Raw genomic sequence first — 110,556 nt, 5'->3', positions numbered from 1 at the left:
GCCGCCGGGTCGACGTGCGGCCGACGGGCTGGCTCACGGCCCTTCGGGACCGCCTCGCGGACCCCGAGGGCATGACGCCGGTCGGCCAACCGGCAGCGCTCGACGCCGAATTGCGCGACTACCAGCTGCGCGGGCTCAACTGGCTCGCCCACATGACCTCGCTGGGCCTCGGCGCCTGCCTCGCCGACGACATGGGCCTCGGCAAGACGATCACGCTGATCGCGCTGCACCTGCACCGCCAGAGCTCCCCCGAGAGCGCGGGTCCGACGCTCGTGGTCTGCCCGACGTCCCTGATGGGCAACTGGCAGCGCGAGATCGAGAAGTTCGCGCCCGGCACCCCCGTACGCCGCTTCCACGGCGGGCGCCGCTCCCTGGAGGACCTCGCCGACGGCGAGTTCGTGCTCACCACCTACGGCACGATGCGCCTCGACGCCGCCCAACTCGGCGCCGCGCCCTGGGGGATGCTCGTCGCCGACGAGGCGCAGCACGTGAAGAACCCCTACTCGGCGACGGCCAAGGAGCTGCGCACCATCGGCGCACGCGCGCGCGTGGCGCTCACCGGCACCCCGGTCGAGAACAACCTCTCCGAGCTGTGGGCGCTGCTCGACTGGACGACGCCCGGCCTGCTGGGCCGCCTCGGCACCTTCCGTACGCGCTACGCCCAGGCGATCGAGGGCGGCAAGGACCCGGCGGCCGCGGAGCGTCTGGCCAAGCTCGTGGGGCCCTTCCTGTTGCGCCGGCGCAAGTCGGATCCCGGCATCGCCCCGGAACTGCCGCCCAAGACCGAGACGGATCGCGCGGTGTCCCTCACCGCCGAACAGGCGGGCCTGTACGAGGCCGTGGTGCGGGAGACGCTCGCGGAGATCTCCGGGGCGGCGGGATTCGAGCGGCGCGGTCTGATCGTCAAGCTCCTCACCGGCCTCAAGCAGATCTGCAACCACCCGGCGCAGTACCTCAAGGAGGACAAGCCGCGCATCACCGGCCGCTCCGGGAAGCTGGAGCTCCTCGACGAGCTCCTGGACACGATCCTGGCCGAGGACGCCGGCGTGCTGGTCTTCACGCAGTACGTGCAGATGGCCCGCCTCGTGGAGCGACATCTGGCGGCCCGCGGCGTGCCGGTGATGTTCCTCCACGGAGGCACCCCGGTCGCGGAGCGCGAGGCCATGGTGCGGCGCTTCCAGGAGGGCGAAGTACCCGTGTTCCTGCTCTCGTTGAAGGCCGCGGGCACGGGCCTCAACCTCACGCGCGCGGAGCACGTCGTGCACTACGACCGCTGGTGGAACCCGGCCGTGGAGGCGCAGGCCACCGACCGCGCGTACCGCATCGGACAGACCAGGCCGGTGCAGGTGCACCGGTTGATCGCCGAGGGCACGATCGAGGACCGGATCGCGGAAATGCTGCTCCGTAAGCAGGAGTTGGCGGACGCGGTGCTCGGTTCCGGTGAGGCGGCGCTGACCGAACTCACCGACGCGGAACTGGCGGACCTGGTCGAGCTGCGAGGGGGCACCCGATGAGCCACATGGAAGGCGACATGCGCACGTTCGCGGCGCTGCCGCCCGCGCGCGGGCGGGCCTTCGCCCAGACCTGGTGGGGGCAGGCCTGGTTGAAGGCCCTGGAGGACACCGCGCTGGACACCGCGCAACTGAAGGCGGGGCGTCGGCTCGCGCGCGCGGGAGCGGTGGGCGCGGTGTCGGTCCGGCCGGGGCGCATCACCGCGGTGGTGGAGGACCGCGGCGGCGCCACGCACCGCTCGGACGTGCTGCTGCAGTGCCTTGACGAGGACGAGTGGGACGGCTTCCTGACGATGGCGGCCGAGCGGGCCGGGCACATCGCGGCGCTCCTGGACCGCGACATGCCGCCGCACCTCGTGGAGGACGCCTCGGCCTCGGGTGTGGAACTCCTGCCGGGGATCGGCGACTTGGAGCCGCGCTGCGACTGCGACGCCTGGGACCACTGCGCGCACACGGCGGCGCTGAGCTATCAGCTCGCCCGTCTGCTGGATCAGGATCCGTTCGTGCTGCTCCTGCTGCGTGGGCGCAGCGAGCGCGCGCTGCTGGACGAGCTTCAGGTGCGCAGCACCGTACGCACCGAGTCGGAAGCGCCGCACGAGGAGCAGGAGGCCGAGGGCGTGGACGCGGCCGAGGCGTACGCGTCGGCGATCGTGCTGCCGCCGCTGCCGGGTCCGCCGCCGCTGCCCGACGAGCCCGGCCTGCCGCCGTCGCTCGACACGGAGACGGCGCCGCCCGCGGGCACGGACGTCGACGCGCTCGGCTTCCTCGGCGCGCAGGCGGCGACCGAGGCGCACCGGCTGCTCGCGGAGGCGCTGTCCCCCGGGCACGAACAGCGCCCTGTCCCACCGGAATTGACCGTGCCGCAGGATGCCGTACGCCTGGCCTCCGCGTCCCCCGTGCCGCACATCCGGGCACGGCTCGCCGAGGTCGGTGGCCGCGGCCGGGAGGGCCTGACGCTCGCCGTGCACGCCTGGGGGTACGGAGGCGCCGCCGCGCTCGACGTACTGGACGAGGACCGGTCCCCGGACGCGGAGGGCCTGGTACGCGCGCGTGCCGCGCTCGACGGGGCCTGGGACGACGACGAGCGCCCCGTCCTCAAGGCCGCCCGCGGCCGCTGGAGCACCGCCGACGGGCAGGCCCAACTGCGGCTCGGCCGGGACGGTCGCTGGTGGCCGTACCGCAAGCAGCGCGGCCGCTGGGCGCCTGCCGGGCCCTCGGCGTCCGACCCCGCCTCCGCGCTGGCCGGAGCGCTCGGCTCCGCCGACGAGGACGGGTAGGCGGGGTCCCGCCGGGCCGGGTCAGGGGACCCGCTAGCGGATCGGCATGCCCGAGAGGGTGCGGGCGATGACCAGGCGCTGGATCTCGCTCGTACCCTCGAAGATCGTGTAGATCGCGGCGTCGCGGTGCATGCGCTCCACGGGGTACTCGCGGGTGAAGCCGTTGCCGCCGAGGATCTGCACCGCCTGGGCGCTGACCTTCTTGGCGGTCTCGCTCGCGAACAGCTTGGACATGGAGCCCTCGGCGTTCTCGAACTTCTTGCCCGTGGACGCCATCCAGGAGGCACGCCACACCAGGAGGCGCGCGGCGTCGATCTGGGTGCGCATGTCGGCGAGTTGGAAGGCAACGCCCTGGTTGTCGATGATCGGGCGGCCGAACTGCTCGCGCGTCTTCGCGTACTCCAGCGCCTCCTCGTAGGCGGCGCGGGCCGTGCCGACCGCCATGGCGCCCACGGCGGGACGCGAGGCCTCGAAGGTGGCCATCGCGGCGTTCTTCACGCGCTCGCCGCCCTTCTTGGCCTTCTCCCGCGAGCGGGCGAGGCGCTCGTCGAGCTTGTCCTTGCCGCCGAGCAGGCAGGAGCCGGGCACCCGGACGTTCTCCAGGACGACCTCGGCGGTGTGCGAGGCGCGGATGCCGTGCTTCTTGAACTTCTGCCCCTGGGACAGGCCGGGGGTGTTCGGCGGCACGATGAAGGAGGCGTGCCCCTTGGAGCCGAGCTCCGCGTCCACGGAGGCGACGACCACGTGGACATTGGCGATGCCGCCGTTCGTCGCCCACGTCTTGGTGCCGTTCAGGACCCACTCGTCCTTGGCCTCGTCGTAGACGGCACGCGTGCGCATGGCGGCGACATCGGAGCCGGCGTCCGGCTCGGAGGAGCAGAAGGCGGCCACCTTCACGTCGTTCGCGTCGCCGTACATCTGCGGGATCCAGGTGCCGATCTGCTCCTCGGTGCCGTTGGCGAGGACGCCGACCGCGGCGAGGCCCGTGCCGACGATGGACAGGCCGATGCCCGCGTCGCCCCAGAACAGCTCCTCCATGGCCATCGGGATGCCGAGGCCCGAGGGGTCGAAGAACTGCTGCGCGTAGAAGTCCAGGGAGTAGATTCCGAGCTTGGCCGCTTCCTGGATGACCGGCCAGGGGGTCTCCTCGCGCTCGTCCCACTCGGCGGCCGCGGGGCGGATCACATCGGCGGCGAAGCCGTGCAACCAGTCACGGACTTCCTTCTGCTCGTCGCTGAGATCCATGGTGAACTCGGCCATAACCCCTCCAGGGCGCACGCAATACTGTGTTACTTAAGGTAACCCGAGTCTGTTACTGGCGAGTAGCCCCTGTCAACCTCCGAGTGCGCGTTCGATACCGGATGGCCGCCGGGTGTTACCTTTCGGCGTGCGTCAGGCAATCGCACGGGGGTGGGGAGAGTTCATGGAGACCACACAGCGGAACGATCAGCGCGCGGACCAACAGTCCGCCGCCGAGCGTCGGCGGCGCGAGCTGCTGGAGGCCGCGGACCGGGTGGTGCTCCGGGACGGCCCCGGCGCCTCGATGAACGCCATCGCGGCCGAGGCCGGGATCACCAAGCCGATCCTGTACCGGCACTTCGGCGACAAGGGCGGCCTCTACGCCGCGCTCGCCATGCGCCACACGGACGCGCTGCTCGCTTCGCTGCGGGCCGCCCTGGACGCGCCCGCGGAGCGGCGCGAGCGCGTGGAGGCGACGCTCGACACCTACTTGGCGGCGATCGAGGCCCGTCCCCAGGTCTACCGCTTCCTGATGCATCCGTCGGAGGGCGCCTCCGCAGAATCCGGGTTCGACATCGGACGGCACTCTGCGCCGCTGCTGCGCCGGATGGGCGAGGAGCTGGCCGAGGTCATCGAGGAGCGCGTGGACCTCGGCCCCGGCAGCCAGCAACTCGCGCGCGTGTGGGGCCACGGGATCGTCGGCATGATGCACGCCGCCGGCGACTGGTGGCTCGGTGACCGCCCGTGCGAGCGCGCCGAGTTGGTGCGGGGACTCGCCGACCTGCTGTGGGGGCGGCTCGCCGCGGCGGGCGACAAGGTAGGCGGCCCCGGCTTCTGACCGGGCCTCAGGAAGGCACGGAACCCGACGCCCACGACGCCTTCGCCGCCTGACGCAGCACCTTCCTGCGCCGCCACCCGGTGACCCGCTCCGTGTACGTACGCCCCTCCAAGTGGTCGCACTCGTGCTGGAGGCAGCGGGCGAACCAGCCCGTGCCGTGGATCACCACGGGTTCGCCGCCGAGGTCGTACCCCTCCACGCGCGCGTGGTCGAAGCGGGGCGTGCCCGCCTCGAGGCCGGGGAGCGACAGGCAGCCCTCGGGGCCGCGGATCACGTCGCCGTCGGCCTCGACCAGGCGCGGGTTCACGACGTGGCCGACATGGCGCACATCGTCGTCATCCTCACAGTCGAAGACGAAGACCCGAAGACCCTCGCCGACCTGGTTCGCGGCGAGGCCCACGCCCTGCGCCGCGTACATCGTGGCGAACATGTCCTCGACCAGGCGCGCGAGGGCCGGGCCGAAGTCCGTTACCTGCGCGCAGGGTTGGTGCAGCACGGTTTCACCGAGCAGGGTCAGGGGTCGTACGCGCCCTGAGGCGCCCGGGATCGAGCCGTGTCGCATGCCGGTAAGGGTACGGTCCTGTGCGCACCACGAAGTGCTGGTGGTGCCACTGTTCGGGCTTGTCAGAGGATCTCGATAGGCTGAGCCCATAAACGATGCCGGGGGCAGGCGCGGCGCCGTACGCAAGGAGGACCCAGGAAGATGGCAGGCAACTCGGAGCCGATGACTCCGCGCGCCAAGCTGGCCGTGACGGCCGGCCGGGCCGCGGCCGCGGTGTCGCGGGCGGCGGGCCGCGGCAGCGGATCAGTGATCGGCGGCAAGGTCGCGCTGCGGCTCGACCCCGAGCTGCTCGCGCGGGTCGCCCAGCACCTGGACGTGGTGCTCGTCTCGGCCACGAACGGCAAGACGACGACCACGCGACTGCTCGCGGAGGCCCTGCGCGCCAGCGGCCCCGTCGTGTCGAACGCGCTGGGGGCGAACATGCCCGCGGGCATCACGTCCGCCCTGGCCGGCGGCGGCGAGGCCAAGTACGGCGTGATCGAGGTCGACGAGAAGTACCTGGCCGGCGTCGCCCGCGACACCGACCCGAAGGCGATCGCGCTGCTCAACCTCTCGCGCGACCAGCTGGACCGCGCCGGTGAGACCCGCATGCTCGCCGAGAAGTGGCGCGAGGGCCTGTCCGGTTCGAAGGCCATCGTGATCGCGAACGCGGACGACCCGCTGATCGTCTGGGCCGCCTCCTCCTCGCCGAACGTGGTGTGGGTCGCCGCGGGCCAGGAGTGGAAGGACGACGCCTGGTCCTGCCCGGCGTGCGGCGGCGTGATGCAGCGCCCCGGCGACGACTGGTTCTGCGGCGAGTGCGGCTTCCGCCGCCCGCTCGCGAGCTGGGCGCTCCAGGGCGACCACGTCATCGACCCGCACGGCTCCGCGTGGCCGATCAACCTCCAGCTGCCGGGCCGCGCCAACAAGGCGAACGCGGCGACGTCCGCGGCCGTGGCCGCCTGCTTCGGGGTGCCCCCGCAGGTCGCCCTGGAGCGCATGTACCAGGTGCAGGCCGTGGCGGGCCGCTACGACGTCGTGCAGTTCCAGGAGCGCGACCTGCGGCTGCTGCTCGCCAAGAACCCGGCGGGCTGGCTCGAAACGTTCACTCTGATCGACCCGCCGCCGACCCCGGTGATCCTCTCGGTGAACGCGCGGGGCGCCGACGGCACCGACACCTCCTGGCTGTGGGACGTCGACTACACGCGCCTGGCCGGGCACCCGATCTGCGTGATCGGCGACCGCCGGCTCGACCTCGCGGTCCGGCTCGAGGTCGCGGGCCTGGACTTCCGGGTCTGCGAAACGCTCGACGAGGCGGTGCAGATGTCGCCCCCGGGACGGATCGAACTGATCGCCAACTACACCGCGTTCCAGGACGTCCGCCGCCGCGTGGGCAACTGACGAGCCCCACACAGAGCGCGAACAGCGAAGGATCATGAGCATGAGTGACAACAGCCTGCGTCTCGTGTGGGTCTACCCCGACCTCCTGAGCACCTACGGCGACCAGGGCAACGCTCTGGTGGTCGAGCGCCGCGCCCAGCAGCGCCGCCTCCAGGTCGAGCGCTACGACGTGCGCAGCGACCAGGCGGTGCCGACCTCCGGCGACATCTACCTCATCGGTGGCGGCGAGGACCGTCCGCAGCGCCTCGCCGCGGAGCGGCTGCGCCGCGACGGCGGCCTGCAGCGCGCGGTGGCCAACGGCGCGATCGTCTTCTCCGTGTGCGCCGGGTACCAGATCCTCGGCCACGAGTTCGTGAACGACCTCGGTGAGCGCGAGCCCGGTCTCGGCCTGCTCGACGTCGTCTCGACGCGCGGCGAGGGCGAGCGCTGCGTCGGTGACGTACTGGGCGACATCGACCCGTCGTTGGGCCTGCCGGAGCTGACCGGCTTCGAGAACCACCAGGGCGTCACGCACCTCGGCCCCACGGCGCGGGCCTTCGCCCGGACCCGGATGGGCAAGGGCAACGGCACGGGGGACGGCACCGAAGGCGCCTTCAACGACACCGTTTTCGGCACGTACATGCACGGGCCCGTGCTCGCGCGCAATCCGCAGATCGCCGACCTGCTGATCAAGCTGGCGCTCGATGTGAACGCGCTGCCGCCGGTGAACGACCACTGGTACGAGGAGCTTCGCAACGAGCGGATCACGGCGGCCACGACGCAGCCCGCCTGACCCTCTCGGGGCCCTCCGCCAGGGCCCTTTAGGGCACCCTCGCGCCCATGTGAGCAGGCCAGTCCACCAGTCGGACGCCACGTGCGGACGGGCCCCCGGCCGCCGATAAGGTACGGGGGTCAAGGCGGACGACGCAGTCCGGCCATCGGCCCACGTTTGCAAAGGTAATCCGGGCTTATGCGTATTGGTGTCCTCACCTCAGGCGGCGACTGCCCCGGTCTGAACGCCGTGATCCGTTCGGTCGTGCACCGTGCCGTCGTCGACCACGGCGACGAGGTCATCGGCTTCCACGACGGGTGGAAGGGCCTGCTCGAGTGCGACTACCGCAAGCTGGACCTCGACGCGGTGGGCGGCATCCTCGCCCGCGGCGGCACCATCCTCGGCTCCTCCCGCGTACAGCCCGCGCATCTGCGCGACGGCATCGAGCGGGCCAAGGAGCACGTCGCCGACCTCGGTCTCGACGCGATCATCCCGATCGGCGGCGAGGGCACCCTGAAGGCGGCCCGCCTCCTCTCGGACAACGGCCTCCCGATCGTCGGCGTACCGAAGACGATCGACAACGACATCGCCGTCACCGACGTGACGTTCGGCTTCGACACGGCCGTCGGTGTCGCCACCGAGGCGCTCGACCGCCTCAAGACCACCGCCGAGTCGCACCAGCGCGTGCTGATCGTCGAGGTCATGGGCCGGCACACCGGCTGGATCGCGCTGCACTCCGGCATGGCCGCGGGCGCGCACGCCGTCGTCGTGCCGGAGCGCCCCTTCGACATCGACGAGCTGACCAAGAAGGTCGGCGAGCGGTTCGAGGCCGGCAAGAAGTTCGCCATCGTGGTCGTCGCCGAGGGTGCCAAGCCCCGGGCCGGTTCGATGGAGTACGACGAGGGCGGCAAGGACGTCTACGGCCACGAGCGCTTCGCGGGCATCGCCCGCCAGCTCTCCATCGAGCTGGAGCAGCGCCTCGGCAAGGAGGCGCGCCCCGTGATCCTCGGCCATGTGCAGCGCGGCGGCACCCCCACCGCGTACGACCGCGTGCTCGCGACGCGGTTCGGCTGGCACGCCGTGGAGGCCGTGCACCGCGGCGAGTTCGGCAAGATGACCGCGCTGCGTGGCACCGACATCCTGATGGTGCCGCTGGCCGAGGCCGTGGAGACGCTGAAGACGGTGCCGGACGAGCGGTACGCCGAAGCCGAGTGCGTGCTCTGATCCACACCCGCTGATCGGCACCCACTGATCCACACCCGCTCCAGGACACACGGAACTGCCCCCGGCCGAAACACCGGCCGGGGGCAGTTCTACTCTGGGTGCGCACAATCCGTACGAAACGAGCAACAGGAGCCGGCGGATGGATCACAGCGGGCACGGCATGAACATGGATCTGCCGCCGTTCACGCTGGGGCGTGGCCTTGAATGGTCGGCCGACCCCTTCTTCCTCGTCGGGTGCCTGCTGGCGCTCGCCCTCTACGGATGGGGCGTGGTGCGCCTGGCGCGGCGCGGTGACGCGTGGCCGGTGTCCCGGTCGATCGCGTTCGTCGTGGGCGTGCTCACCATCGGTCTGGTGATGTGCACGAAGCTCAACGACTACGGCATGGTCATGTTCAGCGTGCACATGGTGCAGCACATGGTCATCAGCATGCTGTCGCCGATCCTGCTGCTGATGGGCGCCCCGATCACGCTCGCGCTGCGGGCGCTGCCGGTGTCCGCGAAGCGCGGCAGCAAGGGGCCGCGCGAGCTGCTCCTCGCGCTGCTGCACAGCCGCTACATGCGGATCATCACGCACGCGGCCTTCACGATCCCGCTGTTCATCGCGAGCCTGTACGCGCTCTACTTCACGCCGCTCTTCGACTTCCTCATGGGGTCCAAGGTCGGCCACCTCGCGATGATGGTGCACTTCCTCGCCGTCGGCCTGGTGTTCTTCTGGCCGATCATGGGCGTGGACCCTGGACCGCACCGGCCCGGCTATGTGATGCGGATGCTGGAGCTGTTCGCGGGCATGCCGTTCCACGCCTTCTTCGGGATCGCGCTGATGATGGCGTCGACGACGATGGTCGGCACGTTCGAGAACCCGCCGGCCTCGCTGGGCATCGATCCGCTCGCCGACCAGACGGCGGCGGGCGGCATCGCCTGGGCGTTCAGTGAGGTGCCTTCGGTGCTGGTGCTGCTGGCCCTGCTCTTCCAGTGGAAGAAGTCGGAGGACCGGCAGGCGCGCCGCAAGGACCGGGCCGCGGACCGGGACGGCGACAAGGAGCTGGCGGCGTACAACGCCTACCTGGCCTCCCTCAACGCGCGCGGCCAGTAAGGGCCAGTAAGCGCCACCCCGCGCGCGGCAGTAGCGCCACTACCCCGTTACAGGTGAATATGGCCTCCTGGTCGCGGCTCGGACTTTTGTCCGGGCTGCTGGGAGGAGGGTGTGATGCCCGGTTCCACGAAGACGATGGGTGCGTTCACCGTGGGCGGCCTGGTGGCCGTGACCGCCTACACGGTGGCGCTCGGCAGCAACGGGTGGCTGTGGTTCGGCTGGGTGGTGCTCGGCCTGCTCACGGTGGCGATGGTGGCCTCACGCAGCAACTGACGGCCGGCACCTTGGGGGGTCAGAAGCGGAAGACGTGGCCCGTCGACGCGTTCATCTCGCAGGCGTTGCCGAAGGTCTTGTGCCAGGTGATCGCCTTGCCGCGGTACGTGCCGGTGGCCGCGACCGTGACCGGGTCGTACTGCTTGGTGCAGATCTGCTGTTCGACCGGCAGCGCGTCCAGGTCGCCGCCCACCGCGTCGAGGGCGGCACAGGCCTCGGCGGCGTACGGGTGGTGGCCCGAGGGCTTGGGAGCGCAGTTCAGGAGGACACCCCGGACCCAGGTGTTCTCGGCGCCGGAGACCGTCAGGAACAGGCCCCGCGGCTGCTCGGATCCGGCGGGTCCGGTGGGCCCACCGGTCGCGGCGTGGGCGGCCGGGGCGGCCGCGGCCAGGGACAGGAACGCGGCCGCGGCTACGTAGAGGGAACGCATACGGAAGACCTCCGGTGCTGGGACGTCGGACTGCGACGTCAGGGGGACGTCGGCGTGGTGGGACGTCAGGGTGGGAACAGAGCACCCGCCGGGGCCGCCACCGCCAAGCGGACGCGCCGTGCGGGTCCCGGACAGGGCCCGATCGGGCTCTCGCGCCGACGCTGCCGATTGGTTACTGTGCGCAAGCACGCGGCGGTACAAGCGGCAGTACAAGCGGTCCAAGTGGTTCGTGGGGGAAGGCGATCGGGATGTTCTACCGGCTGCTCAAGTACGTGATCCTCGGGCCGCTGCTGCGGCTGCTCTTCCGGCCCCGGATCGAGGGCCTCGAGCACATACCGGAGTCCGGCGCCGCGATCGTCGCGGGCAATCATCTGTCGTTCTCCGACCACTTCCTGATGCCCGCGATCATCAAGCGGCGGATCACGTTCCTGGCGAAGGCCGAGTACTTCACGGGCCCCGGCATCAGGGGCCGGCTCACCGCCGCGTTCTTCCGCAGCGCGGGCCAGATCCCGGTCGACCGCTCGGGCAAGGAGGCCGGGCAGGCGGCGATCCGCGAGGGGCTCGGGGTGCTGCGCCGCGGGGAGCTGCTCGGCATCTACCCGGAGGGCACGCGCTCGCACGACGGGCGCCTGTACAAGGGCAAGGTCGGCGTCGCCGCGATGGCGCTCAAGGCGGGGGCGCCGGTGGTCCCGTGCGCGATGATCGGCACGTTCGAGGCGCAGCCGCCGGGCCAGAAGATCCCGAAGATGCACCGGGTGACGATCCGGTTCGGCGAGCCGCTCGACTTCTCGCGCTACGACGGAATGGACGGCGAGAAGGCCATCCTGCGTGCGGTCACCGACGAGATCATGTACGCGATCCTGGAGCTGTCCGGGCAGGAGTACGTCGACAAGTACGCGGCCCTGGTGAAGGCGGAGGCCGAGGAGGAGAAGGCCCGGAAGTTCCCGCGGCTGCCGCTGAGTTGAGCTCCCCCGGCCCCCGTGGTGCCGCTGAGTTGAGCTCCCCGGGCCCCCGCGGTGCCGCTGGAGTTGGTCTCCCTCCAGGTTCCGCGCTCTGCGCTGAGCAGATTCCGGGGTCCGGGTGGACCCCACCGACGTACGGTCCGGTCATGAAGAAGGCATTGGTGATCGGTGCGGCAGGGCAGATCGGGCGGCCCACGGTGCGGGCGCTCGCGGCCGACGGCTGGGAGGTGACGGCGGCCTCGCGCGGTGGCGGGCGGGACGCGGGCTGGCCGGGGGACGTGCGGGCGGTGCCGCTCGACCGGGAGGACGGGGACGCCGTCGCGGCGCTCGTCGGGGACGGGGTCGACCTCGTCGTGGACCTCATCGCCTTCACGCCGGCCCACGCACAGCAGCTCGCGGGGCTCGCCGACCGGATCGGCTCGGCGGTCGTGGCCTCCAGCGCGGCGGTGTACGAGGACGAGCAGGGGCGCGGCTTCCACACACAGGGCGAGCCGGACGGCTGGCCGCACTACCCGGTGCCGATCCCGGAGACGCTGCGGACGGCGTCACCCGGCGAGGGATCCAGGGCGCGCAAGGTGCGGATCGAGCAGGACCTGCTGGCTCTCGGCGACCGGCTGCCGACGACCGTGCTGCGGCCGTCCGCCGTGCACGGCCCGTACTGCCGCACGCCGCGGGAGCTGTACTTCGTCAAGCGGAACCTCGACGGCCGACGTACGCGCGTGCTCGCGTACAACGGCGGGAGCCGCTTCCATCCGGCGAGCGTCCGGAACCTGGCGGAGCTGGTGCGGCTCGCGGCGGCGCGGCCGGGGTCCCGGGTGCTGAACGCGGCGGACCCCGACCGTCCCTCGGTCGCCGAGATCGGCGCGATGATCGACGAGGTGATGGGCGTGGAGACCGAGACGGTGTTCGTCGACGGCCCTCCCCCGGCGCCGAACGTCGGGGACAGCCCGTGGTCGGTGCCGTTCCCGCTGATCCTCGACATGTCGGCCGCCGAGCGGGAGCTCGGGTACAAGCCGGTGACGACGTACGCCGACGCGCTCCCGGAGACGGTCGAGTGGCTGGCCGCGCGGCTGCGGGAGCGGGACTGGGAGACCGGTTTCCCGAAGATGGTGGCGTCGTACACGACCGGCATCTTCGACTACGCGGCCGAGGACGCCTGGCTGGCGTCCTCGACCGCGTAGACCTACTGAGGCCGCGTAGACCTACTGAACGGCTACGACTACGGCTTGGGCGTGGCGTGCGGCGCGCACGTCACGTCCTTCTTGTCGGTCTTGCCGGTGAGCAGGTAGCTGTCGACCCGGTCGTTGACGCAGGGGTTGGGCAGACCGGTGACGCCATGCGAACCGGCTTCCTTCTCGGTGATCAGGCGGGAGCCCTTGAAGCGCTTGTGCAGCACGACGGCGCCCTCGTACGGGGTGGCGGCGTCGCGCTCGGACTGCACGATCAGGACCGACGGCAGACCCTTGCCGGTCTTCACGTCGAGCGGGGTCTGCTGCTTGGTCTTCCAGGTGGCGCAGGGCAGGTTCATCCACGCGTTGGACCACGTCATGAACGGGTACTTCTTGTGGAGCTCGGTGTTGTCCTTGTCCCACTTGGACCAGCTGGTGGGCCACTTGGCGTCGGCGCACTCGACGGCGGTGTAGACCGCGTTGCTGTTCTCGGACGCGGCGTTGCCCGCGGTGTCCGACATGTCGGGGGCGATGGCGTCGACCAGTGCCTGGGTGTCACCGGCGACGTACTTGCTCCAGGTCTGGGCGACCGGCACCCACGAGGAGTCGTAGTACGGGGCGCTCTGGAAGAAGCCGATCAGCTCGGCCGGGCCGACGACCCCGCCGATGGGGCTCTTCTTCGCGGCGGCGCGCAGGGTCTCCCACTGCTTCTGCACCGCGGCGCGCGTGGTGCCGAGGTGGAAGGTCGCGTCGTTCTTGGCGACCCAGTCCTGCCAGTCCTTCCAGCGGCCCTCGAAGGCGATGTCCTGGTTCAGGTTCGCCTCGTACCAGATGTTGCTCTTCGCCGGGTTGACGACGCTGTCGACGATCATGCGGCGGACGTGGCCCGGGAAGAGCGTGCCGTAGACGGCGCCCAGGTAGGTGCCGTAGGAGACGCCGAGGTAGTTGAGCTTCTTGTCGCCGAGGGCGGCACGGATGACGTCGAGGTCGCGCGCGGTGTTCGGCGTCGTCATCTGCGGCAGCATCTCGCCGCTCTTCTCGTAACAGCCGTCCGCGTACTCCTTGGCGAGCTTGCGCTGGCCGAGCTTGTCCGCCTCGCTGTCGGGGACCGGGTCGGCCTTGGGCGCCTTGACGAACTCCTGCGGGTCGATGCAGGAGATCGGCGCGGAGTGGCCGACGCCGCGCGGGTCGAAGCCGACGAAGTCGTAGGCCTTCGCCATCTTGGCGTAGATCGGGTTCTTGGTGGTCACCCGCGTCGGGAAGCGCATGCCGGAGCCGCCGGGGCCGCCCGGGTTGTAGACGAGGGAGCCCTGGCGCTCGCCCTTGGTGCCGGTGTTGCCGATGCGGTCGACGGCGAGCTTGATCTGCTTGCCGTTCGGCTTCGCGTAGTCGAGCGGCACGGTGACCCAGCCGCACTGGATGGGCTTGGCGATGCCCCAGTCCGCGGGGCAGTCCTTCCAGTCGACGCCGGCCTTCGCGGCCTTGGCGGCGGCGAGGGCCGCGCCGCGCGCCTGGAGGCCGGCGGTGCTGCTGCCGGACCTGGGTGCGTCGGCCTGCGCGGCGGGGGCGGAGACCGCGCCCGCTATCAGCGCCGCGGCGGCGAACGCGCCCGCGGAGCCGATCACCGCCTTCCGGCTGCCGCGCGCTGTCTGTCTGGTCCGTCTCAAGTGAGGCCTCCCGCACATCGATTCGATCCGTACGTCGATCGTGTTGCTGATCGGTACGCGGATCCTGACGCGTGCGGGGTCTCCGGCAACAGGGACAGCGGGCGTTCTTTACCAATCCGATAAACGGTATAACCCGCCCGATGAGCGGATCAGCCCAGTCGGCCCAGCACTTCGTCGAGCGTGCGGCGCAGCCGCAGGGCGTCCGGCGCGACCGCCGTGACCAGCACGGCGGGGCCCGCGAGCGGCGTGAGGGCGGCCGTTCCGGCCTCGTCGAGAAGGGCGGCGGACGGCTTCTCCGTCTCGAACTCCGGGCGTACGACGACCAGTTGACCGAGGGCCCGATGACCGGCGAGGACGGCGGGACCGTCCCAGCCGCCGGGCGCGCCCGGGCCGCAGGCCAGCTCCTGGTCGAGCAGCGGACGCCCGGCCCGGTACACGGTCAGCCGGCTCGTGAGCCGACCCGGCTCCTCCGCCACGCGCCCGAGCACCTGCTCCTCGCGCAGCACGAGCCGCGCACCGGGCGCGAGATCGGCGCGCGTGTTCACCCGCAGATCGCTCCCACCCGCCGAGATCAACTGCTCCGGGAGCCAGTCGAGACGGGCCCCGTCGGCGACGTCGAGCCGTACGTCGTAACGGGCCTCGCCCTTGTTCTGCCCCGGCAGGGCGATGGTCGCGGCGATGGAGCCCACGTACAGGTGCGCCCCCTCCTCGGCGCGCGCCTCCACGGTGAGGTGGTCGCCGCCGAGCGGGCCGCTCATGGCGCCGACGAGCATCACCCGGGACTCCGCGGGGGTCGCGCCGCGCGTGCGGCGCAGCGCGAACGAGCCCTCGCCCTCCATGACGGGCAGCGCGGTCGCGCCCCGCCCGTCGCCGCGCGCGACGATCCGGGCGGTGGACCGGACTCCGGCGCTCACGCGGTCCACGCGGCGAGCTGCGCCCGCACCCAGGCCGCGACGTCACCGACGCCGACCTCGGAGCGCAGGGACTGCAGCACGACGGGAAGTTCGGCCCGCGCCTCCTTGGCGTCGGCCTCCATCCGGGCGAGGTCGGAGCCGACGTGCGGGGCGAGGTCGGTCTTGTTGATGACGAGCAGGTCGGCGGTGGTGACGCCGGGGCCGCCCTTGCGCGGGATGTCGTCGCCGCCCGCGACGTCGATCACGAAGATCTGCGCGTCGATGAGCCCCTTCGAGAAGGTGGCGGTGAGGTTGTCGCCGCCGGACTCGATGAGGATCAGGTCGAGCGGGCCGACCTCGTCCTCCAGGTCCTCGACGGCCTCCAGGTTCGCGGAGATGTCGTCACGGATCGCGGTGTGCGGGCAGGCGCCGGTCTCCACGGCGGTGATCCGCTCGGGCGGCAGCACGGCCTCGCGCAGCAGGAAGGCGGCGTCCTCGCGGGTGTAGATGTCGTTCGTGACGACGGCGAGGGAGAGCTCCTCGCGCAGCGCGCGGCACAGCGCGGCGACGGTGGCGGTCTTGCCCGACCCGACGGGCCCACCGAGCCCGATCCGCAGCGCACGCCGCGTACCGTCGGGCCGCTGGGCGTCGGCGGAAACGGCGGAGGCTTCGTCGTGGGTGTGTCCGAGGTGCATAAGAATCACGACTCCAAAGTTGAGGTTTCGCCCTCCCGACCGGCGTCACCACCGGCCGGTTCGGCGATTGAGGACGACTGGCGTCACCACCAGCCCGTCCGGCGATTGAGGACAAGGGGGCCGGGGGCGAAGCCCCCGGGGGTCGGGAACGGGAAGGGGCGGCGGGGGCGACTTCCGCTAGGACGCGAACAGCCTGACGGGCCAGGCCGCATGCGCCTCGGCCCCGATCTCCAAGAGCGGCGCCGACCCGGCGGGCAACGCGCCGACACCCAGGTCGACCGCCCGCCGCGCCGCCTCCACGGCATCCGCGACCACCCGGTCCACCTCGGGCGCGAGCCGCGCCAGAACCCCGGTCGCATCGAACGGGTCGAGGCTCAACAACCGCACCACGGCGGTCGCCGCCCCACTCACCCCTTCGTACGCGGAGCAGTACGCGGCATCCTCCGCACCGAGCCCGGCGGCCCGCGCGGCGAGCCCGAGCACGACCGGCTGATGCGCCCCCTTGGGGAACCGCCGCGCCAGGGCGTCGAGTTCGGGATGCGGCCAGGTGGCACGCGCGGCCCGCATCATCTGCCGCCCGAGCTTGCGGGCGGCGACCCGCAGCGCGGCGGACGGCGTACGCGCGTCGGCGGCCTCGTCGAGCGCGCCGGGGTCGATGCCGAGCGCGGCCGCCGCGGCGAGGGCGGCGGTCACGGCGCCGCTGGTGTACAGGCGGCCCCGGCAGAAGTCCTCCAGGCTCGCCGCCCCGGTGATGCGGCCCGCCTTGACCGCGGCCTCCGCCCCGCCGGAGTGGGCATGCCCTCCGGCGGGGAAGCGGCCGTCGGCCAGGACGAGCAGTGCGGCGCGCGTCATGACGTACGCACCCGGCTCGTAGGCACCCGCATCAGAACAGGAAGTACCGCTGCGCGAGCGGCAGTTCGGCGGCCGGGGCGGGCTCGACGAGCTCACCGTCGATGGTCACGGCGAACGAGTCGGCGGCGACCTCGACGCGCGGCAGGGCGTCGTTGTTGACCATGTCGGACTTGCCGCGCCCGCGCGTGGAGTGGATCGGCACGAACTGCCGCCCGAGCCCGAGCCGCTCCGGCAGCCCGTCCTCGATCGCCCACTCGCTGGTGAAGTTGACCGAGTTGGCCTGCGGCGCCTTGCCGTACGCGCCGTACATCGGGCGCGGCAGGATCGGCTGCGGCGTGGGGATGGACGCGTTGGCGTCGCCCATCTGCGCGTACGCGATCTGTCCGCCCTTGACGACGAGCTGCGGCTTCACGCCGAAGAACTTCGGGTCCCAGAGCACCAGGTCGGCGAGCTTGCCGGACTCCACGGAGCCGACCTCGTGGTCGATGCCCTGGGAAACGGCGGCGTTGATCGTGTACTTGGCGACGTAGCGGCGGGCGCGCGCGTTGTCGGCGCGGGTGTCGCCGGGCAGGAAGCCGCGGCGGCGCTTCATCACGTGCGCGGTCTGCCAGGTCCGCATGATGACCTCGCCCACGCGGCCCATGGCCTGCGAGTCCGAGGACATGATCGAGATGGCGCCGAGGTCGTGCAGGATGTCCTCGGCCGCGATGGTGGTGGGCCGGATGCGGGACTCGGCGAAGGCCAGGTCCTCGGGCACCGCCGGGTTGAGGTGGTGGCAGACCATCAGCATGTCGAGGTGTTCCTCGACGGTGTTGACGGTGTGCGGCCGCGTCGGGTTGGTGGACGACGGCAGCATGTTGGGCAGCGACACCGCGGTGATCATGTCGGGCGCGTGCCCGCCGCCCGCGCCCTCGACGTGGAAGGCGTGCAGCGTGCGCCCGGCGACCGCGTCGAAGGTGTCCTGGACGAAGCCGGCCTCGTTCAACGTGTCGGAGTGGACGGCGAGTTGGACGCCGGACTCCTCGCAGATGTCGAGACAGGCGTCGATCACGGCCGGGGTCGCGCCCCAGTCCTCGTGGATCTTGAAGCCGATGGCGCCGCCGCGCAGCTGGGCGCGCATGGACTCCTTCGACATGGTGTTGCCCTTGCCGAGGAAGCCGATGTTGACGGGGCTGTTCTCCATCGCCGCGAACATCCGGGCGAGGTGCCAGGAGCCGGGCGTGATGGTGGTCGCCTTGGAGCCCTCCGCGGGGCCCGTGCCGCCGCCGACCAGCGTGGTCACACCCGAGGCGAGGGCCTCGTCGAACTGGGTCGGCGAGATGAAGTGGATGTGGGTGTCGATGCCGCCGGCGGTGACGATCTTGCCGTTGCCCGCGATGACTTCGGTGTCAGGGCCGAGGACGAGGTCGGGGTGGACGCCGGACATCGTGTCCGGGTTGCCGGACTTGCCGATCGCCGTGATGCGACCGTCGCGGATGCCGATGTCGGCCTTGACGATGCCCCAGTGGTCGATGATCACGGCGCCGGTGATGACGGTGTCCGGGGTGCCGTCGGCGCGGGTGGCGCGCGACTGGCCCATGGACTCACGGATGACCTTGCCGCCACCGAAGACGGACTCGTCGCCGGAGAGGCCGGGCCCGCCGGAGCGGTCCTCCTCGATCTCGACGAGCAGGTCGGTGTCGGCGAGCCGGATCCGGTCGCCGGTGGTGGGGCCGAACAGATCCGCATAGGCGGCACGGGACAGCTCAGGCATCGAGGGCACCTCCGGTCTCGCCGCGCAGGCCGGTGACGATGCGATTGCCTGCGAGGGCTACGAGTTCGACGTCTACGGGGATGCCGGGCTCGAAGCGAACGGCGGTGCCCGCGGCGATGTTCAGCCGCTTGCCGCGGGCGGCGGCGCGGTCGAAGTCGAGGCCGGGATTGGCCTCGAAGAAGTGGTAGTGGGAACCCACCTGGACGGGGCGGTCGGCGGCATTGAGCACCGTCATACGTATGACGTCGCGGCCCTCGTTGTATGCGACCGGCTCGTCGGCGAAGAGTATTTCTCCGGGAATCATGGCTGCTGCTCCCTCGTCAGACGATCGGCTCGTGAACGGTCACGAGCTTGGTGCCGTCAGGGAACGTCGCCTCGACCTGCACGTCGTGGATCATCTCCGGGATTCCGTCCATGACGTCGTCGCGGGTGAGCAACTTGCGGCCGGACGCCATGAGTTCGGCGACGGTGCGCCCGTCCCGGGCGCCTTCGAGAATGTGCGAGGTGATCAGCGCGACCGCCTCGGGATGATTGAGCTTGAGACCCCGGGCCCGACGCTTCTCGGCGACATCGGAAGCCACATGGATGAGCAGTCTCTCCTGCTCGTGCGGGGTCAGTTGCACGAATCCACCTCACAGTCCTTCATGCCGGACCGTGCGGGCCCGGCTGCCGCGGCCACCGCGACGGGTCTAGATGTAACACACAACAAAGATGCACATCCGTGCGGACCCTGCCCTGAAAAGCGGCCGATGACCTGGGACTGGAGGGTAATTCAGCGAAGTTTCAACGGCGTTAACCGACGCTTGACCGTCTTATTGCTGAACGCCGGGCGCACTACCTCATCTCGGGGCCGCGATGTTCCGCGGCAATACCAAACCTTTGCTGTTCGCCGGGAGCGGACGTCAGGGTGCCAATTCGTGACACGGACGTGATCACCGGTTCATCCGCGACATCCCCGGCGGACTCGCTCATCGCCTCGAGTCGCTCCAGGTCGGCGGCCGAGACCAGGGCGACGAGCGGCTTGCCGTGCCGGGTGACGACCACGCGCTCGCTGCCGTACACGACGCGGTTGATCAGGTCGGCGAGCTCTGCCCTGGCTTGCGTCACCGGAATCTCGTAGGCCATACCCTCATCGTACGTCATGTACGTCCTGTACATTTTTGGAGAAGCAGGCTCTGAAGCAGCGTCTTGAGGAGGCACGCACCATGACCCGTCCGTCCGGCCGCTATGTCCTGCCCGAGTTCACCGAGCGCACCAGTTCGGGGAGCCGCACCCTCGACCCGTACTCGAAGCTCCTGGAGGAGCGCATCGTCTTCCTCGGGACGCCGATCGACGACATCTCGGCGAACGATGTGATGGCGCAGTTCATGCACCTCGAGTACCAGGCGCCCGACCAGGACATCTCCCTGTACATCAACTCTCCGGGCGGCTCGTTCAGCGCGATGACCGCGCTCTACGACACGATGCGATACGTCGACTGCGACGTGGCGACGACCTGTCTGGGGCAGTGCTCGTCGGTGGCCGCGGTGCTGCTCGCGGCGGGGACGCCGGGGAAGCGGATGACGCTGCCCGGCGCGCGCGTGGTGATCGACCAGCCCTCGCTGCCCGAGCCGGCCCAGGGACAGCCGAGCGACCTGGAGATCTACGCGAGCGAACTGGTGCGCATGCGCGACCAGTTGGAGGACATGCTTGCCCTGCACAGCGGCCGCTCCAAGGAACAGGTCGGCGCCGACATCGAGCGGGACACCGTGCTGACCGCGCAACAGGCCCTCGAATACGGCCTGGTGGACCACGTCGTGGAGAACCGGACCGCCACACTGCGCTCCCCCGGCGCGAGGTGATCGGCCGATGTACCCACCCGAACTTCCGCCGCTGCCCGCGATGACCCGCGCCGAGTGCGAGCTCGTGGACCGCTATCTGGAGGTGGTCGACCTCGTCGCGCGGATCAACCCGGCCCGGGGCGACGACACCTACAGCGGGCTGCGCGCGGCGCAGGCGCTGGTCAGCCGGGCGGCGGAGCTGCGGGACGCGCTGAACCTGATGCACCAGCGGGGCGAGAGCCGGGTGCACGCGAGCACCCTGGCGCGGGCGCTGCGCGTCCTGGACGGTGAGCGGCGCACCAAGCGGGTCACCCTGCCGTCGGAACCGATCAGTTGAAGTCGGGGACCGGTCGGTAGCAGTCGAGGGCCGGTCAGTAGAAGTCGAGGACCACTCACGAGGAATCCCGAACCGCTACGGCGCGATCCAAACGACCCGAACGAGGTACCCCGTACGGCCTAGCCTCCGCTCCGTCGATGAGCCCGGCAAAGTTGCGTACGAGCCGTAGGCGGCTGCCGGAATTCGGCGTTCCGCCGCTGGTGCGGGGCTCGTCGGGGTCCGTCGGGCCGGGGCGAATGCCGCAGCGTCCACCTGAATGGGTCAAGGGTGACGAGACTCACTTACCGCCGGTTCACCTCGGTTTTCGCCCGTGTCGTGCGTGAAGATCCGTTGCGACGACAAGCCCCCGCCACCGCGGCGGGGCGGTCCGCACGGACGCCGAGTCCTGCCGCCGTGCGGATGCCAGGTCGACAGGAGTGCATCGGCAGGAGTGGAGGACCCGAGCACGACGGGCCCCCGCCGCGCCTCGTCAGAGGCCGCCGGACGGTCCTTGGGGTGAAGCCGCAGCTTGCGGCCGGGCAACTTCGCCGGCCCGAACCCGACAGGTCATCCTTCACAGGCGGCTGACGAAGGGTTGCGCATGACTGCGCTGAATCGTGTTCCGTCGCTGCTGACCCGGGCGGGTACCGCTTCCGCCCTCTCCATCGCCGTCGCCGGCGCGGGGCTCATGGTCCCCGGCGCCGCTTCCGAGGCATCAGCGGCCACGGCATCCGTCAAGGCACTGCACATCGCCGCGTCCAAGAAGGGTGCACCGTACAAGTGGGGCGCCGCCGGGCCGCACCGGTTCGACTGCTCGGGCCTCACGCTCTACTCGTTCAAGCGGGCGGGCAAGAAGCTGCCACGCACCGCGGCCCAGCAGTACAACAGGACCAAGCACATCTCGAGGTCTCACCGTACCCGCGGTGACCTGGTGTTCTTCCGCTCCGGTCGGAGCATCTACCACGTGGGCATCTACGCCGGTAAGGGGCGCATCTGGCACTCCCCGAAGACCGGCGCCGTGGTGCGTCTCGAGCGGATCTGGACGAACAGCGTGTCGTACGGCCGGGTGCGGTGAGCCGCCGCGCTCGCGCTTGAGCACCTCGCGAGCGGATACTCGTAGGGGATGAACGACCGCAACGAGACGCCGTTGGAACGCGCCGATCGGAACTTCGGAGAACTCCTTCAGGAGCTCCGGGTCATCCAGACCGGCGTGCAGTTCCTGTTCGCGTTCTTGTTGACCCTGGCGTTCACGTCGCGCTTCCCCTCGCTCGACACGGTCCAACGGGCCACGTACGTCACGACGTTGCTCCTCACGGTCATCGCGGCCGCGCTGTTCACGGCGCCGGCCGCGGTGCACCGGATGCTGTTCAGCCTGGGCGCGAAACCGCAGATCGTGCGGGTGTCCTCGCGGCTCGCGGCGTACGGGATGGTGGCGCTCGTGCTCGCGCTGAGCGGGTCCGTGCTGCTCGTGGTCGATGTGACGGTCGGCAGGGGCGGCGGGATCGCGGCGGGCGTCGGGACGTTCTTCGTCTGTACGGGCCTGTGGGGACTGCTGCCCTGGCTGTTGCGGCGGGCGGTCCTCAGGCGGGACGGGTGACCGGGGCCACCCAGGGCAGCGTGATCAGCACCGTCTTGCCGCCCTCGGGGGTCGGTCGCACCGTCAGTGTGCCGCCGCACTCCGCGGTGAGGCAGCGGATGATGACCATGCCCCGGCCGTTGTCCTGCTGGACCGCGGCCGGCAGCCGCTTGGGGTAGCGGGGGTGACTGTCGGTGACGCCGATGCGCAGCTGCTCGTCGCGCTCCAGCTCCATGTCGACGGTGAACGTGGGTGACTGGCCCAGGGTGTGCTGCACCGCGTTCGTCGCGAGTTCGGACACGATCAGGCGGACGGTGTCCGCCTCGTCGGTCCCCGGCGCCATGCCCCACTCCCCGAGGACGGTGGCGACATACCTGCGGGCGGCCGAGACCGAGGCGGGATCGCTCGGCAGCGTGACGGATGCTTCCTGGTGGTCTGCCATGGCGACGTGTCCCTTTCCCGCCGAGGTGGCTCGTCCGGCCTCGCGGATCGCTCGCGCGCGGCCCCCGGCAACTGCTTCGCGCCAGATTGCCACTTGGACGTACCCCTGTGGTGCCGATCCCCCAAGATATGCATATATCTGTCGCTCGATGCGGTGAACTCTGCGACGGTGGACCGTATTTGGGCCGAGGTACGCTCCGTCCTCTACCGTCGGCTCAGACACGCGCCCCGTGCGGGCCGGGAGGGAGTCCGGCCGGGTGGCGCGAGGAGCCCGAGGAGTCCTCCATGAAATACGGTCCCGCGGTACGCCGCCGCAAACTCGGTGCCGAATTGCGGACGCTGCGCGTCCAGGCCGGCCTCACGAGCGGGGAGGCGGCCCGGCTCGTCGGCTGGCACCAGTCGAAGGTGAGCAGGATCGAAACCGGACGCAGCGGCGTGAAGCCTTCGGATGTGCTGCGGTTGCTCGACGCCTTCGAGGCCCGCGATCCCCGATTGCGCGAACTGGTGGTCGCGCTGGCCGGCGGGGACGAGGCGGGCGGGCACCACTGGTGGCACGCGTACCGGGGTCTGCTGCCGCCCGCGTACCGCGATTTCATCAGCCTGGAGTCCCAGGCGTGCCGCATCAGGACCCTGGAGACGAGCGTCGTACCGGGGCTTCTGCAGACACCCGAGTACGCGCACGCGGTGACACGTTCGGTATTGAACGGGGCGCCGGACCAGCACATCGACGCGCTGGTGGAGGTGCGGCTCGCGCGCCAGGACGTGCTGCGCGCGGACCCGCCGCTGCGGCTCACCGCCGTGCTCGACGAGGCGGTGCTGCGCAGGGAGGTGGGCGGGAACGGAGTGCTGCGGCGGCAGTTGGCACATCTGGCCGAGGCGGCATCAATGCCGCATGTCCGGATCCATGTGCTTCCGTTCTCGTCGGGTGGCCATATCGGCTTGACGGGACCTTTCGTTGTGTTCTCTTTTCCGAACACATCTGATCTGGATGTGGTTGTTCTCGACCATTTGACGAGTAGCCTCTACCTCGAACGGAAAGAAGACCTCAAGGCGTACACCGACGCCTTCGACGCTCTTCTGCTCCATGCCAGGTCACCCGAGGATTCACTGGAATTCATCGCGGAGCTCGCCGGGTAAGCGAGGACGCCGACACCTCGTCGTGCGCCGGCACCGCGTGAGGAGGCATCATGGCCATTGCCCGCAGTACGTCGCTGAGCGGTGTCCGATGGCGGCGCAGCAGCCGCAGCACGGGCGCCAACAACTGTGTGGAGACAGCCTCGTTGAGGTCGGGAGCGCCGGCCGGTCTGCTGGCCGTCCGCGACTCCAAGCGCACGACGGGGCCCGCGCTCCTGTTCACGTCCGCGAGCTGGCGGGCATTCGTCAACTCCCTGCGGTAGCCGCCCCGTCGGGAGCGGTGCGGCTGATCACCCGGACGGCCTCGGCGACCTCGGTCTCCGTGAGGTCGGCGCGGGCGGTCAGCCGCAGCCGCGCGATGCCGTCGGGCACGGAAGGCGGCCTGAAGCACCCCACCGAGAGTCCCGCGTCCCGGCAGTCCGCCGCCCAGCGGACCGCCGCTTCGGGCGAGGGGGCGCGCACGGAGACGACCGCGGCATCGGGACGGACGGCCAACAGGCCTTCCCTCTGCAGTAGTTGATGCAAGGACGTCGCCACGTCCCGTGCGCGTGCGGCACGTTCCGGCTCGCGGCGCAACAGACGCAGAGCCGCGAGGGCCGCGCCGCAGGCGGCCGGGGCGAGGCCCGTGTCGAAGATGAACGTGCGGGCCGCGTTGACGAGATGGTCGATGACATGGGCGGGGCCGAGCACCGCACCGCCCTGACTGCCGAGGGACTTGGAGAGGGTCACGCTGACGACGGTGTCGGCCGCGCCCGCGAGTCCCGCCGCGTACGGAACACCGCGCCCGCCGGTGCCCACGACGCCGAGCCCGTGCGCGTCGTCGATGATCAGACCCGCCCCGAACTCCCTCGCCACCTGCGCGAGTTCGCCGATCGGCGCCCTGTCGCCGTCCACCGAGAAGACCGAGTCGGTGACGACGACGGCCGGCCCTTCGTGCGTACCGAGTGCCTTGCGGACGGCTTCCGGATCCGCGTGCGGAGCCACCTGGGTGGTGCCGCGGGCGAGCCGGCATCCGTCGATCAGCGAGGCGTGGTTGCCCGCGTCGGACACGATCAGTGAACCGTGCGGGGCGAGCGCGGTGACGGCTGCGAGGTTCGCCGCGTACCCGGAGGAGAACACGAGGGCCGCCTCGAAACCGCAGAACTCCGCCAGTTCCCGCTCCAGTTGGGCGTGCAACTCGGTGCTGCCCGTCACCAGCCGGGAACCCGTGGCCCCGCCGCCCCATCTGCGCGCGGCCCCGGCGGCGCCCTCGACGACCTCGGGGTGCCTGGCGAGGCCCAGATAGTCATTGCTCGCGAGGTCGAGCATCGGGCTGTCCGCGGGGCGCGGGCGCAGGGTGCGGACGAGCCCGGCAGCCTCGCGGGCGCGCCGCTGCGTGCCGATCCAGCCGAACGCGGGTGTGTGGGGCGTGGTCATGAGTCCCTCTGCGAGTCCGGCAATGGGTCAGCGGTGCTTTGTAGGTAATGCACAGACACTAGCGCCCGCGCCACTCGGGCAGGATGTGGCAATACCCACACGCCGTACGCCGTCCTTTGTAGAGAGTCTCCTTTCCTCGAGAGCACGGGATAGGTAAGGATCAGGGCCCATGGACCTGCTGAACACGCTGGTGGACAAGGGGCTTCGGCGCGAACTGCCGAGCCGTGAAGAGGCGCTCGCGGTACTCGCGACGTCGGACGACGAACTGCTCGATGTGGTGGCCGCGGCCGGCAAGGTGCGCCGTCAATGGTTCGGGCGGCGGGTGAAACTCAACTATCTGGTGAACCTCAAATCGGGCCTGTGCCCGGAGGACTGCTCGTACTGCTCGCAGCGTCTGGGTTCGAAGGCGGAGATCCTCAAGTACACGTGGCTGAAGCCCGACGAGGCCTCGAAGGCGGCGGCCGCCGGGGTCGCGGGCGGCGCGAAGCGGGTGTGTCTGGTGGCGAGCGGGCGCGGCCCGACGGACAAGGACGTGGACCGGGTCGCGAAGACCATCGACGCGATCAAGTCCGAGAACGAGGACGTCGAGGTGTGTGCCTGCCTCGGTCTGCTCGACGAGGGTCAGGCGGAACGCCTGCGGGGCGCGGGGGCGGACGCGTACAACCACAACCTCAACACCTCCGAGGCGACGTACGGCGACATCACCACGACGCACACGTACGCGGACCGCGTCGACACCGTGAAGAAGGCGCACGCGGCGGGCCTTTCCGCGTGTTCCGGCCTGATCGCTGGCATGGGCGAGAGCGACGGGGATCTGGTAGATGTCGTCTACGGGCTGCGGGAGTTGGACCCCGACTCGGTGCCGGTGAACTTCCTGATCCCATTCGAGGGGACACCGCTGGCCAAGGAGTGGAACCTGACCCCGCAGCGGTGTCTGCGGATCCTGGCCATGGTGCGGTTCGTGTGCCCGGACGTGGAGGTGCGGATCGCGGGTGGCCGCGAGGTGCACCTGCGGTCGATGCAGCCGCTCGCGCTGCACATCGCCAACTCCATTTTCCTGGGTGACTACTTGACGAGCGAGGGCCAGGCCGGGAAGGCCGACCTCGACATGATCGCGGACGCGGGTTTCGAGGTGGAGGGCGCCGAGCAGGTGACACTGCCGGAGCACCGGGCCGGGGGTGGCTGCGGGTCGACCTGTGCGCCTTCGTCGGAGGCCGGGGGCGAGCCCGCCACCGAGGCCGCTGAGACGCGGACCGATGAGGCGCGGACCGATCTCGTCGCCGTACGTCGCCGGGGCGCGGGGACGGATCTGGCGCCCAATGCCTGAGCTGAACGTGGACGAACTGCTCGACCTGGACCGCCGCCACGTCTGGCACCCGTACGGTCCGATGCCCGGCACGCAAGCGCCCCTGGTCGTCGAGTCGGCGGCCGGGGTGCGGCTGCGGGTCGCGGGGCACGGCGAGCTGGTGGACGGGATGTCGTCGTGGTGGTCGGCGATCCACGGCTACGGCCACCCGGTGCTCGACGAGGCGGCGCGCGACCAGTTGGGGCGGATGAGCCATGTGATGTTCGGCGGCCTGACGCACGAGCCGGCGGTACGGCTCGTGGAACGCCTTGTCGACATGTCTCCGGAGGGCCTGGAGCACGTCTTCCTCGCCGATTCGGGGTCCGTGTCGGTCGAGGTCGCCCTGAAGATGTGTCTGCAGTACTGGCGCTCGCTCGGTCGGCCCGAGAAGCGGCGGATGCTGACGTGGCGCGGTGGTTACCACGGTGACACCTGGCAGCCGATGTCCGTGTGCGACCCCGAGGGCGGGATGCACGGGCTGTGGGCGGGTGTGCTCCAGGAGCAGATCTTCGTGCCCGAGCCGCCGAGCGGCTTCGACGCGTACGAGGAGTCGTACGCGGAGCAGCTGCGGGAGGCGGTCGCGCGGCATGCGCACGAGGTGGCGGCCGTGATCGTGGAGCCGGTGGTGCAGGGCGCGGGCGGGATGCGGTTCCACTCCCCCGCGTATCTGCGGGTGCTGCGGGAGGCGTGCGACGCGCACGATGTGCTGCTGGTGTTCGACGAGATCGCCACGGGGTTCGGGCGGACCGGTGAGCTGTTCGCGGCCGGGCACGCGGGGGTGTCGCCCGATGTGATGTGCATCGGGAAGGCGTTGACCGGCGGCTATCTGACGATGGCGGCGACGTTGTGCACGGCGCGGGTCGCCGAGGGGATCTCGCGGGGCGAGGTGCCGGTGCTCGCGCACGGGCCGACGTTCATGGGGAACCCACTGGCGTCGGCGATCGCGTGCGCGTCGATCGATCTGCTGCTGGAGCAGGACTGGCGCAGCGAGGTGAAGCGGATCGAGGCCGGGCTGAGCGAGGGGCTCGCGGGGGCCGGTGAGCTGGCCGGGGTGCGGGATGTGCGTGTCCTCGGCGCCATCGGCGTCGTCCAGCTCGACCGGGAGGTCGACATGGCGGCGGCGACGCGGGCGGCGGTCGCGGAGGGTGTGTGGCTGCGGCCGTTCCGGGACCTCGTCTACACGATGCCGCCGTACGTCACGAGTGACGAGGACGTGGCACGGATCGGGCGTGCGGTGTGCGCGGTCGCTGCCGCTTCGTCGGGGGAAAGGTGAGTGCCGAGGTGGGTGTGCTGGTGGTGACCGGGACCGGGACCGAGGTCGGCAAGACCGTGACGACGGCGGCGCTTGCGGCCGTCGCGGCGCGGGCCGGGCGTTCGGTGGCCGTGCTCAAACCGGCGCAGACGGGCGTCGCGCCCGGGGAGCCGGGAGACGTGGACGAGGTGGTGCGGCTCGCGGGGGACGCGGTGACGGGGGTCGAGCTGGCGCGGTACCCGGAGCCGCTCGCGCCCGGGACGGCGGCGGCGCGGGCCGGGCTTGCGCCGGTGCGGCCGGGGCACGTGGCCGAAGCCGCCGAGAAGTTGGCGGCTTCGCACGACCTCGTGCTGGTGGAGGGGGCGGGTGGGCTGCTCGTGCGCTTCGACGAGGAGGGCGCGACGTTGGCGGATGTGGCGGGCATGCTGGGGGCGCCGGTGCTGGTGGTCGCGGCGGCGGGGCTCGGGACGTTGAACTCCGTGCAGTTGACGGGTGAGGCGCTGCGGTCGCGTGGCCTTCGCCAGGCGGGTGTCGTCATCGGCAGCTGGCCCCGGGAGCCGGGGCTCGCGGAACGCTGCAATGTGGCGGATCTGCCGGTGGTGGCGGGGGCGGGGTTGCTGGGCGCGGTGCCGGCGGGGGCCGGGGCGCTGGCACCGGGGGCGTTCCGGGCCGGGGCCGAGGGGTGGCTGGGGCCGGAGTTGGGCGGGAGGTGGGACGGGGGGTCGTTCGCGGGGCGCGAGTCCCCCGAGGCCTTCCCGGAGCCGACGCCTTCGTAAGGGGTACGCGGCACCGGGCGCCGCCTTGCCCACCCTGCCGCCCAAGGCGGCAGATTGCCCAAGTCGGTGGCGGTCGACCGCAACGGGGGACCGGGGGTGACGGAGGTTGCCCGAGGCGGGGTGGCCCGTGCCGTCTCGGGTGGGGAACCGTGCTTACGACAGATTGCCCAAGGCGGTGGGCGTCGACCACGGCGGGTGGGGAGCCGGGGCGGTCGGCGGGTCACCCAAGTCGAATGCGGTACCCCGTCGGGCCGACGCCCCCGGAGGGGGCGGGTGGGTGGGAGATCGGCGGGAGCCGGGCGATCGCCTACGTCTGGGCGGGGCAATCCAAGCCCCTGCGGCGGGTGGGTATCTTCAGCCCCTCCGGCGATTGAGGCGCGGGGTCCGGGGCGGAGCCCCGAGGCCGTAACGCCGGTTCCGCACAATCAGCCCCGCCGGCCATTGAGGAGCGGGGTCCGGGGCGGGGCCCCGAGGCGTAGGGTCCGGGGCTCCGTGGCGGGGAAGACTGGGGGTGGGGGCGTGCCCAGTGAAGGAGGCCCCGTCGTGGACAAGGCATCGTTGGTCGGCAAGGTGGCGCGGCGCGGTGAGCGGGGCGCCGTGCACCACCCCGTGTTCGCCCGGTACTACGCTCGGGTTGTCGAGCGGGTCGAGCCCGTCATGGCACCCGTACGGAGCGAGCTCGTCGCCGGGCTCTCCGGGCGCGTACTGGAGATCGGCGCCGGGACCGGCATCGGCTTCGGGCACTATCCGTCCACCGTCGCCGAGGTCGTCGCCATCGAACCGGAGCGCTCCCTGCGCCGGATCGCCGTCGACGCGGCGCAGCGCGTGGACGTGCCGGTCGACGTGGTGCCGGGCGCCGCTGAGGCGCTGCCCGTGAAGAGCGAGGCGTACGACGCCGTGGTGCTCTGCGCCGTGCTGTGCAGCGTACGGAACGTGGAACGCGCCCTGGGCGAGGTGCGGCGCGTGCTGCGGCCCGGCGGCGAGGTGCGGTTCTTCGAACACGTGCGGGCTCCGGGGCGCGGCATGCGCCTCGTCCAGGGCGCCCTCGACCGGACCGTGTGGCCGCTCTGCGTCGGCGGCTGCCATCTGCGGCGGGACGTACTCGGCTCGCTGCGCGCGGCCGGCTTCGAGCTGGGCGCCCACCGGGCGCTGACCATGCCGGGACACGGGCCCCGGCAGCCGATGTCGTACTGCGTGCTGGGCACGGCCGGGCGGCCCGCACACGACAGGCCCTAGCCTTACAGGCTCCAGGTGCGGAGTTCCTTCTCGATGTCGTGGACCGTCGCCGTGCCCGTCTTCACCAGGCGCGCCAGATCGCGGATCTGCTCGGGCGACGTGACGATCTTCAGCCCGCTGGCGACGAGGTACGCGTAGGCGACAGCCGTCGCGTACATCGCGTTCGAGCGCTCCAACGCCGGTACGTGGATGAGGAGTTGGAGAAGCGACGCGGCGCGCGCGTGCGGCGAGTCGTAGACCGGCACGTCGAAGATCGCGGCGCGGTGGCGGGCGACGGCACTCACCAGGGCGCCCCAGTCGGTGACCTGCGGATCGCCGGGCGTCTTCTGCTCCGCGACCATGAGCAGCCAGGCGAGGTCGATGGTGAGATGCGGCGGCTCGTTCAGCGGTTCGTTCGACGAATCACTCAACGGGGCGGCGCCGACCTTCGGTGTCCGAGCCGAACTCCTCGGCGAACACCGACTCGTACTGCTTCATGAAGTCGGCGGCCGCGTCGACGAACGTCCGCCCCTGCTCGCCGGCGTCGCGCCGCACCAGCTCCTCGATGTACCGGTTCACGCTCACCCCTTGGGCGAGCGCGCGCTCGCGGGCGGCGCGGGCGGTGCCCTCTTCCACCCTGACGTTCAGCTGCGTCTTGGCCATACCTCCAAGCTAGCGCCGATGTGCTAGCACCGGCAAGGCGCGGACGATCGATCGTCCGCGCCTCTCCACACCTTTGATCTCCGGCTGTACTCTCGCGGGCCGGACGGGACAGGACATACGGATGAGCGCGAAGGGGCCCTCATGCCGATGGACATGCCGGACACACCGAATGTCACCGCGGCCGCGGGCCGTGGCACGTACCCCGAGCGCTGGCTGCGCGTGTGGAGCCACCGGGAGGACCTGCTCAGGGTCGCCCGGCGCAGATCCCTCACCCCGGAGGACGCCGAGGACGCGGTGCACGAGGCGATGCTGCGCGCGGCGGAGCGGCCCGGCCTGGACGACGAGCGGCTCGGCGGCTGGCTCACGACGGTGACGATGCGGCTGTGCGTCGACCGGCACCGGCAGGTCACGCGGGAGGCCGAGGTGCACCGCAGCCCGACGCTGACGGTCCCGGGCCCCGTGCCCGTCGAGGAGGCCGTGTGCGACCGGGACGAGGCGCGCTGGCTGGCGGCCCGCAGCGCGCAGCTGCCCGAGCGCCAGGCGGAGGCGTTGCGGCTGAAGGCCGAGGGCCTCGACGTGGGAGAGGTCGCCCTGCGGATGCGGCTCGGCTATCGGACCGTCGAGTCGCTGCTGGCGCGGGCCCGGCGCACCTTGCGCAGCACGTTGGCGGGGACGCTGGGGCTCGCCGTGTTCCTGTGGGGCCGCGGAAAGCTCGTCGCGAGCGGTCCCGCGCAGGCCGTCGCGGTGTCGTCCGCGACGGCGGGGCTCGTGGTGGCGGGGTTCGTGGTGCCGGAGGCCAACGGGCACGGGGCCGCTGAGCCGCGGGTGACCCGGGCGGACACGGGGTATGTGCGGCCCCTGCGCGATGTCGGTTCCGCCTCCGCGATTCCCCGGGCGCGGGAGACGCGGGGCGCACAGCACCGGGCCGCTGCGTCACCCACGCGCACGGAGCCGAGTCCGCAGCGTTCGCGTTCCACCGACGAGGGCCTTACACGTACGCGGTGGTCGCCGACGGTGGCACTGCCGCCGATGGCGCTGCCGTCCGTTTCGGTGCTGGGAGTGACGGTGTCGCTGCCTGCGCTTTCACTCACGCCACGGGGCTCTGCCCCATCTGCCCCGGACCCCGCCGGCTCTCGTCCCGAGGCGGGGCTCGACATTGCTCACCCGGCACCCCGGCCCGATGAGGGCAACCCACCGCAGTCACCCGCACCTGCCCGAAAAAAGTTCACCCCGCCGCGACGGATCGCCCGTCCCTCCCCGTAGAGCACATGTCAGAAGTGCGTCAGCACGGCCGGAGGGGGACCGGATGGGTGCCGAGATCCGTGTGGAAGGACTTGCCAAGTCCTTCGGTACGCAAGTGGTCTGGCGAGATGTCTCGCTGACGCTGCCCGCCGGTGAGATCTCGGTGCTGCTCGGCCCTTCGGGCACCGGGAAGTCGGTGTTCCTGAAGACGCTCGTCGGGCTGTTGAAGCCGGATCGAGGGTCAGTGACCGTCGCGGGGCGGGACATCACGCGGCTGCGCGAGCACGAACTGTACGACGTGCGGCGGTTGTTCGGCGTGATGTTCCAGGACGGCGCGCTGTTCGGTTCGATGAGCTTGTTCGACAACATCGCGTTCCCGCTGCGCGAGCACACGCACAGATCCGAGGCCGAGATCCGGCGCATGGTCATGGAGAAGGTCGACATGGTCGGGCTCCTCGGCGCCGAGGAGAAGCTGCCCGGTGAGATCTCCGGCGGGATGCGCAAGCGGGCGGGGCTCGCGCGGGCGCTGATGCTGGACCCGCAGATCGTGCTGTGCGACGAGCCGGACTCCGGCCTCGACCCGGTACGGGTCGCCTACATCAGCCAGTTGATCGTCGACCTGAACGCGCGGACCGGCGCGACCTTCCTGATCGTCACGCACGACATCGCGTCGGCCCGCACCGTCCCCGACAACATCGGCCTGCTGTTCCGCCGCGAACTCGTCCTGTTCGGGCCCCGCGAGCAGTTGCTGACCAGCGACGAGGCCGTGATCCGGCAGTTCCTCGACGGCCGTACCGAGGGACCGATCGGGATGGCCGAGGAGAAGGACGCCGCGCTCGTCGAGGAGGAGCTGGCCCGGCTCGCCGACGCCACCCGGCACACCGCCCCCGGCAGCCGCACCCCTCCCCCGCGCCTGCTTCCGGGACCGGGCATCGCCAGACCGCCCCGCTGGGAGGAGATCGCACGCCGCGAGGGCGCGGCGCGGCAACCGCGGCAGGAGGCCGACGCATGAGCCTCTCGCCGACCGCCGGTCTTCGGCACGCGGGCAGCCTCTTCGCGCTCGCCCTCGACGTCCTTCGGATGCTGCCCAAACGGCCCTTTCAGGCAAGGGAGTTCATCCAGCAGGCCTGGTTCGTCGCGAGTGTCACGATCGTGCCGACGGCGCTCGTGTCCATCCCGTTCGGCGCGGTCATCGCCCTGCAGATCGGGAGTCTGACCCGGCAGCTCGGCGCGCAGTCCTTCGCGGGCGCCGCCTCCGTCCTCGCGGTGCTGCGGGAGGCGTCGCCGATCGTGACGGCGCTGCTGATCGCGGGCGCGGGCGGGACGGCGATCTGCGCGGACCTCGGGGCGCGGAAGATCCGTGAGGAGATCGACGCGATGCGGGTGCTCGGCATCGACCCCGTGCACCGCCTGGTCGTGCCGCGCGTGCTCGCGTCGATGGTCGTCGCCGTGCTGCTCAACGGACTGGTGTCGGTGGTCGGCATCGTCGGCGGCTACGCGTTCAACGTCCTTCTGCAGAACGGTACTCCGGGCGCCTACCTCGCCTCGTTCACCACGCTCGCGCAGATCTCCGATCTGTGGGCGGCCGAGGTCAAGGCGCTGGTGTTCGGCGCGATCGCCGCGATCGTCGCCTCGTACAAGGGGCTCACCGCCAGAGGCGGCCCGAAGGGGGTGGGTGACGCGGTGAACCAGTCCGTGGTCATCACGTTCATGCTGCTGTTCGTCACGAACTTCGTGATGACGGCGGTGTACTTCCAGGCCGTCCCGCAGCGGGGGTAGCCGATGCGCCCGCCGCTCGCCAGAGCACTCGCCGCCCGCCCGCTCCGCGCACTGGAGGAGCTCGGGACCCAACTGGCCTTCTACGGCAAGTCGTTGGCGTGGACGCCGCGCACCCTGCGCCGCTACAAGCAGGAGGTCCTGCGACTGCTCGCCGAGGTGAGCTTCGGGCGTGGCGCGCTGGCCGTGATCGGCGGCACCGTCGGGGTGATCGCGTTCCTGTCGTTCTTCACCGGCACGGAGGTGGGCCTTCAGGGCTACGCGGCACTGCAGCAGTTGGGCACCTCGAACTTCGTGGCGTTCCTGTCCGCGTACTTCAACACCCGTGAGATCGCCCCGCTGGTGGCGGGGCTCGCCCTGTCCGCGACCGTGGGCGCCGGGTTCACCGCGCAGCTCGGCGCGATGCGGATCAACGAGGAGACGGACGCCCTCGAAGTGATGGGCATCCCCTCGCTGCCGTATCTGGTGACGACGCGGATGATCGCCGGGTTCGTCGCGGTGATCCCGCTGTACGTGATCGGGCTGCTCTCCTCGTACCTCGCCGCCCGCACCATCACCACCTTCTACTACGGGCAGTCGGCGGGCACGTACGACCAGTACTTCCACCAGTACCTGCCACCCGTGGACGTGTTGTGGTCGTTCGGGAAGGTCCTTGTCTTCGCCGTCGTGATCATCCTGGTGCACTGCTTCTACGGCTATTACGCGCGCGGCGGCCCGGCGGGCGTCGGGGTCGCGGTGGGGCGGGCGGTGCGCACCTCGATCGTGGCGATCAACGTCGTCGACTTCTTCCTGTCGCTCGCGATCTGGGGTGCCACGACGACCGTACGGATCGCGGGGTGAGCGGCGTGGCAGGCGCGCGGAGCGTCCAACTGCGGCTCTACGGGCTTGTGTTCATCGTCGTGCTCGGCCTGCTGGTCGCCCTGTCCGTCGCCGTCTACGAGCAGAAGTTCACCCCTGTCGTACGGATCACCCTCGAAGCCGACTCCACCGGCAACCAGCTCGACGAGCGCGCCGACGTCAAGCTGCGCGGTGTGCTCGTCGGTGAGGTGCGGTCGGTGCGCGCGGACGGGGCGAAGGCGACGCTGGACCTCGCGCTGAAGCCGCAGCACGTCGCGTCGATCCCCGCGGATGTGCATGCGCGGCTGCTGCCCAAGACGCTCTTCGGCGAGAAGTTCGTCGACCTGATCGCACCCGAGCACACCGCGGGCCGACCGATCCGCGCCGGCGATGTCATCACCCAGGACCGCACCCGCGTCGGCACCGAGGTCCAGCAACTCCTGGACGATCTCCTGCCGTTGCTGCGAGCCGTGCGGCCCGGGAAGCTCAACGCCACGCTCAGCGCGTTCGCCGGCGCGCTCGAAGGGCGCGGCGACAGGATCGGCGACAACCTCACGCGGGTCGCCGACTATCTGGGCGAGCTCAATCCTCATCTGCCGGCCCTCGCCGAGGACATCGCACGGCTCGCGGAGGTCGCCGATGTGTACGGGGACGCGGCGCCCGACCTCCTCGACACCCTGCGCAACACCGTCACCACCAGCCGGACGCTCGTCGAGAAGCGGGACCGGCTCGCGTCCGCTCTCGCCGCGACGACCGGCGTCGCCGGCACGGCAGACGATGTCCTGCGCAGGAACGGTGAGCGACTCATCACCGTGAACCGTGTCGCCCGCCCCACCCTCGCCCTGCTCGCCCGCTACGCACCCGAGTACCCGTGCCTCTTCGAAGGCCTGGTGCACCAGGACAAGCTCTCCCAGAAGGTGTTCGAGGGCGGCCGGATGCACATCACGCTGGAGGTCGCGCTCCCCCAACAGGCGTACCGGCCGGGCGAGGAGCCCCGCTACGGCGCCCGCACCGGCCCCGACTGCCACGGCCTTCCGCACCCCGAGGTGCCCTCGCCCGCCGTCCGCCACGAGGACGGCTCCAAGCACCGCGAACCCGGCCTGCCACTCGGCCTCGGCGCCCCGGGCGGCCTGTCCGACGTCGCGGCGACGCGGGCCGAGCAGCACACCGTCGGCGCGCTCGTGGCGCCCGTACTCGATGTGTCGGCCGATGACGTGCCGCCGGTCGCGACGCTGCTGTTCGGGCCGCTCGCGCGGGGGACGGGGGTGAGCGTCGCATGAGCCCCCTGCGCCGCACCGGACCTCTGCGGGCCTCCCCCGCCCGCCGGGCCACCGGGCCGCTCGTCAAGTTCGGCCTCTTCGCGCTGGTGACCGTTCTGGCGACGGCCCTGCTCGCCGCCACCATCGTCAACATCTCCGGCACGGACAAGGACACGTACCACGCGGTGTTCAGCGATGTGACGGGCCTGGAGGACGGGGACGACGTGCGGGTCGCCGGGGTGCGCGTCGGTCAGGTGGAGGACATCCGCATCAAGGACAGGACCCTCGCGGAGGTCACCTTCACCGTCACCGAGGAGCGTCCGCTGCTGCGGAGCACGGGCGCGGTCATCCACTACCGGAACCTGGTCGGGCAGCGGTACGTCGCGCTGACCGAGGGAGCCGGAGACCGCACGCGCCTTCCGTCGCAGGGGACGATCCCGCTGTCCCGCACGCAGCCCGCCCTCGACCTGAACACCCTGCTCAACGGGTTCAAGCCGCTGTTCGCCGCGCTCAGCCCGAAGGACGTCAACCAGCTCGCCACGGAGATCGTCAAGACGCTCCAGGGCGAGGGCGGCACCGTCGACAGCCTGCTCGTGCACACCGCCTCGCTCACCACGACCCTCGCGGGCCGCGACAAGCTGATCGGCTCGGTGATCGACAACCTGAACACCGTCCTGGAGACGCTCGACAAGCGCGGCGCCCGCTTCGCAGAACTGCTCAAGCAGCTACGACGGGTCGTGTCGGGGCTGGCCGCCGACCGGGGGCCCATCGGGGAGTCGCTCGTGAGCGTCGGCGATCTGACCGGGGCCACCTCGGGGCTCCTGAAGGACGCGCGGCCACCCCTCAAGGACGACATCGCGGGCCTCGGCAGGCTCGCAGGGACGCTCGACGACAACGAGAAGACCGTGGAGGGCGTGCTGCGGAGGCTGCCGAACAAGCTCAACAAGCTGACGGGGACGGCGAGTTACGGCTCGTGGTTCAACTTCTACCTCTGCGACTTCGACGGCCGCGTCGTGCTGCCGAGGACGAAGCAGATCCTGACGCCGAAGGCGCACATCACGCGGGCGAGGTGCGGCCGATGAAGCGACCGAAGCTGCCGGGTGGGCCGCGTACCCCGTTCCGTGAGCGGAACCCCGTGGTGATCGGGGCCGTCGGCGTCACCGTTCTCGGGCTGCTCACCGTGGCCGCCTTCAACGTGGAGAGCCTGCCGCTGATCGGCGACGGCGACACGTACAGCGCGGCCGTCTCCGAGGCGGGCGGCCTGAAGTCGGGCGACGAGGTGCGGATCGCCGGCGTGAAGGTCGGCAAGGTCAAGGACGTCGACCTGGACGGCTCGCACGTCAAGGTCACCTTCGCGGTCAAGGGCGATCCGGGCTTCGGGACCCGGACGGGCGCGTCGATCAGGGTCAGGACGATCCTCGGCGCCAAGTACCTCGCCCTGTACCCCAAGGGGCCGGGCCAGTTGAAGCCGGGCAGCGAGATCCCGCTGGCGCGGACCACATCGGCGTACGACGTCGTGGAGGCGTTCAGCGATCTGACCCGCACGACGGAACGCGTCGACACCGCCCACCTGGCGAAGGCCCTGAACACCCTGTCCAGCACCTTCGAGGACTCGCCGGACGAGGTGCGCGCCTCGCTCAAGGGCCTGTCGAAGATCTCCCGGACGGTCTCCTCGCGCGACAAGGAGCTGCGCACACTCCTGCGCCACGCGAACGGGGTCAGCGGCGTACTCGCCGAACACAGCGACGACTTCACCACCCTGATCAAGGACGGTGACAAGCTGTTCAAGGAGATCACCGCGCGACGCGAGGCGATCCACACACTCCTGGAGACGTCCGCGGCGCTCGGCCTGGAGCTGTCGGGGCTCGTCAAGGACAACGAGAAGGAACTCGGGCCCACCCTCGCGAACCTCAACGGCGTGGTGCGGATGCTCGAACGCAATCAGTCGAGCCTCGACCGGGGCATCAAGGCGCTCGCCCCGTTCCTGAGGGTCTTCACCAACGCCGTGGGCAACGGCCGTTGGTTCGACGGCTACGTGCAGAACCTGGTGTCCGTTCCGGTGTCGGTACGCAAGGGGGACTCGCCGTGAACGTCATGAACGCCGTGCACCTCGACCACCGGTACGCGCGTCCCGCCGTGCTCGGCGTCGCGCTCGCGCTGGTCGTCGCGCTCACCTACGTACTGTGGCCGCGCCCCGAGCCCGTCCGCGTCACCGTGTACTTCCCGCGCACGGTCGGCATCCACGAGGGCTCGGACGTGCGCGTACTCGGCGTCCGGTTCGGGAAGGTCGACTCGATCACTCCGCAGGGCGACCGGGTGCGCGTCGACCTCAGCTATGACGCGGACCGCAAGGTACCCGCCGGGGCGAGGGCCGCCATCATCAACTCCTCGCTGGTGAGCGACCGTTACGTCCAACTGCTGCCCGTCTACCGGGGCGGCCCCGAGCTGCGCAGCGGTGATGTCATCCCCGAGCGGCGCACGGCCGTGCCCGTCGAGCTCGACCGGGTCTTCGACAGTCTGCACACGACCGCAGAGGCCCTCGGCCCCGAAGGCGCCAACAAGGACGGCGCCCTCTCGCGGCTGCTCGGCGTGAGCGCCGACAACCTCGACGGGCAGGGCAGGAACCTCCGTCGCACGGTCGAGGACCTGTCGAAGGCGGTCACGACGCTCTCCGACGGGCGCACGGACCTGTTCGGCACCGTGCGCAAGCTCCAGGTGTTCACGGCGGCCCTGGCCGCCGACGACAAGAGCGTACGGGCGTTCAACTCCAGCCTCACCGAGGTCGCGGGGCAGCTCGCGGGCGAGCGGGAGGATCTCGCGGCGACGCTCAAGAACCTGGGCACGGCGCTCGCCGACGTCTCCGCCTTCGTGAAGGCCAACAAGAAGTCGCTGGCCTCCAACGTGGCGGGCCTCAGCAAGGTGACCAAGGTACTCGTCTCCCAACGGGCCGCCCTGGAGGAGCTGTTGGACGTCGCACCCGCCGGCCTGTCGAACCTCAACAACACCTACAACCCGAGCTCAGGCACCCTCGACACCCGTATCAACGTCGAGCAGTCGCGGGACCCGGCCTCACTCCTGTGCTCGCTCCTGTCGACGACCGGCGAACTCGGCGTAGGCAAGAACCCCGACTGCGGAAAGCTGCGCAAGCTCTTCGACCGGCTGCCGAAGGTGCCGGAGCTGCCCGAGCTTCCGCTCGGGTCCACGGGCACGGGCACCGTGGACCGGTCGCTCGGCGGGATCCTGGGGGCGGACGGATGAGCGGCGGACGCGGCCGATCCGTGGCGTGGGCGGCCGCCGGGGCGCTGCTGCTCTCCGGCTGCGAGTTCCACGGCTGGTACGACGTGCCGCTGCCCGGCGGCGCCGCCGACGACGATCACGCGTACCGCGTCACGGTCGACTTCCGCGACGTCCTCGACCTGGTGCCGCAGTCGGCGGTCAAGGCCAACAACGTCACGGTGGGCGCCGTGGAGAAGGTGGAGCTGAACGGCTGGCACGCGCGCGTGCGCCTGCGGGTGGCCGACCACGTGAAGCTGCCCGCCAACGCGGTCGCCGAACTGCGTCAGACCAGCCTGCTCGGCGAGAAGTACGTCGCCCTGTCGGCGCCCGACGACCTCCCGTCCGTCGGCCGGCTCCGCGACGGCGACCGCGTCCCGCTGTCCCGCAGCGGCCGCAACCCGGAGGTCGAGGAGGTGCTGTCCGCCCTGTCCGCGCTGCTCAGCGGGGGCGGCGTGGCGCAGCTCAAGACGATCACGGTGGAGCTGAACCGGGCCCTGGACGGCCGGGAGAACCGCGTCAGATCACTCCTGGAGGAGCTGAACACGTTCATCGGCACGCTGGACGACCAGCGCGGCGACATCGTGCGCGCGCTGCGGGCCGTCGACCGGCTCGCGGGACGCCTGGGCAAGGAGAGGCGGACCATCGCACGCGCCGTCGACGCACTGCCGCCCGCCCTCGACGTCCTGGCCGACCAGCGCAAGGACCTCACGAAGATGCTCACCGCACTGTCGAAGCTCGGCAGGACCGGCACGAGGGTCATCAACGCCTCGCACGACGACACGGTCGCGAACCTCGAGCAGTTGCGCCCGATCCTGCGACGGCTGAACGAGGCGGGCGACGACGTCCCCAACTCCCTTGAGGTGCTCACCACTTACCCCTTCCCGAGGAACGTGACGGACGCCATCAAGGGCGACTTCGTGAACCTCCACCTCACGGCGGACCTCGACCTGGAGAGCGTGTACGGGAACCTGACCGGGGATGCCGGGAAGGGCGGCGAATCCGGGGAATCCGGCGGCTCCGACGGCGGCGGCGGCAAGGGCGGCTCCTCGAAGCCGGCCCCGGATCCGAAGCCGCAGCCGCCCCGCCTCCCGGACCTCTCCGACCTGCTGCTCCAGGGGGTCCAGCCATGATCACTCGTACGGTCAAGGCGCAGCTGATCGCCTTCGCCACGGTCACCGCGGTCGGCGTCTCGTACGTCGGCGCCGAGTACACGGCTCTTGTGGACGCGGTGCTCGGCCGTGGGTACACCGCGCGCGCCGAGTTCGCCGACTCCGGGGGCGTCTTCCCCGGCGCCCAAGTCACGTATCGCGGGGTGCCGGTGGGCAAGGTGGGCGCGCTGCGGCTCACCGGCAGGGACGGCGTCTCGGTGTCGCTCGACATCGAGGACGGCGCGCCGCGCATCCCGCAGGACACGCTCGCCGTCGTCGCGAACCGTTCGGCGGTCGGCGAGCAGTACGTCGACCTTCAGCCGCGCACGTCCCACGGCCCGTATCTCCTCGACGGCAGCACCATTCCACGCGCGCGTACGCGCGTGCCGCTGCCCGCCACGGATCTCGTGCTCAGTCTGGACCGGTTGGTGAACTCGGTCGGCAAGGGCGATCTGCGGGTCACCGTCGACGAGTTGGGCAAGGCGTTCGCCGGCACGGGGCCGCGCCTCGGCCGGCTCGTGGACTCGGGCGACACGCTGGTCGACGCGGCGTCCGACGCGCTGCCCCAGACCGTCTCGCTCATCGAGGACGCGCGGACGGCGCTCCGGACCCAGGCCGAACAGGGCTCGTCCATCAGGTCGTTCGCACGGGACCTTTCGAGCCTGACCGCGCAGTTGAAGTCGAGCGACGGCGATCTGCGCAAGCTGATCGGCAACACGCCTCCGGCCGCACAGCAGGTCAACTCCCTTCTGAGGTCCGTCGATCCGCAGCTCTCGGTGCTGCTCGCCAATCTGATCAGCGGCGGCCAGGTCGTCCGGGCCCGGCTGCCCGGTGTGGAGCAGGCCCTGGTCACCTTCCCCGGCCTGACGGCGGGCGGCCGGACCATCGCGCCCGACGACGGCACCACACACTTCGGCCTCGCCCTGAACGTCGCCGACCCGCCCGCGTGCACCAAGGGGTACGAGGGGACGAAGTGGCGCGACCCCGCCGACACCAGCACCCGGGAGGCGAACACGGACGCCCGCTGCGCCCTCCCGCGCGGCAGCGCGTCATCGGTGCGCGGCGCGCAGAACGCGCCGCGCGCGACCACGCAGGACACCCCGACGCCGTACGACCCGGATTCCGGGGCGGCGACGGGGCCTGACGGAAAGCCCGTCGAGATCGGCTCGGCGGGCGGCCAACAGGCCATGTTCGGAAAGGAGTCGTGGCAGTGGCTGCTCGTCGGACCCCTCGCATGAGGCCTCGGATGATGAGGCCCCGGATGAGGCCCTGGATGACGGGCCGGGCGGCGAGGACCGTGGTCGTCGTGGCGACGGTGCTCGCCGCCGCGCTCACGACCTCGTTCGCCGTCGGCCTGCGCCATCAGCACGACACGGAGCAGCGGCGCCAGGACGTCCTGGCCGCGGCCCGCCAGTCCGCGCTGAACTTCACCACGCTCGACTACCGGCACTACGCGCGCGACAGCGGGCACGTCCTCGACGGCGCCACCGGCGATTTCAAGCAGCAATTCGCCGCGCAGACGGCGCAGTTGACCAAGCTTGTCGCCGAGAACAAGTCGGTCTCGAAGGGGCAGATCCTCGACGCGGGGCTCGTCAGGTCCACCGCCGAATCCGCCCGCGTTCTGGTCGTCGCCGACAGCAAGGTGGCCAACAAGTCCGTACCCAAGGGCGAGGCCCGCACCTATCGGCTCCAGCTCGACCTGGTGCGCAAGGACGGGCAGTGGCTGACCTCCGACGTCGAGTTCGTCGGCTGATCGACCGAGAGGAGTCGGACCGTGACGAGGACGAAGACGTCGATGAGCGCGGCGGCGCGCGCGGCGGCCAAGCGGGCGGAACGGGTGCGCCGGGCGCCCACACCCACGCCGACGCCGACGCCGTCGGCACCAGAACCCGTAGAGCCGGAGCCCGTAGAGCCGGAAGCCGTAGAGCCGGAAGCCGTCCGCCCCTCCCCCACCCGCAGCCGCCCACCCCTGCGCACTCTCGCCTGGTTCACCCTCCCCCTCGTGCTCGTCGCGGCCCTCGTCGCCACGGGCGTCCTCGGCCTGCGCTACCGGGACGGCGTACGCGCCGAGCAGGCGCGGACCGAGGCTCTCGTGGCCGCACGCAAGGCCGCGCCCGTGGTCCTGTCCTACGACTACCGCCACCTGGACCGCGACTTCGCCGCCGCCCGCGACCGCCTGACCGGCGACTTCCGCGACGAGTACCGCAGGACGACGTCGAAGGCGGTCGGGCCGACGGCGAAGAAGTACCACGGGATCGTCAGGGCGACCGTGGCGCAGGTCTCCGGTGCCGCGCCCGCGGCGTCCGTGAAGTCGACGTCCGCGGAACGCGCCGTGGTGATCCTCTTCGTGAACCAGATGACCCGCAGCACCCGGATCTCAGGGCCCCGCGTGGACCTCAACCGGGTCCGGATGACCATGACCCGCACCGCCGACGGCTGGAAGGTGAGCGGCGTCGACGCGCTCTGAGGCCCGATGTCACAGCGAGCGGCTATCCTCGGACCCTGACACAGAACCCGAAGAACAACTGGCTTACAGGGTAAGGGAGTTGGGGTGGGGGATCCGGGTGTGGTCAAGGAGGCTGTCGCCGCGCGGGCCAAGGGCCTGACGAAGGCGTACGGGTCCGGCGAGACGCAGGTGCTGGCCCTCGATTCGGTGGACGTGGACATCGCGCGCGGCCGGTTCACGGCCGTGATGGGCCCCTCGGGCTCGGGCAAGTCCACGCTGATGCACTGCCTGGCGGGGCTCGACACGGTCTCGGCGGGACAGGTGTGGCTGGGGGACACGGAGATCACGGGTCTGAAGGAGCGCGAGCTGACGCGGCTGCGGCGCGACCGCATCGGTTTCATGTTCCAGTCCTTCAACCTGATCCCGACCCTGAACGCCGCGGAGAACATCACGCTGCCGATGGACATCGCGGGCAAGGCTCCCGACGAGAAGTGGCTGGCGCAGGTCATCGACACGCTGGGGCTGCGGGACCGGCTGAAGCACCGGCCCGCCCAGCTGTCCGGCGGGCAGCAGCAGCGCGTCGCGTGTGCGCGGGCGCTCGCCGCCCGCCCCGAGCTGATCTTCGCGGACGAGCCGACGGGGAACCTGGACTCGCGGGCCGGGCTCGAAGTCCTCGGGTTCCTGCGCCAGTCCGTCGACGACCTCGACCAGACCGTCGTCATGGTGACCCACGACCCGGGCGCCGCCGCCCACGCCGACCTGGTCCTCTTCCTCGGCGACGGCCGCCTGGTGGACGAGGTGCGGGAGCCGACCGCCGAAGGGGTCCTGGAGCGCATGAAGCAGTTCGACAGCGTGCGCGGAGCCGTCATCGACAAGCCGAGCCCCCGGACGCAGCCGTCCTGAAAGCGACGTAGCCATCATGCTGAAAGCGACCTTACGGAGCTTCCTCGCGCACAAGGGGCGGCTCGTCCTGTCCGCGCTGGCCGTCGTCCTGTCGGTGGCGTTCGTCGCGGGCAGCCTGATCTTCTCCGACACCGTGTCGCGCACCTTCGACCGGCTCTTCGCCTCGACGTCGGCCGATGTGCGGGTGGGGCCCGCGGACGACGACCTGGAGGAGTCCGTGCCGTCGGGCACGGTACGTACGGTGCCCGCCTCGCTGACGGAGCGGATCGACCGGGTCGACGGGGTGGCCGCCACGCACATCGACGCCGGGGTCGAGAACGTCACGGTCGTCGACCGGAAGAACAAGTCGGTCGGCCCGACCACCGGCGCTCCCACCATCGCCACCAACTGGGAGCCCACGGACCGCAGTCCGGTGCGCCTCACGTCCGGGCACGCGCCGCGCGGCCCCCGCCAGGCGCTGCTCGACGCGGACACCGCCGACAAGAAGCACGTGGGCATCGGCGATCCGCTGACCATTCTGGCCAAGCCCGGCTCGTTCAAGGTCGAGATCGTCGGCATCGCCACGTTCCGTACGACGAATCCGGGCGCGGCCCTCGTCTTCCTGGACACCGGCACCGCGCAGCGCAAGCTGCTCGGCGGCACCGGCCGCGCGACGAGCATCGCGGTGGACGCGGCACCAGGCGTCGCCGACGCGACCCTCAAGAAACGGATCGGCCAAGAGCTGGGCGGCGCCTACGACTTGAAGACCGCCGACGAGGACGCGAAGTCGGCCACGGAGGACCTGGGCGGATTCCTCGACGTCATCAAGTACGTGATGCTGGGCTTCGCCGGGATCGCCGTCCTGGTCGGCGTGTTCCTCATCGTCAACACGTTCTCGATGCTGATCGCCCAGCGGACCCGGGAGTTGGGGCTGCTGCGGGCGCTCGGCGCGGACCGCCGGCAGGTGCGGCGGTCCGTCCTGACGGAGGCGGTACTGCTCGGGCTCGTCGGCTCGGCGATCGGGTTCGCCCTCGGGGTGGGGCTCGCGATCGGCCTGATCAAGGTGATGAGCGCCTTCGGGATGAACCTCAAGTCCACGGAGATCGCGGTGGGTTGGGCCACCCCGGTGATCTCGTTCGCAGTCGGCGTCGGGGTCACGTTCGTGGCCGCCTATCTGCCGTCGCGGCGCGCCGCCGGCGTCTCCCCGATGGCGGCGCTCGCCGACGCCGAAATCGCCGGTGTGGGGCGGCCGTTGAGGATTCGGGCGCTGGTGGGGTCGGTGATCGGTGCGGTCGGCGCCGCCGCGCTCGCCGGGTGCTGGGTGGCGGACGAGACGGGGACGGCGTCCTCGCTGCTCGGGCTCGGGATCGCCCTCACGCTGATCGCGACGGTCGTCGCGGGGCCCCTTCTCGTACGGCCCGTGATCCGGATACTCGGCGGCGCCTTCCCGGCAGTGTTCGGTTCGATCGGCCGGATGAGCCAGCGCAACGCGCTGCGCAACCCACGCCGCACCGGGGCCACCGCCGCCGCCCTGATGGTGGGCCTCGCCCTGGTGGCGGGGATGTCCGTGGCCAGCGCGTCCATGAGCAAGTCGTTCGACGAGCAGATCGACAAGACGCTCGGCGCCGACTTCACCGTGCAGAACGCCAACTTCATGCCGTTCCCGCGGGAGGTCACCCAGAGGATCCGGGCGACGGACGGCGTCGGCCTCGTCGTGCGCCAGCGCTTCACCGCGCTCGCGGTGCGCATGCCGGACGGGAAGCGGGTGAAGACGACGGCCGCCGGGTGGGACCGGCGCGTCGACGACGTCGCGCACGTCACGTACGCGGGAGGCGGCAGCGCCGAGGGCTTGGCGTCTCGACACCTGCTGTTGCAGAAGGAGTTCGCGGACGAGCACGGGGCGCGGATCGGCAGCGTACTGCCGGTGGAGTTCCCCGGGAAGAAGCGCGCCGAGCTGACCGTGGGCGCCCTGACCGACCAGGAGGCCAACGACTTCGGCATGACCGGCGGCTTCGCGATGGGCATGTCCACGCTGGTGCGGTACGCGCCGGGCGGCCAGGACTCGGCGGTGTACGTGAACGCCGCGCCGGGCACGTCGCCCGACGCGCTGCGCGAGCGCCTGGAGAAGACGCTCGACGCGTATCCGCAGGTGCAGGTGCGCGACCTCGCGGACTACAAGGAGCTGATCCACGGCCAGATCGCGGTGCTGCTGTACCTGGTGTACGCGCTGCTCGGCCTGGCGATCGTCATCGCGGTGCTCGGCGTCGTCAACACGCTCGCCCTGTCCGTCGTGGAGCGCACGCGGGAGATCGGGCTGCTGCGGGCGATCGGGCTCGCGCGGCGCCAGTTGCGGCTCATGATCCGCCTGGAGTCGGTGGTGATCGCCGTGTTCGGGGCGGTGCTCGGGCTCGCGCTCGGGCTCGTATGGGGCGTGGTCGCGCAGCGGGTGCTGGCCCTGGAGGGCATGGAGGCGCTGGCGATCCCGTGGCCGACGATCGCCACGGTGGTGGTCGGCTCGGTGGTCGTGGGGCTCGCGGCGGCGCTGTTGCCCGCGCTGCGGGCGTCACGCCTTAACGTGCTGGCGGCGATCGCGCACGAGTAGCGGATACGTTGGCGGGGACAACTGTCCGCGGTTCAAGGAGAGTTCATGGGATCGGTAGCGACGCGCCCGTTCCGCTTCGGCGTCAACCTGGTCACCCCCGCCCCCGACGACGCGTGGCGCGCCAAGTGCCGCAGGGCCGAGGAGCTCGGCTACGACGTGATCCTCGTGCCCGACCATCTGGGCGCCCCGTCGCCGTTCCCCTCGCTCGTGGCGGCGGCCGACGCGACGAGCCGGCCGCGGGTCGGCACGTTCGTCCTCAACTGCGCGTTCTGGAACCCGGTGCTGCTCGCCCGCGAGATCACCACCACCGTCGCCCTCACCGGCGGCCGTCTCGAACTGGGCCTCGGCACCGGATACGTACGCGAGGAGTTCGAGCAGGCCGGTCTGGAGTGGGGCACGCCCGGCAGCCGCGTCGACCACCTGCTGCGCACCGTCACGGAGCTCGACCGGTTGCTCTCCGCCCCCGACCAGGGACCCAAGCCCCCGCTTCTGATCGGCGGCAACGGCGACCGGATGCTGCGGATCACCGCCGAGCACGCCGATATCGCCGCGTTCACCGGGGCCCGCGCGCCGACGGGGAACGCGGGCGGCCTCGAACCACTGACCGGCGACGAGCTCGAGGAACGCGTCGCCACCTACCGGAAGTTCGCCGCCGACCGCGCGGAGAGCGCCGAACTCAACCTGCTCGTGCAGCTGGTGGCGGTGACGGACGACCGGCCCGCCGCCGTCCAGCCTCTCCTCGAACATCTTCCGCAGCTCGCCGAGGAGCAGGCCCTCGACTCGCCGCTGCTGCTCGTCGGCACCGTCGAGCAGATCACGGAGCAGCTTCTGGAGCGCCGCGAGCGGTTCGGGTTCTCGTACATCACCGTCCTGGAGCCGTCCATGGAGGCGCTCGCGCCGGTGATCGAGGAGCTGCGGGGACGCTGAGCGCGCGCCTGCGGGGTCAGAGCGACTTCACCCAGCGCCGCCAGTGGTCCTCACGGTGGTACCCGGAAGCGGACCAGGCGCCGTGCGCCCGTGTGTTGGACTCCAGGACCATGGCGTCGACGCGACGGCCGCCGAGCGCGGCGAAGCGTCGTTCGGCCGCTTCCAGGAGCGCCGTCGCGATGCCCTGGCGACGGTGGTCTGGGTGCACGGCGAGCCGGTAGGCCGAGCAGCGCCAGCCGTCGAAGCCGGCGATGACGGTGCCGACGAGCTGCCCGTCGCGTTCCGCGAGGACGAGGGCGTCGGCGTCGCGGGCGATGAGCCGCGCCACCCCGTCGTGGTCGTCGGAGATGCTCGTGCCTTCGGCCGCCTTGCGCCAGAACGCGAGGACCACGTCGATGTCGTCGGGGGTCGCGGCACGGATGTTCAGTTCAGTCACCCCCGGATTCGAACACGGCCGCGTCCGCCCGGCCAAGGTCTTTTGGCGGGCGGACGCGGCAGCCCTCTCGGTGAATGGCTCCTGCTGGCGTCCTCAGTCCTCGATCACCTGGTAGAGCGTGGTCCAGAAGTCGTTGTGCAGCCGGATCGCGTGCCCCACGGACGCGCCGACCTGGGTGAGGACGATGCCGGTGACGTCGTTGACCGGATCGGCGTAGGTCGAGGTGCCGCTGCCGCCGTCCCAGCCGAACTGGCCGAGCGGCGCGTAGTCGCCGATGTAGGTGCGCACCGCCATGCCGAAGCCCCAACCCCCTTGCTGCGCCTGGCCGAACGACACATGGACGTTCTCGGTGGCGAGGCGCGTGCGGGCGGCCTGCTGCTCGGCGTTGAGGCGGTTGGTGGTCATGAGCCGCACGGCCGGCTTCGACAGGATCCGCTCGCCGCCGTGCACCCCGCCGTTCAGCAGCATCCGGAAGTAGGCGTGGTAGTCGTCGGCGGTGGAGTTCAGCCCGCCGCCACCGCCGGGGAAGGCCGGGGGCGCGCTGTGGCGTCCGCCCTCGGCCTCGTCCCAGACCTGGAACTCGCCGGTGGCCGGATCGGGGGCGTACAGCGGAGGGAGGCGGTGCATGTCCTGGGCGGGCACGTGGAACCCGGTGTCCTTCATGCCGAGCGGCTCGAAGACGCGCTCGCGCAGGAACGTGTCGAACGACTGCCCGGAGACGCGGGCGACCAGCACGCCGAGGAGGTCGCTGGCGATCTGGTACTGCCACTGCTCGCCGGGCTGATGCATCAGCGGCAGCGTGCCCAGGCGCTTCATCCACTCGTCGGGCTCGGGCATCGGCTCCGGGAGGTTCGGGATGATCCCCCGCTCGGCGATCGCCCCGAAGACCGGGGTGCCGATCGCGGTCATATCCATGCCGAGCCCGAACGTGGACGTGAAGATGTCCCGCACGGTGATCGGCCGGCGAGCGGGGACCGTGTCGTCCAGCGGCCCGTCGACCCGCTTCAGCACCTGCCGGTCGGACAGTTCCGGCAGCCACTCCTCGACCGTGTCGTCGAGGCGCAGCCGGCACTCGTCGAGCAGCACCATGCCCGCCGCGATCGAGACCGGCTTGGAGGTGGACGCCATCCGGAAGATCGTGTCCCGGCGCATCGGCCCGCCGCCGTCCTGACGCATCGTCCCCAGCGTCTCGACGTACGTCTCCTCGCCCCGGCTGTAGAGCGCGACCACGCCGGGGATCCGCCCGGACTCGACGTGCCGCGCCAGCAGGTCACGGACCCTGCGCTGCCCCGCCTCGGAGAAACCGCCGCTGATGTGTGCCATCCGCCTGCCCCCTCCGGGCCCGCCCGCGCGGACCCGCCCTCGTCGCGATCGCGGACCGCGGAGGTGTCCGGGGCCCGGTCGGTCCTCAGCCTGCGCCGGGCCCGGCGAGTGATCAACGGCGAGTTCGACAAGGCTGTGTTGCCCGCCGACGCATCAATGTGCGTTGTGTCACCGCCAGTTGACCGCTAGGTTCACGCTCACAGGGGGAGGCGACAGGCACTGATGGAGCTGCGGGACATAGAGATCTTTCTGACGCTGGCGGACGAGCTGCACTTCGGGCGGACCGCCGAGCGGCTGCACATCACGCCGTCCCGGGTCAGCCATGTCATCAAGAAGCAGGAGCGCCGGCTCGGCGTTCAGCTCTTCGAGCGCACGTCGCGCACGGTACGGCTCACCGCGCTCGGCGGGCAGCTGCGCGACGAGCTGCTCCCGGCCCACCGGCGCATCCTCCAGGCGCTCGACCGGACCGCCGCCGAGGGCCGGGCCGAGGCCGGTGAACTGCACGCCGGCTACACCAGCCCCTGGTGCGCCGAGCTGCTGCTGCGGGCCGCCGAGGAGCTGCGCGTCCTGCACCCCGGATGGTCCGTGCGGATCCGCGAGACCCAGTTCAACGATCTCTACGGTCCGCTGCACCGCGGCGAACTCCAGTTGCAGATCGCCGAGTTCCCCGTGCTCGAACCCGGCGTCGCCGCCGGTCCCGTGCTGCTGCGCGAACCCCGCGCGCTGCTGCTGCCTGCCGCCCACCCGCTGGCCGAGCGTCCTTCCGTGTCCCTGGAGGACCTGGCCGAGGTGCCGCTGCTCAGGCTCAAGGGAGAGCACCCGGAGGCCCTGGTGGACGTCCACTTCCCCCGGCTCACACCGCTGGGCCGCCCCGTCCCCCGGGGACCGTCGTACACCTACTGGCACGAGATCCCCGTGCTGGTCGCCGCCGGGTTCGGCGCGTCGATCGTGGCGGCCCGCGCCGCCGAGTACCACGCCAGGCCCGGCGTCGCCTTCGTTCCGTTCCGGGACGGTCCGACGCTGGACTACGGCGTGCTGCTGCCCGCCGCCGGCCCGGCACCGCTCGTGCCGGCCTTCGTCGAGCTGCTGCACTCCCTCGCCGAGGGCGACGGCGGCCGGTGAACGGGGGCGTACGGGGTGGCGGGCGGGGGCACCCGTACGACGGACCGACACCCTTTGCCGACGCTTTACCATGGATGAGTCACTCGAACTCCTACGAAAGGTGTGAGCGTCCGCCCATGGGCGAGCCTCCCAGTCCCCGTTCCGTCCCCCCGCGTGGCCGCCACGAGCGCGCATCCGTCCCGGCCCTGGCCGATCATGGGACGGAGGTGACGTCCCGATGACCGAAGTACTGCTGCTCGCCGTCGCGGTCCTGCTGTCGCTGGCCTGTGGCGCGTTCGTCGCCGCGGAGTTCTCGCTCACGACCGTCGAGCGCGCGGATCTCGAAGAGGCCGTCGAGCGCGGTGAGCGCGGCGCGGCCGGCGCCCTGCGGGCCGTACGGAACCTGACCTTCCAGCTCTCCGGCGCCCAGCTCGGCATCACCGTCACCAACCTGGTCGTCGGCATGCTCGCCGAGCCGTCCATCTCCAAGCTCCTGTCGGGGCCGCTGACGTCCATCGGGCTGTCCGAGGGGGCCTCCTCCTCGGTCGCCCTGGTCCTCGGCACCGCCCTGTCGACGGTGTTCCTGATGGTCGTCGGCGAGCTGGTGCCGAAGAACTGGGCGATCTCCTCGCCGCTGGCCGTGGCCAAGAAGGTGGCGACGCCGCAGCGCTGGTTCAGCGCCGCGTTCCGCCCGTTCATCACGCACCTCAACAACACCGCGAACCGGCTCGTGCGCCGCTTCGGCATCGAGCCGACCGAGGAGCTGGCCTCCGCGCGCGGCCCCCAGGAGCTGATGGCGCTCGCCCGGCACTCCGCGAAGGAGGGCGCGCTGGAGGCGGACACCGCCGAGCTGTTCGTGCGCACCCTGAACCTCGCCGACCTGACCGCGGAGAACGTGATGACGCCGCGCGTCCAGGTCATGGCCCTCGACCTGCAGGCCACCTGCGAGGACGTGGCGAACGCGACGCGGGCCACAGGACTGTCCCGCTTCCCCGTCTACCGCGGCAGCCTCGACTCGGTCGTCGGCGTCGTGCACATCAAGGACGTCCTGGCCGTGCCCGACGAGCAGCGCGCCCGCAAGGGCGTCGCCGACCTCCTGCGCGAGCCGCTGCTCGTGCCGGAGACGCTGACCGTGGACCGGCTCCTCGACCGGCTCTCGGGCAAGCGGACGATGGCCGTGGTCATCGACGAGTACGGCGGCACGGCCGGTGTCGCCACCCTGGAGGACATCGTCGAGGAGGTCGTCGGCGAGGTCCGCGACGAGCACGACCCGCACGAGACCCCCGACATCGCGGCCGCGGGCACCGACCCGGAGGGCCGGACGCTCTACTCCGCCGACGGCTCCGCCCGCACCGACCAGCTCGCGCGGGTCGGACTGCGCGCGCCCGACGGACCGTACGAGACGCTTGCCGGGCTCGTCGCGACGGAGCTGGGCCGGATCCCGGACATCGGCGACAGCGTCGAGGTCGCCGGGTGGCGGCTCGACGTCGTGGACGCGCACGGACGCAGGGCGGCCCGCGTGCTGCTGCACGCGCCGCTGGTCCCGGACACCGAGGACTTTGAGGCGGCGGACGGGACGAGGAGCGGCCGGGCGGCCGCGAAGGCGAGGGCGGCGAGCAAGGCCGACAAGGCCTCTCAGGAGAAGAGGGCCGACAAGGCCTCTCAGGAGAAGGGGGCGGCCCGATGACCGCGATCCAATTGCTCATCGGCCTGGCGACGCTCTTCGTCAACGCCTTCTTCGTGGGCGGCGAGTTCGCGCTGATCTCGGTGCGCCGCAGCCAGATCGAGCCGTACGCCGAGGAGGGCGACCGGCGCGCGCGCAGCGTCATGTGGGGTCTTCAGCACGTGTCGGCGCTGCTCGCGGCGGCGCAGCTCGGCATCACGCTGTGCACGCTGGTGCTCGGCATCGTGGCCGAGCCGGCCATCGCGCACCTGCTGGAGCCCGCGTTCGACGCGGTCGGCGTGCCGCACGGCCTGGTCCACCCGATCTCGTTCGTGATCGCGCTGACCGTGGCGACGTATCTGCACATGCTGCTCGGCGAGATGGTGCCGAAGAACATCGCGCTCGCCGAGCCGGTGCGCTCGGCGCTGCTGCTCGGCCCGCCGCTGGTCGCGATCGCGCGCGCCCTGCGACCGGTGATCTTCGCGATCAACGCCTTCGCGAACGGGCTGCTCAAGCTGCTCCGTGTGGAGGCGAAGGACGAGGTCACGGCGACGTTCTCGGACGACGAGCTGGCCCGGATGGTGAAGGACTCCTCGGACGCGGGCCTGATCGACGACCGCGCGCAGGAGCGTCTGCACGACGCGCTCGAACTGGGCCGGCGACCCATCAAGGACGTCGTCCTGCCGATCGAAAAGGTCGTCTACGCGCGCGTGGGCGTCACGCCCGAGGAGCTGGAGCGGCTCTCCGCCGAGTCCGGTTTCTCGCGCTTCCCCGTGGTGGACGAGGGCCGGCGGATCGTCGGCTACCTCCACGTGAAGGACGCCCTGGACGCGATGCCGCGCGATCTGCCGTTCCGGGTGCCGGACATGCGGTCCATCGCGCGCGTGCGGGAGACGACGCCGCTGGACGACGTGCTGACCGCGATGCGCGGCAGCCGTACGCACGTCGCGGCGGTGCTCGGCGCGGACGGCCGGCTGGCCGGGCTCGTGACGATGGAGGACGTGCTGCGGGAGCTGTTCGGCCAGCCGGTGTGAGCGCTTCACGGATCGTGGTCGGCGCCGTCTCGCCCGCGAAGGCCGTCAGGTGCGCGTGGCGGGCGGGTCGGTCGTGGGCTCCGTGGGCCGCGGGCGCGGCGCCGCGGGATCCGGCGTCGGGGCCTCCAGGATGCCGGGCCCGTGCGGACCGATGCGCGCGGTGCCGACCGCCGTGAGGACCGCGAGCAGCGTGGCGAGCCCCGCGGTGCCGAGGGCCGCGGCCCAGTCGACGTCCAGCAGGTTCGTCGCGCCCGCGACCAGCACCGCCGCGAGCGCCTGCGCGAAGGTCCTGATCGCCCGCTCGGCGGTGGCCTTCCAGAATCCGATGCTCCACATGACGCACTCCCCCGTTCGTCGCGCCCGCCCGCCCCGGCGAGCCGGTACGCGCTCCTGGCATACCGCCGCCGGGCGCCGCTGCCCAGCCCCGCGGCGCCCACCACTTCGTTGCCTCGGGATACGATCTACGCAGCCATGCACACGAACCCCCACCACACCAGCCTCGTCGCGGTCGGCGACTCCTTCACCGAGGGCATGTCGGACCTGCTGCCGGACGGTTCCTACCGAGGATGGGCGGACCTCCTCGCCGCCCGGATGGCCGCGCGCACCGAGGACTTCCGCTACGCGAACCTCGCCGTACGCGGCAAGCTCATCGGCCAGATCGTCGACGAGCAGATCGATGTCGCCGCCGCGATGAAGGCCGATGTCGTGACCCTGGTCGGCGGCCTCAACGACACCCTCCGCCCCAAGTGCGACATGGTCCGCGTCCGCGATCTGCTCACGCGGGCCGTGGAGACGCTGGCGCCGTCCTGCGAGCAGCTCGTCCTGATGCGCAGCCCCGGCCGCAACGGCCCGGTGATGGAGCGCTTCCGGCCGCGCATGGAGGAGCTGTTCACCTGCATCGACGAGCTGGCGGCCAAGCACGACGCGCTCGTCGTCGACCTGTACGGGGCGCCGGTCCTCGGCGATCAGCGCCTGTGGGACGTGGACCGGCTGCACCTCACCGCGGAGGGCCACCGCCGGGTCGCCGAGGCGGTCTGGCAGGGCCTCGGCTACGAGGCGGAGTCCGACTGGCGCGCCGAGCTGCCGCCCACCCTCCCGCCGAACTGGATGTCGCGCCGGGTGGCCGACGCCCGCTTCGCCAAGCAACACCTCGTGCCGTGGATCGGCCGCCGCCTGACGGGAAGGTCGTCGGGCGACGGCCGGGCCCCGAAGCGCGCGGAGCTGACGCCGTACGCGGACGAGTCACGGGACCGCTCCGCCTAAAGCACACCCGGCGGCCCCCGCGGTTCCGCTCCGACCGGGTCAGTGCGCGGGCACCGGCTGCGCGTCCCGCTCCGGCGCCGCGCCGACCTCGTCCAGTTCCCGGTCCCGCAGGTCCGGTGCGAAGGCGATGGCCACCATGGCGATCACCGTCGTCAGGATGGCGAACGCGATCACCATCCAGAGGCTGCCGTCGGCCCACAGCACCATCGCGCCGGCCAGCGCCGGGGTGAAGCTCGCCAGCAGGATCGAGGCCATCTGGTAGCCGATGGAGATGCCCGAGTAGCGGACCGCCGTGGGGAACATCTCGCAGTACAGGGCGGGCAGCGGCGCGTACACCATGGCGTGGCCGAGGGCGAGGAACAGCACCACGCCCGCGACGATCGCCCACAGCTGCCCGGTGTGCACCAGCGCGAAGACCGGCCAGGTCGTGACCACGATCAGCGCGCCGCCGATGAGGAAGGTGCGGACGCGTCCGATGCGGTCGGAGACGGCTCCGAACACCGGGATCATCACGATGTTCACCACGGCGCCGATCATCGACGCCGTCAGTCCGTAACTCTTCGGCGCACCGAGGGTGCTGGTGACGTAGGACAGGATGAAGGTCGTGAACAGGTAGTAGTTCCCGGCCTCCGCGAAGCGGCCGAAGACCGTGATCAGCAGGGCCTTGCGGTGGTCGCGGAAGACGACCGCCGCGGGCGCCTTGCGGCGCTCCAGCTCGGCGTCCATCTTGCGCTTCTCCTCGAGGAACGCCGGGCTCTCGGTGGCCCGCAGGCGGATGAAGAAGCCGACCGCCGCGAGGATCACGCTGAGCAGGAACGGCAGCCGCCAGCCCCACTCGTCGAAGGCGTCACCGGAGAGCCATGACGCCAGCGACACCGCGGCCGTGCCGAGCAGCAGGCCCGCCGACACCCCGATCTGCGGCCAGGCGCCGAAGTAGCCGCGCCGCTTCCTCGGCGCGTTCTCGACGGCGACGATGGCCGCCCCGCCCCACTCGCCACCCACGGCGAACCCCTGCGCGAGCCGCAGCACGCACAGCAACAGCGGTGCCGCGACGCCTATTTGGTCGTAGGTCGGCACGAGGCCGATCGCCGCCGTGGCCACCGTCATGATCGAGAACGTGAGGATCAGCGTGGACTTGCGGCCGATCCGGTCCCCGAGGTGTCCGGCGACGAACGCGCCGATCGGGCGGGCCAGGAACCCCACGCCGAACGAGGCGAGCGAGACGATCTGGCCGATGCCGGGCGACAGGTTCGGGAAGAACAGGTGCCCGAACACCAGCGCCGCGGCGGTGCCGTAGATCGTGTACTCGTACCACTCGACGATCGCGCCGATGGTGCCGGACTGCAGTGACCGGCGCCGGAGTTGCTCCGGTGTCGGGGTGGCGGCGGTGGCCATGGGATCTCCGTTGATCGGGGGTGAGCGGGGCGACCCTGCGGGGTCAGGAGCGGGCGGACTCGTAGTGGTCGGTCCACGGCAGCGTGGCGCCGGCGTACTTGGCGGCGCGGACGTCGCCGGAGCGGGCGTGCCCCTCGAACAGCTCGACGCGGGCCGCACGGCCGCACAGCTCCCCGAGCTCGGCGGAGGACTTCTCCTCGCGCACCTCCTGGTACGTGACGGTGCGCAGGTACATGCCGACCCACAGGCCGCCGGTGTAGCGGGCGGCGCCGCGGGTGGGCAGCACGTGGTTGGTGCCGATCACCTTGTCGCCGTACGAGACGCAGGTGCCCTCGCCGAGGAACAGGGCGCCGTAGGCGTGCATCTTGTCCAGTGCCTCGCGAGGGTTCTCGGTGAGGATCTGCACGTGCTCGTACGCGAAGCCGTCGGCGACGCGGTAGGCCTCGTCGAGGTCGTCGACGAGGATGATCTGGCCGTGGTCGCGCCAGGCCGGGCCCGCGATGTCGCCGGTCTGCATGCCGGGCAGGATCTCCTCGATGTGCCGCTGCACCTCGTCGGCGACCCGCTGACTCGTCGTCACCAGGGCGGCGGGCGAGTCCGGTCCGTGCTCGGCCTGCGAGAGCAGGTCGACGGCCGCGACGAACGGGTCGGCGGCGTCGTCCGCGACGACCAGGATCTCGGTCGGCCCGGCGAACAGGTCGATGCCGACCTCGCCGAACAGCTGGCGCTTGGCCTCGGCGACGTACGCGTTGCCGGGCCCCGCGAGCATGTCGACCGGCTTGATGGTCTCCGTGCCGACGGCCATCGCGGCGACCGCCTGCACGCCGCCGAGGACGTAGATCTCGTCGGCGCCCGCGAAGTGCATCGCGGCGATGGTCGCGGCGGGGATCTCGCCGCGGATCGGCGGGGTGCAGGCGACGACGCGCGGCACGCCCGCGGCCTTCGCCGTCACGATCGTCATGTGCGCGGACGCGGTCAGCGGGTAGCGGCCGCCGGGGATGTAGGCGCCGACGGACTGGACCGGCACGTGCCGGTGGCCGAGGAAGACGCCGGGCGCGGTCTCGATCTCGATCTCGGACATCGAGTCGCGCTGCGCCTCGGCGAACCGGCGGACGTTGGCCTGGACCGTCTTGATGTCCTCGATCACCTGGGGGTCGAGCGTGCCGATGATCTCGGCGAGCCGCTCGTCGTCGAGGCGGAAGGACTCCGGCTCCCAGCGGTCGAAGCGCGCCGACAGTTCACGGACGGCCTGGTCGCCGCGGCCGCGCACGTCGGCGATCAGCTCGCGGACGGCCTGCCCGACGGTGTCGTTGCCGGACGGCGCGGTGGACGGGGTGGTGGCGGCCTTGATGGTGCGGGACACGCCCAGCTCCTCACTCGTGATGGATACGTATCCATTGGATACGTATCCACAGAATGGAAGACGAGGGGTTGAACGGTCAAGAGGGATCCCAGAAGGGATTTCGAGAGGGGTTTACGAAGAGCTCTACGAAGGGGGCTACGAAGGGGGCTACGAACAGATTTACGCCGGGCCCGTGGTGGAGCGTCCGACGAACTCCACCGGCAGCACCTCGTGCCGATGCGGCAGCTCGGGGTCCTCGAGCCGGCCGAGCAGCAGCTCCACGCCGACCTGCGCGATCCGCTCCAGCGGCTGGCGCACGGTCGTCAGGTCGATCCGCTCCCACGCGGAGAGCGGCACGTCGTCGCAGCCCACCACGCTCAACTCGCCCGGCACGTCGACGCCTTCGGCCGCGGCGGCGTTGAGCGCCGCGTACGCCATGACGTCGTTGTGGCAGTAGAGCGCCGTCGGCCGCTCGGGGGCGGCGAGCAGCGTCCGCACCGCCGCGTAGGCGGTGTCGTAGTCGTAATCGCCGTCGATCTCGGTGAGCGCGGCGCCGTCGGCGGCCCGCACCCGGTCGCGGAATCCGCGGCCGCGCTGCTGGGCCGTGCTCGATCCCGCCAGACCGCAGACCATCGCGATCCGCCGGTGCCCGAGGCCCAGCAGATGCTCGGCGGCGAGCTCGCCCGCGGTCGGGTTGTCGGCCTCGACCTGGTCGGCGGGAAAGTCGTCGAGCGTGCGGTGGACCAGCACGACGGGGATGCCGTGTCCGGCCGTGCGGTGCGCCAGCGGCTCGTCCTGAAGCGCCGAGGTGAACACGACCCCGTCGACACCCTCTCGGCGCAGCTGCGCGAGCCCCTCCTCCGCGGTCATCACGTCCGTGACCAGGGTCAGACGCATGCCCTGCTCGTGCAGGACGCGCTCCATCGCCTTGACCATGACCGGGTAGAACGGGTTCGTCAGATCTCGGATGACCACGCCGATCAGGCCGGAGCGTGAGCCCACGAGGCTGCGCGCGGCCTGGCTGGGCTGGAAGTCGTACTTGGCGACCACTTCGAGCACGCGGCGGCGCGTCTCGGGCGCGACGCTCCCGCCGTTCAGGACGCGGGAGACGGTCGACTGCGCCACTCCGGCCTCGCGGGCGATCTGCACGCTGGTGACGGTCGGCCGCCGCGCCATGTGTCCTTACCTCCGGGTCGGGTCGGGTCGAGGCAAGGATACGGATCGCCGGGCGCCGGAGGCATTCCACCTCCGGCACCCGGCGTCGGCGCGTCCGTCAGCCCTGAACGGTCTCCAGGAGCGCGGCCAGTCCGTCGGCGTAGATGCCGTGGAAGAGCTCCTCGGCCTCCGCGTCGCTCACTCCGGCTGGGGTGAACGAGCCGGACCACTCGACGCGGGAGGTGTCCGGACGGCCGGGGACGGCGTGCACCGTCAGGGTGGAGACGTAGCCGGTGACCGGGAACGGGGCCTGCTCGATGGCGTACGAGTAGGTGCGCGCGTCGTGGTCGAAGGCCTGGAGGCGCTCGACGATGACGCCGCCGTCCGCGTTGGTGAGGTGGCGTACGCGGCCGCCCTCACCGAGTTCGCTCTTCGGTATGTACGGGAGCCAGTCCGGCAGCGAGCCGAAGCCGCCGATGAGCCGCCAGACGCGGTCGGGGCTCCACGGGATGTCGAGGGATGCGGTGGTGGAAGCCATCGGGGGCCTCTCCTTCACAGTCAACTGGTGGGGTTTCAGGCGTTGTTCGGGAGCGGCGCGGCCGGGCTGACGAGGCCCTCGGCGCGCAGCTCGGTCCAGAACGCGGCCGGGATCTCCTCGGCGAGGGCGGCGGTGTCCTCGGCGATGCGGCTGGGGCGGGTGGCGCCGGGGATGACGGCGGCGGAGGCCGGGTGGGCCAGGGAGAACTGCAGGGCGGCGGACTTGATGCCGATGCCGTGCTTCTCGGTGAGGGCCTTGAGCCGGCCGACGCGCTCGATGATCTCCGCGGGCGCCTCCGCGTACTCGAAGTGGGTGCCGCCGGCGAGGATCCCGGAGCTGTAGGGGCCGCCGGCGACCAGGTCGACGCCCTGCTCCTGGGCCATCGGGAGCAGGCGCGTGAGGGCGTGCTCGTGGTCGAGGAGGGTGTAGCGGCCGGCGAGCAGGAAGCCGTCGGGCCGCGGCTCGTCGAGGGCGAGGGTCAGCTCGATGGGCTCGGTCTTGTTGACGCCGAGTCCCCAGGCCTTGATGACGCCCTCGTCGCGCAGCCGGGACAGGACGCGGAAGGCGCCGGTGCGGGCCTCCTCGAACTTCTGGATCCACTGGTCACCGTGGAAGTCCTGGGCGATGTCGTGGACCCAGACGATGTCGAGGCGGTCGGTGCCGAGGCGCTTGAGGCTGCCCTCGATGGAGCGCTCGGTGGCGTCGGCGGTCCACTCGTGGAGGATCTTGTTCGGGTTGCCGTGCTCGAACAGGCCGCCCTTCTCGCCGAAGTCGGGGACGTCCGTCTCGTGCTCGTCGAGGATGACGCGGCCGACCTTGGTCGACAGGACATAGGAGTCGCGCGGCTTGGTGGACAGGACCTCGCCCAGGCGCTCCTCGGCGAGGCCGGCGCCGTAGAAGGGGGCGGTGTCGAAGTAGCGGATGCCGTGGTCCCAGGCCGCCTCGACGGTGGCGCGGGCCTCGTCGTCGGGGATCGCGCGGAACATGTTGCCGAGGGGAGCGGTGCCGAAGCCGAGCCGGCCGGGGAGGAGGGACTTGATGCCCATGGAGCTCATTCCTTGCCTTGGTGCTGGTGTGCCTTGGTGCTGGTGCGTCTTGGTGCTGTACGCCTGCTGCTGCGTGCGCGGCTTTGCGGAGATTTCTTGTGTTTTCTCCTGCTCCGCGCCTCTTGCTCCTCCGAGGTTAGGATCGACGGGTAAGACTGTCCAAGACTCACTTGGACATACTTGAGTCCCCCGAGGTCCAACATGCTTGACCTGCGACAACTTCGCTATTTCGTGGCCGTGGCCGAGGAGGAGCACGTCGGCCGGGCCGCCGAACGGCTGCACATCTCGCAGTCGCCGCTGAGCCGGCAGATCGCCCAGCTGGAGAAGAACCTCGGCCTGACCCTGTTCGAGCGCAGCCAGCAGCGCATCCGGCTCACCTCCGACGGCCGCGTCTTCCTCACCGAGGCGACCGCCCTCCTGCGGCACGCCGCCCGCCTGGAGAACCTCGGCCGCCGCCTCGGCCGCGGCGAGGAGGGCGGCCTGTGCGTCGGCTACGTCGGCGACGCCATGCACACCGGCCTGCTGCCCAAGGCGCTGCGCTCCCTCAACGAGGACCGCCCCGGCATCCACGTCGCCCTCTACGACATGGCCGCGCACGAGCAGTTCGAGGGCCTGCGCCAGCGCAGCCTCGACATCGCCCTGGCCCCGGAGGCGCCGCCCGAGGACGATCCGGACCTGCGCAGCGCGCTCCTCCTGGAGGACCCGCTGCTCCTGGCCGTCCCCAGCACCCATCCGCTGGCGGGCGCGGCCGAGGTGCGGCCCGAGGACCTCGACGGCCTGCCGTGGGTCGCGGTCGAGGACGGCCAGGACCACGTCTGGCGGGACGACTTCATCGCGGCCTGCGCCGCCGCCGGGTTCACCCCGGACATCCGCTTCGAGGCGCCCGAACCGCTCACGGCGGTGGGTCTCGTGGCGTCGGGGCTCGGCATGGCGTTCGTCCAGCGGAGCATGCTGACCGGCCGCACGGCGGGGATCACCGTGCGCGAACTCCCCTGGTTCCAGCGGTCCGTTCGGCTGTGGGCCACGTGGCACCGGATCGACCTGCGGCCGGTCGTCGCGTCGTTCCGTACGACGGTGCTGGCCACCGGGGACGGGGAGTCCGACGACTGAGGTGCCGCCGGTCAACTACATGCCTCCGCACGGCAGTTGGGCGGCTCAGCGCAGCGGGTCGAACGCCGCCAGGTCCGTCCCCGGCTCCGCTCCGCGCGCAAGGCGGGCCGCGACCGAGCCCGCGTACGGGCCCATGGTGAGGCCGGACGCGCCGAGGCCGTTGACCACGACAAGACCGGGGACCTTCGGGACCGCGCCGAGCAGCGGGCGGATGTCGGGGCCCACCGGGCGGAAGCCGATGCGGGTCTCCACGTGCGTGGCGTCGGCGAGGCCGGGGGCGACCGCCAGCGCCTCGTCGAGCACCTCCTTCATCCCGGCCGCGGTGACCCGGTGGTCGAATCCGGCGCCGTCCTCGCGGGTGGCGCCGACCACGACCCGCGAGTCGTCGAAGGCCAGCAGGTAGTGCCGGGACAGCGGCAGCACGACCGGCCAGCTCACGGTGTCCGTGCCCGGCAGGCGCAGGTGCATGATCTGCCCGCGCTGCGGTGTGATCCGTACGTGCACGCCGAGCGGTTCGAGCAGTTCTGGCGCCCACGCACCGGCCGCCACGATCACCGAGTCCGCGCCGATGACCTCACCGTCGACCCGCACACCACGCACCGAGCCGCCGGGTCCGTCCGCGACGAGGACGGCCGTGCCCTCGACGATCCGGGCGCCGTGCCGCGCCGCCGCCCGGCACATCGCGTCCCGCACCAGGCGGCCGTCGAGGCGTGCCGCGCCGGGGATGTGCACGGCGGGGCCCTTGTGCCCGAGCGGCGGGAAGAGCTCGCGCGCCCGGCCCGCGTCGACCAGCTCCACGTCGCCCGCCAACGGGGCTCCTGCCGCACGCTCGGACACGCGCCGCAGCACGTCCTCCGCCTCGTCCTCGGTGGTGAGCCGCAGCGAGCCGACCTTCCGGTACCCGAGGTCGGTCTCCCCGTCGGCGGCGAGCGCCGCCCGCAGCTCCTCGTAGTACTCGGCGCCCGCGACCGCCATCCGGTACCAGTCCGGATCGTCGACCCGGGACGACCACGGGCAGATGATGCCGGCCCCCGCGGACGTCGCGCGCCCCGGGATCCGCGCGTCGACGAGGGTCACGTCGACCCCGCTCCGGGCCAGTTCGTACCCCGCTGCCGCACCGGCGACACCGCTGCCGACGACCACTGTGCGCATGCCCTGCTCCTCCTCCACGACGGAATCCCTGACCTGTACGTTCCTACATTCGGACGACGGTTCGGAGCCTGTAGGGACGCCCGGTAAACTCCCTCCACGTGACTGCGCCTGCAAAGCCCCGTATCCCGAATGTTCTCGCCGGCCGCTATGCCTCCGTCGAGCTCGCCACCCTCTGGTCCCCCGAGGAGAAGGTGAAGCTGGAGCGACAGCTCTGGCTCGCCGTGCTGAAGGCCCAGAAGGACCTCGGGATCGACGTCCCGGACGCCGCCATCGCCGACTACGAGCGTGTGCTCGACCAGGTCGACCTGGCCTCCATCGCCGAGCGCGAGAAGGTCACGCGGCACGACGTGAAGGCCCGCATCGAGGAGTTCAACGCGCTCGCCGGGCACGAGCAGGTCCACAAGGGCATGACGTCCCGCGACCTGACGGAGAACGTGGAGCAGCTGCAGGTCCGGCTGTCGCTGGAGCTGATCCGGGACCGCGCCGTCGCCGTCCTCGCGCGTCTGGGCAAGCTGTCCGGCGAGTACGCGGAGCTGGTCATGGCCGGCCGCTCGCACAATGTCGCCGCGCAGGCCACCACCCTCGGCAAGCGCTTCGCGACCGCCACCGACGAGCTGCTCGTCGCGTACGGCCGGGTCGAGGAGCTGCTGAACCGCTACCCGCTGCGCGGCATCAAGGGCCCGGTCGGCACCGCCCAGGACATGCTCGACCTGCTCGGCGGCGACGCCGACAAGCTGGCCGACCTGGAGCAGCGGATCGCCCAGCACCTCGGCTTCTCGCAGGCCTTCACCTCCGTCGGCCAGGTCTACCCGCGCTCGCTCGACTACGAGGTCGTGACCGCGCTCGTCCAGCTGGCCGCGGCCCCCTCGTCGACGGCCAAGACGATCCGTCTGATGGCCGGGCACGAGCTCGTGACCGAGGGCTTCAAGCCGGGCCAGGTCGGCTCCTCCGCGATGCCGCACAAGATGAACACCCGCTCCTGCGAGCGCGTCAACGGCCTCATGGTGATCCTGCGCGGCTACGCGTCGATGACCGGCGAGCTGGCTGGCGACCAGTGGAACGAGGGCGATGTCTCGTGCTCCGTGGTGCGTCGCGTCGCGCTGCCGGACGCGTTCTTCGCGCTCGACGGTCTGCTGGAGACCTTCCTGACGGTGCTCGACGAGTTCGGCGCCTTCCCGGCCGTCGTCGCCCGTGAGCTGGACCGCTACCTGCCGTTCCTCGCCACGACGAAGGTGCTCATGGCTGCGGTGCGGGCCGGTGTCGGCCGCGAGGAGGCCCACGAGGCGATCAAGGAGAACGCGGTCGCCTCCGCCCTCGCGATGCGCGAGCAGGGCGCCGAGCGCAACGAGCTGCTCGACAAGCTGGCCGCCGACTCCCGTATCCCGCTGGACCGGGCGCAGCTCGACGAGCTGATGGCGGACAAGCTGTCGTTCACGGGCGCCGCCGCCGGTCAGGTCGCGCAGATCGTGGCCCGCGTCGAGGAGATCGTGAAGCAGCACCCGGAGGCCGCCGGTTACACGCCGGGGGCGATCCTCTGACCCGCCTGTCCCAGGCCGACCTTGAGGCCGCTCGTGACCGTCTCGTTCCGGACGTCGTCACGAGCGGCCTTCGGGTTCTCTTCTGCGGGATCAACCCGGGCCTCATGACAGCCGCCACCGGCCACCACTTCGCCCGCCCCGGCAACCGCTTCTGGCCGGTCCTTCACCTCTCCGGCTTCACACCCCGGCAGCTGAAGCCGTCCGAGCAGCAGGAGCTCCTCTCGTACGGGCTCGGGATCACGAACGTCGTCGCGCGGGCCACTGCTCGGGCGGACGAGCTGAGCGCCGAGGAGTACCGGGAGGGCGGCCGGCTGCTGGAGGAGAGGGTCGGCGAACTGCGGCCGCGGTGGCTCGCCGTGGTGGGCGTGACCGCGTACCGGTCGGCCTTCGGTGAGCCCAAGGCGCAGATCGGCCCGCAGGAGCGGACGATCGGCGGAGCCCGGGTGTGGGCGCTGCCCAACCCCAGTGGTCTGAACGCCCATTGGACGGCGGCGACCATGGCGGAGGAGTACGCACGCCTCCGCGAGGCCGCCACCGACGCTTAGGTATTCAGCTCACGGCTTGCGGGCCACGACCCCGTACTGGGCGACCTGCGTGCCCTCCTCGTCGCGCCAGCGCGCGCACGAGACGAGGCCGGGCTCCACGAGCTCCAGGCCGTCGAGGAACGCCGCCACCTCGGCACCCGTGCGGGCGGTGATCGGCGGCTTCGCGTTCTCGTTCCAGAACGCCATGGCCTCCGTGTTGCCCTCGCCGCCCAGTTCGAGGGTGGGGTGGGTGAGGACGACGTAGCTGCCCGAGGGGACGGCGGCGACGAGCTCACGCACGATCGACGTGGCCTCATCCGTGTCGAGCACGAAGTTGAGGATGCCGAGCAGCATGACCGCGACCGGCTGCTCGAAGTCGAGGGTCTCGGAGGCCGCCTCGATGATCGCCCTCGGGTCGCGGGCGTCCGCGTCCACGTAGTTCGTCCGGCCCTCGGCGGAGCTGGTGAGCAGCGCGCGGGCGTGGGTGAGGACGATCGGGTCGTTGTCGACGTAGACGACGCGCGCGTCCGGAGCGATGCGCTGGGCGACCTCGTGCGTGTTCTCCACGGTCGGCAGGCCCGTGCCGATGTCGAGGAACTGGCGGATGCCCGCCTCGCCGGCGAGGAAGCCGACGGCGCGCCCCAGGAACGCGCGGTCGGCGCGGGCGACCTCGCCGATGCTCGGGTACATGGACGTCACCATGTCGCCGACCTTCTCGTCGACCTCGTAGTGATCCTTGCCGCCCAGCCAGTAGTTCCACACGCGCGCGTTGTGCGCGATGTGGCTGGAGATCCGCCCCTCCGGCCCGGACCCGTCGGTGTCAGTCATGCGATCTCCCTCATACGTTGCTGGGCTCCACTCAAGATCCCATCTTGGCACGGGAGTTCGATGATGCGCGCGAGGACCCCGCGTCTCTACGCGTCTCTACGCGTCCCTGCGCCGCACCGCCCACCATCCGGCGAGCAGCGCGGCCGCCGCCCACAGCGCGGTCACGGCGAGCCCGGCCCAGGGGCCGAGGGAGCCCTCGGCGTGCTGGTGGAGGATCTGCTGGCCCGCACGGTCGGGCAGGAAGTCGGCGACCGAACCCGCGACGTCCCCGATCACGAAGGACACGATCAGCAGGAACGGCACGAGGATGCTCAGCACCGCCACCGCACTGCGCAGCACGGCCGTCAGCCCCGCCGCGAGCAGCGCCATCAGCGCCAGATACACCCCGCCGCCGACGCAGGCCCGCAGCGCCCCCGGGTCGCCGAGGCCGAGCGTGTACGGGCCCATGAACGCCTGGCCGACGAGGAACGCGGTGAAGGTCGTGAGCAGGCCGACGACGAGCCCGCAGCCGCCGATGACCGCCGTCTTCGCGGCGTAGAAGAGGTTCCGGTTCGGCACGGCGGCGAGCGAGACGCGCAGCGCGTTGTTCAGGTACTCGGAGGAGACGGCCGTGGCGCCGAAGGCGAGCACCGCGATCTGGCCGAAGTTGAGGGCGTAGAACGCCTCGAAGAGGAGGTCGCCGCCGTTGCCGGCCTCTTCCTGGCCGATCGTGGCGAACGTGAGGGTCGTGATGGCGAGGGTCGCGACGAAGACGGCGAGCAGCGAGCCGAAGCTGCCGCGCAGCGATCTGACCTTGATCCACTCGGAGTGCAGTACGGCGACGGTCGACGTGGCGGGCGGCGTGGCGGGCGTGGTGGACACGGCGGTCATGGTCAGGCCTCCTGGAGGGGCGCAGCGGCGAACTCGGCGTCGTTCGCGGTGAGGGCGAGGTAGGCCTGCTCCAACGAGGCCTGTTCGTCGGCGAGTTCGAGGACGGGCACGCCCTCGGCGGCGGCCAGCGCGCCCACGTCGGCGGCGGTGACGCCCTCCACGTCGCAGCGGCCGTCGTCGGCGAGCGTCACCGTGTGTCCCGCGCGCGCGAGTGCGGCGCGCAGCCGGGCGGGGTCCGTGGAGCGCACCCGTACGCGGCGTGCGCTGTGCGCGGCGATGAAGTCCGGCATCGGGGTGTCCGCGAGGAGCCGCCCGCGGCCGAGGACGACGAGGTGGTCGGCGAAGGTCGCGGTCTCGTTCATGAGGTGGCTGGAGACCAGCACCGTGCGTCCGGCGCGCGCGAGGTCGCGCAGCAACTCCCGGATCCAGATGATGCCTTCGGGGTCGAGCCCGTTCGACGGCTCGTCGAGCAGCACGACTTCGGGGTCGCCGAGGAGCGCCGCCGCGATGCCGAGGCGCTGCCGCATGCCGAGCGAGAACGTCTTGACGCGCTTCTTCGCCACGGATGCGATCCCGGCCTGTTCCAGCACCTCGTCGACCCGCCGCGCCGGGATCCGGTTGCTGACGGCGAGCGCCCGCAGGTGCTCCCGCGCGGTGCGGGAGCCGTGCGCCGCCTGCGGGTCGAGCAGCGCGCCCACCACGCGCAGCGGTTCGTCGTACGTGGCGTACGGGCGGCCTCCGATGAGCGCGGTCCCGGAGGTGGGGCGGTCGAGGCCGAGGGCGAGGCGCATCGTGGTGGACTTGCCGGCGCCGTTCGGGCCGAGGAAGCCGGTGACGCGGCCGGGTCCGACCTGGAAGGTCAGCCCGTCGACGGCGCGCGTCGTGCCGTACTCCTTGGTGAGGTCCTGGACGTCGATACTGGTCATGGCCTCAGAATCGTCCGCGTCAGGGTGCTCGGGCCTCCCCCGCCCGGGGAGTTCGCCTCCCCCGTGCGGGGGAGCCGTCGGGCGCGGGGCGGCTGGCACGATGACGGTATGCCCCGCTTCCTGAGGCCGCTCGCGCGCGCGGTCACGTACACCCGCTGGCTGCATCTGCTGTGCTCGTCGGTGATCGCCTTCGTGTTCGCGATGGTCTACCCGGGGCTCTCCTCTCCGTCCATGGGTGACTGGGCACTCGTCTACGTGACGCCCGTGCCGCTGCTCCTGTTGCTCGGTTCGATTCCGGTGATCCGGCGCTCGGAGGGGCTGCAGGCCCGGATGATGCTGTTTCCGGGGAAGCACGCGCGCGGGGCCGATCACGCGGGCGGGACCGATCACGTGCGTGGGGCCGACACCGGCGCGGAGCGCGAGATCTCGGTCGCGCCCTCGGCGTCGTGGCGGGACCGCGGCCGCACGTCGGCATGGATGGTGTTCCGACTGTTCCTGGGGCTCACGGTCGGCCTGTTCTCGGGCCAAGTGGCTTCTGTGACCCTGGAGTTGCTGGGCACGGCCATGGGCATGCGGCCCGAATCGTTCTCGGCGATACCCGTGCCGGAGACACCCTGGTTGTGCGCGGTGGCGATCCCCTTGGTCCTGGTGTTCCTGGTGTACGTGGTGGCGGGCGCGGGGTGGCTGACGGCCCGCACGGCTCTGGTACTCCTCGGCCCGTCCGGGGCGGAGCGGCTCGCCGCGCTGGAGGAGCGCACCGAACAACTCCTGGAGCGCAACCGCATCGCCCGCGAACTGCACGACTCCATCGGCCATGCGCTCACCGTCGCCGTGGTGCAGGCGGGTGCGGCGCGGGCGGCCGGCGATCCGGCGTTCACCGACCGGGCCCTCGGCGCCATCGAGGAGACCGGCCGGGCCGCCCTGGAGGAGCTGGAGCGGGTGCTCCTGGTGCTGCGCGAGGCGGAGCAGCCGGTGGGCAGCCGCCCGACCCTCCAGGAGGCGGACCGACTGCTCGACTCGGCGCGGGCCTCCGGGGCGAAGGTGGAGGTGACGGTGTCGGGCCCGCTGGAGACGGTGCCGGGGCCGGTGTCCCGCGAGGGCTACCGCATCCTTCAGGAGGCGCTCACGAACGTGCTGCGGCACTGCGGAACCGTGCCGGTCACCGTGACCCTCCAGGTCGCGAACAAGCACCTCGTCCTGGAGGTGCGCAACCCGCTGCCGCCTGAACGAGGATCCGGGCACGGCGGCACGGGAAGCGGCCTGCGCGGCGTCCGGGAGCGCGCGGCACTGCTCGGCGGGCACGCGCACACGGGCCCGTTCGACGACGAGTGGCAGGTGCACGTCGAACTGCCGGTCGCCTGATACGTCGCGTGATCTAGTCTGGCGGCGTGCCGCTCACCGTTCTGCTCGTAGACGACGAACCGCTGGTCCGCGCGGGCCTGCGCGCGGTGCTCGAAGCGCAGCCGGACATCACGGTGGTGGGCGAGGCGGCGGACGGCGCCGCGGTCGTGCCCCTGGTCCGTGAGCTGCGGCCCGACGTGGTCGCCATGGACGTCCGGATGCCGCTGCTCGACGGGATCGAGGCCACGCGCGCGGTGCTGCGCGGCGCGGAGCGGCCGCCGAAGATCCTCGTGATCACCACGTTCGAGAACGACGAGTACGTGTACGGGGCGCTGCGCGCGGGCGCCGACGGGTTCCTCCTGAAGCGGGCACGCCCCGAGGAGATCGTGCACGCGGTGCGCCTCGTCGCGGCGGGTGAGTCGCTCCTGTTCCCGGCCGCGGTCCGCAAGTTGGCGGCGGAGTACGGGAGTTCGGCGGCCCGTGCGGCTCTGGAGCGCGCGGCGCTGACCGAACGCGAGGAGCAGGTGCTGCGGCTCATGGCGCGCGGCCTGTCGAACGCGGAGATCGCCGCGGACCTCGTCGTCGGCACCGAGACGGTCAAGTCCCACGTGAGTGCCGTGCTGACGAAGCTGGGCGCGCGGGACCGGACGCAGGCGGTGATCGCGGCGTACGAGTCGGGGTTCGTGGCGCCGGGTTGAGGCCCGACCCGCACCGTTGTCGAGGCCCGACCTGCACCGTTCCGGGCGCGCCCGGCTGAGCACCGTACGTCACAGAGGTGCACCCGACTCTCGCCGGTGTCGGCGGCTGCGGGTACCATCCGGCGAACACGCGCGACTGCGGGGAGGACGACGGTGGGGCGGCTGACCGGCGGAGACCCCTCTCTGCTCAGGCGGATCAATTCCGCGGTGGTGCTGCACGCGCTGCGTTCCACCGATTTCGCGACGCTCACCGAGGTCACCCGCGTCACCGGCCTGTCCCGGCCCACCGTGGAGGGCGTCGTCGAGGGGCTCATCGTGGCCGGGCTCGTCGTGGAGACCACGGTCGAGGAGCCGGGCGCGCGGCGGCAGGGCCGGCCCGCGCGCAAGTTCCGCTTCCGGGCCGAGGCCGGGCATCTGCTCGGCCTGGAGATCGGCGCGCACCGGGTGACCGCGGTGCTCTCGGCGCTCGACGGCAGGGTGCTCGGTTCGGCGTCCAAGGAGGTCGACGAGGCCGCGTCGGTGGACGAGCGGCTCGAAAAGCTGCGCGGCACCGTCGCCGATCTGCTGCGCCGCGCGGGCGTCGCCCGTGGCTCGCTGTGGGCGGTCGGCGTCGGCAGCCCGGGGATCGTGCAGGCGGACGGGACGGTGCGGCTCGGCACCGCGCTGCCGGGCTGGACCGGGCTTCCGCTCGGCGAACGACTGCGGCGCTCCTTCAAGTGCCCGGTCCTCGTGGAGAACGACGCGAACGCGGCGGCCGTGGCCGAGCACTGGCAGGGCGCCGGGGCGGAGACCGACGACATGGTGTTCGTCCTCGCCGGGCTGAGTCCCGGGGCCGGCGCCCTGATCGGCGGCCGCCTGCACCGTGGCTTCGGGGGCGCCGCCGGGGAGATCGGCGCGCTGCACCTGCTGGGCCGCGAGGTGCGGCCCGAGGCGCTGCTGTCCACCACGGGCGAGCCGCTGCACCCGCTGGACGAGCTCGCCGTGGCGCATGTGTTCACGCTGGCGCGCGAGGGCGACGACCGGGCGTCCGCCGCGGTCGAGCGGTTCCTTCAGCGGCTCGTGCACGATGTCGCGGCGCTGGTGCTCGCGCTCGATCCGGAGCTGGTCGTCGTGGGCGGCTGGGCCGCGGGGCTCGACGGCGTACTCGAACCGCTGCGGCGGGAGCTCGAGCGCTACTGTCTACGGCCCCCGCGGGTGGCGTTGTCGACGCTGGGCGAGGCGGCGGTGGCCACGGGGGCGCTGCGGCTCGCGCTCGACCATGTGGAAGAGGAACTCTTCGCTACGGAAAGCACGGTTACGGCCCGCCGGTAGGCACCGGCGGGCGGCGCGCCGGAGCCCACATCATTACGAAGCCCGAGCCTTACGAAACCGAGCCCTACGAAGCGAAGCCGAGCCCTACGAAGCCCGCGTCTGCGGAGCGTGGTGGATCTCCACGCCCGCCGTGTCACCGAAGGTGAGCCGGCAGGTGTCCGCGCGGTAGGTCGCCACCGAGACGGCGGCGGTCGCCCCGCGGCTGAAGTAGCGGGTCGTGACGACGAGGACCGGGGCGCCGGGCAGCCGGTCGAGCTCCTTCGCGTCGTCGGCGCGCGCCGAGCCCAGCTCGACCGCGCGGTCCTCCCCGTCGAGCCCGAGGCGCTGCAGCTCGCGCACGACCGCACGCGCGCGTGCGGCGCCGGACGCGGCGTCGATGGCCGTCAGGTCGGGGGCCGAGCCCACGGGGACGTACAGCAGCTCGGCGGCGACCGGCTGGCCGTGCGAGACCCGCGTGCGGCGCAGGACGTGCACTTCCTCGTCCGGCGCGGTCTCCAGGGCCGCGGCGACGGCGCCCGGCGGAACCTCGAACGTGGAGTCGACGGCCTGCCACGCGTCCGCGCTGCCACCCGGCCAGTCCCGGTCGTTCGACGCGACGGCGACGCCCATGCGGGGCGGCGCGACCGTGGTACCGACGCCGCGGCGGCGCTGCAGCCGGCCTTCCAGCTCCAGCTGCTCCAGGGCCTGACGGAGGGTGGCGCGGGCGACGCCGAAGCGGGCCGCGAGGTCCCGCTCGTTCGGCAGGATCTCGCCCACCGCGAACTCGGAGTCGAGCGCATCGGTCAGCACGGTCTTCAGGTGCCAGTACTTCGGCTCCGGAGCCGCTTCCAACTGCGTGGTCCCCACCCTGTCCTCCGCAACAGCCGCGCCCTGGCAGGTTTTTATCGCCCTTGTTTATTAAAGGTTCCTGCCTTATCCCTGCGAGCGTAGGACTGCTCTCGGAACTTGGTCAATACCAATCGGCGTCCGGTTCTCACAGGGCGGAACGCGGCGCACACAGGGCGGAACACGGAAGGCCCGCCCCCGTTTGCGCAACGGGAGCGGGCCTTGACCAGGTGTGCGGAGCGGCGGCTAGCCGAGCCCTCCGAGCTTGTCCGGGTTGCGCACGATGTAGATCTGCTGGATCCGGCCTTCGCCCAGGCCGAGTTGGAGGACGGCGTCCGGCTTGCCGTCCACGGTGACGAGCACGCCGAGCGTTCCGTTGAACTCCACGATGTCCAGCTCGAAGCCCTCGGCGCCGCCCTGTCGCACGGCGCCCTGCACGAACCGGCCCACCTTGTCGGCGCTCTCGATGACCCGCAGCGGCGCCCTGGCCTTGCCGCCGCTGTCGCCCACGAGCTGGGCGTCCGGGGCGAGCATGGCCATCAGCCCTTCGAGGTCGCCCTCGGTGGCGGCGGCCAGGAAGCGCTCGGTGAGGTCGCGCTGCTGGACCGGGTCGACGTCGAAGCGGGGCCGGCGCTCGTCCACGTGCTTACGCGCGCGCGTCGCGAGTTGCCGCACGGCGGCCTCGCCGCGCTCCAGCGTGCCGGCGATCTCCGCGTAGGAAAGACCGAAGGCCTCCCGCAGCACGAACACCGCCCGCTCCAGCGGCGAGAGGGACTCCAGGACGACGAGGACCGCGAGCGACACGGAGTCGGCGAGCACGGCCTGTTCGGCGGTGTCGGGCACCGTGGGCCCGAAGTCGGTGACGAGCGGTTCTGGCAGCCACGGCCCTACGTAGGACTCGCGGCGCGCCTGGGCCTGCCGCAGCCGGTCGATGGCGAGCCGGGTGGTGATGCGCACCAAGTAGGCGCGCGGTTCACGGACGTCGGCCCGGTCCGCGCGGGACCAGCGCAGCCAGGCGTCCTGCACCACGTCCTCCGCGTCGGCTACCCGGCCCAGCATGCGGTAGGCCACGCCCATGAGGACGGAGCGGTGCTCTTCGAAGTCATCGATCTCTGTGTCGGTGGCCACCCACCCATCCCATAGGACGCGTCGGGCGCTGTCCAGCGGGCGCCCCGCCGCTTCGGTTCGGCTGTGCCCCTTGAACTGCGGGCTACTGAGCGGTAATTGTTGCTGACAAGGAGTCTAAGGAGACCGTCGCGGCGTGGCGGGGACAGGGAGCGAGCGACATGGTGACAGAGGCGTCCTTCAGCATCGAGAGCGCCGGAGGGACCCACACCGTGCGCCTCGCGTACGAGCGCGCGGGCACCGGTGAGCCGCTGCTTCTGCTGCACGGGATCGGGCACCACTGGGAGGCCTGGCAGCCGGTGCTGCCGATCCTCGCGGCGGAGCGGGACGTGATCGCGGTGGATCTGCCGGGGTTCGGGAAGTCGCCCGCGCTGCCGGACGGGCTCGCGTACGACCTGGCGGGCGTGGTCCCCGTCCTCGACGCGTTCTGCCGCCACATAGGGGTCGAGCGGCCGCATGTGGCGGGGAACTCGCTGGGCGGGCTGCTCGCCCTCGACCTCGGCCGGGAGAAGCTCGTACGGTCCGTCACGGCCCTCTCCCCCGCCGGGTTCTGGTCCGGGGCCGAGCGGCGCTACGCCTTCGGGACGCTGCTCGCGATGCGGGCCGGCGCGCGGGCCATGCCGGTGCCGGTGATCGAGCGGCTCTCCCGCTCCGCGGCGGGGCGCGCGGCGCTCACCAGCACCATCTACGCGCGGCCCGGCCGCCGTTCACCCGAGGCGGTCGTCGCGGAGACGCTGGCCCTGCGGGAGGCCACCGGGTTCCGGGAGACGCTGGAGGCCGGTCGTTCGGTGCTGTTCCGGGACGACATCCAGGAGCTGCCGGTCACGATCGCGTGGGGCACCAGCGACCGTCTCCTCGTGCGCCGCCAGGGCATCCGCGCCAAGCACGTCATCCCGGGGGCCCGCCTGATCAAGCTTCCCGGCTGCGGGCACGTCCCGATGAACGACGATCCGGCGCTCGTCTCGCGGGTGATCCTCGACGGGAGCCGGTGAGGCGACAGCCGCTGAACGGCGCGCGAACACACCCGAGCCCAGGGCGACACCGGCGGCGACGAGCACGCTGCCCGCGCCCTGGGCGATGCCGTACGTCCCGGAGCCGACCAGCGGCGCGGTGCAGGCCGCCGCGACGGGGATGAGCCCGGAGAACAGCGTGGCCCGCTCGGCGCCGATCCGCTGCATGCCCATGTACCAGCACACGAAGCCGACGACCGTGACGACCACGGCCTGCCACGCCAGGGCCGCGAACTCGGCGCCGTCCGGCCTGCGCAGCCAAGCACCGCCGTCCACGACGATCCCCACGACGGCGGCCTCCAGCGCGGCGATCCCGCACACCGTGCAGGCCAGCAGCCGGGGGCCGAGCGGGCGCAGCACCGGCACGGCGAGCACCGCGAACCCGACCTCGCCCGCGAGGGCACATACGGAGAAGGCGATCCCGGCGACGTCCGTACGCCCCCACCCTTGAACCGTCAGGGCCCCGGCCGCCACGAGCAACGCCCCGTACAGCACGGCCCGTTGGGGCCGCACCCCGCTCAACAGGGGCACCAGGACGGCGACGACCACGGGCGCGCATCCTACGAAGACGCCGGGTACCGCGGGTTCGGCGGAGCGTTCCGCGGCGAGGACCGCGAGGTTGAAGCCGACCATGCCGACGGCGGCGAGCAGCGCGAGCCGGCCCCACTGGCGCGGCGTGAGCCGCCGCAGCGGGCGCAGGCCGCCCCTCCCGAGCAGCGGCAGGAGCAGCAGGCACGCGACGGCGTAGCGGATGAACTGGCCGCCGGCGTACGGGTAGTGGCCCAGGACGCTGTTGGCGGTGAAGGAGCCGCCGACGAGGACGCAGGCGAGGGTGGCGAGCAGGGAGCCTCGGAGTGAAGTGGCGTTCATGGAGGCGACGTTAGGGACGGCGGGTGGTCCGTCACGAGGTCCATTCGCGCGGCCGTATCGGGGACCAATCGCGGAGCGGTCAGGGACCGACCAGGGGCCAATCAGGGGCCGCTCAGGGTCCAATCAGGAGCCATTCAGGGACCCGTCACGGACACCCGGGAGGTCACCGTAGGGTCCCGGTATGACACAGCCGCCCGCCCCGGAAGGCCGCGAATCACCCACCCCTGCCTGGGAATTGCTGCTGCCCGCCTCGTCCGCCCCGGCACGCGCGCGTGGTCGTGCCCTCCAGTCCGCACTGCGGGAGGCGGTGCGTTCGGGGCGGCTCGCGCCCGACACCCGGCTGCCGTCGAGCCGGGATCTGGCGCGGGACCTCGGGGTGTCGCGGGGTCTTGTCACGGAGGCGTACGAGCAGTTGACCGCCGAGGGGTATCTGCGCGCCGGGCGGGGCGCCGGGACGTGGGTGGGTGAGGCGGCGCGGGCGGCCGCGCCGGGCGCGAGCGATCTGGCGCCACGCCCTTCGACCGGCGCCCGGGCCGACTTCGTCGCAGGATCACCGGACCTGTCGCTGTTCCCGCGCGCGGCGTGGTCGGCGGCGCAGCGGGCGGTGCTCCTCGACCTTCCGCACCACACCCTCGGCTACCCCGACCCGCGCGGCCTCCCGCGCCTGCGTACGGCCCTCGCCGAGCTGCTCGTCCGGCGGCGCGGTGTGGTGGCGGACCCGGAGCGGATCATCGTGTGTTCCGGGGTGACGCAGGCGGTGACGCTGCTCGGCATCGTGCTCCGCGCGCGGGGGCAGCACGCCATCGGCGTGGAGAACCCCGGCAGCCCGCAGTTCGAGGACCTGTTCGCGACGGTGGGCTCGCGGGCGGTGCGCCTGCCGATGGACGAGGAGGGGCTCGCCATGGGCCCTCTGCGTGAGTCCGGGGTCCGCACGGTGATCACCACTCCGTCGCACCACTTCCCGTCGGGCATCGCGTACTCGGCGCGCCGCAGGACACAACTCCTCGCCTGGGCCAGGCGGGTGGGCGGTCTGGTCGTGGAGGACGACTACGACGGCGACTTCCGCTACGACCGCGCACCCGTGGGCGCGCTGCAAGGGCTCGACCCCGAGCACGTCGCGTACACCGGATCGGTGAGCAAGTCGCTGGCGCCGGGGCTGCGGCTCGGCTGGCTGATCGTGCCGGACGCGCTGACCGACGACGTCGTCGCACGCAAGCGCTACATGGACCTCGGCAACCCGGCCCTCGACCAGGCGGTGCTCGCCCGCTTCGTCGAGCGCGGCGATTACGACCGCCACCTGCGCCGCTGCCAACGCGCGTACAAGGAACGCCGCGACGCCCTGGTGGCGGCGCTGCACGAGCACCTGCCCGGCACCGAGGTCTCCGGCATCGCGGCGGGCCTGCACGCCATCGCCACGCTCCCCGACCGCTTCGGCCCGCATCAGCAGCTCCTGGACCGCTTCTCGGCCGCCGGGGTGTCCGTCCGCCCGCTCGGCCACTACGGAGGCGGCACGAGCGGCGGACTGTCCCTGGTGATCGGCTACGCGCAGCTGTCCCCGGCCCGTATCACCGAAGGGGTACGCCTACTGGCGCACGCCGCCCTGCGCGCCAGGTTCCCTTGATGGTGGGGACAGTTGTTCACTTGGGGTTCGTGTGCGCGCCGTGGCACCGCAGTAGGAGTGGCAGCGCGGCGCCGCGTGCAGGCCAAGGCACCGCGCTGTCGTCGAGACCGTCACTGGAGGCGTCCATGTCAGACCGTCCGCAAACTTCCAAGCCCGGCCGCCGCGGGGTGCTGCGCGGTGCGCTCGCCACGTCGGCGGCGCTGGCCCTTCCGGCGATCGGCGGGGCCGCCGCGCCCGCGTTCGCACTCTCCGGGCGTCCGAAGGCCGGCTGGGGCGTCCAGGCGGGTGACGTGGGCGCGCACTCGGGCCTCGTGTGGGTGCGCTCCGACCGGCCCGCGCGGATGGTCGTGGAGACCTCGGCCACCGAGTCGTTCAAGAAGGTGAACAGATGGCGGGGGCCGCTGATCGGCCCCGACACCGACTTCACCGGGACGACCCGGCTGCGCGGCCTGCCGCCCGGCGAGCAGATCCACTACCGCGTGCGGCTCGCCGACCCGGACGACCCGCGGCGCACCGGCGAGCCCGTGGCGGGGACCTTCCGTACGGCGTCCGTGTCGCGCCGGGACGGGGTGCGGTTCCTGTGGTCCGGGGACATCGCGGGGCAGGGCTGGGGCATCAACCCGGACCGCGGCGGCTACCGCGTGTACGAGGACATGCGCGCCCTCGACCCCGACTTCTTCCTGTGCAGCGGCGACAACATCTACGCCGACGGCCCGATCCTGCCCAGCGTGACGCTGCCGGACGGGCGGGTGTGGCGCAATGTGACCACCGAGGAGAAGTCCAAGGTCGCCGAAACTCTCGCCGAGTTCCGTGGCGCGTTCCGCTACAACCTGCTCGACGAGAACCTGCGCCGCTTCAACGCCCAGGTCCCCACCATCACGCAGTGGGACGACCACGAGGTGCACAACAACTGGTACCCCGGCCAGATCCTCAGCGACGAGCGCTACACCGAGAAGAACGTCGACGTGCTGTCGGCCCGCTCGCTGCGCGCGTTCAGCGAGTACTTCCCGGTCTCGACGCTGCCGCCGGGTGACGCCGACGGCCGGGTGTACCGGGTGCTGCGGCAGGGGCCGCTGCTCGACGTGTTCGTGCTCGACATGCGGACGTATCGCAACGCGAACTCGCCGGGGCGGCAGGCCGACGACACGACCGGGATTCTCGGGGCCGAGCAGCTCGCGTGGCTGAAGCGGGAGTTGTCGCGCTCGCGCGCCGTGTGGAAGGTGATCGCCTCCGACATGCCGCTGGGCCTCGTCGTCCCGGACGGCAGCGCGAACTTCGAGGCGGTGGCGCAGGGGGACCCCGGCGCGCCGCTCGGCCGCGAGTTGCAGCTCGCCGAGCTGCTGCGGCACATCAAGCACGAGCGGATCACCGGCACCCTGTGGCTGACGACCGATGTGCACTACACGTCCGCGCAGCACTACGAGCCGTCGAACGCGGCGTATCAGGACTTCGAGCCGTTCTGGGAGTTCGTGTCGGGGCCGCTCGCGGCGGGCGGGTTCAAGGCGCTGAAGCTGGACGGGACGTTCGGCCCGCGGCAGGTCTTCATCAAGGCGCCGGACCGCAACAACACCTCGCCGGCCGAGACCCCGCCGTACTTCGGGGAGGTCGAGATCGACGGCGGTAGCGGGGAACTCACCGTACGGCTGCGACAGGAGGGCGGCGACGTGCTGTTCTCGCAGACGTTGCAGCCGGGACGGGTGGGACAGTGACCCGTCGGCCACCCAGCACCCAAAATCCGACATAAGCACGCTTAACCCGTCGGTCACAAAGCGTTTGTGATCACGCAACACCGGTCCTGCACAGTGGATGCATGACTAATGAGACGCATGTTGTCGCTGTTGTCCTGTGCTGCGCCGCGGCCCTGCTCGCCACGTCCGCCGCCGGGTTCCGATTGCTCTGGTCACGACGCCAGGAGCACGCGCCACCCACGGCGGATACCGGCGCCCGGCCGCCCGCCTCCCCGGAGGCCGCGGCCGGGCCGCTCGACCCGGCGAGCAGCACGCTGTGGCGGATGCGGACGACCGTGCGCGACGAGCCGGGGTCGCTGGCCGCACTGTGCACGGTCCTCGCCCACGAGCGGGTCGACATCCTGAGCCTCCAGACGCACCCGCTCGCCGAGGGCACCGTTGACGAGTTCCTGCTGCGGACGCCCGAGGAGCTGACCTCGGGCGCGCTGACCGAGGCCGTCGCGGGCGCGGGCGGCGCCAACACCTGGGTCGAGCGGGCGGACGCCCACGACCTGGTGGACGCCCCCACCCGCGTCCTCGGTCTCGCCACCCGCACGGCCCTCGACGCCGCCGAACTCCCGCTCGCCCTGCGCCAGTTGCTGGGGCGCTGCACAATCAAGTCGCTGCCGGCGAAGGCGGCCACCGCCGCCGGCGGCGCGCCGGTCGAGGGCGGCTTCGACGACACCGCGCTGCGGCTGCGCACCCCGGAGGGCGGGATGATCACGGTGGAGCGGCCGTATCTGCCGTTCACGCCCACCGAGTTCGCGCGCGCCCGCGCCCTCGTGGAGCTGGACACCCGGCTCGGCCCGCGCGTGCCGAACGGCGAGGACGTCCTGACGCTGCCCGAGGGCAACGACATCACCGTGCGGCGCGCCGACAGCGGCGACCTCGCCCTGTCGAGGGCGATGCACGAGCGGTGCTCCCCGGCCACGCTGGCCCGCCGCTACCACGGGCCCGTCGCCGACGCGGACCGCTATCTGAACCACCTGCTCAGCCCGCGCCACGGCCGCACCCTCGCCGCACAGACGGCCTCCGGCCGGATAGTCGCCCTCGGACACCTGCTGTGGGACGGCGACGAGACCGAGGTCGCGCTGCTCGTGGAGGACGACTGGCAGCGCCGCGGCATCGGCGCCGAACTCCTCGGCCGCCTGGTCTCGATGGCCGTCGAGGCGGGCTGCGCCAGCGTGTACGCGGTGACGCAGTCGGCCAACACGGGCATGGTCGCGGCGATGCGCGGCCTCGGCCTGCCCCTCGACTACCAGATCGAGGAGGGCACGCTGGTGATCACCGCCCGGCTCGATGCGGCACCGGTGGCGTCCCTGCTTCCGTCCGCGCTTCCGACCGCGCACGAGGACGAGTACGGGCGGGCCGAGCAGCCGCAGTGACGCGGGGGCCTGCCGGGCGGCCCAACGCCCGGTCCAGGTCCGCCCACAGGTCCTCGACGTCCTCCAGGCCGACCGAGAGCCGCAGCAGCCGGTCGACGACGCCCGCCGCCCTGCGGTCGTCGGCGGCGACCACGCGGTGGCTGATCGAGGCCGGGTGCTGGATCAGTGAGTCGACGCTGCCGAGGCTGACCGCCGGGGTGATCAGTTCGACCCCGGCGGTCACCGCGTGCGGGTCGCCCGCCACCTCGAAGGCGACCATGGCGCCGCCGATCCGCGGGTAGTGGACGCGGGTGACACGCGGGTCCCCCGCCAGCCGCCGGACGAGTTCCGCGGCCGTCGCGGAAGCGGCCCGCACCCGTACCGGCAGGGTCGACAGGCCGCGCAGCAGCAGATAGCCGGCGAGCGGGTGCAGCACCCCGCCGGTCGCGAACCGCACCTTGCGCAGCTCCCGCGCGAACGCCTCGTCGCAGGCCACGACGCCGCCGAGGACGTCCCCGTGTCCGCCGATGTACTTCGTGGCGCTGTGCAGGACGAGCCGGGCGCCGTTCTCGACCGGGCGCTGGAGTACGGGCGTCGCGAACGTGTTGTCGACGAGCAGCGGCACCGATCCGCAGGCGTGCGCGACGGCCGCGAGATCGACCTCCGCGAGCGTCGGGTTGGCCGGCGACTCCACCAGGACGAGCCCGGTGTCGGGCCGTATCGCGTCGCCGATCCCGGCGGGGTCGACCCACGTCACCTCCGAGCCGAGCGCGCCCGCCGTCAGCAGGTGGTCGCTGCACCCGTACAGCGGGCGGACCGCGACGACATGGCGCAGGCCCGCCGCGACGCGTGCGAGGAGCACGGCCGTCAGCGCCGCCATGCCGCTCGCGAAAGCGACCGCGCTGTCCGTGCCCTCGAGGCGGGCGAGGGCGGTCTCGAAGCGGGCGACGGTCGGGTTGCCGAGGCGGCCGTAGACGGGCGGCCCGCCGTCGAGGGCGCCGTCGGCGGCGAACGCGTCGACGCGGGCCGCCTCCGCGCGGGTGTCGGCGGACGGGTAGGTGGTGGACAGGTCGAGGGGCGGGGCGTGCAGTCCGAGGGCGGCGAGGTCGTCGCGGCCCGCGTGCACGGCCTCGGTGGCGAAGGCGCGGGTGCGGGCCCCGCTCGTGTCCCAGTGCGTATCCATGACCGGCATCCTGAACAACGGGCGGGGTCGGTGGTTCAACTCCCGTGCTACGTTCGCCGGATGACCGACTCCGTCGTACTCGATCCGGTCGACCTGGACATACTGCGGCTCTTGCAGAACGACGCCCGCACCACCTACCGGGATCTGGCGGCGCAGGTCGGTGTCGCGCCCTCCACCTGCCTGGACCGGGTGAACAGGCTGCGGCGCGGCGGCGTCATCCTCGGGCATGTGCTGCGGCTCGACCCGGCGAAGCTGGGGCGCGGCCTGGAGGCGCTGCTGTCGGTGCAGGTGCGCCCGCACCGCAGGGAGCTCGTCGGGCCGTTCGTCGAGCGGGTCCGGGCCCTGCCCGAGGCGCGCACCGTGTTCCATCTGACCGGCCCCGACGACTACTTGGTGCACGTCGCCGTCCGCGACATGGCGGACCTCCAGCGCCTTGTGCTCGACTCGTTCACCGCGCGCCCCGAAGTGGCACGCGTCGAGACCCGGTTGATCTTCCAGCAGTGGGAATGCGGGCCACTGCTTCCGCCCGCGGCGAATCATGGTGACGCGACCCCATGACTCGTACGAGGATGTGTCGCATGCCACACATCCCGAACTCTCAGCACTCCGCAGCCCTACTGCCCCGGCAGATCGCCGATGCCTACGTCGACGAGATGGTCGCCCTCGACCCCGTGGAGGGCACCTTCCTGGGCGTCCGGGAGGCCCACAGCAAGCTGCCCGACCTGTCTCCCGCCGGCCTCACCGCCGTCGCGGACCTCGCGCGCGAGACCCTCGCGAGGCTCGACGAGGCGGAGCGCGCGCCCGGCGCCGACAGCGACGTCGAGCGGCGCTGCGCCCGGCTGCTGCGCGAGCGCCTGACCGCCGCGCTCGCGGTGCACGAGGCGGACGAGCACCTGCGCGAGGTCTCCAACCTGGGCTCGCCGATCCACAACGCGCGCGAGGTGTTCACCGTCACCCCGACCGACACGGACGAGGACTGGGCGGCGATCGCCGAGCGGCTGCGCGCGGTGCCCGCCGCGTTCGCCGGCTACCGGGAGACGCTCGCGCTCGGCCTGGACCGGAAGCTGTATGCGGCGCCGCGGCCGACGGAGACCTTCATCGGCCAACTCGGCGAGTGGCAGGGCTGGTTCGAGGAGTTCGCCGCCGCGGGCCCCGAGTCGCTGCGCGCCGAGCTGACCGAGGCGGCGCGCACCGCGGACGCCGCGACCGTCGAACTGCGCGACTGGATGCGGGACGTGTACGCGCCCGCCGTCGAGGGCGCGCCGAACGTGGTGGGCCGCGAGCGCTACGCGCGTTGGTCGCGCTACTACAACGGCACGGACCTCGACCTGGACGAGGCGTACGCGTACGGCTGGAGCGAGTTCCACCGGCTGCTCGCCGAGATGCGCACGGAAGCCGAGAAGATCCTGCCGGGAGCCGAGACGCCCTGGGTGGCGCTCGCGCACCTCGACGAGCACGGGCGGCACATCGAGGGCGTCGACGAGGTGCGGCAGTGGCTCCAGAAGCTGATGGACGAGGCCATCGGCGCGCTCGACGGCACCCACTTCGAACTCGCCGACCGGGTACGGCAGGTGGAGTCCTGCATCGCGCCGGCCGGCAGCGCCGCCGCCCCCTACTACACGCCGCCGTCGGAGGACTTCTCGCGCCCCGGCCGCACCTGGCTGCCGACGATGGGCCTGACCCGCTTCCCCGTCTACGACCTCGTGTCGACGTGGTACCACGAGGGCGTGCCCGGCCATCACCTCCAGCTCGCGCAGTGGGCGCACGTGGCCGGTGACCTGTCCCGCTACCAGGCGACGCTCGGCATCGTCTCCGCGAACGCGGAGGGCTGGGCGCTGTACGCGGAGCGGCTGATGGACGAACTGGGTTTCCTCACGGACGCGGAGACCCGGATCGGCTACCTGGACGCGCAGATGATGCGGGCCTGCCGGGTCATCGTCGACATCGGCATGCACCTGGAGCTGGAGATCCCGGCGGACTCGCCGTTCCACCCCGGCGAGCGGTGGACGCCCGAGCTGGCGCAGGAGTTCTTCGGCGCGCACAGCAGCCGTCCGGCGGACTTCGTGGAGAGCGAGCTGACCCGGTACCTGTCGATCCCGGGCCAGGCGATCGGCTACAAGCTGGGCGAGCGGGCGTGGCTGCTCGGGCGCTCCAACGCGCAGGCGGCGCACGGTGATTCCTTCGACGCGAAGGCGTGGCACATGGCGGCACTGTCGCAGGGGTCGCTGGGGCTCGACGACCTGGTGGACGAGCTCTCCAAGTTGTAGCGCCTGGAGGCCCTACACGAGGGTGCGCCGGAAGCCGCCCTCCGAGTCGATGACCTGCCCGGTGATCCACGCGGCCTCGTCCGTGGCCAGCCACGCGATGAGCCGCGCCGGGTCATCGGGCATCCCCCACCGCTTGGCGGGAAACAGTTCGGCGATGGATTCGTACGTCTCCCCGTCCAGGTAATCCGTGTCCACGGGGCCGGGGTTGACGGTGTTCACGGTCACGTACTGCGGGGCGAGGGTGGTGGCGAGAGAGCGCGTGATCGACGCGAGCGCGCCCTTTTGCAGGGCGTACGCGATCTCGCCGGGCATGCCGTCGGCGATGTCCTGCCCGGAGGTCATCATGACGACACGCCCGCCGGCTTCCGCCGTGTTCGTGGTTGCCCGGTGCCGGGCGAAGGCCTGGACGAGCAGCACCACGGAGCGGGCGTCGACGGCCCAGTGGGCGTCCAGCATGGCGGCGTCGATGGTGTCGAGCGTGCCGTCGCAGCCGCTCAGCGCGTGGTTGGCGACGACGATGTCCAGCCGCCCGCCGAGCGCTTCGGCGGCGTCCTGGATCAGCCGCGCGGGGGCGTCGGCTTCGGTGAGATCCGCCGGGCCGTGCGCCACGACGGCATCCGGTACGCCACGCACGGCCCGCACGGCGTCGGCCACCTCGGCGGGCCGGTCCCCGCCCCACGGCATGGCTTCGTCATGGGCCACGTGGTGGTGCAGATACACGCTCGCCCCGTACGCGGCGAGCCGCCGGGCCACGGCGAACCCGATGCCGCCGCGCCGACTCGCCCCGGTGACCAGGGCGGTGCGGCCACGCAGCGGAAGGGGGTCGCGGCGAAGTTCGGTGGACGTGGGATGCGGCATCTTCGGCATGCCATGGATCATGCCGGGTGGCCTACGGTGCGCGCACGCGGTTTCCGGGGGCGATCCGACCGGCTCAGCAAATCCAGCCCCGCCGACACGACGCTGACGCCCTCGCGGGTCACGCCTGTTGGACCCCGCGCTGCCGCACCACCGATCCCTCCCGCCCCTTCACGACCTCCAGCTGCGCATGCACCCGGCGCCGCAGATCGCCGACGTGGCTCACGATGCCGACGCTGCGGTCCCGCTCGCGCAGGGAGTCGAGGACGTCGAGGACCTCGTCGAGGGTCTGGTCGTCGAGGCTGCCGAAGCCCTCGTCGATGAAGAGGGTGTCGAGGCGGACGCCGCCCGCCTCGTCCGTGACGACGTCCGCGAGGCCGAGCGCCAGGGCGAGCGAGGCGAAGAACGTCTCACCGCCGGAGAGCGTCGCCGTGTCGCGCTCGCGGCCCGTCCACGCGTCGACGACGTGCAGGCCGAGGCCCGAACGGCCGCGCCCCGCAAGGGAGTCGGAGTGCACCAGGGTGTAGCGGCCCGAGGACATCCGGCGCAGGCGTGCGGTCGCGGCGGCCGCCACCTGCTCCAGGCGGGCGGCCAGCACGTACGACTCCAGGCGCATCTTGCGCTCGTTGTCGGCGGCGGTGCCGGCCGCGAGGGAGGCGAGCCGGGCCACCCGGTCGTACGTCTCGCGCAGCGGGCCGAGGCGGCGGACCTCAGTGGCGACGCGGCGCGAGAGCCGGTCGAGTTCGGCACAGCGCCGCTGGGCCTCGTCGCGCGCCGATCCGGCCGTCCGTACGCGCGCGTCGGCGGCCTGCGCGGCGGCCCGGGCCGCGTCGACGTCGGCCGCGGGTCTCCGGGCGGCCTCGGCGGTGTCCTCCTCGGCGAGCACCGCGCGCACGGCGGCCTCCTCCGACTGCCGGGCGTCCAGGCGGTGTTGGAGCTCGCGGTGCCGGGCGTCGTCGAGCAGTGCGGCGGCCGCGGCCTCCGGCGTGTCGAACCCGGCCCGGAACGCCGCGTCGGCGAGTCGCGCGTCCGATTCCTTGAGGCGCCGCGCCGTGTCCTCGACGGCGCGGGCCGCGTCGGCGGCCTCGGTGAGCAGCGCGCCCTGCTGCTCCAACTGCTCCGCGCGCGCCTCGACGCTCTCGGCGGTGCCCCGCGCCTTCACCAACTCTCGCTCCAGACCTGCCTGTTCGCGGTCCAGGGCGTCACGCAGCGAGGTGCGGGCGGCGGTGCGCTGCGCGGCCTCCTGGCGGGCCGCGAGGCGGCGGTCGCGCTCGCCGTCGGCGCGGGCGAGGGTCTCGCGGGCGGGATGCGCGGTAGACGCGAGGGCGTGCGCCTCGGCGTGTCGCTCCGCCAATTCGCGGGCCGTCTCGGCGAGTTGCGCGGCGGGCGCCTCCCCTGCCGCGGCCCTCGCCGCCGCCAGTTCCTCCCGTACGTCGCCCAGGGCGCGCTCGGCCCGGGTGCGGCGCTCGTCGGCGGCGCGGTAGGCGGCGAGCGCGGACTCCTCGGCGGCCCGGTCGACGTGTCCCTCGGACTTCCGCATGGGCGCGGGGTGTTCGCTGGCGCCGCAGACGGTGCAAGGCTCGCCGTCGACGAGGGCCTCGGCGAGTTCGGCGGCGACGTCGCGCAGCCGCTGCTCCTTCAGGCCGAGCCAGTGCTCGTGGGCGGTCGCCGACTGCTCGCGGGCCCGCAGCGCGTCGGCGTCGGCGGTCTCGGCGCGCTCGGCGAGCCGGTCGCGCTCGACGGCGGCGCGGGCCTGCTTGCGGGCCGGTTCCAGCTGTCCCGCGAGGTGTTCGGCGCGGGTGGCGGCCTCCTGGGCCTCGTCGACCTTGGCCTGGAGGTCGGCGCGGCGGGCCTCCCAGCCGTCGAGCCAGCCTTCGGTGTCGGCGAGCAGGTCGGTGTCGGCGCGCTCCTCGCGGTCGAGGTCGGTGCGCTCCCGCGTGAGCTCGGCGAGCCGCCGCTCGGCCCGGCGCGCCGCGTCGAGCCCCCCGAGCTCTTGAGCGACACGCCGGGCGGCTTCGGTGAGCGCTTCCGGCGAGGCCGGCACCTTCCCGGCCGCCGAGGCCTCACCGTGGGCCGCCGTACCGTGGGCCTCCAGCTCCCCCCGGGCCCGCCGGTCCTCCGCCAACGCCTCCCGATGCGCCGCCTCCGACTCGTCCCGGAGGGCCAGCGCCGGTTCCACCGTCGCCGCCTTGCGGGCGCGCTCCATCCGGTCCTGGAGGGCGCGGTGTTCCCCGGACCGTTCCTCCAGGGCCGCCTCCCGCTCGCGGGCCTGCGCGAAGCGGAGTTGCAGGCGGTGCGTCTCCGTCACGTCCGACAGGTCGTGCTGCGCCGCGATCCGCGCCGACTCGGCCGCGTCCAGGGCGAGATGGGCGTGCGTGAAGTGTTCGCGCGCGGTCGAGCGGGCCGTCGCCGCCCAGGTCAGGACGGCGTCCGCGATACCGGGGTCGCCCGGCGTCGCGTCCACGGGGTCCAGCTCCACGACGTTCCCCGCCGCCTGCTGCATACGGTGGGCGTCCGCCAGCAACTCCGAGTCCCCGGCGGCCACTTGCTTCTGCGCCGCCTTGCGGTCCTCGGCGAGCCGCTGCTCCACCGCGGCGAACCGGTGCGTGTCGAAGAGCCGGCCGAGCAGCTTGCCGCGGGCCTCCGCGTCGGCCCGCAGGAAGCGCGCGAAGTCGCCCTGCGGGAGGAGGACCACCTGGCAGAACTGGTCCTTGCTCATGCCGAGCAGCTGCGTGATCTCCTCGCCGATCTCCTGGTGGGAGCGGCTGAGGTCCTTCCACTTCGCCGCCACGGCGTCGTACTCGCGCAGCCAGCTCTGCGCCTTCTCCGTGGTGAAGCCTGTGCCGCGCTTCTTGGGGCGGGCAAAGGGCGGCTGCCGGGTGATCTCCAGGCGGCGTCCCGCGACGGTCAGGTCGAGGGCCACCTCGGTGCGCACGCCCGCCTCCGCGTGGTCGCTGCGCAGGTTCTGCCCCTGGCCGCTGCCGCTCTGCCGGGCGCCGGGCACGGACCCGTACAGCGCGTAGCAGACCGCGTCGAGGACGGAGGTCTTGCCCGCGCCGGTCGGCCCGTGGAGGAGGAAGAGTCCCGCCGCCGACAGGTCGTCGAAGTCGACCTTCTGCGTGGCACCGAAGGGGCCGAACGCCGTGATCGTGAGTGTGTGCAGCCTCACCTGGCCACCTCGCGCACCACATCGTCCGCGCGTACGGCGTCGAACGCGGCCCGCAGCACCACCCGCTCGCTCTCGTCGGGCCCTGCGCCCCGGACGTGGGTCACGAAGTCCTCCGCGATCTCGTGGTCGTCGCGCCCCTTGAGGCGCTCGGCGTAGCTGGCGTCCGGCTCCTCGTCGTCCGTACGGAGAGGGTCGAAGAGCAGGCTGAGGGTGTGCGGGAACCGGTCGGTGAGGCGGGCCATCGGGTCGTCCGGCCGGATCGCGTCCGTGAGCGTCGCCTCCACCCACGACTCCTCGTGCCGGTCGAGGGCCGGGTCGGCGAGGAGGTCCTCGAGGTCGCCGCGGAGGCGGACCAGCGGGCGCGGCACCGGGCAGTCGAGGCGCTCGGCGGTGACCGCGCCCTCGGCGTCGAGGTCGATCAGCCACATGCTCTTGCGGTGGTCCGCCTCCGAGAACGAGTACGGCAGCGGGGAGCCCGAGTAGCGGACCCGGTCGCTGATGACCTGGCTGCCGTGCAGATGCCCGAGCGCCACGTAGTCCGCCCCGTCGAAGACACCGGACGGGACCGCCGAGACGCCGCCCACCGTGATGTCCCGCTCGCTGTCACTGGGCGCGCCCCCGGTCACGAAGGCGTGCGCGAGGACGACGGACCTGGTGCCGGCCGGGCGCGCGGCGAGGTCGTCCCGCACACGCTCCATGGCGGCGGCGAGCACCTGCTCGTGCCCGGCCTTCGCCACCCCGAACTCGTCCTTGACCAGGGCCGGTTCGAGGTAGGGCAGTCCGTAGAACGCGACGTCGCCGTGCGCGTCCGGCAGCACGATCGGCTCGCCGCAGCGGGCCGGTGCCGTACGCAGATGGATGCCGGCCCGGCCGATGAGGCCCGCGCCCACGCCGAGGCGGCGGGCCGAGTCGTGGTTCCCGGAGATCATCACGGTGGGCACGCCGAGCTCGGCGAGGCGGTGCAGGGCGTCGTCGTACAGCTCCACGGCCGCGAGGGGCGGGACCGCGCGGTCGTACACGTCACCCGACACGACCACGGCGTCGACGCCGCGCTCGCGGGCGGTGTCGACGAGGTGGGTGATGAAGGTGGCCTGGGCGTCGAGCATGTTCACGCGGTGGAACGAGCGGCCCAGGTGCCAGTCGGATGTGTGGAGCAGCCTCATGTCACACGAGGCTAACGGGTGGGTCTGACATGGCGGGTGGTTATGGCCGGGGGGCCTGTTGCGGGAGCCGCTTCTCTTGTTGCGGTCGCAGTGGCACACGGGGCTTGAACGGTCACCCGTACGCCTCCCCGCCCAGTTCGAAGCCCGCCGTGCCCGCCGTCGCGTCCGCGAGCCAGCCCTGGAAGCGGTCGACGTCCGACTCCGGGAGGCCGATCTCGATGGTGACCGCCTCTCCGTAGCGGACGTCACGGACCTCGCACCCGGTGGACCGCAGGTCGTTCTCCATCTTGCCCGCGCGCGCGTGGTCGACCGTCACGGTGGCGAGGCGGAAGCGGCGCCGCGTCACCGTGCCGAGCGCGTCGAGGGCCTCGCCCACCGCGCCTCCGTAGGCGCGGATGAGACCGCCGGCGCCGAGCTTCACGCCACCGAAGTAGCGGGTGACCACGGCGACGACGTAGCGCATGTCGCGCCGCGTGAGCATCTGCAGCATCGGCACGCCCGCCGTGCCGCCCGGCTCGCCGTCGTCGCTCGCCTTCTGTACGGAGGCGTCGGCCCCGATGACGTACGCGTAGCAGTTGTGGTTGGCCGTCGGGTGTTCCTTGCGGACGCGCGCGACGAAGGCCTGGGCCTCCTCCTCCGTCGCGGCGGGCGCGAGCGCGCACAGGAACCGGGAGCGGCTGATCTCTGTCTCGTGCACGCCCTCGCGGGCCACCGTGCGGTACTCGTCCTGCATCGGGCCAGCGTATGCGCAGGTGACACAGGACTCGCCCCCGCCCGGGGCACAGGTGACGATGTGGTGGATACTCGCTCGTCGTCCCGGACGTCACCCACGTCGTCCGAGTCACCCAAGTCGTCCGAGTCGCCCGACCAGGAAGCACCGCACATGACCGGCATCCAGGCCGAGAGCCCTGCCGCCCCCGCCGCCTCCACGAGCCGTTTCCGCTCCTGGCTGCTGGAGGGGCTGAGCGAGCAGACGGCCCGCCACCAGGGTCCGCACGGGCATGCCCCCGAGGAGCACAAGGGCCACAAGTGGTGGCGCGTGATGTGTCTGACGGGTGTGGACTACTTCTCCACGCTCGGCTATCAGCCGGGCATCGCGGCGCTCGCCGCGGGACTGCTGTCTCCGCTCGCGACGCTCGTCCTGATCGCGCTCACCCTGCTGGGCGCCCTGCCGGTGTACCGCAGGGTCGCGAAGGAGTCGCCGCACGGCGAGGGGTCGATCGCGATGCTGGAGCGGCTCCTGCCCTGGTGGGCCGGGAAGCTGTTCGTCCTCGTGCTGCTCGGCTTCGCCGCCACCGACTTCATGATCACGATGACGCTCTCGGCGGCGGACGCGGCGGCGCACGTCGTGGAGAATCCGTTCGCCCCTGCCGGGCTGCACGGTGAGAACACCTGGATCACGCTCGCGCTGCTGGCGGCGCTCGGCACGGTCTTCCTCAAGGGCTTCCAGGAAGCGATCCGCGTCGCGGTGGTCCTGGTCGCCGCGTATCTGACGCTCAACATCGTCGTACTGATCACGGCGGCCGCCCATGTGTTCACCGAGCCGGTCAAGATCGGCAACTGGTGGGACGCCATGACGGCCGAGCACTCCTCACCGTTCATGATGATCGGCGTCGCGCTGCTCGTGTTCCCGAAGCTGGCGCTCGGCATGTCCGGCTTCGAGACGGGCGTGGCCGTGATGCCGCAGGTCCAGGGCGACTCCACGGACACGTACGCGAAGCCGGCGGGGCGGATCCGCGACACCCGCAAGCTGCTCACGACGGCCGCGCTGATCATGAGCTGTTTTCTGCTGCTGTCCAGCCTCGCCACCACGATCCTGATCCCGCAGCACGAGTTCGAGGCGGGTGGTTCGGCGAACGGGCGCGCGCTCGCGTATCTCGCGCACGCCTACCTCGGCGAGGGCTTCGGCACCGTCTACGACATCTCGACGATCGCCATCCTGTGGTTCGCGGGCGCCTCCGCGATGGCGGGCCTGCTCAATCTGGTCCCCCGCTATCTGCCCCGCTACGGCATGGCTCCCGAGTGGACGCGGGCCGTGCGCCCGCTGGTCCTCGTCTTCATGGCGGCCGCGGTCTTCATCACGCTCTGGTTCAACGCCAACGTCGACGACCAGTCCGGCGCGTACGCGACCGGCGTGCTGGTACTCATGCTCTCCGCGTCGTTCGCCTCGACGGTCGCGGTGCACCGGCGCGGCCACCGCAAGTCGACGATCGGCTTCGGCGCGATCACGGCGGTCTTCGCCTACACCCTGGTCACGAACGTCGTGGAGCGTCCCGACGGCATCAAGATCGCCATCATCTTCATCGCGGCGATCCTCCTCACCTCCTTCGCCTCCCGCGTCCACCGCGCCTTCGAACTGCGCGCGGGCGCGGTCACGTACGACGAGACGGCGCTGCGCCTGATCGACGAGGCGGCGGCGCAGGGCCCGCTGCGGATCATCGCGAACGAGCCGCAGGAACACACCACCGCGGAGTACCGCGACAAGGAGCACTGCCAGCGCGAGGACACGCCCATGCCGGACGACGGCCGGGTGCTGTTCCTGGAGGTCTTCATCCAGGACTCCTCCGACTTCACCGAGGACCTGCTCGTCCACGGCGACGAGAAGCACGGCGTGCGCCGGCTGCGGGTGCGCGGCCCCGGCGTCCCGAACACGGCAGCCGCCGTCCTCATGGACCTGCGCGACCGCACCGGCAGCGTCCCGCACGCCTACTTCAACTGGACCGAGGGCCACCCCGTCGGCCACCTGCTGCGCTTCCTGGTGTTCGGCGACGGCGAGGTCGCCCCGGTCACCCGCGAGGTGCTCCGCCGCGCGGAACCCGCCCCGGAGCGCCGCCCGCGCGTGCACGTGGGCTGAGCCCTCCCCGGAATCCCCGCGCCGCGCGGGGAGTTGTCCTGTCCGTAAGAAGAAGCGTCGCGTACGAAGAAGCGTCACGTACGAAGAATCGTCCCGCTACGAAGAAACGTCCCGCCCCAGGAGGTCCCATGTACGGCGATCAAGACACGGTCCGCAAGATCCTCACCGAGACCGGGGACACCTGGGCGGTGGTCGGCCTCTCCTCGAACAAGTCCCGCGCCGCCTACGGAGTGGCCGACGTGCTCCAGCGCTTCGGCAAGCGGATCGTGCCGGTGCATCCGAAGGCGGAGACCGTGCACGGCGAGCAGGGCTACGCCTCGCTCGCGGACATCCCCTTCCCCGTCGACGTGGTCGACGTCTTCGTCAACAGCGACCTCGCGGGCCCGGTCGCCGACGAGGCCGCCGCGATCGGCGCGAAGGCGGTCTGGTTCCAGCTGGGCGTCGTCGACGAGTCGGCGTACGAGCGGACGCGGGCCGCGGGGATCTCCATGGTGATGGACAAGTGCCCGGCCATCGAGATCCCGCGCCTCGGCTGACCCCTCCCCTCCCTCCGCTCGGGACGGGAGTTTTGAAGACAGGCCCTACGCCTGCGCGAACACCCCGTCCGTCGAGGCGCCGGAGGCGATGCCGTACTCGGGCTCCGGGACCGCCTCGGGCAGCAGCAGCGTCGAGCGGCGGCCGTCCACGCCGACCGGGACGTCGCCGTCGATGGTGACGCGGCGCAGGGTGCGGGTGTGGGCGTCGGAGTCGTCCACGCCGTAGTGCTGGGTGGCCCGGTTGTCCCAGATGGCGACGTCGCCGGCGCGCCACTGCCAGCGGACCGTGTTCTCCGGGCGCTCGACGTGCGACTGGAGGATGCCGATCAGCGCACGCGAGTCGCGGGCATTGAAGCCGGTGAGCTTCTGGAGGAAGTTGCCGAGGATCAGCGTGCGTTCGCCGGTCTCCGGGTGCACGCGCACGACCGGGTGCTCGGTCTGGAACTTGGTCGCCGTGAACACCTTGCGGTGCTGTTCGAGCGCCGCGGAGGGGGCCTCCGGGCGGGCGGCCGCGTAGTCGTAGTCGTTGGTGTGCACGCCGCGCAGGCTGTCGGCCAACACCCGCAGGGGTTCCGGGAGTTCGGCGTACGCGGCCGCGGTGTTGGACCACAGGGTGTTCCCGCCGTACGGCGGGACGACCTCGGCGCGCAGGATGGAGAAGGCGGGGTACGCGGGCACGAACGTGACGTCGGTGTGCCACTGGTTGGCGCGCCCGCCGTGCTCGTTGTCGATGCCGAGCGCGTAGCGGCCGTCGACGGACGGGACGGTGGGGTGGGCGACCGGGGTGCCGAGGAGGCGGGCGAACGCCTCGTGGCTCCCGGCGTCGAGGTGGTCCTGGTCGCGGAAGAAGACGACCTTGTGTTCCAGGATCGCGGCCCGGACGGCGGCCACGGTGGCCTCGTCCAGGTCTCCCCCGAGGCGGACGCCGGAGAGCACGGCGCCGAGTCGGCCGCCGACCTTCTGAACGGTGACTTCGGATGCGGTCTGCGCGGTGGCCGCGGCGGGTGCGGTGGACGTCATGACGGGACCCCTTCACTGGGTGGGTGGGCGGTCTTCGCCACCGCCCAGGGCGGCAGGCAGGCTGCGGCACGGGGCGAGCACAAGGGGCGGAGACCGCGGTGTACGGGAGCGGGAGATGCAGGTCGCGAGCGTCAGCGGCACGGACACGCGAACGGTGCCGGGCGGCAGCGGCGCGGACACGCCGACGGTGCCGGGTGCTCCAGGTCGACGTGGAGCCGCGTCACGAGCTGCATCGTCGTCGCGGTCATGAACAGGAGCTTGGCCAGCGGCCCGAGAGCCGGTCAAGGCTCCGCCGGATCGCTTCACGACCCTGCAATGCGTGTGACATGTGTTCCCACATGCTGGACCGGCCGCGCTTCTCGCCACGGCCGCCGACGCGACAGTGAATCCGCTGCTCACAGGCGCGCCGCAAGCTTGCGGCAATGCGGCCGCAATACCCCCGCCACACCCGCAACTCCGGCCGCCACAACGGCTGTTGACCCCTCCGCGCGACCCCTGCCATTCTGCTGCGCGTGATCCCGGACCTGCCGCACCTCAGCTGCCGCCGGCACGTCGACCTCTGTCGACAGGCCAGCGCGATCTGTGCCGTCCGCCGCTGACCAGCACGCGCCTCTGACCAGCACGCACCGCTGATCACATCGGGCCCGTCCCCCGGCCCGCCCCTTCCCGTGCCGCCGAGCGCGTGATCACGCACGCCGTACGCCGCGCCCCGGCACGGGCCGCTCCCTCCCGCCGCAGCGAAACGAACAGGTACCCCGCCATGCGCACACGCCCCTCCCCGCCCCCGGATCCGCTGTCGCGGCGCACCGCCCTGCGCGCCGCGGGCGCCGGCACCCTTCTCCTCGGCACGGGCGGCGGGCTCGCCGGCTGTCGGTCGGCCGTGTCCGCGCAGGAGAACGCGGCGGCGGCAGGACCGCGGCGCGGCGGCAGGCTCACCATCGGCATCAACCAGGACTTCACCCCCGCGCTGCTGTACACGCAGAGCGGTGAGTCGTTGCAGAACCGGCTGCTCTACAACGCCCTGATCCGTTACGACGACGAGCTCAAACCCCGGCCGGAGCTGGCCACTTCATGGGAGTACGCCGCCGACGGCAGGAGCATCACGCTGAAGCTGCGGGACGACGTGACGTACCACGACGGGCGGAAGTTCACCTCGGACGATGTGGTGTTCGCCGTGGAGAATCTCAAGAAGCCGGAGCGCTCGGCCCAGTTGGCGGCCACCGCGAAGGCGGTGACCGGATTCGAGAAGCGTGGCGAGCACGAGCTGGTGCTGAAGCTGGCGCACCCCGTGAGCAATCTCTTCGACCTCTTCGAATTCATGATCATCACGGATCGGCACACCGTCGACGAGGCCGTGAAGGGCACCAAGTTCAACGGCACGGGCCCGTTCCGCTTCAAGGAGTGGCGGCCGGGGACCTCCCTGAGCCTCACCCGCAACGACACGTACTGGATACCGGGCCGCCCCTACCTGGACGCCGTCGAGCTCCGCCTCTACACACAGCCCGACGCCCTGCTGTCCGCGCTGCGCTCCGGCCAGGTCCACCTCTCGTACCACGCGTCGGGCAAGCACCTCGCGACCCTGCAGAGCAACGCGAACTTCACGATCAAGCAGTACAGCACCGGCAACGGCGCCGTGTACGTCGGCGCCTCCGTGCACGAAACCCCGGCCGACTCACGGGAGTTCAGGCAGGCCGTCGCCTGGGCCGTCGACCGCGACCGCGTCGTGAAGCAGGCCCTCGGCGGCTACGGGCTCGCCTCCGCCGCCCCCTGGCCCCGCTCATCGCCCGCCTACAGCGAGGCCGACCGCACCCACTACACGCACGATCCCGGCAGGGCCAGACAGCTGCTGAAGTCCTCCGGCGTGTCGACGAAGCGGACCCTGCCGCTCGGCCATCCGACCACGCCGCTGCACACCTCCATCGCCGAGATCGTCCAGTACGACCTCCAACAGATCGGTATCCGCACCGAGTTGGAGCCGTCCGACCCGGCCTCGTTCCAGAAGAAGCTGATCTCGGGCACCATGCCGACCCTCTGGATCAACGGCCACGGCTTCGCGCAGGTGCAGCCCGCGACCCTGGCCGTCAGCGCGTACCCCTTCAACGAGGCCAAGAACACCTCGGGTTACCGCTCCGATGAGTACACGGAGGCCGTCCAGGACGCCTGGCGGCACAAGGATCCCAGCGGAGCCCGGGCGCTCGGCCGCTACCAGAGGATCTCGGACCTGCTGCTCGACGAGGCGTTCATCATCGACCTCGCCGTCCAGGGCGCGGTGCAGGTCGCCGCCAAGGAGCTGCACGGGCCGCGGCTCACGAAGTTCTCGTATCTCGACCTCGACGACGCGTACCTGGTGTGAACATGTCCCGTCATCTCCTCAAGAAGCTGCCCTCTGCGTTTCTGGTGCTGCTCCTCGCCTCCTTCCTCATCTTCGCCATCCTGCGGCTCGTCCCCGGCGACCCCGCCGAGGTGCTCGCCGGACCCGACGCGAGCCCGGCGTCCGTCGCCGCGATCCGAGGCCAACTCGGCCTGGACGAACCCCTGTTGGCGCAGTACGCGACCTGGATCGGCGACCTGCTCCGCGGCGATCCCGGCCCGTCGTACGCCATCGGCGGGGAGGTCTCCGACCTGATCGGCGACGGGCTCGGCGCCACCGTCGAACTCACCCTGGGCGCCCTCTTCTTCACCGTCGTGCTCGCCCTGCTGTTCGGCGTGCTCGGCGCGACCTCGCGGCGGGGGCCGGTACGGGCGGTTGTACGGGCCCTGACCACCGCCGCCCTCGCCGTGCCGCCCTTCGTGACGGGTGTGCTGCTGGTGCTGGTCTTCGCGGTGGGGCTCCGTGTGCTGCCCGCCGGCGGCCGGATCGGCCTCTTCGACGCACCCGACCTGGAGTTGCAGTACCTGCTGCTGCCCGCCCTGTGCCTCGCCCTGCCCAGCGCGGCCGTGCTCGGCCGCTACCTCGGGGACGGCCTCGAACGCGCGCTCGCCGAGGACTACGTGCGCACCGCCACGGCGGCCGGCGTGGCGCCGCGCCGGGTGCTGTGGCGGCACGCGCTGCCGAGCGCCCTGCCGCCCGTCGTCACCCTGCTCGGCATGCAGATCGGCCATCTCCTCTGCGGCGCCGTCCTGGTGGAGGCGATCTTCGCCTGGCCGGGGCTCGGCCAGCTCGCCGAGCAGGCGCTGACCCGCCGCGACTACCCCGTCGTCCAGGACCTGTTGCTGCTCCTCGTGGCCGTCTTCGTCCTCGTGCAACTCCTGACGGACCTGCTCTACGCCCTGCTCGACCCGCGCATCCGGTGGGAGTGACCGCTGCCATGACCACACTGTCCCTTCCACGGGTGCGCAAGCCCGGCCCGACGCCTCCCTACGTCGCCGCGCTCGGCTCCACCCGCGTCCGTATCGGCCTGACCCTGATCGGCCTGGTCGTCCTCGCCGGGCTGCTCGCGCCGCTGCTCGCCTCGCACGGCCCGACCGCGCAGAGCGGCCAGGCGCTCGCGGGCCCCGGCAGCCCCGGGCATCCGCTCGGCACCGACGACCTGGGCCGGGACCTGTTGAGCCGGGTGCTGTACGGCATCCGCACCGACCTCGCGGTGATCGCGCTCGCGGTGCCGCTCGGCGCGCTCCTCGGCTGCGCCGTCGCCCTGCTCGCCGCGGCGCACCCCGTGCTCGACACGGTGGTGCAGCGGGCCTTCGACCTGATCCTCGCCTTCCCGGGGCTGATCCTCGCGCTCACCATCACGGCCGTGCTCGGGCCCGGCCGACTGCCCGTCATCATCGTCATCGCGCTGGCTGAAGTCCCGGTGTTCGGGCGGCAGTTGCGAGCCGGGATCCTCGTCCAGCGGACCCGCGAGTACGCCGTCGCCGCCCGCCTTGGCGGCACCGGCCGGGCCCGCCTGGTGCTGCGGCACATCCTGCCCAACTGCGCCGATCCGCTGGTCGTGCAGATCGCCGTCTCGCTCACCGTCGCCGTCTTCCTGGAGGGCGCCATGAGCTTCCTCGGGGTCGGCGTCCGCCCGCCCGCGCCCACCCTCGGCGGCATCCTCAACCAGGCGCTCCCCTACCTCGCCCAGTCCCCCTCCTTCGCCGCCGGGCCGCTGCTCGCCGTCACCTTCCTCGTCCTCGGCCTCTCCCTGCTGGCCGAGGCCCTGAACCGGGAGATCCGCCGATGACACCGCCGCCGACCCGGCCGACCCCGCCGCTGCTCGACGTGCGCGGCCTCAGCGTCGACTTCCCCGCCCCGGACGGCAGGACCGTGCACGCCGTACGGGACGTGTCCTTCACCCTGCGGCGCGGCGAGACCCTCGCCGTGGTCGGCGAGTCCGGCTCGGGCAAGTCGACGACCGCGCTCGCGCTGACCCGAATGCTGCCCGGCACAGGGCGGATCACCGCCGGTTCCGTGCGCCTCGACGGCACCGAGCTGACCACCGCGGGCGAGCGGGAGCTGCGGGCAGTGCGCGGCGCGCGGATCGGGATGGTCTTCCAGGACCCGATGACCTCGCTCAACCCGGTGCTGTCCGTCCGTGCCCAGCTCGACGACGTGCTGCGGGCGCACGGCGGCGGGAACCGCGCCGCCCGCCGGGCCCGCGCCGAGGAACTCCTCGGCCTGGTCGGCATCCCCGACCCGCGGCGCCGCCTCGACGACCATCCGCACCAGTTCTCCGGCGGCCAGCGCCAGCGTGTCCTCATCGCGATGGCGCTGGCCAACGAGCCGGACGTGCTCCTCGCCGACGAGCCGACCACCGCGCTCGACGCGACCGTGCAGAAGCAGATCCTGTCCCTGGTGACCAGGCTCAACGAAGAATCGGGCACGGCGCTCGTCCTCATCACCCACAACATGGGTGTCGTCGCGCGCACCTGCGAGCGGGTCCTGGTGATGTACGGCGGCTCCGTCGTGGAGGACGGCCCCACGGACCGGGTCCTCACCCGGCCCCGCCATCCGTACACCGGTGGACTGCTCGCCGCCGTGCCGCGGCTGTCCGCGCCGTCCGGTACCCGGCTCACCGGGATCCCGGGCGCGCCGCCCGACCTCTCGCTTCCGCTGGTCGGCTGCGCGTTCGCTCCGCGCTGTGCGTTTGCGGATACGGAGTGCGGGGTGGCGGTTCCGGTGCTGGAGGCGGGGCCGGAGGGCGGGCATCTGGTGGCGTGCCGGCATCCGGATGAGGTGAGCGGTGTGTCCGGCGACGTGCCTCGGAAGCGCGACGGGTTGGCCGTACTGGCGCGCCGCGAGGCGGAGTTGGACGTTGAGCTGGAGGCCGATCTTCCCCAAGGTGTCGGAGCTCCGCTCCTCGCGGCCACCGGGCTGCGCAAGGAGTTCCGGGGGCGCGGGCGGAGCGGGCGGCGGCAGCCGGTCGTCGCCGTCGATGATGTGTCGCTGCGGCTGGACGCGGGGGAAACGCTCGGCGTCGTCGGTGAGTCCGGGTCAGGCAAGTCCACCCTCGCCCGGATGCTCGCCCACGCCCACCCGGCCGACGCCGGGACGATCACGCTGCGCGGCGGGAATGTCACCCGGCCCTCCCGCGCGGGCCTGCGGGCGCTGCGCCGCGAGGTGCAGCTCGTCTTCCAGGACCCGTACGCCTCGCTCAATCCGCGTATGACGGTCGGCGACATCATCGGCGAGCCGCTGCTCGTGCACGGACTCCAGCCGGAGCGCACGGCCCGCCGGGCCCGCGTCGCCGAACTCCTGGAGCTTGTCGGCCTGGACGCGGCCGCCGCCGACCGGCTGCCGCGCGCCTTCTCCGGCGGCCAGCGCCAGCGCGTCGGCATCGCCCGTGCCCTGGCGCCCGAGCCGTCCGTCCTGATCTGCGACGAACCCGTCTCGGCGCTCGACGTGTCCGTGCAGGCGCAGATCGTCAACCTGCTGTCCGACCTCCAGCGGGACCTCGGTCTGGCCCTGCTGTTCATCGCCCATGATCTGGCGGTCGTGCGGCAGGTCAGCCATCGTGTCGCGGTCATGCACCAAGGCCGGATCGTCGAGACGGGGCCCGCGGACGAGGTGTGCGAGCGCCCCCAAGACCCGTACACGCAGGCCCTCTTGGCGGCGGTACCGGACCCGGTCCCGGCGGCGGCGCAGCGAGTTCCCGCCGCGTGACACCGGGGACGGGGCCCTAACGCCGTACGGCGAGGCGGAGTTCGGTCAGGTAGCGCTTCGTGACCCGGCCGCCGTAGCGCGTGTCGATGAGCGTGCCGATGCAGGCGAGCAGTCCGGCGCGGGCGGGCGGGTCGAGGGCGAGCGTGCCGGAGAAGGTGCACAGCAGGTCGAGGTAGTCCGCGGTGCGGTAGGTGAGCTCGCGTTCGTAGCGGCGGAAGACGGGCGGCTCGAAACGGTCGGCGCCGGGGAGCGCCGCGTTGCCCTGTTCGACGTTCCGGTTCGGCGCCTCCTGGCTGTCGTACGGGATGTCGGCGGCCGGGGTGAGGCGCAGGCCCGGCGGGGTCGTCGGGTCGAAGCGCAGGTAGCAGTGCTGGGCCTCGGCGAAGAAGTCCTCGGTGCCGCCCGCGACGTGGTGGGTCGACACGGTGGCGAGGGTGCCGCCGGGGCGCAGCGCGTCCGCGCTCTTGGCGATGCGCACGGCGGGGTCGATCCAGTGGAAGGAGGTCGCGGCGAGGACGAGGTCGAAGGGGTCGGGCGGCAGCGGCCAGTCCTCGAAGGCCGCCACGTCGATCGCCACGTCGACGGTCGCGTCGGGGAGCTTGCGGCGCGCCACGGCCGCCATCTCCGCGCCCAGCTCCACACCGACGACCCGGCAGCCCCGCTCGGCCAGCGGCACGGTCGCCTTCCCCGTGCCGCATCCGATCTCCAGCACGCGGCACCCCGGCCCCGCCCCGGCCAGTTCGGCGAGGTCGTCGAACATGCGGGGCGGGTAGCCGGGGCGGGCGCGGTCGTAGAGTTCGGCGTCCTGGTTGAAGGTGTCGCGCAGGCGTTCGCGGTCGGTGTCGGTCACCTGCCGCACGGTACGCGTCCGCCAGTCGGCCAGCTCCTTCAACCGGTACGCGTCCGTCAGTCGGCCAGCTCCTTCAACCGGTACGCGAGGGCCTCCGCGATCCGCTCCACGTACTCCTCCTTGAGCAGCTCCGGGTGGGTGCACGGCAGGTCGTGGTTGGTGATCCGGCCCGTGATGTGCGGGCGCCAGGCCTCGCGGGTCAGCCAGTTCTCGGGACGAGGTGCGGCCGCCGTGAAGAACAGGACGTCGCCCTCGTAGCGGCGGTGTTCGTGGGCGCGCATCATGCGGGCGTGGTTGGGGACGATGTCGACGATCCGCGAGAGCGTGCTGTCCTTGAGGCCCGCGAGGGGGCTGCCCGCCTTGCGCAGGGTGGCCAGGACGTCCTCGCGTGTGTCCTCGTCGGTGCGCTCGAAGCCCGCCATGCGCAGTACGGCCGTGAGTGCGTCGCCCTCCTCGGGGGCGGGGCGTTCACGCCACTGTTCCGCCGGGAACGCGTCGAGCAGCGCGAGGAGTTCGACCTGTTCGCCGGCCTCCTGGAGCAGCACGGCGACCGTGTGCGCGAGGATGCCGCCGACCGACCAGCCGATGAGCCGGTACGGGCCGTGCGGGCGGATCCGGCGGATCTCGTCCACGTAGTCGGCCGCCTGCTCCCACAGGGTGCCCGGCAGCGGATCGTCCGAGGTGAGGCCGCGCGCCTGGAGTCCGTGGACGGGCTGGTCCCGGTCGAGGCGTGCGGTCAGGCCCGCGTAGCACCAGGAGATGCCGCCCGCCGGGTGGATCGCGAAGAGCGGTGGGCGGGAGCCCTCGCGGCGCAGCGGCAGCACGACACCGAGGGCGTCCGTGGACACCGGTGACGCGTCGTCGATGCGGGCCGCGAGCGCCGCCGGTGTGGGGGATGCGAAGAGCGAGCCGATGGTCAGCTCCGCGCCCAGTTCCTCGCGGACCCGGTTGACGAGCCGCACCGCGAGCAGCGAGGTGCCGCCCAGGTCGAAGAAGGCGTCGTCGGGGCCCGTCCCTTCGGCGTCGAGGACTTCGGCGAAGAGGCGGGTGAGCGTCTCCTCGCGCGGGGTCGACGGGCGGCGTCCCGTTCCGCTTCCCTCGAACACGGGCGCGGGGAGTTCGCGGCGGTCCAGCTTGCCGTTGGGGCTGAGCGGGAACGCGTCGAGCGGCACGATCGCGGAGGGCACCATGTGCTCGGGCAGGGTCCGGGAGAGCGCGGCGCGCATCTGTGCGGGGTCGAGCGAGGCCCCGGTCACGTATCCGACGAGGCGGTCGTCGAGGACCAGCGCACACGAACCGTCGACGCCCTCCAGCGCCGCCAACTCGGCCTCGATCTCGCCGAGTTCGATGCGCTGCCCGCGCAGTTTGACCTGGTGGTCGGTGCGGCCGAGATACTCGACCTCGCCGCGCCCGGTCCAGCGGGCGAGGTCGCCGGTGCGGTACATACGGCCGCCGCCACGGAAGGGGTCGGGCACGAAGCGCTCGTCCGTCAGCTCGGGCCGGTTCAGATACCCGTCCGCCAACTGACGTCCCGCCAGGTGCAGTTCGCCGATCACGCCGGGCGGGCACGGCTGCCCGGCCGGGTCGAGGACGTACAGGCGGGTGTTCCACACCGGGCGGCCGATGGGCACGGGGCCCGCTCCGGACGGCTCGCACGCGTGGTACGTGACGTCGACGGCGGCCTCCGTCGGGCCGTACAGGTTGTGCAGTGCCACGCCGGGGAGAGTCCGCGCGAACGCGTTCGCCGTCTCGCGGGGCAGGGCCTCGCCGCTGCAGAAGACGCGGCGCAGCGCGCCCGCGCACGAACCGGCGTCCGGTTCCGCGAGGAACACCTGGAGCATCGACGGCACGAAGTGGCAGGTGGTGACCGCCTGTTGGCGGATGATCCGGGCGAGATACGCCGGGTCCTTGTGGCCGCCCGGCTCGGCGACGACGAGTGTCGCGCCCTCGCGCAGCGGCCAGAAGAACTCCCACACCGACACATCGAACGAGGACGGTGTCTTTTGCAGCACGACGTCCGCCGCCCCGATGCCGTACTCGTGCTGCATCCAGCGCAGCCGGTTGTCGATCGCGGAGTGCGCGACGACGACGCCCTTGGGCCGGCCGGTCGAGCCCGAGGTGTAGATGACGTACGCGGGGTGGGCGGGGGTGAGCGCGCGACCGGGGTCGACGGTGGCGTACGCGGAGAGGTCGAGCCCTTCGAGGACGACCAGCGGTGTGCCCGCGTCGCCCGGGAGACGGTCCGCGACGTCGGTGACGGCGCAGACGGGTTCGGCGTCCTGGAGCATGTACGTGAGGCGCTGCTCCGGGTAGTCCGGATCGAGCGGCAGATACGCGGCACCGGACTTGAGGACGGCGAGCAGCGTCACGATCAGCTCTGCCGAGCGCGGCACGGAGACCGCGACGAGGCGGCCCGGAGCCGCGCCCAGCGCTTGCAGATGGCGCGCCAACTGGTTGGCCCGCACGTTGAGTTGTGCGTACGTGAGCACCGTCCCGTCGTACACGAGCGCGGTCGCGTCGGGGGTACGGGTGGCCTGCGCCTCGATGGGGCCGATGAGGGTGGTGGGCGGCAGGGCCCGTTCGGTCCGGTTGAACTCGTCGAGGACCAGGGAGAGTTCGGCGGGCGTGGCGATGGTGTGCGCGGCGAGCGGGGCCCCCGGGTCGGTCTCGGCGAGGCGGCCCAGGAGGTCGAGGAACCGGTTCTGGTGCGCGGCGAGGTCCTCGTCCTCGTAGAGGGCCGGGTTGCCGTCGTGGTCGATGCGCAGGCCGCGGCCGTCGGCGCGGTCGTAGATGTTGACCGTCAGGTCGTCGACGGGGCCCGCCGACAGGTTGTGGGCGCGGGCCGGGGCGCCCGCGAACCCGGCGCCGTAGTCGAACGGCATGACGTTGACGAGCGGCCCGACCAGGCCCCGGCTCTCGCCGAGCAGGCCGAGGTCGCGGCGGATGTCCTCGTAGCGGTAGCGCTGGTGGCGGCGCACCTTCCGTACACCGAGGACGACTTGGCGGACGAGTTCCGTGAACGTGGCCTCCGGAGTGACGGTCAGCCGCAGCGGCAGCACATTCATCACCATGCCGGGGACGCGCAGCGCGACCGAGCCCATCCGGCCCATCATCGGCAGGCCGAGGACGACGTCCGAGCGGCCCGTGGCGCGGGAGGTGTAGAGGGCCTGCGCGGCGATGAGGACGTCGGGCCAGGTGGCTCGGGTGCTCGCGGCGAGTTCCTTGAGCCGCTCGGTCGTCTCCGGTGCGATCCGTGTCGTACGGCGGTGGAAGGTGCGGGACGGCAGCGCGCCGCGCCCCGCGAGCCGGGGCGCCTCGGGGCGGTCGGCGAAGGCCTCACCCCAGTGCGCGCGGTCGGCGGCGAAGGCATCGGAGGCGCGGTACTCGGCGTCGACGGCCAGCAGGTCGGCGAGCGTCTCGAAGGCGCGCGGGCCGGGGTCCTCACCACGCACAAGTGCCGTGTAGATCGCGGCCGTTCGGCCGACGAGCAGGGAGTAGCCGAAGCCGTCGATGACGAGGTGGTGGATGCGCTGGTACCAGAGCCAGCGCCGCTCCCCCACACGGAACAGGGCGTGCCCGAACAGCGGCCCGGTGCTCAGGTCGCACGGCTCGGCGAGGTCGGCGCGCATCCACGCCAGGGCCTCGTCCTCGCTCAGGTCCTCGCGCACCGTCAGCGGCAACTCGACGCTTCCGCACACCCGTTGGCGCGGCCCGTCGGCGGTGTCCTCGACGCGGACGCGCAGCGCGTCGGCCTCGGCGACGACCCGGCGCAACGCCTCGGCGAAGAGCTCCGGGTCGAGGTCGCCGTCGATCTCCAGGTACTCGGCGGTGTTCTGCGCGGGGCTGAGCGGGTCGAGGGCCTGCGCGAACCACATGCCGTACTGGGCGGAGGTGAGCGGCAGCACGAGGTCACGGGCCTCGGTGGGCTCGCTGATCAGTGCGGTCATGAGGCGGCCACCCCCAGGATCTTCACCCAGGCCTCGATGGCCGGCTGCTCGGCGAGGTCGACGAACGAGGCCTCGGCGCCGTGGTCCCTGCGCCAGCGCTCGAGGAGGGTCATGACGCGCACGGAGTCGAGCCCGTAGTCGACGAGGTTCTCGTCGAGGGGTATCTCGGCGGGGTCGTCCTCGCCCAGGCAGTCGGCGACGTCCTCGCGGATCTTCTGAACGGTGAGCGTGGTCATGCGGCCCGTACCTCCTCGATGAACGTGTCGGTGGTGGTGACGACGGCGCAGCGGCCCGCGGCCCAGCGCAGCGCCATGTCGTGGTCCTCGCGGGTGAAGTCGGCGACGGCGTCGGCGACGACGAACGCCTGGATGTCCCGCATCCACGCGTCGGCGGCGCTGATCATGACGCCGATGTGCGCGTACACACCCACGATCACGAGCTGGTCGCGGCCCGACTCCCGCATCAGTTCCTCTAGTTGGGTGCGGACGAACGCGCTGTACTTCCACTTGGTGAGGACGGTGTCACCGTCCTCGGGTGCCACGGCCTCGGGCATGGCGAGGACGGCTGGGTCGTCGGCGACGCCGGGCCCCCAGAAGTCGAGCTGGAGGCCACGCTCCTCGGGCGTCTGGCCGCCACGCTGCGCGGAGTAGTAGACGGGGATGCCGAGCCCGCGGCTCTCCTTGAGCAGCCGGGCGGTGTTGTCGAGCATGCCGGTCAACGGCTGTTCGCCCTGCGGGTACTTGGCGAGGAAGTGGTGCTGGAGGTCGTGCACGAGCAGCACGGCGCGGTCCGTGTCGACGGTCCAGTGGACACGGTTCGCGGGGAGCTCCTCGGGGGTCGGGAGCGGGTAGGCGGCGATGGCGGGCAGGGCCATGGTGGGGGGTACCTCTCAGTGCTGCTCGGCGGCGGACCGCTGATGCTTCTTGCTGATCTTGCCGATGCCGGTCTGCGGGAAGGCGTCGACGAATTCGACGAGGTCGGGCACCTTGTACGCGGCCACGCCCCGCTCCCGTACGAACCGTTTCACGGCGACGGACCTCAGGGGTGCGGCGTCCGCGCGCAGGATGACGTAGGCGAGGGAGCGTTCGCCGAGGTAGTCGTCGGGGACGCCGACGACGGAGACGTCGTGCACGGCGGGGTGGGCGAGGAGGATGTTCTCGATCTCCTCCGGGGCGATCTTCTCGCCGCCCCGGTTGATCTGGTCCTTGGCCCGGCCCTCGACGACGAGGTGCCCGGTCGGGGTGCGCCGCACGATGTCGCCGGTGCGGTAGAAGCCGTCGGCGGTGAAGGAGCGGGCGTTGTGCTCGGGGGCGCGCCAGTAGCCGCGGATGGTGTACGGGCCGCGGGTGAGCAGATGCCCGAAGTCACCGTCGGGGACGTCGTGGTCCGCGTCGTCGACGACGCGGACCTCGTCGTCCGGGGAGATCGGCAGCCCCTGCGTGGCGACGACCGTCTCCGGATCATCGTCCAGGCGCGTGTAGTTGACGAGTCCTTCCGCCATGCCGAAGACCTGCATGAGCTTGCAGCCGAGAGCGGGTTCGAGGCGGCGCGCGGCCTGTTCGCTGTACTTGGCGCCACCGACCAGGACGAGTTCCAGGCTCGACAGATCGTGCGCGGTGCCGGCCGCGGAGTCGGTCCAGACGAGGGCGAGCGGCGGGACGAGCCCGGTCATGGTGATCCGCTCGCTCGCGACGAGCGGGAACGCGGACTCCGGGTCGGGCGCGGGCGCGAGCACCACGGTGCCGCCCGCGTACAGCACGCCGAGCCAACCAGGGCTACTCATCGGGTAGTTGTGGGCGGCGGGAAGGACGACGAGGAAGCGGGTGTCGGCGTCGACGCCGCAGATCTCGTTCGAGCCCCACAGCGAGTACATGTAGTCGTCGTGGGTGCGCGGGATGAGCTTGGGCCGCCCGGTGGTGCCACCGGACAGCTGAAGAAACGCGAGCTCGTGCGGCTCCGGCCCGTCCAACTCCACAGGTTCGCACGGCACTTCGGACAGCAGGGTGTGCCCACCGGGATCACCCCCGACCACGAACACGTGCTTCAGCGTCGGGGTCTCGGCCCGCACCTTGCTCGCGAGCACCCGATGGTCGAACCCGGCGTGCCGCTCGGGGATCACGTAGGCGACGGCCTCGGTGAAGGAGCAGAAGTACGAGATCTCGCTCTCGCGGTGCGCGGGCAGCGCGTACACGGGCAGCGCGCCGATGCGGAACAGCGCGAAGACGACCTCGACGAACTCGCCGACGTTCGGCAGCTGGACGACGACGCGGTCACCCTTGCGTATGCCGCGCGCCACGAACCCGGCGGCCAACCGGTCGGCCTGGTCGTCGAGTTGACGGTAGGTCCAGGTGCGTCTGGACGGCGCGGGGTCGACGAGGGCGACACGATCGGGATGCGAGGCGGCACGCTCGCGCAGCACGCCGCCGAAGGTCTCGCCGCGCCAGTACCCGGCGGCTCGATAACGCTCGGCGTACTCGGCGGGCCAGGTGGGTGCGTCGACACCGGGGGTGAGGGGACTGGTCACAGGGTGGCTCCCACGGCGTTCAGGAACGTACGGAACTTGGCACCGGTCTCGGCGGTCTCGGCCTCCGGCGAGGACTCGGCGACGACGCCCGCGCCCGCGAACAGGCGCAGCAGCCGGCCCTCGGCCTCGGCGCAGCGGATGGTGACGACCCACTCGCCGTCGCCGTCCGCGTTCTGCCAGCCGACCATGCCGGTGTAGGCGCCGCGGTCGAACGGCTCGGACTCCGCGATGACTTGGCGGGCGAGGTCGGTCGGGGTGCCGCACACCGCCGGGGTGGGGTGCAGGGCGGAGGCGAGGTCGAGGGCGGTCGTCCGCTCGGGGTCGGCGAGTTCACCGGTCACGGTGGTGGACAGATGCCACATGGCGGCGGTCCGTACGAGGGTGGGCCGGGCGGGGACGTCGATGGTCCGGCAGAACGGGGCGAGGGCGGCCCGCACCGCGTCCACGACGACGGCGTGCTCGTGCAGATCCTTGGCCGATTCCAGCAAGGCGGCGGCGCGCCGCACGTCCTCGGCGAGGTCGGCGGAGCGCGGCGCGGAGCCCGCAAGGGGGTTGGCGGTGAGCGTCGACCCGCTGCGGGAGACGAGGAGTTCGGGGCTCGCGCCGATGAGCGTACGGCCGGGAGCGCTGGGCACGGCGAAGGTGTAACCGGCCGGGTCGCGCCGGGCCAGGCGCCGCAGCATCACGGGGAGGTCCGGGGCCTGCGGGGCGGTCAGTTCGAGGGTCCGGGCGAGCACGACCTTGTCGAACTCACCGGCCTTCATCCGGTCGACGGCCGCGGCGACGGCGGCGCCGTACACCTCCGGCTCCGGGACCTCGCGCACCGCCCAGTCGGCGGCGTCCCCGGCCGACGGCACGGGCAGCGCGATGAGCGGATCCTCACGCAGCGGTGGCGCCCACCGCACGGTCTCCGGTACGGCGAGGGCGGGAGCCGCGTCCGGGGCGAAGGGCAGGGCACCCATCACCACGGGATTCGGATCCCCGGCACTCCGCCGGGCATCGAGCAACGCCCGCACACGGGGGCTCAACGGCCCATCTCTGTGGGGCAGTTCGGCGACGGTACCGCGTCCGAGGAGGGTCCGGTACGGGGTGGCAAGGAAGCGATCGGTGACGGGCGCGTACTCCTCGAGGAGCGCGGTGGCCGACCCGGGCTCGACGAGCTCGGGCACGGGCGCGGAGGCGGACGCGTCGGGACGATTGACCGTGATCGGACCGGTCAGAGACGTGGTCATGGATGTCTCCAAGAGTGGGGGCCTATCAAGCCCGTCCGGCGTTTGAGGACAAAGGGGTCCGGGGCGAAGCCCCGGTTTCGGGAAGGGGCGGGGTGGGGGAAAAAGTCCCCGCTCACCCCCGGAGGGTCGCGCCCCCGTCGACGTACAGGTCCTGCATCGTGATGTGCCGCGCCCTGTCACAAGCAAGGAACGCGACCGCCTCCGCGATGTCCTCGGGATCAGCGATGCGCCCGAGAGGAATACCCGTGCGGTGAGCCACGAGGTCCCCCTCGATGACGGACCGCGCACCAGCCTCCGCGTCACCCCCTGGAGCCGCCTCCCACATGCCACGCTGCATATCGGTGAGCGTCGACCCGGGACAGACGTTGTTGCACCGCACCCCGTACGCGGCAACCTCAAGACCAAGGCATTTGGTGAACATCGCGGTGGCCGCCTTGGACGCGGCGTACGCCGCCATTCCCTGCCGCGGAATCCCGGCGGCGTTGGACGCGACGGTGACGATGCTCCCGGCACCCCGCCCCGTCATCCGCCGCGCGGCGGCACGGGAGACGTGCATGGCACCGTTCGTATTGACGGCGAAACACGCCGCCCAGTCCTCGTCACTGAGGTCGACGACGGCCGAACCCCGCAGAATCCCGGCGACGTTGACAGCGACATCGAGGGGCCCGAGGGCGTCCTCGACATCACCGACGAGCGCCTCCACGGCCCCCGCGTCAGTGACATCGAGGCCCCGGGCGACGACCCGCCCGCCCGCGTAAGGCGCCGCGACCTTCGCGACCGCTTCGGCATCCAGATCCGTGGCGACGACACGCGCTCCGCGCCCGGCGAGCGCGGCGACGACCGCCTCGCCGATCCCCCGGCCCGCCCCCGTGACGAGGGCGAGCCGGCCGGCCAGGTCCTGACCAGTGTCCGAGGACATCACTTGACCAGCGCCCCCTTGATGTCGTCGAGGACGGTCCGCGCCGCCAGCGGGCCGCCCGCGCTGTTCCAGGCGGAACCGTCGACGACGACGACGTGGCCGTCCTTCTCGGCCTTCAACTTGCCGAAGTTGGTGACCTTTTGGGCCTCGCCGTAGGCCTTCTCGCTGTCGGCCTTGGTGCCGAGCGCGCCGAGGAACAGCCAGTCGCCGTCGATGGTCGAGAGCTTCTCCAGGGAGACCGGCTCGCTGTGCCCGGTGCTCGCGCCCTGCTGGTCCTTGGGCCGGCCCATGCCGAGCGCCTCGAGCGTCGAGCCGACGTGCCCCTCGCCCTTGCCGACGACGGAGGGCGCGCCGTCCTGCCAGCGGATGACGGAGACGGAGTTGCCGGCGTTGTCGCCGAGCTTCTTCTTCGTGTCGGCGACCTGCGTGTCGAAGTCGGCGAGCCACTTCTTGGCGTCGGACTTCTTGTTGAGGGCGTCCGCGGTGTCCGTGAAGGCCGTCTTCCAGTTCTCGTTGAGCTTCGCAGTGACGACGGTCGGCGCGATCTCCTGGAGCTTGTCGACGGTCTTCTTCGCGCCGGTCGTCTCGTCGAGGAGGATCAGGTCGGGCTGGAGCGCGGCGAGCTTCTCCATGTCGGCCTCGGCGACGGAGGCGACGACCTGCGCCTTGGACGCCTTGTCGGCGAGGTACGAGGACACGCCCTTCTGGCCGCGGCCCGCGGTGGTGCCGACCGGCTCGACGCCCAGGGCGAGCGCCGCGTCGAGGGTCGGCTCGCTCAGCGCGACGACCTTCTTCGGGTCGCTCGGCACCTTGACCTTTCGGCCCTGGGCGTCGGTGAGCTGCCGCGTCTTCGACGCGGACCCGGCCTTCTCGGCGCCGCCGGCGTCGTCTCCGCTGTCGCTGCCGCAGGCGCTCAGGAGCAGGGCGCCCGTGACGGCGACGGCCGGTATGAGGGCGGCGCGACGGATTCTCGGGGAGGACATGTGCGTTGGGCTCCTTAGGACAATGAGATGAGAGAGGTGATGCGTGGAGGGGGAAGCGGGGGGAAGCGGAGGGGCGCTCTAGGCGGGACCGGCCCCAGGACCCGAATCAGCGCGTCGACGAGAGCGACATGCCAACAGGCGTAGTCATGCCCGCCGTTGAACTCGTTCCGGGTGACCTCGTAGCGGGCAGAGTGCAACGTGTCGTAGAGCGCCCGGCAGTGGTCGACCATCGTGCCCTCGTGCAGGCCCGCGTCGAGGTGGACGGTGATCGGCGCGGGGTCGGTCTCCGCGTACCGGGCGGCGAGCCACGGCACCCCGATGATGTGCTTCTGCACGACGCCCGGCGCCAAGGTCGGCCGCCACCACAACGAGGGCGACTGGGCGACGACATGGCCGAAACGGTCCGGTCGCAGCCGCCCCGCGTGCAGGGCGGCCAGGCCACCGAGGCTCTGTCCCGCGACGACGGTGCGCGCCGGGTCCGTGGCGAGGGGCCAGCGGCCAGCCGCCCACGGCAGCAGCTCGTCCGCGAGGAACTCCACGAAGGGGTCCCGGGCGCCGAGTTCACGGTTCCGGGTGTGCCGGTCGACGGCGTCCGGCGCGAGCACGGCCAGTGGTGGCAGCAGCCCGTCGGCGACCAGTGCGTCGAGGGTGTGCTGGAGGCCCACGCGGCCGAACCACATGTCGCCGTCGCAGAGCACGAGGACGGGCAGCCGTTCCGTGTCACCGCGAGGCCCCGGATGTTCCGTGTCACCGCGAGAAGCCGGGGGCAAGTACACCCATACGTCACGTTCATTCCGTACGTCGGGGTCGCCGCCCAGCGCCGCCGCGCCGATGCTGTGACGTTCCACGCGCCCCTCGGGCACGGCGCCGCGCCGCTCGGTCCACGCCGGTGCGGGGGCCTCGGGCAGGGCGAAGACGGAGTTGTCGCCCGCGCCCCAACGGGTGGGCAGGCGGCGGGGGTTGAGCGGGTCGTGCGCGGCGTGGACGGCGAGGGAGCGCAGCCGCGCCTGGAGCACCTCGGGGTCCTCGGGCGGCTCCTTGGCCGAGACGTCGGCGGCGATCCGGTACGAGGCGCGGTGGTCCGCGCGCAGCCGCAGTCCGAAGTGCCAGATGCCGGTGCCCGGGATCCGCTCCATGAGGGAGCCCGCGAGGTGGGCGCGGTCGCCGAGGTGGCTGACCATGAGCAGCACCTGCCGGGTGGCGCGGTGGCCGCGCCACAGGAAGGTGACCGCCCGGTGGTCGGGCTCACCGTCGAGTTCCTCGACGAACGGCGTGCCGCGGGTGGCGGCCTCCTGCCAGAACTCCTCGGCGATGTGCGCGCGTTGAGCGTCGTCGGCCGCGGCGATGCACTCCTTGAGGCGTGCGACGCGGGCACCGGTGACGCGGTCCGGCCGGTGGTCCGGCAGGGCGGCAACGGACTGGACGCTCATGTCTCCTCTTCCTCCGACTCTTCCTCCGGAAGCGACCTGCGTCCTCCGGGAACGGCCTGCGTCCCCCGGGAACGGCCTGCGCCCCGGAAGCGACCCAGGCTTTTCTGTCGACGTAATTGTTAGCAGATGAAGTTAGGTTAGCCTAAGCTAATCACATGCCCGCAGGAATACGACTCCGCCCCGGCGGAACACAGCAACTCCCGGCCACCGAGCCACGCGGCCGCCCACCCCGCACCGCGGGGCTCGTGATCGGCCTGGTGCTGCTCCTCGCGGCGGCCGCTCTCTCGCTCGCGGTGGGCACGGAACACCTCACGCCCGGCCAGGTCTGGAGCGGGCTCTTCTCGCCGTCCGGCTCCGCAAGCGACAACATCGTTCGTGAACTGCGGCTCCCCCGGACGTTCATCGGCATCGCCGTGGGCGCGGCGCTCGGGCTCGCGGGCGGCGTGATGCAGGTGCTGACCCGCAACCCCCTCGCCGACCCCGGGCTGCTCGGGGTGAACGCGGGCTCGTCGGCCGCCGTCGTCACCGCGATCAGTGTGTTCGGCATCACGTCGTTCACCGGTTATCTGTGGTTCGCGCTGCTCGGCGCCGCCGTCGCCGCCATCGTCGTCAACGCCCTCGGTGGCACCCGGTCGGCGACACCTGTGCGGCTCGCGCTCGCCGGCACGGCCGTCAACGCGGCCCTGTTCGGCTACGTCAACGGGCTTCAGCAGTGGGACCTGAGCACGCTCGACTCGATGCGCTTCTGGTCCGTCGGCACGCTGGAGAAGCGCGACCCCGAACTCCTGCTCAACGCGCTGCCGTTGCTGATCGCCGGTGCGCTCCTCGCGTTCGCGCTCGCCCGGCCGCTCGGCGCCCTCTCGCTCGGCGAGGACCACGCCCGCGCGCTCGGCACCTCGGTGCGGCGCACCCGGGTCCTGTCGATCGTGGCCATCACGCTGCTGTGCGGCAGTGCCACCGCCGTGTGCGGGCCGATCGGCTTCGTCGGCCTGATGATCCCGCACGCGGTCCGCGCGTTCACGGGACCGGATCCCCGCTGGATGCTGCCCTACTGCGCGCTGTTCGCGCCCACCCTGCTGCTCGTGGCGGATGTCATCGGCCGGGTCGTGGTGGCGCCGTCGGAGATCCAGGCGGACATCGTCACGTCGTTCATCGGCGGGCTGATCTTCGTCCACCTCGTACGTCAGCGGAAGGTGGCCCAGCTGTGACCCCCGAGACCCTGGGCCCCCTGAAGCCCCTGAAGCAGGAGGAACCCCGGGCCTTCAAGGCCGAGTTGCGCCGAGGAAGGCTACGGGTCGGCCGGTTCTCGGTCCGCTTCGACCCACGCACGGTGCTCGTCTGCCTGGCGCTGATCGTGGTCACGGCGTTCTTGGTGGTGCTCTCCGTCGGCACGGGCACGTACGAGCTGTCGCCGATGGCGGTGCTGCGGACGTTCGCGGGGAACGGGCCGCCGGGCGCCGAGTTCATCGTGCTCGACCTGCGGCTGCC

Annotated in this window: 104 protein-coding genes and 1 pseudogene (2 of these 105 running past the window's edge); 60 read left to right on the top strand and 45 right to left on the bottom strand. The window is 71.9% G+C overall.

Translation table 11 applies throughout. The annotated features are described in order from the left end of the window. Together ACOKM3_RS34860 and ACOKM3_RS34855 are read left to right on the top strand one after the other, a co-directional pair. Positions 1 to 1,514 carry the 3' portion of a DEAD/DEAH box helicase gene (locus ACOKM3_RS34860; RefSeq protein WP_426905213.1) on the top strand. It extends 1,282 nt beyond the left edge of the window, so 1,514 of the gene's 2,796 nt are visible here — the last part of the coding sequence; the start codon falls outside the window, past its left edge; it ends in the stop codon at positions 1,512 to 1,514. Next, positions 1,511 to 2,788 carry an SWIM zinc finger family protein gene (locus ACOKM3_RS34855; protein ID WP_426905212.1) on the top strand — a complete coding sequence of 426 codons (1,278 nt, stop codon included), beginning with the start codon at positions 1,511 to 1,513 and terminating at the stop codon, positions 2,786 to 2,788. The genes ACOKM3_RS34860 and ACOKM3_RS34855 overlap by 4 nt, the downstream gene beginning before the upstream one ends. A gap of 33 nt (positions 2,789 to 2,821) precedes the next feature. Here ACOKM3_RS34855 and ACOKM3_RS34850 read toward each other — a convergent pair whose 3' ends face one another. After that, on the bottom strand, positions 2,822 to 4,048 hold the full coding sequence (locus ACOKM3_RS34850) for an acyl-CoA dehydrogenase family protein (RefSeq protein WP_266722349.1): 1,227 nt from the start codon (positions 4,046 to 4,048) through the stop codon (positions 2,822 to 2,824). A 163-nt stretch (positions 4,049 to 4,211) separates the two neighbouring features. Between ACOKM3_RS34850 and ACOKM3_RS34845 the strand changes: the two genes are divergently transcribed. Beyond that, positions 4,212 to 4,865: a TetR family transcriptional regulator gene (locus ACOKM3_RS34845; RefSeq protein ID WP_426905211.1), complete on the top strand. Its 654-nt coding sequence runs from the start codon at positions 4,212 to 4,214 to the stop codon at positions 4,863 to 4,865. 7 nt (positions 4,866 to 4,872) lie between these two features. Here ACOKM3_RS34845 and def read toward each other — a convergent pair whose 3' ends face one another. Then, entirely contained in the window at positions 4,873 to 5,427 is a 555-nt protein-coding gene (gene def / locus ACOKM3_RS34840) for a peptide deformylase (protein ID WP_426905210.1), read from the bottom strand. Between the two features lie 141 nt (positions 5,428 to 5,568). Here def and ACOKM3_RS34835 point away from each other — a divergent pair, with 141 nt between their 5' ends. The 5 genes from ACOKM3_RS34835 (at position 5,569) to ACOKM3_RS34815 (ending at position 10,148) form a co-directional block, all read left to right on the top strand. Next, positions 5,569 to 6,807, top strand: coding sequence for a Mur ligase family protein (locus tag ACOKM3_RS34835; RefSeq protein WP_426905209.1), 1,239 nt, complete (start codon positions 5,569 to 5,571; stop codon positions 6,805 to 6,807). A 40-nt stretch (positions 6,808 to 6,847) separates the two neighbouring features. Further along, a complete protein-coding gene (locus ACOKM3_RS34830; RefSeq protein WP_426905207.1) occupies positions 6,848 to 7,579 on the top strand; it encodes a type 1 glutamine amidotransferase in 732 nt (243 codons plus the stop codon). Between the two features lie 177 nt (positions 7,580 to 7,756). Continuing rightward, the gene (locus tag ACOKM3_RS34825) at positions 7,757 to 8,782 is read left to right on the top strand and encodes a 6-phosphofructokinase (RefSeq protein WP_266722339.1); all 1,026 of its coding nucleotides are present in this window, start codon (positions 7,757 to 7,759) and stop codon (positions 8,780 to 8,782) included. Between the two features lie 139 nt (positions 8,783 to 8,921). Beyond that, positions 8,922 to 9,875 carry a cytochrome c oxidase assembly protein gene (locus ACOKM3_RS34820; protein WP_426905206.1) on the top strand — a complete coding sequence of 318 codons (954 nt, stop codon included), beginning with the start codon at positions 8,922 to 8,924 and terminating at the stop codon, positions 9,873 to 9,875. A gap of 114 nt (positions 9,876 to 9,989) precedes the next feature. Continuing rightward, a complete protein-coding gene (locus tag ACOKM3_RS34815; protein ID WP_266722335.1) occupies positions 9,990 to 10,148 on the top strand; it encodes a hypothetical protein in 159 nt (52 codons plus the stop codon). Positions 10,149 to 10,167: 19 nt separating this feature from the next. Here the strand turns inward: ACOKM3_RS34815 and ACOKM3_RS34810 are convergent, their stop codons facing one another. Further along, complete coding sequence (locus tag ACOKM3_RS34810) at positions 10,168 to 10,578, bottom strand: SSI family serine proteinase inhibitor (RefSeq protein WP_426905205.1); 411 nt, start codon at positions 10,576 to 10,578, stop codon at positions 10,168 to 10,170. Positions 10,579 to 10,826: 248 nt separating this feature from the next. On the opposite strand from ACOKM3_RS34810, the gene ACOKM3_RS34805 reads away from it, so the two are divergent. Beyond that, entirely contained in the window at positions 10,827 to 11,543 is a 717-nt protein-coding gene (locus ACOKM3_RS34805) for a lysophospholipid acyltransferase family protein (protein WP_426905204.1), read from the top strand. Between the two features lie 143 nt (positions 11,544 to 11,686). After that, positions 11,687 to 12,721, top strand: a complete 1,035-nt coding sequence (locus tag ACOKM3_RS34800; RefSeq protein WP_426905203.1) for an NAD-dependent epimerase/dehydratase family protein — start codon at positions 11,687 to 11,689, stop codon at positions 12,719 to 12,721. Between the two features lie 38 nt (positions 12,722 to 12,759). Here the strand turns inward: ACOKM3_RS34800 and ACOKM3_RS34795 are convergent, their stop codons facing one another. From ACOKM3_RS34795 to ACOKM3_RS34760, 8 genes are all read right to left on the bottom strand, one after another. Then, entirely contained in the window at positions 12,760 to 14,394 is a 1,635-nt protein-coding gene (locus ACOKM3_RS34795; protein ID WP_426905202.1) for an alpha/beta hydrolase, read from the bottom strand. A gap of 131 nt (positions 14,395 to 14,525) precedes the next feature. Then, entirely contained in the window at positions 14,526 to 15,290 is a 765-nt protein-coding gene (locus ACOKM3_RS34790) for an urease accessory protein UreD (RefSeq protein ID WP_426905201.1), read from the bottom strand. Then, the gene (gene ureG, locus ACOKM3_RS34785) at positions 15,287 to 15,964 is read right to left on the bottom strand and encodes an urease accessory protein UreG (RefSeq protein WP_327664530.1); all 678 of its coding nucleotides are present in this window, start codon (positions 15,962 to 15,964) and stop codon (positions 15,287 to 15,289) included. Before ureG ends, ACOKM3_RS34790 begins: the two co-directional genes overlap by 4 nt. A gap of 177 nt (positions 15,965 to 16,141) precedes the next feature. Continuing rightward, positions 16,142 to 16,816: an urease accessory protein UreF gene (locus ACOKM3_RS34780; protein WP_426905200.1), complete on the bottom strand. Its 675-nt coding sequence runs from the start codon at positions 16,814 to 16,816 to the stop codon at positions 16,142 to 16,144. Positions 16,817 to 16,847: 31 nt separating this feature from the next. Further along, positions 16,848 to 18,569, bottom strand: coding sequence for an urease subunit alpha (locus tag ACOKM3_RS34775; RefSeq protein ID WP_426905199.1), 1,722 nt, complete (start codon positions 18,567 to 18,569; stop codon positions 16,848 to 16,850). Next, positions 18,562 to 18,873 carry an urease subunit beta gene (locus tag ACOKM3_RS34770; protein ID WP_426905198.1) on the bottom strand — a complete coding sequence of 104 codons (312 nt, stop codon included), beginning with the start codon at positions 18,871 to 18,873 and terminating at the stop codon, positions 18,562 to 18,564. The genes ACOKM3_RS34775 and ACOKM3_RS34770 overlap by 8 nt, the downstream gene beginning before the upstream one ends. Before the next feature lie 16 nt (positions 18,874 to 18,889). After that, a complete protein-coding gene (locus tag ACOKM3_RS34765) occupies positions 18,890 to 19,192 on the bottom strand; it encodes an urease subunit gamma (protein WP_326020178.1) in 303 nt (100 codons plus the stop codon). A gap of 211 nt (positions 19,193 to 19,403) precedes the next feature. Next, positions 19,404 to 19,694, bottom strand: a complete 291-nt coding sequence (locus ACOKM3_RS34760; protein ID WP_426905197.1) for a type II toxin-antitoxin system Phd/YefM family antitoxin — start codon at positions 19,692 to 19,694, stop codon at positions 19,404 to 19,406. 80 nt (positions 19,695 to 19,774) lie between these two features. Here ACOKM3_RS34760 and ACOKM3_RS34755 point away from each other — a divergent pair, with 80 nt between their 5' ends. The 4 genes from ACOKM3_RS34755 (at position 19,775) to ACOKM3_RS34740 (ending at position 22,302) form a co-directional block, all read left to right on the top strand. Beyond that, on the top strand, positions 19,775 to 20,410 hold the full coding sequence (locus ACOKM3_RS34755) for an ATP-dependent Clp protease proteolytic subunit (RefSeq protein WP_426905196.1): 636 nt from the start codon (positions 19,775 to 19,777) through the stop codon (positions 20,408 to 20,410). 7 nt (positions 20,411 to 20,417) lie between these two features. Further along, on the top strand, positions 20,418 to 20,726 hold the full coding sequence (locus ACOKM3_RS34750) for a hypothetical protein (RefSeq protein ID WP_426905195.1): 309 nt from the start codon (positions 20,418 to 20,420) through the stop codon (positions 20,724 to 20,726). Between the two features lie 580 nt (positions 20,727 to 21,306). Next, positions 21,307 to 21,780, top strand: a complete 474-nt coding sequence (locus ACOKM3_RS34745; RefSeq protein WP_426905194.1) for a C40 family peptidase — start codon at positions 21,307 to 21,309, stop codon at positions 21,778 to 21,780. Between the two features lie 48 nt (positions 21,781 to 21,828). Beyond that, entirely contained in the window at positions 21,829 to 22,302 is a 474-nt protein-coding gene (locus tag ACOKM3_RS34740; RefSeq protein WP_426905193.1) for a DUF6328 family protein, read from the top strand. Here ACOKM3_RS34740 and ACOKM3_RS34735 read toward each other — a convergent pair. Then, entirely contained in the window at positions 22,286 to 22,723 is a 438-nt protein-coding gene (locus ACOKM3_RS34735) for an ATP-binding protein (protein WP_426905192.1), read from the bottom strand. The two genes, ACOKM3_RS34740 and ACOKM3_RS34735, sit on opposite strands and share 17 nt — an antisense overlap. Before the next feature lie 284 nt (positions 22,724 to 23,007). Here ACOKM3_RS34735 and ACOKM3_RS34730 point away from each other — a divergent pair, with 284 nt between their 5' ends. After that, positions 23,008 to 23,859: a helix-turn-helix domain-containing protein gene (locus tag ACOKM3_RS34730; protein ID WP_426905191.1), complete on the top strand. Its 852-nt coding sequence runs from the start codon at positions 23,008 to 23,010 to the stop codon at positions 23,857 to 23,859. Positions 23,860 to 23,909: 50 nt separating this feature from the next. Next, a complete protein-coding gene (locus tag ACOKM3_RS34725; protein ID WP_426905190.1) occupies positions 23,910 to 24,119 on the top strand; it encodes a DUF397 domain-containing protein in 210 nt (69 codons plus the stop codon). Here ACOKM3_RS34725 and ACOKM3_RS34720 read toward each other — a convergent pair. Further along, positions 24,103 to 25,272, bottom strand: a complete 1,170-nt coding sequence (locus tag ACOKM3_RS34720; protein WP_426905189.1) for an 8-amino-7-oxononanoate synthase — start codon at positions 25,270 to 25,272, stop codon at positions 24,103 to 24,105. The two genes, ACOKM3_RS34725 and ACOKM3_RS34720, sit on opposite strands and share 17 nt — an antisense overlap. A gap of 169 nt (positions 25,273 to 25,441) precedes the next feature. Here ACOKM3_RS34720 and bioB point away from each other — a divergent pair, with 169 nt between their 5' ends. The 4 genes from bioB to ACOKM3_RS34700 all read left to right on the top strand — a co-directional run bounded on the left by bioB (position 25,442) and on the right by ACOKM3_RS34700 (position 29,881). After that, positions 25,442 to 26,599 carry a biotin synthase BioB gene (gene bioB / locus ACOKM3_RS34715; protein ID WP_426905188.1) on the top strand — a complete coding sequence of 386 codons (1,158 nt, stop codon included), beginning with the start codon at positions 25,442 to 25,444 and terminating at the stop codon, positions 26,597 to 26,599. Beyond that, entirely contained in the window at positions 26,592 to 27,890 is a 1,299-nt protein-coding gene (locus tag ACOKM3_RS34710; RefSeq protein ID WP_426905187.1) for an adenosylmethionine--8-amino-7-oxononanoate transaminase, read from the top strand. The genes bioB and ACOKM3_RS34710 overlap by 8 nt, the downstream gene beginning before the upstream one ends. An 8-nt stretch (positions 27,891 to 27,898) precedes the next feature. Next, entirely contained in the window at positions 27,899 to 28,645 is a 747-nt protein-coding gene (gene bioD / locus ACOKM3_RS34705; RefSeq protein WP_426906977.1) for a dethiobiotin synthase, read from the top strand. 543 nt (positions 28,646 to 29,188) lie between these two features. Then, complete coding sequence (locus ACOKM3_RS34700) at positions 29,189 to 29,881, top strand: class I SAM-dependent methyltransferase (RefSeq protein ID WP_426905186.1); 693 nt, start codon at positions 29,189 to 29,191, stop codon at positions 29,879 to 29,881. Between the two features lie 2 nt (positions 29,882 to 29,883). On the opposite strand, the gene ACOKM3_RS34695 is transcribed toward ACOKM3_RS34700, so the two are convergent. Next, positions 29,884 to 30,222: a fic family toxin-antitoxin system, toxin component gene (locus ACOKM3_RS34695; protein ID WP_426906976.1), complete on the bottom strand. Its 339-nt coding sequence runs from the start codon at positions 30,220 to 30,222 to the stop codon at positions 29,884 to 29,886. A 61-nt stretch (positions 30,223 to 30,283) separates the two neighbouring features. Beyond that, positions 30,284 to 30,523 (bottom strand): toxin-antitoxin system HicB family antitoxin, encoded by a 240-nt coding sequence (locus ACOKM3_RS34690; protein WP_266722288.1) that lies wholly within the window; start codon positions 30,521 to 30,523, stop codon positions 30,284 to 30,286. 141 nt (positions 30,524 to 30,664) lie between these two features. Here ACOKM3_RS34690 and ACOKM3_RS34685 point away from each other — a divergent pair, with 141 nt between their 5' ends. The 15 genes from ACOKM3_RS34685 (at position 30,665) to ACOKM3_RS34615 (ending at position 46,918) form a co-directional block, all read left to right on the top strand. Continuing rightward, a complete protein-coding gene (locus ACOKM3_RS34685) occupies positions 30,665 to 31,786 on the top strand; it encodes an RNA polymerase sigma factor (RefSeq protein WP_426905185.1) in 1,122 nt (373 codons plus the stop codon). 43 nt (positions 31,787 to 31,829) lie between these two features. After that, positions 31,830 to 32,777: an ABC transporter ATP-binding protein gene (locus ACOKM3_RS34680; protein WP_426905184.1), complete on the top strand. Its 948-nt coding sequence runs from the start codon at positions 31,830 to 31,832 to the stop codon at positions 32,775 to 32,777. Beyond that, the gene (locus ACOKM3_RS34675) at positions 32,774 to 33,544 is read left to right on the top strand and encodes an MlaE family ABC transporter permease (RefSeq protein WP_426905183.1); all 771 of its coding nucleotides are present in this window, start codon (positions 32,774 to 32,776) and stop codon (positions 33,542 to 33,544) included. The genes ACOKM3_RS34680 and ACOKM3_RS34675 overlap by 4 nt, the downstream gene beginning before the upstream one ends. A 3-nt stretch (positions 33,545 to 33,547) precedes the next feature. Beyond that, positions 33,548 to 34,381 (top strand): MlaE family ABC transporter permease, encoded by an 834-nt coding sequence (locus tag ACOKM3_RS34670; protein WP_426905182.1) that lies wholly within the window; start codon positions 33,548 to 33,550, stop codon positions 34,379 to 34,381. Positions 34,382 to 34,386: 5 nt separating this feature from the next. Continuing rightward, complete coding sequence (locus ACOKM3_RS34665; protein ID WP_426906975.1) at positions 34,387 to 35,658, top strand: MCE family protein; 1,272 nt, start codon at positions 34,387 to 34,389, stop codon at positions 35,656 to 35,658. Beyond that, the gene (locus tag ACOKM3_RS34660; protein ID WP_426905181.1) at positions 35,655 to 36,719 is read left to right on the top strand and encodes an MCE family protein; all 1,065 of its coding nucleotides are present in this window, start codon (positions 35,655 to 35,657) and stop codon (positions 36,717 to 36,719) included. The genes ACOKM3_RS34665 and ACOKM3_RS34660 overlap by 4 nt, the downstream gene beginning before the upstream one ends. Further along, entirely contained in the window at positions 36,716 to 37,726 is a 1,011-nt protein-coding gene (locus tag ACOKM3_RS34655) for an MCE family protein (protein WP_426905180.1), read from the top strand. Before ACOKM3_RS34660 ends, ACOKM3_RS34655 begins: the two co-directional genes overlap by 4 nt. Before the next feature lie 5 nt (positions 37,727 to 37,731). Further along, positions 37,732 to 38,895, top strand: coding sequence for an MCE family protein (locus ACOKM3_RS34650; RefSeq protein ID WP_426906974.1), 1,164 nt, complete (start codon positions 37,732 to 37,734; stop codon positions 38,893 to 38,895). Then, entirely contained in the window at positions 38,892 to 40,043 is a 1,152-nt protein-coding gene (locus tag ACOKM3_RS34645; protein ID WP_426905179.1) for an MCE family protein, read from the top strand. Before ACOKM3_RS34650 ends, ACOKM3_RS34645 begins: the two co-directional genes overlap by 4 nt. Then, on the top strand, positions 40,040 to 41,299 hold the full coding sequence (locus tag ACOKM3_RS34640) for an MCE family protein (protein WP_426905178.1): 1,260 nt from the start codon (positions 40,040 to 40,042) through the stop codon (positions 41,297 to 41,299). The genes ACOKM3_RS34645 and ACOKM3_RS34640 overlap by 4 nt, the downstream gene beginning before the upstream one ends. A gap of 35 nt (positions 41,300 to 41,334) precedes the next feature. After that, on the top strand, positions 41,335 to 41,814 hold the full coding sequence (locus ACOKM3_RS34635) for a hypothetical protein (RefSeq protein WP_426905177.1): 480 nt from the start codon (positions 41,335 to 41,337) through the stop codon (positions 41,812 to 41,814). Positions 41,815 to 41,835: 21 nt separating this feature from the next. Further along, a complete protein-coding gene (locus ACOKM3_RS34630) occupies positions 41,836 to 42,528 on the top strand; it encodes a hypothetical protein (protein WP_426905176.1) in 693 nt (230 codons plus the stop codon). Between the two features lie 84 nt (positions 42,529 to 42,612). Then, positions 42,613 to 43,410 carry an ABC transporter ATP-binding protein gene (locus ACOKM3_RS34625; protein ID WP_426905175.1) on the top strand — a complete coding sequence of 266 codons (798 nt, stop codon included), beginning with the start codon at positions 42,613 to 42,615 and terminating at the stop codon, positions 43,408 to 43,410. A 16-nt stretch (positions 43,411 to 43,426) separates the two neighbouring features. Next, the gene (locus ACOKM3_RS34620) at positions 43,427 to 45,991 is read left to right on the top strand and encodes an ABC transporter permease (RefSeq protein WP_426905174.1); all 2,565 of its coding nucleotides are present in this window, start codon (positions 43,427 to 43,429) and stop codon (positions 45,989 to 45,991) included. A gap of 45 nt (positions 45,992 to 46,036) precedes the next feature. After that, positions 46,037 to 46,918 (top strand): LLM class F420-dependent oxidoreductase, encoded by an 882-nt coding sequence (locus ACOKM3_RS34615; RefSeq protein ID WP_426905173.1) that lies wholly within the window; start codon positions 46,037 to 46,039, stop codon positions 46,916 to 46,918. Positions 46,919 to 46,934: 16 nt separating this feature from the next. On the opposite strand, the gene ACOKM3_RS34610 is transcribed toward ACOKM3_RS34615, so the two are convergent. Together ACOKM3_RS34610 and ACOKM3_RS34605 are read right to left on the bottom strand one after the other, a co-directional pair. Further along, positions 46,935 to 47,390 (bottom strand): GNAT family N-acetyltransferase, encoded by a 456-nt coding sequence (locus ACOKM3_RS34610; RefSeq protein ID WP_426905172.1) that lies wholly within the window; start codon positions 47,388 to 47,390, stop codon positions 46,935 to 46,937. Positions 47,391 to 47,447: 57 nt separating this feature from the next. Then, a complete protein-coding gene (locus tag ACOKM3_RS34605) occupies positions 47,448 to 48,677 on the bottom strand; it encodes a serine hydrolase domain-containing protein (RefSeq protein ID WP_426905171.1) in 1,230 nt (409 codons plus the stop codon). A 222-nt stretch (positions 48,678 to 48,899) separates the two neighbouring features. Between ACOKM3_RS34605 and ACOKM3_RS34600 the strand changes: the two genes are divergently transcribed. The 3 genes from ACOKM3_RS34600 (at position 48,900) to ACOKM3_RS34590 (ending at position 52,475) form a co-directional block, all read left to right on the top strand. Then, entirely contained in the window at positions 48,900 to 49,799 is a 900-nt protein-coding gene (locus ACOKM3_RS34600) for a LysR family transcriptional regulator (protein WP_426905170.1), read from the top strand. A gap of 217 nt (positions 49,800 to 50,016) precedes the next feature. Further along, positions 50,017 to 51,465, top strand: a complete 1,449-nt coding sequence (locus ACOKM3_RS34595) for a hemolysin family protein (protein WP_426905169.1) — start codon at positions 50,017 to 50,019, stop codon at positions 51,463 to 51,465. Beyond that, positions 51,462 to 52,475, top strand: a complete 1,014-nt coding sequence (locus tag ACOKM3_RS34590; RefSeq protein WP_426905168.1) for a hemolysin family protein — start codon at positions 51,462 to 51,464, stop codon at positions 52,473 to 52,475. The genes ACOKM3_RS34595 and ACOKM3_RS34590 overlap by 4 nt, the downstream gene beginning before the upstream one ends. Positions 52,476 to 52,520: 45 nt before the next feature. Here ACOKM3_RS34590 and ACOKM3_RS34585 read toward each other — a convergent pair whose 3' ends face one another. Beyond that, complete coding sequence (locus ACOKM3_RS34585; RefSeq protein WP_426905167.1) at positions 52,521 to 52,811, bottom strand: holin; 291 nt, start codon at positions 52,809 to 52,811, stop codon at positions 52,521 to 52,523. 135 nt (positions 52,812 to 52,946) lie between these two features. On the opposite strand from ACOKM3_RS34585, the gene ACOKM3_RS34580 reads away from it, so the two are divergent. Further along, positions 52,947 to 53,738 carry an SGNH/GDSL hydrolase family protein gene (locus ACOKM3_RS34580; RefSeq protein WP_426905166.1) on the top strand — a complete coding sequence of 264 codons (792 nt, stop codon included), beginning with the start codon at positions 52,947 to 52,949 and terminating at the stop codon, positions 53,736 to 53,738. A gap of 39 nt (positions 53,739 to 53,777) precedes the next feature. Here the strand turns inward: ACOKM3_RS34580 and ACOKM3_RS34575 are convergent, their stop codons facing one another. The 5 genes from ACOKM3_RS34575 to ACOKM3_RS34555 form a co-directional block, all read right to left on the bottom strand. Beyond that, a complete protein-coding gene (locus tag ACOKM3_RS34575) occupies positions 53,778 to 55,133 on the bottom strand; it encodes an MFS transporter (RefSeq protein WP_426905165.1) in 1,356 nt (451 codons plus the stop codon). Positions 55,134 to 55,176: 43 nt separating this feature from the next. Beyond that, positions 55,177 to 56,496, bottom strand: a complete 1,320-nt coding sequence (gene hisD / locus ACOKM3_RS34570) for a histidinol dehydrogenase (protein WP_426905164.1) — start codon at positions 56,494 to 56,496, stop codon at positions 55,177 to 55,179. Between the two features lie 159 nt (positions 56,497 to 56,655). Then, positions 56,656 to 57,651 (bottom strand): LacI family DNA-binding transcriptional regulator, encoded by a 996-nt coding sequence (locus ACOKM3_RS34565; protein WP_426905163.1) that lies wholly within the window; start codon positions 57,649 to 57,651, stop codon positions 56,656 to 56,658. A gap of 97 nt (positions 57,652 to 57,748) precedes the next feature. Next, positions 57,749 to 58,168: an SRPBCC family protein gene (locus ACOKM3_RS34560; RefSeq protein ID WP_426905162.1), complete on the bottom strand. Its 420-nt coding sequence runs from the start codon at positions 58,166 to 58,168 to the stop codon at positions 57,749 to 57,751. 35 nt (positions 58,169 to 58,203) lie between these two features. Then, positions 58,204 to 59,214: an aldo/keto reductase gene (locus tag ACOKM3_RS34555; protein WP_267071271.1), complete on the bottom strand. Its 1,011-nt coding sequence runs from the start codon at positions 59,212 to 59,214 to the stop codon at positions 58,204 to 58,206. A 201-nt stretch (positions 59,215 to 59,415) separates the two neighbouring features. Between ACOKM3_RS34555 and ACOKM3_RS34550 the strand changes: the two genes are divergently transcribed. Next, positions 59,416 to 60,324 (top strand): LysR substrate-binding domain-containing protein, encoded by a 909-nt coding sequence (locus ACOKM3_RS34550; protein ID WP_426905160.1) that lies wholly within the window; start codon positions 59,416 to 59,418, stop codon positions 60,322 to 60,324. 45 nt (positions 60,325 to 60,369) lie between these two features. Here ACOKM3_RS34550 and ACOKM3_RS34545 read toward each other — a convergent pair whose 3' ends face one another. Further along, complete coding sequence (locus ACOKM3_RS34545; protein ID WP_426905159.1) at positions 60,370 to 61,476, bottom strand: NAD(P)/FAD-dependent oxidoreductase; 1,107 nt, start codon at positions 61,474 to 61,476, stop codon at positions 60,370 to 60,372. Positions 61,477 to 61,574: 98 nt separating this feature from the next. Between ACOKM3_RS34545 and purB the strand changes: the two genes are divergently transcribed. Further along, the gene (purB, locus tag ACOKM3_RS34540) at positions 61,575 to 63,014 is read left to right on the top strand and encodes an adenylosuccinate lyase (protein ID WP_426905158.1); all 1,440 of its coding nucleotides are present in this window, start codon (positions 61,575 to 61,577) and stop codon (positions 63,012 to 63,014) included. A gap of 5 nt (positions 63,015 to 63,019) precedes the next feature. Beyond that, the gene (gene mug / locus ACOKM3_RS34535; protein WP_426906972.1) at positions 63,020 to 63,559 is read left to right on the top strand and encodes a G/U mismatch-specific DNA glycosylase; all 540 of its coding nucleotides are present in this window, start codon (positions 63,020 to 63,022) and stop codon (positions 63,557 to 63,559) included. A gap of 9 nt (positions 63,560 to 63,568) precedes the next feature. Here the strand turns inward: mug and ACOKM3_RS34530 are convergent, their stop codons facing one another. From ACOKM3_RS34530 to ACOKM3_RS34520, 3 genes are all read right to left on the bottom strand, one after another. After that, positions 63,569 to 64,366, bottom strand: coding sequence for an SAM-dependent methyltransferase (locus ACOKM3_RS34530; protein ID WP_426905157.1), 798 nt, complete (start codon positions 64,364 to 64,366; stop codon positions 63,569 to 63,571). A gap of 96 nt (positions 64,367 to 64,462) precedes the next feature. Continuing rightward, a complete protein-coding gene (locus ACOKM3_RS34525) occupies positions 64,463 to 65,236 on the bottom strand; it encodes an ABC transporter permease (RefSeq protein ID WP_426905156.1) in 774 nt (257 codons plus the stop codon). Between the two features lie 2 nt (positions 65,237 to 65,238). Continuing rightward, positions 65,239 to 66,162: an ABC transporter ATP-binding protein gene (locus ACOKM3_RS34520; RefSeq protein WP_426905155.1), complete on the bottom strand. Its 924-nt coding sequence runs from the start codon at positions 66,160 to 66,162 to the stop codon at positions 65,239 to 65,241. A gap of 108 nt (positions 66,163 to 66,270) precedes the next feature. On the opposite strand from ACOKM3_RS34520, the gene ACOKM3_RS34515 reads away from it, so the two are divergent. The 3 genes from ACOKM3_RS34515 to ACOKM3_RS34505 all read left to right on the top strand — a co-directional run bounded on the left by ACOKM3_RS34515 (position 66,271) and on the right by ACOKM3_RS34505 (position 69,512). After that, a complete protein-coding gene (locus tag ACOKM3_RS34515) occupies positions 66,271 to 67,524 on the top strand; it encodes a sensor histidine kinase (protein ID WP_426905154.1) in 1,254 nt (417 codons plus the stop codon). A gap of 26 nt (positions 67,525 to 67,550) precedes the next feature. Next, positions 67,551 to 68,201, top strand: coding sequence for a response regulator (locus ACOKM3_RS34510; protein ID WP_426905153.1), 651 nt, complete (start codon positions 67,551 to 67,553; stop codon positions 68,199 to 68,201). Positions 68,202 to 68,354: 153 nt separating this feature from the next. Continuing rightward, positions 68,355 to 69,512, top strand: a complete 1,158-nt coding sequence (locus tag ACOKM3_RS34505) for an ROK family protein (RefSeq protein ID WP_426905152.1) — start codon at positions 68,355 to 68,357, stop codon at positions 69,510 to 69,512. 84 nt (positions 69,513 to 69,596) lie between these two features. Here ACOKM3_RS34505 and ACOKM3_RS34500 read toward each other — a convergent pair whose 3' ends face one another. Both ACOKM3_RS34500 and sigJ read right to left on the bottom strand, forming a co-directional pair. Beyond that, entirely contained in the window at positions 69,597 to 70,358 is a 762-nt protein-coding gene (locus tag ACOKM3_RS34500; RefSeq protein ID WP_426905151.1) for a GntR family transcriptional regulator, read from the bottom strand. A 225-nt stretch (positions 70,359 to 70,583) separates the two neighbouring features. Continuing rightward, positions 70,584 to 71,465 carry an RNA polymerase sigma factor SigJ gene (gene sigJ, locus ACOKM3_RS34495; protein ID WP_426905150.1) on the bottom strand — a complete coding sequence of 294 codons (882 nt, stop codon included), beginning with the start codon at positions 71,463 to 71,465 and terminating at the stop codon, positions 70,584 to 70,586. Between the two features lie 158 nt (positions 71,466 to 71,623). Here sigJ and ACOKM3_RS34490 point away from each other — a divergent pair, with 158 nt between their 5' ends. Next, positions 71,624 to 72,454, top strand: a complete 831-nt coding sequence (locus ACOKM3_RS34490) for an alpha/beta fold hydrolase (protein WP_426905149.1) — start codon at positions 71,624 to 71,626, stop codon at positions 72,452 to 72,454. Positions 72,455 to 72,553: 99 nt separating this feature from the next. On the opposite strand, the pseudogene ACOKM3_RS34485 reads toward ACOKM3_RS34490, so the two are convergent. Further along, positions 72,554 to 73,342, bottom strand: a pseudogene (locus tag ACOKM3_RS34485) (EamA family transporter); the annotation flags it as partial. A 181-nt stretch (positions 73,343 to 73,523) separates the two neighbouring features. Between ACOKM3_RS34485 and pdxR the strand changes: the two are divergent. The 3 genes from pdxR (at position 73,524) to ACOKM3_RS34470 (ending at position 78,075) form a co-directional block, all read left to right on the top strand. After that, entirely contained in the window at positions 73,524 to 74,963 is a 1,440-nt protein-coding gene (pdxR, locus tag ACOKM3_RS34480; protein ID WP_426905148.1) for a MocR-like pyridoxine biosynthesis transcription factor PdxR, read from the top strand. Between the two features lie 125 nt (positions 74,964 to 75,088). Beyond that, positions 75,089 to 76,672 (top strand): alkaline phosphatase D family protein, encoded by a 1,584-nt coding sequence (locus ACOKM3_RS34475; protein WP_426905147.1) that lies wholly within the window; start codon positions 75,089 to 75,091, stop codon positions 76,670 to 76,672. 101 nt (positions 76,673 to 76,773) lie between these two features. Continuing rightward, complete coding sequence (locus tag ACOKM3_RS34470; protein WP_426905146.1) at positions 76,774 to 78,075, top strand: GNAT family N-acetyltransferase; 1,302 nt, start codon at positions 76,774 to 76,776, stop codon at positions 78,073 to 78,075. Here ACOKM3_RS34470 and ACOKM3_RS34465 read toward each other — a convergent pair. Beyond that, positions 77,975 to 79,246 (bottom strand): trans-sulfuration enzyme family protein, encoded by a 1,272-nt coding sequence (locus ACOKM3_RS34465; RefSeq protein WP_426905145.1) that lies wholly within the window; start codon positions 79,244 to 79,246, stop codon positions 77,975 to 77,977. The genes ACOKM3_RS34470 and ACOKM3_RS34465 overlap by 101 nt on opposite strands. A gap of 51 nt (positions 79,247 to 79,297) precedes the next feature. On the opposite strand from ACOKM3_RS34465, the gene ACOKM3_RS34460 reads away from it, so the two are divergent. Next, entirely contained in the window at positions 79,298 to 79,795 is a 498-nt protein-coding gene (locus ACOKM3_RS34460; RefSeq protein WP_426905144.1) for an Lrp/AsnC family transcriptional regulator, read from the top strand. Positions 79,796 to 79,815: 20 nt separating this feature from the next. Next, entirely contained in the window at positions 79,816 to 81,504 is a 1,689-nt protein-coding gene (locus ACOKM3_RS34455; RefSeq protein WP_426905143.1) for a DUF885 domain-containing protein, read from the top strand. 12 nt (positions 81,505 to 81,516) lie between these two features. Here the strand turns inward: ACOKM3_RS34455 and ACOKM3_RS34450 are convergent, their stop codons facing one another. The 4 genes from ACOKM3_RS34450 to ACOKM3_RS34435 form a co-directional block, all read right to left on the bottom strand. Then, positions 81,517 to 82,371 carry an SDR family oxidoreductase gene (locus tag ACOKM3_RS34450; RefSeq protein WP_426905142.1) on the bottom strand — a complete coding sequence of 285 codons (855 nt, stop codon included), beginning with the start codon at positions 82,369 to 82,371 and terminating at the stop codon, positions 81,517 to 81,519. Positions 82,372 to 82,480: 109 nt separating this feature from the next. Further along, a complete protein-coding gene (locus ACOKM3_RS34445; protein WP_426905141.1) occupies positions 82,481 to 85,528 on the bottom strand; it encodes an AAA family ATPase in 3,048 nt (1,015 codons plus the stop codon). Beyond that, positions 85,525 to 86,691 (bottom strand): exonuclease SbcCD subunit D, encoded by a 1,167-nt coding sequence (locus ACOKM3_RS34440; RefSeq protein WP_426905140.1) that lies wholly within the window; start codon positions 86,689 to 86,691, stop codon positions 85,525 to 85,527. The genes ACOKM3_RS34445 and ACOKM3_RS34440 overlap by 4 nt, the downstream gene beginning before the upstream one ends. A gap of 112 nt (positions 86,692 to 86,803) precedes the next feature. Continuing rightward, complete coding sequence (locus ACOKM3_RS34435; RefSeq protein WP_426905139.1) at positions 86,804 to 87,424, bottom strand: YigZ family protein; 621 nt, start codon at positions 87,422 to 87,424, stop codon at positions 86,804 to 86,806. A gap of 150 nt (positions 87,425 to 87,574) precedes the next feature. Between ACOKM3_RS34435 and ACOKM3_RS34430 the strand changes: the two genes are divergently transcribed. Both ACOKM3_RS34430 and ACOKM3_RS34425 read left to right on the top strand, forming a co-directional pair. Further along, positions 87,575 to 89,545 (top strand): APC family permease, encoded by a 1,971-nt coding sequence (locus ACOKM3_RS34430; protein WP_426905138.1) that lies wholly within the window; start codon positions 87,575 to 87,577, stop codon positions 89,543 to 89,545. 128 nt (positions 89,546 to 89,673) lie between these two features. Beyond that, positions 89,674 to 90,081: a CoA-binding protein gene (locus ACOKM3_RS34425; RefSeq protein WP_426905137.1), complete on the top strand. Its 408-nt coding sequence runs from the start codon at positions 89,674 to 89,676 to the stop codon at positions 90,079 to 90,081. 45 nt (positions 90,082 to 90,126) lie between these two features. On the opposite strand, the gene ACOKM3_RS34420 is transcribed toward ACOKM3_RS34425, so the two are convergent. Next, on the bottom strand, positions 90,127 to 91,101 hold the full coding sequence (locus tag ACOKM3_RS34420; RefSeq protein ID WP_426905136.1) for a TauD/TfdA dioxygenase family protein: 975 nt from the start codon (positions 91,099 to 91,101) through the stop codon (positions 90,127 to 90,129). A gap of 512 nt (positions 91,102 to 91,613) precedes the next feature. Here ACOKM3_RS34420 and ACOKM3_RS34415 point away from each other — a divergent pair. The 5 genes from ACOKM3_RS34415 (at position 91,614) to ACOKM3_RS34395 (ending at position 97,183) form a co-directional block, all read left to right on the top strand. Continuing rightward, positions 91,614 to 91,700 (top strand): putative leader peptide, encoded by an 87-nt coding sequence (locus ACOKM3_RS34415; RefSeq protein ID WP_426906971.1) that lies wholly within the window; start codon positions 91,614 to 91,616, stop codon positions 91,698 to 91,700. Positions 91,701 to 91,861: 161 nt separating this feature from the next. Then, entirely contained in the window at positions 91,862 to 93,454 is a 1,593-nt protein-coding gene (locus ACOKM3_RS34410; protein WP_426905135.1) for an ABC transporter substrate-binding protein, read from the top strand. 2 nt (positions 93,455 to 93,456) lie between these two features. Continuing rightward, positions 93,457 to 94,401 carry an ABC transporter permease gene (locus tag ACOKM3_RS34405; protein WP_426905134.1) on the top strand — a complete coding sequence of 315 codons (945 nt, stop codon included), beginning with the start codon at positions 93,457 to 93,459 and terminating at the stop codon, positions 94,399 to 94,401. 8 nt (positions 94,402 to 94,409) lie between these two features. After that, positions 94,410 to 95,264 (top strand): ABC transporter permease, encoded by an 855-nt coding sequence (locus ACOKM3_RS34400; protein ID WP_426905133.1) that lies wholly within the window; start codon positions 94,410 to 94,412, stop codon positions 95,262 to 95,264. Continuing rightward, on the top strand, positions 95,261 to 97,183 hold the full coding sequence (locus ACOKM3_RS34395) for a dipeptide ABC transporter ATP-binding protein (RefSeq protein WP_426905132.1): 1,923 nt from the start codon (positions 95,261 to 95,263) through the stop codon (positions 97,181 to 97,183). Before ACOKM3_RS34400 ends, ACOKM3_RS34395 begins: the two co-directional genes overlap by 4 nt. Before the next feature lie 16 nt (positions 97,184 to 97,199). On the opposite strand, the gene ACOKM3_RS34390 is transcribed toward ACOKM3_RS34395, so the two are convergent. The 9 genes from ACOKM3_RS34390 to fes all read right to left on the bottom strand — a co-directional run bounded on the left by ACOKM3_RS34390 (position 97,200) and on the right by fes (position 109,068). Next, positions 97,200 to 98,033, bottom strand: coding sequence for a class I SAM-dependent methyltransferase (locus ACOKM3_RS34390; RefSeq protein WP_426905131.1), 834 nt, complete (start codon positions 98,031 to 98,033; stop codon positions 97,200 to 97,202). Between the two features lie 56 nt (positions 98,034 to 98,089). Beyond that, positions 98,090 to 101,980, bottom strand: a complete 3,891-nt coding sequence (locus ACOKM3_RS34385; RefSeq protein WP_426905130.1) for an amino acid adenylation domain-containing protein — start codon at positions 101,978 to 101,980, stop codon at positions 98,090 to 98,092. After that, positions 101,977 to 102,216: a phosphopantetheine-binding protein gene (locus ACOKM3_RS34380; protein ID WP_426905129.1), complete on the bottom strand. Its 240-nt coding sequence runs from the start codon at positions 102,214 to 102,216 to the stop codon at positions 101,977 to 101,979. The genes ACOKM3_RS34385 and ACOKM3_RS34380 overlap by 4 nt, the downstream gene beginning before the upstream one ends. Continuing rightward, the gene (locus ACOKM3_RS34375) at positions 102,213 to 102,854 is read right to left on the bottom strand and encodes an isochorismatase family protein (protein WP_426905128.1); all 642 of its coding nucleotides are present in this window, start codon (positions 102,852 to 102,854) and stop codon (positions 102,213 to 102,215) included. The genes ACOKM3_RS34380 and ACOKM3_RS34375 overlap by 4 nt, the downstream gene beginning before the upstream one ends. 15 nt (positions 102,855 to 102,869) lie before the next feature. After that, positions 102,870 to 104,504 (bottom strand): (2,3-dihydroxybenzoyl)adenylate synthase, encoded by a 1,635-nt coding sequence (locus ACOKM3_RS34370; protein WP_426905127.1) that lies wholly within the window; start codon positions 104,502 to 104,504, stop codon positions 102,870 to 102,872. Further along, complete coding sequence (locus ACOKM3_RS34365) at positions 104,501 to 105,736, bottom strand: isochorismate synthase (RefSeq protein ID WP_426905126.1); 1,236 nt, start codon at positions 105,734 to 105,736, stop codon at positions 104,501 to 104,503. The genes ACOKM3_RS34370 and ACOKM3_RS34365 overlap by 4 nt, the downstream gene beginning before the upstream one ends. A gap of 112 nt (positions 105,737 to 105,848) precedes the next feature. Beyond that, positions 105,849 to 106,655, bottom strand: coding sequence for a 2,3-dihydro-2,3-dihydroxybenzoate dehydrogenase (locus ACOKM3_RS34360; RefSeq protein WP_426905125.1), 807 nt, complete (start codon positions 106,653 to 106,655; stop codon positions 105,849 to 105,851). Further along, the gene (locus tag ACOKM3_RS34355) at positions 106,655 to 107,638 is read right to left on the bottom strand and encodes an ABC transporter substrate-binding protein (protein ID WP_426905124.1); all 984 of its coding nucleotides are present in this window, start codon (positions 107,636 to 107,638) and stop codon (positions 106,655 to 106,657) included. The genes ACOKM3_RS34360 and ACOKM3_RS34355 overlap by 1 nt, the downstream gene beginning before the upstream one ends. 14 nt (positions 107,639 to 107,652) lie before the next feature. Further along, positions 107,653 to 109,068 (bottom strand): enterochelin esterase, encoded by a 1,416-nt coding sequence (gene fes, locus ACOKM3_RS34350; RefSeq protein ID WP_426905123.1) that lies wholly within the window; start codon positions 109,066 to 109,068, stop codon positions 107,653 to 107,655. Positions 109,069 to 109,223: 155 nt separating this feature from the next. Here fes and ACOKM3_RS34345 point away from each other — a divergent pair, with 155 nt between their 5' ends. Both ACOKM3_RS34345 and ACOKM3_RS34340 read left to right on the top strand, forming a co-directional pair. Continuing rightward, the gene (locus ACOKM3_RS34345) at positions 109,224 to 110,276 is read left to right on the top strand and encodes a FecCD family ABC transporter permease (protein ID WP_426905122.1); all 1,053 of its coding nucleotides are present in this window, start codon (positions 109,224 to 109,226) and stop codon (positions 110,274 to 110,276) included. After that, on the top strand, positions 110,273 to 110,556 hold the start of the coding sequence (locus ACOKM3_RS34340) for a FecCD family ABC transporter permease (RefSeq protein WP_426905121.1). 817 nt of this gene lie beyond the right edge of the window; only the first 284 of its 1,101 coding nucleotides appear in the window; it begins with the start codon at positions 110,273 to 110,275; its stop codon lies off the right edge, out of view. Before ACOKM3_RS34345 ends, ACOKM3_RS34340 begins: the two co-directional genes overlap by 4 nt.

Origin of the sequence: Streptomyces nidicola, from assembly GCF_050106155.1 — a bacterium.
Classification (GTDB): domain Bacteria; phylum Actinomycetota; class Actinomycetes; order Streptomycetales; family Streptomycetaceae; genus Streptomyces.
This window is presented reverse-complemented; position numbering and strand designations above follow the sequence as displayed.

What these genes read in the sequence shown, in the direction of transcription:
- ACOKM3_RS34855 (WP_426905212.1), top strand. Translation starts at nt 1,511, where the DNA reads ATGAGCCACATGGAAGGCGACATGCGCACGTTCGCGGCGCTGCCGCCC.
- ACOKM3_RS34850 (WP_266722349.1), bottom strand. Translation starts at nt 4,048, where the DNA reads ATGGCCGAGTTCACCATGGATCTCAGCGACGAGCAGAAGGAAGTCCGT.
- ACOKM3_RS34845 (WP_426905211.1), top strand. Translation starts at nt 4,212, where the DNA reads ATGGAGACCACACAGCGGAACGATCAGCGCGCGGACCAACAGTCCGCC.
- def (WP_426905210.1), bottom strand. Translation starts at nt 5,427, where the DNA reads ATGCGACACGGCTCGATCCCGGGCGCCTCAGGGCGCGTACGACCCCTG.
- ACOKM3_RS34835 (WP_426905209.1), top strand. Translation starts at nt 5,569, where the DNA reads ATGGCAGGCAACTCGGAGCCGATGACTCCGCGCGCCAAGCTGGCCGTG.
- ACOKM3_RS34830 (WP_426905207.1), top strand. Translation starts at nt 6,848, where the DNA reads ATGAGTGACAACAGCCTGCGTCTCGTGTGGGTCTACCCCGACCTCCTG.
- ACOKM3_RS34825 (WP_266722339.1), top strand. Translation starts at nt 7,757, where the DNA reads ATGCGTATTGGTGTCCTCACCTCAGGCGGCGACTGCCCCGGTCTGAAC.
- ACOKM3_RS34820 (WP_426905206.1), top strand. Translation starts at nt 8,922, where the DNA reads ATGGATCACAGCGGGCACGGCATGAACATGGATCTGCCGCCGTTCACG.
- ACOKM3_RS34815 (WP_266722335.1), top strand. Translation starts at nt 9,990, where the DNA reads ATGCCCGGTTCCACGAAGACGATGGGTGCGTTCACCGTGGGCGGCCTG.
- ACOKM3_RS34810 (WP_426905205.1), bottom strand. Translation starts at nt 10,578, where the DNA reads ATGCGTTCCCTCTACGTAGCCGCGGCCGCGTTCCTGTCCCTGGCCGCG.
- ACOKM3_RS34805 (WP_426905204.1), top strand. Translation starts at nt 10,827, where the DNA reads ATGTTCTACCGGCTGCTCAAGTACGTGATCCTCGGGCCGCTGCTGCGG.
- ACOKM3_RS34800 (WP_426905203.1), top strand. Translation starts at nt 11,687, where the DNA reads ATGAAGAAGGCATTGGTGATCGGTGCGGCAGGGCAGATCGGGCGGCCC.
- ACOKM3_RS34795 (WP_426905202.1), bottom strand. Translation starts at nt 14,394, where the DNA reads ATGTGCGGGAGGCCTCACTTGAGACGGACCAGACAGACAGCGCGCGGC.
- ureG (WP_327664530.1), bottom strand. Translation starts at nt 15,964, where the DNA reads ATGCACCTCGGACACACCCACGACGAAGCCTCCGCCGTTTCCGCCGAC.
- ACOKM3_RS34780 (WP_426905200.1), bottom strand. Translation starts at nt 16,816, where the DNA reads ATGACGCGCGCCGCACTGCTCGTCCTGGCCGACGGCCGCTTCCCCGCC.
- ACOKM3_RS34775 (WP_426905199.1), bottom strand. Translation starts at nt 18,569, where the DNA reads ATGCCTGAGCTGTCCCGTGCCGCCTATGCGGATCTGTTCGGCCCCACC.
- ACOKM3_RS34770 (WP_426905198.1), bottom strand. Translation starts at nt 18,873, where the DNA reads ATGATTCCCGGAGAAATACTCTTCGCCGACGAGCCGGTCGCATACAAC.
- ACOKM3_RS34760 (WP_426905197.1), bottom strand. Translation starts at nt 19,694, where the DNA reads ATGGCCTACGAGATTCCGGTGACGCAAGCCAGGGCAGAGCTCGCCGAC.
- ACOKM3_RS34755 (WP_426905196.1), top strand. Translation starts at nt 19,775, where the DNA reads ATGACCCGTCCGTCCGGCCGCTATGTCCTGCCCGAGTTCACCGAGCGC.
- ACOKM3_RS34750 (WP_426905195.1), top strand. Translation starts at nt 20,418, where the DNA reads ATGTACCCACCCGAACTTCCGCCGCTGCCCGCGATGACCCGCGCCGAG.
- ACOKM3_RS34745 (WP_426905194.1), top strand. Translation starts at nt 21,307, where the DNA reads ATGACTGCGCTGAATCGTGTTCCGTCGCTGCTGACCCGGGCGGGTACC.
- ACOKM3_RS34740 (WP_426905193.1), top strand. Translation starts at nt 21,829, where the DNA reads ATGAACGACCGCAACGAGACGCCGTTGGAACGCGCCGATCGGAACTTC.
- ACOKM3_RS34735 (WP_426905192.1), bottom strand. Translation starts at nt 22,723, where the DNA reads ATGGCAGACCACCAGGAAGCATCCGTCACGCTGCCGAGCGATCCCGCC.
- ACOKM3_RS34730 (WP_426905191.1), top strand. Translation starts at nt 23,008, where the DNA reads ATGAAATACGGTCCCGCGGTACGCCGCCGCAAACTCGGTGCCGAATTG.
- ACOKM3_RS34725 (WP_426905190.1), top strand. Translation starts at nt 23,910, where the DNA reads ATGGCCATTGCCCGCAGTACGTCGCTGAGCGGTGTCCGATGGCGGCGC.
- ACOKM3_RS34720 (WP_426905189.1), bottom strand. Translation starts at nt 25,272, where the DNA reads ATGACCACGCCCCACACACCCGCGTTCGGCTGGATCGGCACGCAGCGG.
- bioB (WP_426905188.1), top strand. Translation starts at nt 25,442, where the DNA reads ATGGACCTGCTGAACACGCTGGTGGACAAGGGGCTTCGGCGCGAACTG.
- ACOKM3_RS34710 (WP_426905187.1), top strand. Translation starts at nt 26,592, where the DNA reads ATGCCTGAGCTGAACGTGGACGAACTGCTCGACCTGGACCGCCGCCAC.
- ACOKM3_RS34695 (WP_426906976.1), bottom strand. Translation starts at nt 30,222, where the DNA reads ATGGTCGCGGAGCAGAAGACGCCCGGCGATCCGCAGGTCACCGACTGG.
- ACOKM3_RS34690 (WP_266722288.1), bottom strand. Translation starts at nt 30,523, where the DNA reads ATGGCCAAGACGCAGCTGAACGTCAGGGTGGAAGAGGGCACCGCCCGC.
- ACOKM3_RS34685 (WP_426905185.1), top strand. Translation starts at nt 30,665, where the DNA reads ATGCCGATGGACATGCCGGACACACCGAATGTCACCGCGGCCGCGGGC.
- ACOKM3_RS34680 (WP_426905184.1), top strand. Translation starts at nt 31,830, where the DNA reads ATGGGTGCCGAGATCCGTGTGGAAGGACTTGCCAAGTCCTTCGGTACG.
- ACOKM3_RS34675 (WP_426905183.1), top strand. Translation starts at nt 32,774, where the DNA reads ATGAGCCTCTCGCCGACCGCCGGTCTTCGGCACGCGGGCAGCCTCTTC.
- ACOKM3_RS34670 (WP_426905182.1), top strand. Translation starts at nt 33,548, where the DNA reads ATGCGCCCGCCGCTCGCCAGAGCACTCGCCGCCCGCCCGCTCCGCGCA.
- ACOKM3_RS34660 (WP_426905181.1), top strand. Translation starts at nt 35,655, where the DNA reads ATGAGCCCCCTGCGCCGCACCGGACCTCTGCGGGCCTCCCCCGCCCGC.
- ACOKM3_RS34655 (WP_426905180.1), top strand. Translation starts at nt 36,716, where the DNA reads ATGAAGCGACCGAAGCTGCCGGGTGGGCCGCGTACCCCGTTCCGTGAG.
- ACOKM3_RS34650 (WP_426906974.1), top strand. Translation starts at nt 37,732, where the DNA reads ATGAACGCCGTGCACCTCGACCACCGGTACGCGCGTCCCGCCGTGCTC.
- ACOKM3_RS34645 (WP_426905179.1), top strand. Translation starts at nt 38,892, where the DNA reads ATGAGCGGCGGACGCGGCCGATCCGTGGCGTGGGCGGCCGCCGGGGCG.
- ACOKM3_RS34640 (WP_426905178.1), top strand. Translation starts at nt 40,040, where the DNA reads ATGATCACTCGTACGGTCAAGGCGCAGCTGATCGCCTTCGCCACGGTC.
- ACOKM3_RS34635 (WP_426905177.1), top strand. Translation starts at nt 41,335, where the DNA reads ATGACGGGCCGGGCGGCGAGGACCGTGGTCGTCGTGGCGACGGTGCTC.
- ACOKM3_RS34620 (WP_426905174.1), top strand. Translation starts at nt 43,427, where the DNA reads ATGCTGAAAGCGACCTTACGGAGCTTCCTCGCGCACAAGGGGCGGCTC.
- ACOKM3_RS34615 (WP_426905173.1), top strand. Translation starts at nt 46,037, where the DNA reads ATGGGATCGGTAGCGACGCGCCCGTTCCGCTTCGGCGTCAACCTGGTC.
- ACOKM3_RS34605 (WP_426905171.1), bottom strand. Translation starts at nt 48,677, where the DNA reads ATGGCACACATCAGCGGCGGTTTCTCCGAGGCGGGGCAGCGCAGGGTC.
- ACOKM3_RS34600 (WP_426905170.1), top strand. Translation starts at nt 48,900, where the DNA reads ATGGAGCTGCGGGACATAGAGATCTTTCTGACGCTGGCGGACGAGCTG.
- ACOKM3_RS34595 (WP_426905169.1), top strand. Translation starts at nt 50,017, where the DNA reads ATGACCGAAGTACTGCTGCTCGCCGTCGCGGTCCTGCTGTCGCTGGCC.
- ACOKM3_RS34590 (WP_426905168.1), top strand. Translation starts at nt 51,462, where the DNA reads ATGACCGCGATCCAATTGCTCATCGGCCTGGCGACGCTCTTCGTCAAC.
- ACOKM3_RS34585 (WP_426905167.1), bottom strand. Translation starts at nt 52,811, where the DNA reads ATGTGGAGCATCGGATTCTGGAAGGCCACCGCCGAGCGGGCGATCAGG.
- ACOKM3_RS34580 (WP_426905166.1), top strand. Translation starts at nt 52,947, where the DNA reads ATGCACACGAACCCCCACCACACCAGCCTCGTCGCGGTCGGCGACTCC.
- ACOKM3_RS34575 (WP_426905165.1), bottom strand. Translation starts at nt 55,133, where the DNA reads ATGGCCACCGCCGCCACCCCGACACCGGAGCAACTCCGGCGCCGGTCA.
- ACOKM3_RS34565 (WP_426905163.1), bottom strand. Translation starts at nt 57,651, where the DNA reads ATGGCGCGGCGGCCGACCGTCACCAGCGTGCAGATCGCCCGCGAGGCC.
- ACOKM3_RS34560 (WP_426905162.1), bottom strand. Translation starts at nt 58,168, where the DNA reads ATGGCTTCCACCACCGCATCCCTCGACATCCCGTGGAGCCCCGACCGC.
- ACOKM3_RS34555 (WP_267071271.1), bottom strand. Translation starts at nt 59,214, where the DNA reads ATGGGCATCAAGTCCCTCCTCCCCGGCCGGCTCGGCTTCGGCACCGCT.
- ACOKM3_RS34550 (WP_426905160.1), top strand. Translation starts at nt 59,416, where the DNA reads ATGCTTGACCTGCGACAACTTCGCTATTTCGTGGCCGTGGCCGAGGAG.
- ACOKM3_RS34545 (WP_426905159.1), bottom strand. Translation starts at nt 61,476, where the DNA reads ATGCGCACAGTGGTCGTCGGCAGCGGTGTCGCCGGTGCGGCAGCGGGG.
- ACOKM3_RS34530 (WP_426905157.1), bottom strand. Translation starts at nt 64,366, where the DNA reads ATGACTGACACCGACGGGTCCGGGCCGGAGGGGCGGATCTCCAGCCAC.
- ACOKM3_RS34525 (WP_426905156.1), bottom strand. Translation starts at nt 65,236, where the DNA reads ATGACCGCCGTGTCCACCACGCCCGCCACGCCGCCCGCCACGTCGACC.
- ACOKM3_RS34520 (WP_426905155.1), bottom strand. Translation starts at nt 66,162, where the DNA reads ATGACCAGTATCGACGTCCAGGACCTCACCAAGGAGTACGGCACGACG.
- ACOKM3_RS34515 (WP_426905154.1), top strand. Translation starts at nt 66,271, where the DNA reads ATGCCCCGCTTCCTGAGGCCGCTCGCGCGCGCGGTCACGTACACCCGC.
- ACOKM3_RS34490 (WP_426905149.1), top strand. Translation starts at nt 71,624, where the DNA reads ATGGTGACAGAGGCGTCCTTCAGCATCGAGAGCGCCGGAGGGACCCAC.
- pdxR (WP_426905148.1), top strand. Translation starts at nt 73,524, where the DNA reads ATGACACAGCCGCCCGCCCCGGAAGGCCGCGAATCACCCACCCCTGCC.
- ACOKM3_RS34475 (WP_426905147.1), top strand. Translation starts at nt 75,089, where the DNA reads ATGTCAGACCGTCCGCAAACTTCCAAGCCCGGCCGCCGCGGGGTGCTG.
- ACOKM3_RS34470 (WP_426905146.1), top strand. Translation starts at nt 76,774, where the DNA reads ATGACTAATGAGACGCATGTTGTCGCTGTTGTCCTGTGCTGCGCCGCG.
- ACOKM3_RS34465 (WP_426905145.1), bottom strand. Translation starts at nt 79,246, where the DNA reads ATGCCGGTCATGGATACGCACTGGGACACGAGCGGGGCCCGCACCCGC.
- ACOKM3_RS34460 (WP_426905144.1), top strand. Translation starts at nt 79,298, where the DNA reads ATGACCGACTCCGTCGTACTCGATCCGGTCGACCTGGACATACTGCGG.
- ACOKM3_RS34455 (WP_426905143.1), top strand. Translation starts at nt 79,816, where the DNA reads ATGCCACACATCCCGAACTCTCAGCACTCCGCAGCCCTACTGCCCCGG.
- ACOKM3_RS34450 (WP_426905142.1), bottom strand. Translation starts at nt 82,371, where the DNA reads ATGCCGAAGATGCCGCATCCCACGTCCACCGAACTTCGCCGCGACCCC.
- ACOKM3_RS34440 (WP_426905140.1), bottom strand. Translation starts at nt 86,691, where the DNA reads ATGAGGCTGCTCCACACATCCGACTGGCACCTGGGCCGCTCGTTCCAC.
- ACOKM3_RS34435 (WP_426905139.1), bottom strand. Translation starts at nt 87,424, where the DNA reads ATGCAGGACGAGTACCGCACGGTGGCCCGCGAGGGCGTGCACGAGACA.
- ACOKM3_RS34430 (WP_426905138.1), top strand. Translation starts at nt 87,575, where the DNA reads ATGACCGGCATCCAGGCCGAGAGCCCTGCCGCCCCCGCCGCCTCCACG.
- ACOKM3_RS34425 (WP_426905137.1), top strand. Translation starts at nt 89,674, where the DNA reads ATGTACGGCGATCAAGACACGGTCCGCAAGATCCTCACCGAGACCGGG.
- ACOKM3_RS34420 (WP_426905136.1), bottom strand. Translation starts at nt 91,101, where the DNA reads ATGACGTCCACCGCACCCGCCGCGGCCACCGCGCAGACCGCATCCGAA.
- ACOKM3_RS34410 (WP_426905135.1), top strand. Translation starts at nt 91,862, where the DNA reads ATGCGCACACGCCCCTCCCCGCCCCCGGATCCGCTGTCGCGGCGCACC.
- ACOKM3_RS34405 (WP_426905134.1), top strand. Translation starts at nt 93,457, where the DNA reads ATGTCCCGTCATCTCCTCAAGAAGCTGCCCTCTGCGTTTCTGGTGCTG.
- ACOKM3_RS34400 (WP_426905133.1), top strand. Translation starts at nt 94,410, where the DNA reads ATGACCACACTGTCCCTTCCACGGGTGCGCAAGCCCGGCCCGACGCCT.
- ACOKM3_RS34395 (WP_426905132.1), top strand. Translation starts at nt 95,261, where the DNA reads ATGACACCGCCGCCGACCCGGCCGACCCCGCCGCTGCTCGACGTGCGC.
- ACOKM3_RS34385 (WP_426905130.1), bottom strand. Translation starts at nt 101,980, where the DNA reads ATGACCGCACTGATCAGCGAGCCCACCGAGGCCCGTGACCTCGTGCTG.
- ACOKM3_RS34380 (WP_426905129.1), bottom strand. Translation starts at nt 102,216, where the DNA reads ATGACCACGCTCACCGTTCAGAAGATCCGCGAGGACGTCGCCGACTGC.
- ACOKM3_RS34375 (WP_426905128.1), bottom strand. Translation starts at nt 102,854, where the DNA reads ATGGCCCTGCCCGCCATCGCCGCCTACCCGCTCCCGACCCCCGAGGAG.
- ACOKM3_RS34365 (WP_426905126.1), bottom strand. Translation starts at nt 105,736, where the DNA reads ATGACCACGTCTCTGACCGGTCCGATCACGGTCAATCGTCCCGACGCG.
- ACOKM3_RS34360 (WP_426905125.1), bottom strand. Translation starts at nt 106,655, where the DNA reads ATGTCCTCGGACACTGGTCAGGACCTGGCCGGCCGGCTCGCCCTCGTC.
- ACOKM3_RS34355 (WP_426905124.1), bottom strand. Translation starts at nt 107,638, where the DNA reads ATGTCCTCCCCGAGAATCCGTCGCGCCGCCCTCATACCGGCCGTCGCC.
- fes (WP_426905123.1), bottom strand. Translation starts at nt 109,068, where the DNA reads ATGAGCGTCCAGTCCGTTGCCGCCCTGCCGGACCACCGGCCGGACCGC.
- ACOKM3_RS34345 (WP_426905122.1), top strand. Translation starts at nt 109,224, where the DNA reads ATGCCCGCAGGAATACGACTCCGCCCCGGCGGAACACAGCAACTCCCG.